The 101,463-nt window shown below is 70.2% G+C and carries 95 protein-coding genes and 3 pseudogenes; 49 read left to right on the top strand and 49 right to left on the bottom strand.

Annotation, left to right across the window (positions count from 1 at the left end):
- The 13 genes from E1294_RS04070 to E1294_RS52385 form a co-directional block, all read left to right on the top strand.
- Nucleotides 1-1,636, top strand: a 1,636-nt coding sequence (locus E1294_RS04070; RefSeq protein WP_132504592.1) for an N-6 DNA methylase, incomplete at its 5' end; no start/stop codon positions are given.
- A gap of 243 nt (nt 1,637-1,879) precedes the next feature.
- Entirely contained in the window at nt 1,880-2,770 is an 891-nt protein-coding gene (locus E1294_RS04075; protein ID WP_132504594.1) for a serine/threonine-protein kinase, read from the top strand.
- A 166-nt stretch (nt 2,771-2,936) separates the two neighbouring features.
- A complete protein-coding gene (locus E1294_RS04080) occupies nt 2,937-4,241 on the top strand; it encodes an ABC transporter substrate-binding protein (protein ID WP_132504596.1) in 1,305 nt (434 codons plus the stop codon).
- Nucleotides 4,238-5,200, top strand: coding sequence for a carbohydrate ABC transporter permease (locus E1294_RS04085; RefSeq protein ID WP_132504598.1), 963 nt, complete (start codon nt 4,238-4,240; stop codon nt 5,198-5,200). The genes E1294_RS04080 and E1294_RS04085 overlap by 4 nt, the downstream gene beginning before the upstream one ends.
- Nucleotides 5,197-6,000, top strand: coding sequence for a carbohydrate ABC transporter permease (locus tag E1294_RS04090; RefSeq protein ID WP_132504600.1), 804 nt, complete (start codon nt 5,197-5,199; stop codon nt 5,998-6,000). Before E1294_RS04085 ends, E1294_RS04090 begins: the two co-directional genes overlap by 4 nt.
- Nucleotides 5,997-7,367 (top strand): GH1 family beta-glucosidase, encoded by a 1,371-nt coding sequence (locus E1294_RS04095; RefSeq protein ID WP_132504602.1) that lies wholly within the window; start codon nt 5,997-5,999, stop codon nt 7,365-7,367. The genes E1294_RS04090 and E1294_RS04095 overlap by 4 nt, the downstream gene beginning before the upstream one ends.
- A gap of 35 nt (nt 7,368-7,402) precedes the next feature.
- Nucleotides 7,403-8,398 carry a LacI family DNA-binding transcriptional regulator gene (locus E1294_RS04100; protein WP_132504604.1) on the top strand — a complete coding sequence of 332 codons (996 nt, stop codon included), beginning with the start codon at nt 7,403-7,405 and terminating at the stop codon, nt 8,396-8,398.
- Nucleotides 8,399-8,476: 78 nt separating this feature from the next.
- A complete protein-coding gene (locus tag E1294_RS04105; RefSeq protein ID WP_165977070.1) occupies nt 8,477-9,754 on the top strand; it encodes a phospholipase D-like domain-containing protein in 1,278 nt (425 codons plus the stop codon).
- 90 nt (nt 9,755-9,844) lie between these two features.
- A complete protein-coding gene (locus tag E1294_RS04110) occupies nt 9,845-11,038 on the top strand; it encodes an ROK family transcriptional regulator (RefSeq protein ID WP_132504609.1) in 1,194 nt (397 codons plus the stop codon).
- A gap of 172 nt (nt 11,039-11,210) precedes the next feature.
- Nucleotides 11,211-11,312 carry a lasso RiPP family leader peptide-containing protein gene (locus E1294_RS55415; protein ID WP_246082801.1) on the top strand — a complete coding sequence of 34 codons (102 nt, stop codon included), beginning with the start codon at nt 11,211-11,213 and terminating at the stop codon, nt 11,310-11,312.
- Nucleotide 11,313: 1 nt separating this feature from the next.
- Nucleotides 11,314-12,999, top strand: a complete 1,686-nt coding sequence (locus E1294_RS04120) for an asparagine synthase-related protein (protein WP_165977071.1) — start codon at nt 11,314-11,316, stop codon at nt 12,997-12,999.
- Nucleotides 12,993-13,730 carry a lasso peptide biosynthesis B2 protein gene (locus E1294_RS04125; RefSeq protein WP_132504615.1) on the top strand — a complete coding sequence of 246 codons (738 nt, stop codon included), beginning with the start codon at nt 12,993-12,995 and terminating at the stop codon, nt 13,728-13,730. The genes E1294_RS04120 and E1294_RS04125 overlap by 7 nt, the downstream gene beginning before the upstream one ends.
- A 173-nt stretch (nt 13,731-13,903) precedes the next feature.
- Nucleotides 13,904-14,065 carry a hypothetical protein gene (locus E1294_RS52385; RefSeq protein ID WP_165977072.1) on the top strand — a complete coding sequence of 54 codons (162 nt, stop codon included), beginning with the start codon at nt 13,904-13,906 and terminating at the stop codon, nt 14,063-14,065.
- Nucleotides 14,066-14,130: 65 nt separating this feature from the next.
- Here the strand turns inward: E1294_RS52385 and E1294_RS04130 are convergent, their stop codons facing one another.
- The 6 genes from E1294_RS04130 to E1294_RS04155 all read right to left on the bottom strand — a co-directional run bounded on the left by E1294_RS04130 (nt 14,131) and on the right by E1294_RS04155 (nt 20,473).
- The gene (locus tag E1294_RS04130) at nt 14,131-14,655 is read right to left on the bottom strand and encodes a carboxymuconolactone decarboxylase family protein (protein ID WP_132504617.1); all 525 of its coding nucleotides are present in this window, start codon (nt 14,653-14,655) and stop codon (nt 14,131-14,133) included.
- A 25-nt stretch (nt 14,656-14,680) separates the two neighbouring features.
- Complete coding sequence (locus E1294_RS04135) at nt 14,681-16,195, bottom strand: glycoside hydrolase family 13 protein (protein ID WP_132504619.1); 1,515 nt, start codon at nt 16,193-16,195, stop codon at nt 14,681-14,683.
- Between the two features lie 4 nt (nt 16,196-16,199).
- Complete coding sequence (locus E1294_RS04140; protein WP_246082802.1) at nt 16,200-17,135, bottom strand: carbohydrate ABC transporter permease; 936 nt, start codon at nt 17,133-17,135, stop codon at nt 16,200-16,202.
- The gene (locus E1294_RS04145) at nt 17,132-17,998 is read right to left on the bottom strand and encodes a carbohydrate ABC transporter permease (protein ID WP_132504621.1); all 867 of its coding nucleotides are present in this window, start codon (nt 17,996-17,998) and stop codon (nt 17,132-17,134) included. The genes E1294_RS04140 and E1294_RS04145 overlap by 4 nt, the downstream gene beginning before the upstream one ends.
- Before the next feature lie 4 nt (nt 17,999-18,002).
- Entirely contained in the window at nt 18,003-19,352 is a 1,350-nt protein-coding gene (locus tag E1294_RS04150; protein WP_246082803.1) for an ABC transporter substrate-binding protein, read from the bottom strand.
- A 110-nt stretch (nt 19,353-19,462) separates the two neighbouring features.
- Entirely contained in the window at nt 19,463-20,473 is a 1,011-nt protein-coding gene (locus E1294_RS04155; RefSeq protein WP_132504625.1) for a LacI family DNA-binding transcriptional regulator, read from the bottom strand.
- Between the two features lie 235 nt (nt 20,474-20,708).
- Here E1294_RS04155 and E1294_RS04160 point away from each other — a divergent pair, with 235 nt between their 5' ends.
- Nucleotides 20,709-24,041, top strand: coding sequence for a CARDB domain-containing protein (locus tag E1294_RS04160; protein ID WP_132504627.1), 3,333 nt, complete (start codon nt 20,709-20,711; stop codon nt 24,039-24,041).
- Nucleotides 24,042-24,054: 13 nt separating this feature from the next.
- Here E1294_RS04160 and E1294_RS04165 read toward each other — a convergent pair whose 3' ends face one another.
- Both E1294_RS04165 and E1294_RS52390 read right to left on the bottom strand, forming a co-directional pair.
- Entirely contained in the window at nt 24,055-24,930 is an 876-nt protein-coding gene (locus E1294_RS04165; RefSeq protein WP_132504629.1) for a sugar kinase, read from the bottom strand.
- Nucleotides 24,931-24,948: 18 nt separating this feature from the next.
- Complete coding sequence (locus E1294_RS52390) at nt 24,949-25,122, bottom strand: hypothetical protein (RefSeq protein ID WP_165977073.1); 174 nt, start codon at nt 25,120-25,122, stop codon at nt 24,949-24,951.
- On the opposite strand from E1294_RS52390, the gene E1294_RS04170 reads away from it, so the two are divergent.
- The 4 genes from E1294_RS04170 to E1294_RS04185 all read left to right on the top strand — a co-directional run bounded on the left by E1294_RS04170 (nt 25,121) and on the right by E1294_RS04185 (nt 27,715).
- Complete coding sequence (locus E1294_RS04170; RefSeq protein ID WP_132504631.1) at nt 25,121-25,852, top strand: hypothetical protein; 732 nt, start codon at nt 25,121-25,123, stop codon at nt 25,850-25,852. The two genes, E1294_RS52390 and E1294_RS04170, sit on opposite strands and share 2 nt — an antisense overlap.
- A gap of 139 nt (nt 25,853-25,991) precedes the next feature.
- Entirely contained in the window at nt 25,992-26,696 is a 705-nt protein-coding gene (locus E1294_RS04175) for a DUF4344 domain-containing metallopeptidase (protein ID WP_132504633.1), read from the top strand.
- A gap of 16 nt (nt 26,697-26,712) precedes the next feature.
- Nucleotides 26,713-27,429: a maleylpyruvate isomerase N-terminal domain-containing protein gene (locus E1294_RS04180; protein WP_132504635.1), complete on the top strand. Its 717-nt coding sequence runs from the start codon at nt 26,713-26,715 to the stop codon at nt 27,427-27,429.
- Between the two features lie 31 nt (nt 27,430-27,460).
- Nucleotides 27,461-27,715 (top strand): DUF6343 family protein, encoded by a 255-nt coding sequence (locus tag E1294_RS04185; RefSeq protein ID WP_132504637.1) that lies wholly within the window; start codon nt 27,461-27,463, stop codon nt 27,713-27,715.
- Here the strand turns inward: E1294_RS04185 and E1294_RS04190 are convergent.
- Complete coding sequence (locus E1294_RS04190; RefSeq protein ID WP_132504639.1) at nt 27,686-27,916, bottom strand: DUF3040 domain-containing protein; 231 nt, start codon at nt 27,914-27,916, stop codon at nt 27,686-27,688. The two genes, E1294_RS04185 and E1294_RS04190, sit on opposite strands and share 30 nt — an antisense overlap.
- Before the next feature lie 147 nt (nt 27,917-28,063).
- A complete protein-coding gene (locus E1294_RS04195; protein WP_132504641.1) occupies nt 28,064-28,825 on the bottom strand; it encodes an SDR family NAD(P)-dependent oxidoreductase in 762 nt (253 codons plus the stop codon).
- Nucleotides 28,826-28,925: 100 nt separating this feature from the next.
- Between E1294_RS04195 and E1294_RS04200 the strand changes: the two genes are divergently transcribed.
- Complete coding sequence (locus tag E1294_RS04200) at nt 28,926-30,116, top strand: MFS transporter (protein ID WP_246082804.1); 1,191 nt, start codon at nt 28,926-28,928, stop codon at nt 30,114-30,116.
- 61 nt (nt 30,117-30,177) lie between these two features.
- The gene (gene recQ, locus E1294_RS04205; protein ID WP_132504643.1) at nt 30,178-31,986 is read left to right on the top strand and encodes a DNA helicase RecQ; all 1,809 of its coding nucleotides are present in this window, start codon (nt 30,178-30,180) and stop codon (nt 31,984-31,986) included.
- A 412-nt stretch (nt 31,987-32,398) separates the two neighbouring features.
- Here the strand turns inward: recQ and E1294_RS55420 are convergent, their stop codons facing one another.
- The 5 genes and pseudogenes from E1294_RS55420 to E1294_RS04225 all read right to left on the bottom strand — a co-directional run bounded on the left by E1294_RS55420 (nt 32,399) and on the right by E1294_RS04225 (nt 34,695).
- Nucleotides 32,399-32,683, bottom strand: coding sequence for a hypothetical protein (locus E1294_RS55420; protein ID WP_246082805.1), 285 nt, complete (start codon nt 32,681-32,683; stop codon nt 32,399-32,401).
- Between the two features lie 215 nt (nt 32,684-32,898).
- Nucleotides 32,899-33,036: pseudogene (locus E1294_RS57925) on the bottom strand (DivIVA domain-containing protein); the annotation flags it as partial.
- Between the two features lie 8 nt (nt 33,037-33,044).
- The gene (locus E1294_RS04215) at nt 33,045-33,791 is read right to left on the bottom strand and encodes an FAD-binding oxidoreductase (RefSeq protein ID WP_132504647.1); all 747 of its coding nucleotides are present in this window, start codon (nt 33,789-33,791) and stop codon (nt 33,045-33,047) included.
- Nucleotides 33,788-34,039: a group I truncated hemoglobin gene (locus E1294_RS04220; protein ID WP_132504649.1), complete on the bottom strand. Its 252-nt coding sequence runs from the start codon at nt 34,037-34,039 to the stop codon at nt 33,788-33,790. The genes E1294_RS04215 and E1294_RS04220 overlap by 4 nt, the downstream gene beginning before the upstream one ends.
- A 56-nt stretch (nt 34,040-34,095) precedes the next feature.
- Nucleotides 34,096-34,695: a TIGR03086 family metal-binding protein gene (locus tag E1294_RS04225; RefSeq protein ID WP_165977075.1), complete on the bottom strand. Its 600-nt coding sequence runs from the start codon at nt 34,693-34,695 to the stop codon at nt 34,096-34,098.
- A 92-nt stretch (nt 34,696-34,787) separates the two neighbouring features.
- On the opposite strand from E1294_RS04225, the gene E1294_RS04230 reads away from it, so the two are divergent.
- A complete protein-coding gene (locus E1294_RS04230) occupies nt 34,788-35,372 on the top strand; it encodes a hypothetical protein (protein WP_132504653.1) in 585 nt (194 codons plus the stop codon).
- A gap of 182 nt (nt 35,373-35,554) precedes the next feature.
- Here E1294_RS04230 and E1294_RS04235 read toward each other — a convergent pair whose 3' ends face one another.
- The 4 genes from E1294_RS04235 to E1294_RS04250 form a co-directional block, all read right to left on the bottom strand.
- On the bottom strand, nt 35,555-36,367 hold the full coding sequence (locus E1294_RS04235; RefSeq protein ID WP_132504655.1) for an alpha/beta hydrolase: 813 nt from the start codon (nt 36,365-36,367) through the stop codon (nt 35,555-35,557).
- A gap of 93 nt (nt 36,368-36,460) precedes the next feature.
- Nucleotides 36,461-37,570: a serine hydrolase domain-containing protein gene (locus E1294_RS04240; protein ID WP_132504657.1), complete on the bottom strand. Its 1,110-nt coding sequence runs from the start codon at nt 37,568-37,570 to the stop codon at nt 36,461-36,463.
- A gap of 207 nt (nt 37,571-37,777) precedes the next feature.
- Nucleotides 37,778-38,458, bottom strand: coding sequence for a helix-turn-helix domain-containing protein (locus tag E1294_RS04245; protein ID WP_246082806.1), 681 nt, complete (start codon nt 38,456-38,458; stop codon nt 37,778-37,780).
- A gap of 43 nt (nt 38,459-38,501) precedes the next feature.
- Nucleotides 38,502-39,716, bottom strand: a complete 1,215-nt coding sequence (locus E1294_RS04250) for an amidohydrolase family protein (RefSeq protein WP_132504659.1) — start codon at nt 39,714-39,716, stop codon at nt 38,502-38,504.
- Nucleotides 39,717-39,818: 102 nt separating this feature from the next.
- Here E1294_RS04250 and E1294_RS04255 point away from each other — a divergent pair, with 102 nt between their 5' ends.
- On the top strand, nt 39,819-40,262 hold the full coding sequence (locus tag E1294_RS04255; protein WP_132504661.1) for an SRPBCC family protein: 444 nt from the start codon (nt 39,819-39,821) through the stop codon (nt 40,260-40,262).
- A 116-nt stretch (nt 40,263-40,378) separates the two neighbouring features.
- Here E1294_RS04255 and E1294_RS04260 read toward each other — a convergent pair whose 3' ends face one another.
- From E1294_RS04260 to E1294_RS04285, 6 genes are all read right to left on the bottom strand, one after another.
- Complete coding sequence (locus tag E1294_RS04260; RefSeq protein WP_132504663.1) at nt 40,379-43,576, bottom strand: AfsR/SARP family transcriptional regulator; 3,198 nt, start codon at nt 43,574-43,576, stop codon at nt 40,379-40,381.
- A 47-nt stretch (nt 43,577-43,623) separates the two neighbouring features.
- Complete coding sequence (locus tag E1294_RS04265) at nt 43,624-43,986, bottom strand: nucleotide pyrophosphohydrolase (RefSeq protein ID WP_132504665.1); 363 nt, start codon at nt 43,984-43,986, stop codon at nt 43,624-43,626.
- Between the two features lie 112 nt (nt 43,987-44,098).
- Nucleotides 44,099-45,469, bottom strand: coding sequence for a glycoside hydrolase family 5 protein (locus tag E1294_RS04270; protein WP_132504667.1), 1,371 nt, complete (start codon nt 45,467-45,469; stop codon nt 44,099-44,101).
- A gap of 2 nt (nt 45,470-45,471) precedes the next feature.
- Complete coding sequence (locus E1294_RS04275) at nt 45,472-46,314, bottom strand: carbohydrate ABC transporter permease (RefSeq protein WP_132504669.1); 843 nt, start codon at nt 46,312-46,314, stop codon at nt 45,472-45,474.
- Nucleotides 46,311-47,270: a carbohydrate ABC transporter permease gene (locus tag E1294_RS04280; protein WP_132504671.1), complete on the bottom strand. Its 960-nt coding sequence runs from the start codon at nt 47,268-47,270 to the stop codon at nt 46,311-46,313. The genes E1294_RS04275 and E1294_RS04280 overlap by 4 nt, the downstream gene beginning before the upstream one ends.
- On the bottom strand, nt 47,267-48,559 hold the full coding sequence (locus tag E1294_RS04285) for an extracellular solute-binding protein (protein ID WP_165977076.1): 1,293 nt from the start codon (nt 48,557-48,559) through the stop codon (nt 47,267-47,269). The genes E1294_RS04280 and E1294_RS04285 overlap by 4 nt, the downstream gene beginning before the upstream one ends.
- Nucleotides 48,560-48,703: 144 nt before the next feature.
- Here E1294_RS04285 and E1294_RS04290 point away from each other — a divergent pair, with 144 nt between their 5' ends.
- Nucleotides 48,704-49,714 carry a LacI family DNA-binding transcriptional regulator gene (locus tag E1294_RS04290; protein WP_132504673.1) on the top strand — a complete coding sequence of 337 codons (1,011 nt, stop codon included), beginning with the start codon at nt 48,704-48,706 and terminating at the stop codon, nt 49,712-49,714.
- Between the two features lie 9 nt (nt 49,715-49,723).
- Here E1294_RS04290 and E1294_RS04295 read toward each other — a convergent pair whose 3' ends face one another.
- A complete protein-coding gene (locus tag E1294_RS04295) occupies nt 49,724-51,088 on the bottom strand; it encodes a sensor histidine kinase (RefSeq protein ID WP_246082807.1) in 1,365 nt (454 codons plus the stop codon).
- 140 nt (nt 51,089-51,228) lie between these two features.
- The gene (locus tag E1294_RS04300) at nt 51,229-51,777 is read right to left on the bottom strand and encodes a CGNR zinc finger domain-containing protein (protein WP_165977077.1); all 549 of its coding nucleotides are present in this window, start codon (nt 51,775-51,777) and stop codon (nt 51,229-51,231) included.
- A 4-nt stretch (nt 51,778-51,781) separates the two neighbouring features.
- Between E1294_RS04300 and E1294_RS04305 the strand changes: the two genes are divergently transcribed.
- Nucleotides 51,782-52,663 (top strand): arginase family protein, encoded by an 882-nt coding sequence (locus tag E1294_RS04305; RefSeq protein ID WP_132504679.1) that lies wholly within the window; start codon nt 51,782-51,784, stop codon nt 52,661-52,663.
- Here E1294_RS04305 and E1294_RS04310 read toward each other — a convergent pair.
- Nucleotides 52,660-54,216, bottom strand: a complete 1,557-nt coding sequence (locus E1294_RS04310) for a DUF4434 domain-containing protein (protein ID WP_132504681.1) — start codon at nt 54,214-54,216, stop codon at nt 52,660-52,662. The genes E1294_RS04305 and E1294_RS04310 overlap by 4 nt on opposite strands.
- 106 nt (nt 54,217-54,322) lie before the next feature.
- Here E1294_RS04310 and E1294_RS04315 point away from each other — a divergent pair, with 106 nt between their 5' ends.
- Entirely contained in the window at nt 54,323-55,102 is a 780-nt protein-coding gene (locus tag E1294_RS04315) for an SDR family NAD(P)-dependent oxidoreductase (protein WP_132504683.1), read from the top strand.
- Here E1294_RS04315 and E1294_RS04320 read toward each other — a convergent pair.
- A complete protein-coding gene (locus tag E1294_RS04320; RefSeq protein WP_132504685.1) occupies nt 55,092-56,240 on the bottom strand; it encodes an FAD-dependent oxidoreductase in 1,149 nt (382 codons plus the stop codon). The two genes, E1294_RS04315 and E1294_RS04320, sit on opposite strands and share 11 nt — an antisense overlap.
- Before the next feature lie 99 nt (nt 56,241-56,339).
- Between E1294_RS04320 and E1294_RS04325 the strand changes: the two genes are divergently transcribed.
- From E1294_RS04325 to E1294_RS04355, 7 genes are all read left to right on the top strand, one after another.
- Nucleotides 56,340-56,891, top strand: coding sequence for a TetR/AcrR family transcriptional regulator (locus tag E1294_RS04325; protein WP_132504687.1), 552 nt, complete (start codon nt 56,340-56,342; stop codon nt 56,889-56,891).
- 118 nt (nt 56,892-57,009) lie between these two features.
- Nucleotides 57,010-58,101 (top strand): ABC transporter ATP-binding protein, encoded by a 1,092-nt coding sequence (locus E1294_RS04330; protein WP_220447539.1) that lies wholly within the window; start codon nt 57,010-57,012, stop codon nt 58,099-58,101.
- On the top strand, nt 58,094-59,200 hold the full coding sequence (locus tag E1294_RS04335) for an ABC transporter ATP-binding protein (RefSeq protein ID WP_132504691.1): 1,107 nt from the start codon (nt 58,094-58,096) through the stop codon (nt 59,198-59,200). Before E1294_RS04330 ends, E1294_RS04335 begins: the two co-directional genes overlap by 8 nt.
- On the top strand, nt 59,197-60,150 hold the full coding sequence (locus tag E1294_RS04340) for a carbohydrate ABC transporter permease (protein ID WP_132504693.1): 954 nt from the start codon (nt 59,197-59,199) through the stop codon (nt 60,148-60,150). The genes E1294_RS04335 and E1294_RS04340 overlap by 4 nt, the downstream gene beginning before the upstream one ends.
- A 4-nt stretch (nt 60,151-60,154) precedes the next feature.
- Nucleotides 60,155-60,961, top strand: coding sequence for a carbohydrate ABC transporter permease (locus E1294_RS04345; protein WP_132504695.1), 807 nt, complete (start codon nt 60,155-60,157; stop codon nt 60,959-60,961).
- 2 nt (nt 60,962-60,963) lie between these two features.
- The gene (locus E1294_RS04350; protein WP_220447540.1) at nt 60,964-61,239 is read left to right on the top strand and encodes a DUF2160 domain-containing protein; all 276 of its coding nucleotides are present in this window, start codon (nt 60,964-60,966) and stop codon (nt 61,237-61,239) included.
- Nucleotides 61,240-61,257: 18 nt separating this feature from the next.
- Nucleotides 61,258-63,042: an ABC transporter substrate-binding protein gene (locus E1294_RS04355; RefSeq protein WP_220447541.1), complete on the top strand. Its 1,785-nt coding sequence runs from the start codon at nt 61,258-61,260 to the stop codon at nt 63,040-63,042.
- Between the two features lie 61 nt (nt 63,043-63,103).
- Here the strand turns inward: E1294_RS04355 and E1294_RS04360 are convergent, their stop codons facing one another.
- From E1294_RS04360 to E1294_RS04385, 6 genes are all read right to left on the bottom strand, one after another.
- Nucleotides 63,104-64,144: a dienelactone hydrolase family protein gene (locus E1294_RS04360; RefSeq protein ID WP_132504697.1), complete on the bottom strand. Its 1,041-nt coding sequence runs from the start codon at nt 64,142-64,144 to the stop codon at nt 63,104-63,106.
- Nucleotides 64,134-65,414: a Gfo/Idh/MocA family protein gene (locus E1294_RS04365; protein ID WP_132504699.1), complete on the bottom strand. Its 1,281-nt coding sequence runs from the start codon at nt 65,412-65,414 to the stop codon at nt 64,134-64,136. Before E1294_RS04365 ends, E1294_RS04360 begins: the two co-directional genes overlap by 11 nt.
- 22 nt (nt 65,415-65,436) lie before the next feature.
- The gene (locus E1294_RS04370; RefSeq protein WP_132504701.1) at nt 65,437-66,720 is read right to left on the bottom strand and encodes an ABC transporter substrate-binding protein; all 1,284 of its coding nucleotides are present in this window, start codon (nt 66,718-66,720) and stop codon (nt 65,437-65,439) included.
- Nucleotides 66,721-66,765: 45 nt separating this feature from the next.
- Nucleotides 66,766-67,632, bottom strand: a complete 867-nt coding sequence (locus tag E1294_RS04375) for a carbohydrate ABC transporter permease (protein ID WP_132504703.1) — start codon at nt 67,630-67,632, stop codon at nt 66,766-66,768.
- Complete coding sequence (locus E1294_RS04380; protein WP_132504705.1) at nt 67,616-68,578, bottom strand: carbohydrate ABC transporter permease; 963 nt, start codon at nt 68,576-68,578, stop codon at nt 67,616-67,618. Before E1294_RS04380 ends, E1294_RS04375 begins: the two co-directional genes overlap by 17 nt.
- Before the next feature lie 213 nt (nt 68,579-68,791).
- Nucleotides 68,792-69,745, bottom strand: coding sequence for a LacI family DNA-binding transcriptional regulator (locus tag E1294_RS04385; protein WP_132504707.1), 954 nt, complete (start codon nt 69,743-69,745; stop codon nt 68,792-68,794).
- Between the two features lie 192 nt (nt 69,746-69,937).
- Between E1294_RS04385 and E1294_RS04390 the strand changes: the two genes are divergently transcribed.
- Genes E1294_RS04390 through E1294_RS04405 form a run of 4 tightly spaced genes read left to right on the top strand, consistent with a single transcriptional unit; the run spans nt 69,938 to nt 74,662 of the window.
- Entirely contained in the window at nt 69,938-70,828 is an 891-nt protein-coding gene (locus E1294_RS04390) for an NAD-dependent epimerase/dehydratase family protein (protein WP_132504709.1), read from the top strand.
- A complete protein-coding gene (locus E1294_RS04395; protein WP_132504711.1) occupies nt 70,825-71,697 on the top strand; it encodes a 5-dehydro-4-deoxyglucarate dehydratase in 873 nt (290 codons plus the stop codon). Before E1294_RS04390 ends, E1294_RS04395 begins: the two co-directional genes overlap by 4 nt.
- Entirely contained in the window at nt 71,694-72,746 is a 1,053-nt protein-coding gene (locus E1294_RS04400) for a mandelate racemase/muconate lactonizing enzyme family protein (protein ID WP_132504713.1), read from the top strand. The genes E1294_RS04395 and E1294_RS04400 overlap by 4 nt, the downstream gene beginning before the upstream one ends.
- On the top strand, nt 72,746-74,662 hold the full coding sequence (locus tag E1294_RS04405; protein WP_132504715.1) for a DUF6807 family protein: 1,917 nt from the start codon (nt 72,746-72,748) through the stop codon (nt 74,660-74,662). The genes E1294_RS04400 and E1294_RS04405 overlap by 1 nt, the downstream gene beginning before the upstream one ends.
- Before the next feature lie 3 nt (nt 74,663-74,665).
- Here the strand turns inward: E1294_RS04405 and E1294_RS04410 are convergent, their stop codons facing one another.
- Nucleotides 74,666-75,349 (bottom strand): TetR family transcriptional regulator, encoded by a 684-nt coding sequence (locus E1294_RS04410; protein ID WP_132504717.1) that lies wholly within the window; start codon nt 75,347-75,349, stop codon nt 74,666-74,668.
- Nucleotides 75,350-75,457: 108 nt separating this feature from the next.
- On the opposite strand from E1294_RS04410, the gene E1294_RS04415 reads away from it, so the two are divergent.
- The 5 genes from E1294_RS04415 to E1294_RS04435 are packed head-to-tail and all read left to right on the top strand — an operon-like array spanning nt 75,458 to nt 82,075.
- A complete protein-coding gene (locus E1294_RS04415; protein ID WP_132504719.1) occupies nt 75,458-77,080 on the top strand; it encodes an ABC transporter substrate-binding protein in 1,623 nt (540 codons plus the stop codon).
- Entirely contained in the window at nt 77,077-78,015 is a 939-nt protein-coding gene (locus E1294_RS04420) for an ABC transporter permease (RefSeq protein ID WP_132504721.1), read from the top strand. The genes E1294_RS04415 and E1294_RS04420 overlap by 4 nt, the downstream gene beginning before the upstream one ends.
- Nucleotides 78,008-79,873, top strand: a complete 1,866-nt coding sequence (locus E1294_RS55425) for a dipeptide/oligopeptide/nickel ABC transporter permease/ATP-binding protein (protein ID WP_132504723.1) — start codon at nt 78,008-78,010, stop codon at nt 79,871-79,873. The genes E1294_RS04420 and E1294_RS55425 overlap by 8 nt, the downstream gene beginning before the upstream one ends.
- Entirely contained in the window at nt 79,863-80,843 is a 981-nt protein-coding gene (locus E1294_RS04430; protein WP_132504725.1) for an ABC transporter ATP-binding protein, read from the top strand. The genes E1294_RS55425 and E1294_RS04430 overlap by 11 nt, the downstream gene beginning before the upstream one ends.
- An 8-nt stretch (nt 80,844-80,851) precedes the next feature.
- Nucleotides 80,852-82,075 (top strand): acyl-CoA dehydrogenase family protein, encoded by a 1,224-nt coding sequence (locus tag E1294_RS04435; protein ID WP_132504727.1) that lies wholly within the window; start codon nt 80,852-80,854, stop codon nt 82,073-82,075.
- A gap of 57 nt (nt 82,076-82,132) precedes the next feature.
- On the opposite strand, the gene E1294_RS04440 is transcribed toward E1294_RS04435, so the two are convergent.
- Nucleotides 82,133-82,717, bottom strand: a complete 585-nt coding sequence (locus E1294_RS04440) for a DUF6879 family protein (protein WP_132504729.1) — start codon at nt 82,715-82,717, stop codon at nt 82,133-82,135.
- A 102-nt stretch (nt 82,718-82,819) separates the two neighbouring features.
- Here E1294_RS04440 and E1294_RS04445 point away from each other — a divergent pair, with 102 nt between their 5' ends.
- Nucleotides 82,820-83,386, top strand: coding sequence for a kinase (locus E1294_RS04445; RefSeq protein ID WP_246082808.1), 567 nt, complete (start codon nt 82,820-82,822; stop codon nt 83,384-83,386).
- Between the two features lie 55 nt (nt 83,387-83,441).
- Here the strand turns inward: E1294_RS04445 and E1294_RS04450 are convergent, their stop codons facing one another.
- From E1294_RS04450 to E1294_RS04470, 5 genes are all read right to left on the bottom strand, one after another.
- Nucleotides 83,442-84,245, bottom strand: coding sequence for a polyphosphate polymerase domain-containing protein (locus E1294_RS04450; protein ID WP_132504731.1), 804 nt, complete (start codon nt 84,243-84,245; stop codon nt 83,442-83,444).
- Nucleotides 84,242-84,814: a DUF4956 domain-containing protein gene (locus E1294_RS04455; RefSeq protein ID WP_132504767.1), complete on the bottom strand. Its 573-nt coding sequence runs from the start codon at nt 84,812-84,814 to the stop codon at nt 84,242-84,244. Before E1294_RS04455 ends, E1294_RS04450 begins: the two co-directional genes overlap by 4 nt.
- A gap of 82 nt (nt 84,815-84,896) precedes the next feature.
- A complete protein-coding gene (locus E1294_RS04460) occupies nt 84,897-85,559 on the bottom strand; it encodes a response regulator transcription factor (protein WP_132504733.1) in 663 nt (220 codons plus the stop codon).
- Nucleotides 85,556-86,953, bottom strand: a complete 1,398-nt coding sequence (locus E1294_RS04465) for a sensor histidine kinase (RefSeq protein WP_220447542.1) — start codon at nt 86,951-86,953, stop codon at nt 85,556-85,558. Before E1294_RS04465 ends, E1294_RS04460 begins: the two co-directional genes overlap by 4 nt.
- Before the next feature lie 12 nt (nt 86,954-86,965).
- The gene (locus tag E1294_RS04470; protein WP_132504735.1) at nt 86,966-87,328 is read right to left on the bottom strand and encodes a hypothetical protein; all 363 of its coding nucleotides are present in this window, start codon (nt 87,326-87,328) and stop codon (nt 86,966-86,968) included.
- Between the two features lie 191 nt (nt 87,329-87,519).
- Here E1294_RS04470 and E1294_RS55430 point away from each other — a divergent pair, with 191 nt between their 5' ends.
- Both E1294_RS55430 and E1294_RS57015 read left to right on the top strand, forming a co-directional pair.
- Nucleotides 87,520-87,624 (top strand): hypothetical protein, encoded by a 105-nt coding sequence (locus E1294_RS55430; RefSeq protein ID WP_246082810.1) that lies wholly within the window; start codon nt 87,520-87,522, stop codon nt 87,622-87,624.
- Nucleotides 87,579-87,707, top strand: coding sequence for a hypothetical protein (locus E1294_RS57015; RefSeq protein ID WP_281284365.1), 129 nt, complete (start codon nt 87,579-87,581; stop codon nt 87,705-87,707). The genes E1294_RS55430 and E1294_RS57015 overlap by 46 nt, the downstream gene beginning before the upstream one ends.
- Nucleotides 87,708-88,091: 384 nt before the next feature.
- On the opposite strand, the gene E1294_RS04480 is transcribed toward E1294_RS57015, so the two are convergent.
- From E1294_RS04480 to E1294_RS04490, 3 genes are read right to left on the bottom strand one after another with little or no spacing between them, the layout of a single operon-like run.
- On the bottom strand, nt 88,092-88,340 hold the full coding sequence (locus E1294_RS04480; protein WP_220447544.1) for a hypothetical protein: 249 nt from the start codon (nt 88,338-88,340) through the stop codon (nt 88,092-88,094).
- A 21-nt stretch (nt 88,341-88,361) separates the two neighbouring features.
- Entirely contained in the window at nt 88,362-92,420 is a 4,059-nt protein-coding gene (locus tag E1294_RS04485) for a WXG100-like domain-containing protein (RefSeq protein WP_132504737.1), read from the bottom strand.
- Nucleotides 92,421-92,423: 3 nt separating this feature from the next.
- The gene (locus tag E1294_RS04490; RefSeq protein ID WP_132504739.1) at nt 92,424-92,729 is read right to left on the bottom strand and encodes a hypothetical protein; all 306 of its coding nucleotides are present in this window, start codon (nt 92,727-92,729) and stop codon (nt 92,424-92,426) included.
- Between the two features lie 458 nt (nt 92,730-93,187).
- On the opposite strand from E1294_RS04490, the pseudogene E1294_RS55435 reads away from it, so the two are divergent.
- A pseudogene (locus E1294_RS55435) lies at nt 93,188-93,508 on the top strand (LuxR C-terminal-related transcriptional regulator); the annotation flags it as partial.
- Between the two features lie 362 nt (nt 93,509-93,870).
- Here E1294_RS55435 and E1294_RS04500 read toward each other — a convergent pair.
- The 4 genes and pseudogenes from E1294_RS04500 to E1294_RS04510 form a co-directional block, all read right to left on the bottom strand.
- A complete protein-coding gene (locus E1294_RS04500; protein WP_132504743.1) occupies nt 93,871-94,116 on the bottom strand; it encodes an alpha/beta hydrolase in 246 nt (81 codons plus the stop codon).
- 181 nt (nt 94,117-94,297) lie between these two features.
- Nucleotides 94,298-94,918, bottom strand: a complete 621-nt coding sequence (locus E1294_RS04505) for a LysE family translocator (protein WP_132504745.1) — start codon at nt 94,916-94,918, stop codon at nt 94,298-94,300.
- Between the two features lie 44 nt (nt 94,919-94,962).
- A pseudogene (locus E1294_RS55440) lies at nt 94,963-95,335 on the bottom strand (transposase); the annotation flags it as partial.
- Between the two features lie 955 nt (nt 95,336-96,290).
- Nucleotides 96,291-97,517, bottom strand: coding sequence for a serine hydrolase domain-containing protein (locus tag E1294_RS04510; RefSeq protein WP_132504773.1), 1,227 nt, complete (start codon nt 97,515-97,517; stop codon nt 96,291-96,293).
- Nucleotides 97,518-97,757: 240 nt separating this feature from the next.
- On the opposite strand from E1294_RS04510, the gene E1294_RS52395 reads away from it, so the two are divergent.
- The 4 genes from E1294_RS52395 (at nt 97,758) to E1294_RS04525 (ending at nt 101,347) form a co-directional block, all read left to right on the top strand.
- Nucleotides 97,758-97,895, top strand: coding sequence for a hypothetical protein (locus E1294_RS52395; RefSeq protein WP_165977078.1), 138 nt, complete (start codon nt 97,758-97,760; stop codon nt 97,893-97,895).
- 4 nt (nt 97,896-97,899) lie between these two features.
- Entirely contained in the window at nt 97,900-98,676 is a 777-nt protein-coding gene (locus tag E1294_RS04515; protein WP_132504747.1) for a MerR family transcriptional regulator, read from the top strand.
- Nucleotides 98,677-99,348: 672 nt separating this feature from the next.
- Entirely contained in the window at nt 99,349-101,151 is a 1,803-nt protein-coding gene (locus E1294_RS04520) for a tetratricopeptide repeat protein (RefSeq protein ID WP_132504749.1), read from the top strand.
- A complete protein-coding gene (locus E1294_RS04525) occupies nt 101,060-101,347 on the top strand; it encodes a tetratricopeptide repeat protein (RefSeq protein WP_165977079.1) in 288 nt (95 codons plus the stop codon). The genes E1294_RS04520 and E1294_RS04525 overlap by 92 nt, the downstream gene beginning before the upstream one ends.
- Nucleotides 101,348-101,463 lie beyond the last annotated feature (116 nt).

A 101,463-nucleotide genomic window follows, 5' to 3' on the forward strand; every position in this document is an offset into this window, starting at 1 on the left:
CGCCCCAGGAACCTACGCAGGCGACGGGCCCGGCCGCGACGGCATCGCCCGTGCCGAGGACGACCCCGGCGCCGGGAAGGCCGCTGAGGGCGCGAGGGCGGTGGATGAACCAGTCGGGCTCGACCTGGAGCTGGCCGAGCTGATCCTGGAGCTGGCCGGGCAGCACGGCCCGCTGACCGCGTACGAGTTCCTGTGTGAGCGCTACCTCGAAGCACATTCCAGGCAGCTCTCCGTCACCCGCGACGACGTGGCCGAGCTGATGGTCCGGCTCGTCAGCCCGGACGGCGCGACCGTCCTCGACCCGGCCTGCGGCGTCGGGACACTGCTGCTCGCCCCCGCGCGGTCGGTTCATGACCCCCTTCATGGCGGGGGCGGCGGCGAGCGCGGGATGCCCGCCAGGATGCTGGGCCAGGAGCTGAGCGAGACGTCGGCGGCCATCACCGCCTCCAGGCTCCGGCTGCGCGGCATCGAGGCCACGGTCGTGGCGGGCGACTCCATGCGCCACGACGGGTTCGCCGGAGAACGAGCCGACGCCGTGGTGTGCGACCCGCCGTTCAACGAACGCGCATGGGGCTACGAGGAGCTGACCGGCGACCCGCGCTGGGAGCACGGCCTGCCTCCGCGCGGCGAGCCCGAGCTGGCCTGGGTGCAGCACTGCCTCACCCACGTCAAACCGCGCGGCCTGGTCGCCATCCTCATGCCCCCGGCGGCCGCCAGCCGCAAGGCCGGCCGCCGCATCCGCGCCAACCTGCTGCGCGCGGGCGCGCTGCGGGCGGTCGTGGCGCTGCCCGGCTCCGACCTGTGGTTGCTGCGCCGCCCCGCGGCGGGCGAGCGGCCGCCGTCCGACGTGCTGATCCTCGACGCCACGGCCGACCTGTCGCTGGTCGAGCCCGCCTGGCAGGCTTACGTGGAGGACCGTTCCGACCAGACCGTACGCATCATCGACCTGCTGGCCGACGAGGTCGACATGACGCCGGCCCGCCACCAGCGGCGTGACGACGTCGGGCGGGCGTTCGCCGAGGCCCGCGACCGGTTCCTGGCGGCCGCCGCCGTGCCACCCGACCTGAAGGTGCTGGAGCAGCCGCTCGACCAGCCCGCCACCACGCTGGGCGACCTGATCAAGGAGGGCCTGGTGACCTCCGCGCAGGCCCCGCCCAAGATGGCCGCGGACGGCGGCGACATCCCGGTGCTGACCACCGACGACGTGCTCAACGGCACCTCGCCGTCCGGCCTCACCAGCACGCAGCAGGGGCTGGTGGCGATCCGCCCCGGCGACGTGGTGGCCTCCTACTCGGCGGTGCGGGTGATGGCCGACGACGGTGCGGTGCTGGGGCCCCATCTGACCCTCTACCGCGTCGACGCCCGGCGGCTCGACCCCGACTTCCTGGCCGGTTTCCTGCGGGCCGCGGGCGGCCGGGTGACGACCGGCTCCAGCAGGTTCGACGTGCGCCGCACCCGGCTGCCGCGCCTGTCGCTGCGGGAGCAGAAGGCCTACGGCGCGGCGTTCCGGCAGCTCGCCGTGCTGGAGGACGCCCTGCGCGAGACCTCAGCCCTGGGACAGACGCTCATCAGGCTGGGCCTCGACGGGCTCGCCGACGGCCACCTGCACCCGCCCGCCCATGGCCTCACTTCGTGAGGCAGGCTCGATCGCCCGATGCCGCCGCCTTCCCCCGCTCTGGTCGCTACGCTCCCGCCACTCCTCCAGACGCCGGCGCTCCCTCGCGGGCTCATGGCCTCACTCCGTTCGGCAGGCTCGATCGCCCGATGCCGCCGCCTTCCCCCGCTCTGGTCGCTACGCTCCCGCCACTCCTCCAGACGCCGGCGCTCCCTCGCCGTCCTGACGGTGTAGTTTTTTCCCGAGAAGGGTGCAGGAGGGCGAATGGTCATCGGCGACCGCTATGAGCTCGACGACCTTCCCCTAGGGCAGGGCGGCATGGGCGCGGTCTACGCGGGCCACGACCGCCACCTCGATCGCCGGGTCGCGGTGAAGCTGCTCAGGTTGCCCAGCGGGCCCGACGAGGAGCTGGAGCGCAGGTTCATCCGCGAGGCCCGCATCCTGGCCAGGCTGGAGCACCCCGGCGCCCCCGTGCTGTACGACTTCGGCGCCCACGAGCAGCGGCTCTACCAGGTGATGCAGTTCATCGAGGGCGTCACGGTGGCCGACGTGGTCAGCGAGCACGGCCCGCTGCCCGTGCCGTGGGCGGCGGCGATCGCGGCCCAGGCGTGCGCGGTGTTGTCGGCGGCCCACGCGCTGTCGATCTGCCATCGCGACCTCAAGCCGACGAACCTCATGCTCTGCCCCGACGGCAGCGTGAAGGTGCTGGACTTCGGCCTGGCCATGCTCCGCGACGCGGACGTCTCCACGTTCACCAGGATCGGCCAGATCATGGGCACGCCGGCGTACATGGCGCCCGAGCAGATCCAGCACGGCGTCGCCGAGCCGCGCAGCGACCTCTACTCGCTCGGCTGCGTTCTGCACGAGATGCTGGCCGGACGCCCGCTCTTCACCGGCCCCACCGACTACGTGGTCTTCGAGAAGCAGGTCAAGGAGCGTCCGCCCGCCCTCCCCGGGCTGCCGGGAGAGCTGGGCGCGTTGCTGGCGCAGCTGCTGGAGAAGAAGCCGGACGACCGGCCCGCGGACGCCGACGAGCTCTACGAGCGGCTCGACCCGTTCGCCGTCGGCCTGCCCATGCTGCCCGGCTTCTTGGCCAGGGCGCCGAGCCCCGGCCGGATGTACGCCCGGATGGCAGGCCGCGCGCTCAGCGACTGAGCGAAGCCCGGGACGAAGCCCGCCGGGCACCTGCCGGAGCCGGGAGAACGCTCTCTTCATAACGCCGATTGTTATTCAGGACCCGTTGACATAGCCATACGGACGCCTGGAATCTCTTGAGAGAGCGCTCTCTCAACCTTTGAGTTCCTACCCAGGAGGGTTTCCGATGACCCCTCGTATCCGGCGGCTCGGCCTGTCATTGCTCACCGCGTCCGCGCTCACCCTGGCGGCCGCGTGCGGCGGCGGCGGTGGCGGTGGCGGCGACTCCGCCACAGAGGCGAGCGCCAACCCCGGCGAGAAGATCAAGCTGACCGTCGACCTCTTCGGCGACTTCGGTTTCAAGCCTCTCTACGAGGAATACAAGAAGACCCATCCCAACATCGAGATCGTCGAGAACGTCACGCAGTTCAACGACCACCACAGCAACCTGGTCAAGCGGCTGGCCACGAACTCGGGCGCGGGTGACGTCACGGCCGTCGAGGTCGGCTACATCAGCACGTTCACCGCGCAGCCCGCCAAGTTCACCGACCTCAAGCAGTTCGGGCTCGACAAGCGGCAGGCCGACTACCTCGACTGGAAGTGGCAGCAGGGCCTGAGCAAGGACGGCTCGCAGGTGCTCGGGCTCGGCACCGACGTGGGCGGCCTGGCCATGTGCTACCGCAAGGACCTGTTCGAGAAGGCGGGCCTGCCGAGCGACCGCGAGGAGGTTGCGGCGCTCTGGCCGACGTGGGACGAGTACATCGCGACCGGCAAGAAGTTCGCCGCGGCGAACGTGGCCGGCGCGAAGTTCGTCGACTCCCCCGGTGAGATCTTCCGCGCCATGGTCAACCAGGCCCCCGTCGGCCTGTACGACGCCCAGGACCAGATCATCGTGGACTCCAACCCCGACGTGAAGGAGGCCTGGGACCTGTCGAACCAGCTCACCCAGGAGGGCCTGACCGCGAAGCTGGCGGCCTTCTCCCCGCCGTGGAACACCGGCTTCGCCAAGGGCTCGTTCGCCACGATCATCTGCCCGGCCTGGATGACGGGCTTCATCCAGGAGCAGGCCAAGGACGCCTCCGGCAAGTGGGACATCGCGGCCGTGCCCGGCGGCTCGGGCAACAGCGGCGGCTCGCACCTGATGGTGCCGAAGCAGAGCGAGCACCCGAAGGAGGCGGCCGAGCTGATCGGCTTCCTCACCTCCAAGGAGAACCAGGCCAAGGTGTTCAAGGAGGAGGGCACGTTCCCCTCGATCCCGGCGCTCTACGACGACCCGGAGATCCAGAACTTCACCAAGCCGTTCTTCGGCGACGCCCCCATCGGCAAGATCTACTCGGACGCGGCCAAGGCACTCAAGCCGCAGCACCTCGGTCCCAAGGAGGCTGACGTCCGGGTCGCCATCGGCAACGGGCTCGGCCGGGTCGAGCAGGGCAAGCAGACGCCGGATGAGGCGTGGGCGCAGGTGCTCGAGGACGTCAAGAAGATCAAATGAGCACTCTTCCCCTCGCGGTCACGCGACGGCGCGGGCAGGGCGTGCGGCACACCCTCGACGTGAGGGTGTCGCCGTACGCCTACGTGGCGCCGTTCTTCCTGCTGTTCTGCGCGTTCGGGTTGTTCCCGCTCATCTACACGGCCTGGGTGAGCCTGCACGAGTGGACGTTGTTGTCGGAGACCCAGACGTTCATCGGGCTGGACAACTTCGCGACGCTGCTCACCGACGACTACTTCTGGAACGCCACGTTCAATACGCTCTCCATCGGCGTGTTGTCGACGGTGCCGCAGCTCGCGCTGGCCATCTGGCTGGCGCACCTGCTCAACCGGCGGCTGCGGCTCCAGACGTTGTTCCGGGTCTCGCTGCTGCTGCCCAACGTCACGAGCGTGGTGGCGGTGGTGGTGATCTTCAGCCAGCTCTTCGGCCGCGACTTCGGCATGATCAACTGGGTCCTGTCGTGGTTCGGGGTCGGCGGCATCGACTGGGCGGCGGGCACCGCGAGCTCGCACGTCGCCCTGTCGGTGATGATCATGTGGCGCTGGACCGGCTACAACGCGCTGATCTTCCTGGCCGCCATGCAGGCCGTGCCGCGCGAGCTGTACGAGGCCGCCACCCTCGACGGGGCGGGCAACTTCACGCAGCTGCGCAGGATCACCATCCCGATGATCCGGCCGACGATGATTTTCGTGGTCATCGTCTCCACGATCGGCGCCATGCAGATCATCGCCGAGCCCATGCTGTTCGGGCAGAGCAGCGGCGGCGGGGGCGGCATCGCCACCGGCGGGCCCGACCGGCAGTTCCAGACCCTGGCGCTGTTCGTCTACGAGCAGGGCTTCGCGAACTCGACGTTCGACTTCGGCTACGCCTCGGCCGCGTCCTGGCTGATGTTCCTGGCCGTGGTGATCGTGGCCGGCATCAACTTCCTGATCACCCGCAGGGCGAAGGGAGGACTGGTGTGAGGCTGCGCCATCTGACCCTGACCGCGGTCGCCTTCTTCTCGGCGTTCCCGCTCTACTACAGCGTCGTGGTGGCCTCCCGGCACAACTCGGCGCTGGCCGAGGTGCCGCCACCGCTGCTGCCCGGCGGCAACTTCTTCGCCAACGTCGCCCGGGTCTTCGACACCGTCCCCTTCGGGCTCGCCCTGCTCAACTCGATCATCGTGGCCGGATCGATCTCCATCGCGGTGATGTTCTTCTCGACGCTGGCCGGGTTCGCCTTCGCCAAGCTCACGTTCCGGGGCAAGAACGCCATGCTGGTGATCACCGTGGCGACCATGATGGTCCCGGCGCAGCTCGGCATCATCCCGCTCTACATGCTCATGGTGAAGCTGGAGTGGACCGGCACCAACTACGCGCTGATCGTGCCGGCGCTGGTCAACGCGTTCGGCGTGTTCTTCATGACGCAGTACCTCTCGCGCGCCCTGCCCACCGACCTCCTGGAGGCCGGGCGGGTGGACGGGTGCACGACGTGGGGGCTGTTCTGGCATGTCGTGCTGCCGGCGGCCCGGCCCGCGGCGGCCGTGCTCGGCATGCTGACCTTCATGTCGGCCTGGAACGACTATTTCTGGCCGCTGGTCGTGCTGAGCCCGGACAACCCGACGGTCCAGGTCGCCCTGTCGACGCTGGCCAGCGGATACGTCAACGACTACGTGCTGGGCCTGGCCGGAACGGCGATCGGCACGCTGCCGCTCGTTGCCGTCTTCGCCCTGTTCGGCAAGCAAATCATCGGCGGAATCATGCAAGGAGCTGTGAAGGGATGATTTTTCCCGAGGACTTCGTCTGGGGGGCCGCCACGGCCTCGTACCAGATCGAGGGGGCGGTCAAGGAGGACGGGCGGGGCCAGTCGATCTGGGACGCCTTCTCCCACACCCCCGGGAACGTGGCGGACGACGACACCGGCGACGTGGCGTGCGACCACTATCACCGCTACCGGGACGACATCGGGCTGATGCGCCAGTTGCGGCTGGCGGCCTACCGGTTCTCGATCGCCTGGCCGCGCATCCAGCCCGACGGCGCGGGGTCGATCAACCCGCGCGGCCTGGCGTTCTACGACAAGCTCGTCGATGAACTCCTAGCCGCCGAAATATCGCCCTACGTCACGCTTTATCACTGGGATCTCCCCCAAGCCCTCGAAGAACGCGGCGGCTGGACCCACCGCGACACGGCCTACCGGTTCGCCGACTACGCGCAGGCCGTACACGACCGGCTCGGCGACCGCGTCAGCGACTGGGCGACGCTGAACGAGCCGTGGGTGGCGGCGTTCCTCGGCTACGGCAACGGGGTGCACGCCCCGGGCCGCCGCCTCCCGGCCGACGCCATGCGCGCCGCGCACCACCTGCTGCTCGGCCACGGGCTGGCCGCGCGGCGGCTGCGCGCGGGCGGCGCGCAGAGCATCATGCTGGTGGTCAACTCCGCGCCGGTGCTCACCCCTGCCCAGGTCAACGACCCCTCCGCGGTGCCGGACGAGGCGGACGCGGCCGTCGCCCACCGCATCCACACGCTGCTGACCCGGCAGTTCCTGGACCCGGCGGTGTACGGGACGTACCCCCAGGAGGTGCTGGACGCGGTGGCCCGCAACGGCGGGACCGGCCACATCCAGGACGGCGACCTCGCGCTCATCAACGCGCCGATCGACCTGGTGGGCATCAACTACTACAACCCGTGCGTGGTCGAGGCGGGCCCGGGGCTGCCCGCCGACGCCGCGTGGCCGGGCTCGGAGGACGTCAGGTTCGCCGCGGCGGACGCGCCGACGACCGCCATGGGCTGGCCCATCGTGCCGGACGGCCTGTCCAGGCTGCTCGTACGCCTCTCGCGGGACTACCCGCAGGTCGGCCTGATGGTCACGGAGAACGGCGCGGCCTTCGACGACGTCGTGGAGGACGGGCGCGTGCACGACGACGAGCGGGTGGCGTACCTGGACGGGCACCTGCGCGAGGTGCACCGGGCCATCGAGGCGGGTGCGGACCTGCGCGGATATCTGGTCTGGTCGCTGCTCGACAACTTCGAGTGGGCGGAGGGCTATCGGCGGCGTTTCGGCATCGTCCATGTGGACTATGCGACACAAACCAGGACGCTCAAGGACAGCGCCCTCTGGTACCGGGACGTGATCAGCCGAAACGGCCTGTAGATTTTTTCCATGCTCTCCCTCCTGCCGGTCCAGCCATGAGACGTCCGACGCTGGAAGCGGTCGCCGCCCGGGCGGGCGTGTCGCGCGCCACCGCTTCCCGGGTCGTCAACGGGCAGACGACGGTGGCGCCGCACATCCGCGACGCCGTGCTGCGCGCGATCGACGAGCTGGGCTATGTCCCCAATTCCGCCGCGCGCAGCCTCGTCACCCAGCGCACCGACTCGGTCGCCCTGGTCGTCAGCGAGCCCGGCACCCGCGTCTTCTCCGAAGACCCGATGTTCTCCACGGCGATCAGGTCGGCCTCCATGGAGCTGGAGGCGGTCAACAAGCAGGTCGTGCTCATGATGGCCTCCTCCCCCAAGAGCCACGCCCGCGTGGAGCGCTACATCTCCGGCGGCCACGTCGACGGCGTCATGCTGATCTCCATGCACGGGGCCGACCCGCTGCCGTCGGCCCTGTCGCGGTTGCGCGTCCCCGTGGTCTCCTACGGCCGGCCGGCCGTCCCCGTGGAGATCCCGTACGTCGACAACGACAACATCGGCGGCGCGGAGGCCGGAGTGCGGCACCTGGTGGAGACGGGGCGGCGCAGGATCGCCACGATCGCCGGCCCGCAGGACATGATCGGCGGCCAGGACCGCCTGACCGGCTACCGCAACGTGCTGCGCGACTCCGACCACCGCTCGATCGTCGCCGTCGGCGACTTCACGCGGGAGTCGGGGGCGGTGGCGATGCGCCAGCTCCTGCGCGACGATCCCGAGCTCGACGCCGTGTTCGTGGCCAACGACCTGATGGCGGTCGGCGCGCTGCAGTCGCTGCGCCAGGCCGGCCGGCGGGTGCCCGACGACGTCGCCGTGGTGGGCTTCGACGACATAGAGGCGGCGAAATACACCGAGCCGCCGCTGACCACGCTCCGCCATCCGGTCGCCGAGCAGGCGGCGGCCATGGTCAGGCTGCTGCTCAACCTCTTCGAGGGCGGGGCGAGCGAGCCGGTGATCCTGCCCACCGAGCTGGTGATCCGCGAGTCGGCCTGACCCCGGCCTTGACAGCTCCGATCGCTGACAGGACAGTCAATCTCGACGATCATGCCCCACCCTCCGAGGGGGACCTCCATGACCACGAGATCCGTCAGCCGCCGCGCCACCGTGGCGTTATGCCTGGCCGCCGCGCTCCTCGCCACCGGCCACCCGGCCACCGCCGAGGAGACCACGGCGGTCACCGGGCCGCCCGTGCTGAACGCGCCCGTCTTCAACGACCCAACCGCCGACTCGGGCGTGCCCGGCACGCCGAGCGCCGCGCAGTCCGCCGTCATGGACCAGCTGATCAGGCTGATCCAGGCGGTGCGGCCCGGTGGCGACATCCGGTTCGTGATGCACCAGTTCTCCACCGGCCAGCGGTCGAGCGAGGTGGCCGGCGCGCTGGTCGCCGCCCACGACCGCGGCGTGCGGGTGAAGGTCATCCTCGACAGCCGCGAGGACACCTCCAACGACGCCGTCCACGCCCGGCTCGCCGCCGTGCTCGGCACCTCGGAGAGCGCCGCCTCGTGGGTGGTGGGCTGCGAATATCCCGACCCGGCCGCCGGGAACCGCGGCTGCATCGCGCGCAACTACCAGCACAACAAGTTCGCGCTCTTCTCCAACGTGCTGGTCGACGGCACCGTGCACGCCAAGGTCGGCTTCCAGACGTCGTCGAACCTGTCCGACTGGTACCTGTACAACTCCTACAACGACGCCTACACCTTCACCGACGCCACGGTCTATGACGGCTACCTGAAATACTTCGACGACCTGCGCGCGGGCCGGCGCGTGGACGTCAATCCCGGCTATTTCTGGGCCACCCCGACAGGCACGCCGATCAAGGCGCACTTCTTCCCCCGCGCGAAGGCGTCCGGCGACCCCGTCGTCAACATCCTGCGGCTCGTCGAGTGCTCCTACAAGGACACCGACGGCGTCACCCGGCAGACCGACATCCGGCTGTCGCTCACGGCCTTCAACAAGAACCGTAAGGCCATCGCCGACGAGTTGCTGCGGCTCAGGGGCGAGAACTGCTGGATCGACATCGTCTTCTACGAGAACGCCTCGGGTGATACGAAGAACGTCGACGGCGACATCCGTGTGATCCTCGCCAAACGGGCGTCCAACGGGAAGTACATGCAGGTCACGCCCTGCCGGTTCACCGTCGGCTCGCGGAGCGTGGTGCCCCACACCAAGCTCATGATGCTGGACGGCTTCTACGACGACGACATCACGCCCCGCGTCTACACCGGAAGCGCGAACTTCTCGCATCTGGAGAACGCCGACGACGCCTGGCTGCGAATCGCCGGCCGTGACCTGCACGACCAGTATCTGAGCTGGTTCTACGGCATCCGCAAGGCCTGCGGCGGCCCCTGAGCCGGGTCCGGTGACGCCGGGCGGGCGCCCGCGGAAGGTGTATACCTGAAAAGTAGCCACCGGTGATGAACGGGGTTCCGCTTGCACGGCATGCTCGATCTTCTCAAGAGGCCCAACGGCCCCAAACAGGCGACGCGGCTGGCCATCATCAAGGCTCTCATGGCGCGGTCCGCCACGAAGAAGCAGCTTGAGCAACGGACCGGCCGTTCGGAGATCACCATCTACAACGAGGTCAAGGCGTTACGCGAGCAGGGCATCGCCGAACCCGCAGAGCGTGGCGGCAGCCAGGAAATACGCCTGAGCCCGCTGTCCGGGGTCGCGGTCGGGGTGGAGCTCGGCTACCAGCACACGGTGGTCATCGCGCGTCGTGCGCACCAGGCGCACGACGATGCGGAGACCGAGTTCATCAACGTGGGCGCGGCCTACGGTCAGGACGCCTGGCTGGGCGCGGCGGCCCGGGCGATCAGCGCGGTGGTGGGCCGGGTCTCCGACGGCCGCGACGGTCTCGCCACCATCGGCATGGGCATCCCGCGTGTGGTGAACCCGCAGGACCAGACGCTCGTCCCGCCCCTGCTGCCGCCGTGGGACGGCAGCGAAAACCCGGCGGTGGCGCTGGCGAACGCGCTCGCCCAGGTCAAGCACCTGGACGTGCCCCCGTATCTGCGGGTGCGACTGGACAACGACGCCAACCTGGGGGCCTACGCCCAGTACGTCTACCGGCATTCACGGAAAGAAACGTTGATCTACATCAAGGCGTCCACCGGCGTGGGCGCCGGGATCATGATCAGTGGCAAGCTGTTCCGCGGCGCCAAAGGCTGCGCGGGCGAGCTCGGCCACACCATGATCCAGCCGGACGGCCGCTTCTGCCTGTGCGGCGGCCGTGGTTGTCTGGAGACGTTGGTCGGCGCCGACTCGATGCTCCGCGACGCACAGGCCATGCTGGGCGACAAGCTCGTTCCCCGGCCGTCCAGCGCCACCGAGCTGATCGAGGAGGCGGTGCGGGGCAATCCGATCTGCCGCCGCATCGTGCGGGACGCCGCGACACAGCTGGGCCTGGCGATCGGCAACCTGTGCAATCTGTTCAACCCGAATGTGGTCGTGCTGGGCGGGGTCTTCGGCAGGGCGGGGGACCTCGCGATCGAGGCGTGCAACGAGGGCATCAGGAAGACCGCGATGGCCGCCACCTACGACGGGAGCCAGCCCTTGGTGGTGACCAGCGAGCTGCCGCGCGCCACCGCGCAAGGCGCGTTGCTGATGGGCATCGACGGCGAAGGACAACCATAAATTAAGGGTTGGGAGGCGCCCGGGCCGCCCCGTCCCGCCTCAAATTATGGCTGTCGCTTCCTTCGGCGTCCTGCGGCTATTATCATGAACCATGAGATTTTCGGGGTTGAATGAAAGCGCATCCGCGGATGACCTCGTAGGCCCTCCTTGCGAAAATTCCGATTCTCCTTATATGCCTCCCAGAATCGTTGATTTCGGCGACGTGCGCGAGCTCACCAAGGGAAGTTCGGGCAACGGCTCGGCCGACGCGAACTCCCAGTATTACTGGGGCTGAGTTGCCCGCACGCCCTCTCGGGCTGCTCGCCGTGATCGCGGGCGCCGAGGCAGACCTTCGCCCCTACGGAGTCCGGCATCCCAGCGAAGCAATCCAGGTCGGCCGGTTCCTGCTCGTCGGCCAATGTCTGGGCGACCCGGACACGATCGCGGATGCCGCCGGGCGTGCCGACCTGCACGCGTTGACCAGCCTGCCGGGAGCCTACTCCTGGATATTGGCCGACGGTGACGAACTCACCGTGTTCACCGACCTGGCCGGGCAGTTCCCGCTCTACCTCTCCAGGCACGGCGACGAACTCGCCCTGGCATCGCACCCAGGCGTGCTGGCCGACCGGCATGGCAGCGGCATCGACCCGATCTCGCTGGTGGCCAGGATCGCGTGCCCGAGCGTGCTGCCGCTGTGGGAAGACCGCTCACCGTACCTCGGAGTGACCCGTCTGCCCGGCGGTCGCCTGCTGCGGGTGAACCGGCGCAGCGTGCACACGGGGCCGGCCAGCCCGGCAGGCCCGCCCGCCGGCCTGCGCAGCGCGCTGGCTGGGGCGGTGGCGGCCCGGTGCGCCGGCGGCCCGGTCTCCGCAGACTTCAGCGGCGGGCTCGACTCCACCTCCCTCGCCTTCGCCGCCGCCCGGCACACGCGCGTGCGCGGAATCCTCTACCACCATCCCGAGATCCCGGCCGGCGACCTCGCCGCGGCCACGGCGCTGGCCCGGCGCGGCATCGAACTGACCACCGTACGCGGAGGCCCGGCCACCCTGCCCTACGCCGACCTGGACTGCCCGCCCGGTGGCGAACCCATGCGGGGGGATCTTGCCTGGCGGCGTTCCCTGCAGCGCATCCGAGCGGCGGAGAGCGTGCACCTCACCGGAGAGGGCGGCGACGCTCTCTTCGGCGTCGCGCCGTCCTTTCTGTCGGGCCTCGTTCGCGAGCCGCGCCGGCTCATGCGGCACTGTGCCGGCCAGGCGGAGCTCAGGCAGACCTCCGCGTTCGGCCTGGCGCTGCGCGCCTGGCGGCTGTCCCGCACGAGTCCGGCACAGGCTCTGAAACGGCTCGGCCGCCGCCTGCTGCACCCCGACGCCGAAGACCTCACCTGGCCAGGAGCGGTGGCTTGGTGGCCGATCGACGGCACCGTGCTGAGCTGGCTGACCCGGGGTGCCCGCGCCGAACTCGCCGCCCGGGTGGCCGATCCCGCGCTCGCCGAACGGGTCGACCCGGACGCCGGGCCCGCGTACACCGCGATGCTGACCGAGCTGAGACACTCCGCCGACGCGCAACGGCACCTGCGCGAACTCGGCGCGGCCAGAACCGGGGTACGCGTTCACGCGCCCTTCCTCGACGACCAGGTGGTCCGCGCCTGCCTGGCCGTGCCCGCGCCCGAACGAGCCGATCCGGCGGCCGCCAAGCCGCTGCTCGCGGAGGCCATGCGCGGACTCGTGCCCGGCGACATCTTCAGCCGCCGGACCAAGGGAGACTACAGCGCCGAGGAATACCACGGCGCCCGCGCCTCGGCGGGCCGGCTCCACCGGCTCATCGACGAATCCCGCCTCGCGGCGCTGGGCGTCGTCGAGCCTGGGCCCGTGCGCGCCGGGCTGGACCGGGTCCTGGTCGGCGCGCCGGCGCCGCTGGGCGCGATGAGCCAGTTCATGGCCACCGAACGCTGGCTGCGCGACCACCGGCGCGGCACATGCTAGACGCCAGGATCCCCCGCCACGTCCACCACCGGGCCCATCGGCACGGCGGGGTCGTGCTGCTCAACATCGCCACCGGCACCTGGCACGCGCTGAACCCGAGCGCGGGCGCGCTGTGGACACGCTGGGCCCAGGGAGTGGGATTCGAGAGCAGCGTGATCGAGCTCGCCGACCGGCATCCTGAGGTCTCCCCGGAGAAGATCCGCGAGGAGGCCGGCGATCTGCTGCGGGACCTGCTGCGGCGCGGTCTCCTGGAGCCTGCAGAAAGCGGCGTCGCCCGCCGCGGATCTCCGCAGGCCGCCCCCGGCCGGGCCGTCCCGTCCCCCTCGGCCGCGGTGACCACCGCCCTCGGCCCGAGCCGGCGGCCGGCTGCCGGCGCGACACTGCTGGCCGGGTGCTGCCTGCTGGTCTCCCTGCTGCTGCTCAGGCTGCCGTTCCGGATCACGACCGCCGTGGTCGCCCGGCTGCGCCAGGCCACCGGAAGGCGCGAAATGACGGTCAGCCGCGCCGAGTCCGCAGCGATGGCCGTACGCCACGTCGCCCGGCGCTACCCTGGCCGGGCCGCCTGCCTGGAGACCTCCCTGGCCACGGTGCTGTTCGCGGCGGCCTCGCTGCGACGGCTCGACTGGTGCCTCGGGGCGGCCACCGACCCCTACCGCTTCCACGCCTGGGCCGAACTCGACGGCCACCCGATCGCCACGGACCCCGGCCACCTTCGTGTGCTCACCCTCTGAGGAGAATTTGAGCATCCCAGAGCACCGTGCCGAGCCATTACCCACATAAATTAAGGCGAGCCGGCGACGTAGGCCACTAATTGAGCCGGCCGGATCCCCGGAGCCTCATTTTATATTCCGGGGTTTCACTGCGGTGTATCGCCTCGCCGAGTCGGCGAAGGTACTTTATGAACATGAAAAGAAGCTCCCCGCTGCTCAGCTGTCAGGTCAAGGCAAAAGCTTGGTTCAAGAGAAAGAGGCGAGTCATCCGGATGCGCTGGGTCATCGCCTTCTTCGCCGTCGCCGGCATTATCGTCATCGACGGTGACCTCAATCTCATCACGCTGGTCTTCTAGGTGACCGGCGTCTTTCCGGCGATCTCGCGGTGACCTCGGCAGGTCGGTGATCGGCGTCGTCGCGGCTACAGCCGGAAGACGCGGAGTTGGAGCGCCAGCGTCGCGTAGTAGCCGACCAGGGTGGTCAGCTCGAACAGCTCACGCTCCCCCAGCCTCGTGTACTCGTCGTCGTCGAGGTCGCCCCGGGCCACCAGAGCCCTGGCCACGTCGAGGATCGCCTGCTCGTCCTCGGGCAGCGACAGGGGCGAGCCGTCGCGCAGCGCCTGGAGCTGGTCGCCGGTGAAGCCCAGGTCGCGGGCGATCGGCTCGTGGGCGGCCCGCTCGAACGCGCTGTCGTGGTGGCCGGCCACGACCAGGATCGCCAGCTCCCGCGCCCGGTCGGTGAGCGTCGATCGGTAGCGGACGGCCGCCCCGAGCTCCTGCAGCGCGTCGCCGACCGGCGGGCTGAGCAGCATCGCGTTGAACGGGCCCGTCAGCCCGCCCTCGGGATCCACCATGAACGGGCCGCGCGGGCCGGCGGTGATCTTCTCGTAGAGGGCGCGGGCGGGCGGTGCCAGGTCGTGCGGGGGCGTTCTGCGCAGGCGGGCCATCAGCCGATGCTAGTCCTCGTGGCCGTCAGCCGGCACTCAGCCAGACCGTGGTGTCCGAGGGCAGGGCGCCGTCCTCCAGCGGGCCGCTGGCCAGGACGACCTCGCCGGCGGGCATCGGCACCGGGCCGGGGCCCAGGTTGGTGACGCAGGTCAGGCCCGACTCGCGGGTGAAGGCCAGCACGTTCTCCCCCAGCGGAAGCCAGGTCATGGTGCCGTCGCCCAGCCGGTCGCGGCGGATGGCCAGGGCCGTCCTGTAGAGGTTGAGCATCGACCCCAGATCCGTGCGCTGGGCCTCGGCGGTGAGCTTGCGCCAGCTCTCCGGCTGCGGCAGCCAGGGCGCGCCGGTCCCGAAGCCGTACGGCGGCTCGTCGCCCGACCAGGGCAGCGGCACCCGGCAACCGTCGCGGCCCGGGTTCGCGCCGCCCGACCTGGCGTACATCGGGTCCTGGCGGAGCTCGTCCGGGAGGTTCTCCACCTCCGGCAGGCCCAGCTCATCGCCCTGGTAGACGTAGACAGAGCCGGGCAGCGCCATCGACAGCAGGGCGGCCGCCCGCGCCCGCCGGTGGCCCAGCTCCGGGTCCGACGGGGCGCCGTGCAGGCGCCCGCCGTGCTCGAACGTGGTGTCGGCGCGGCCGTAGCGGGTGACGGGCCTGGTCACGTCGTGGTTGGACAGCACCCACGTGGGCGGGGCGCCGATCGGGGTGTGGGTGGCCAGCGTCAGGTCGATGACCCGGCGCAGGTCGGCGGGATCCCACGGGCAGGACAGGAAGTCGAAGTTGAAGGCCGTGTGCAGCTCGTCGGGGCGCAGGTAGCGGGCGAACCGCTCCTGGTCGGGCAGCCAGACCTCGCCGATCAGGACACGCTCGCCGTACTCGTCGGCGACCTCGCGCCACCGGCGGTAGACGTCGTGGACCTCGTCGAGGTCCTCGTAGCCGGTGTCCGACTTGTACAGCAGGGCCGCCGAGTCGATGCGGAAACCGTCGACACCGCGCTCGAACCAGAACCGCAGCACGTCCTCGAACTCCCGGTGCACCTCCGGGCTGGCCCAGTTGAAGTCGGGTTGCTCGGGGGCGAACAGGTGCAGATACCACTGCCCGCCGGGCACCTGGGTCCAGGCGGAGCCGCCGAAGATGGACTGCCAGTCGTTCACGGGCTCGTCGCTGAACCAGAACCGCTCCCTGGCCGCCGGGTTCGCCAGCGCCTCCTGGAACCAGGCGCTCTCCGTCGAGCTGTGGTTCGGCACCACGTCGATGATGACCTTGATGTCCAGCTCGTGCACCTCGGCGATGAACCGCTCCGCCTCGCCGAGCGTGCCGAATACCGGCTCGATGTCCCGGTAGTCGGCCACGTCGTAGCCTCCGTCGGCCATCGGTGACGGATACCACGGGTTCAGCCAGACGGCGTCGATCCCCAGGTCCTTCAGGTACGGCAGGCGGGCGCGCAGGCCGGCGAGGTCACCCACGCCGTCGCCGTTGCCGTCGGCGAAGCTACGCAGGTAGACCTGGTAGATCGCGGCCCCCCGCCACCACGTTTGCGACATGCGCTCATCCCTTGATGCTTCCGGCGGTGAGTCCCGCCATGATGTGCCGTTGGAAGACGAAGAAAACGATGATCATGGGGATGCCGGCGATGACCAGGCCCCCCATGACGTGGTTCTGCGTCACCGCTCCTGCCGTCTGCGACAGGCCCACGCTGATGGTCATCTTGTCGCTGTCGGTCATGACCAGCAGCGGCAGGACGAAATCCTTGAACGCGGTGACGATCGTGAAGATGGACACCACGCCGAGGATCGGCCTGGAGACCGGCAGCACGACCGACCACAACACCCGCACGGGGCCTGCGCCGTCGATCTGCGCCGCCTCGATCAGCTCGCGGGGAATGGAGTCGAAGAACCGTTTGAGCAGGAAGATGTTGAAGCCGTTGGCCGCCGCGGGGAACCACAGGCCCCACGGGTTGTTGAGCAGTCCCAGGTCCACGATCGTGACGTAGAGCGGGATGAGGATCACCATCGGCGGGATCATCAGCGTGGCCAGCATGGCGCCGAGGATCACGTTGCCGAACATCGGCCGCAGCTTCGACAGCGCGTACGCGGCCGTGACGTCCACCGCCATGGAGAACAACCACGCGCCCAGCGCGTAGTAGACGGTGTTGGCCAGCAGCGTGCCGATGTCGAACAGGTCCCACGCCTCGGCGAACGCGTCGGTCGTCGGGTGGGAGGGGAAGAGCGACGGCGGCATCTCGGCGATCTCCTCCGGCGTCTTCATGGCGCCGGTGATCATCCAGTAGAGCGGGAAGACGAAGGCGAGCGTGAACAGCACGATGACCGCGGCCAGCACCAGCCAGTAGACCCGCCGCCCCCACCTGCTGTTGAGCTGGTGCGGCGAGATGATCGTGCGGAACTGCACGCGAATCGGTTTCGGCGCGCGAGCCTTCCCCGCCCTGCGCCGCGTGGCCGGCCGGACGTCCGTGGCGGAGATCATGCCTGCTCCTCCCTGGTCGTCCGGAGCTGGAAGGCCGCGAAGACGAGGAGGGCCAGCATGAGCATCATGCCGAGCGCGCCCGCCTGGCCGTAGTTCATCTGCGAGAAGGCGAACTGGTACATCAGGTACGCCACCGAGACCGTGGCGTTCTCCGGCCCCCCGCCGGTGAGCATGTACGGCTCGATGAAGACCTGCATGGTGGCCACGATCTGCAACATCAGCATGAGGAGGAGGATCAGCCGGGTCTGCGGGATGGTGACGTGCCTGATGCGCTGGAAAATGCCGGCCCCGTCGAGCTCGGCGGCCTCGTACAGCTCGGGCTGGATGTTCTGCAGCGCGGCGAGATAGATCAGCGTCGCGCTGCCCATGTTCATCCACGTCGAGACGAGCACCAGCGAGATCAGCGCCGTTGACGAGCTGTCGAGCCAGGCCAGCGGCGGCAGGCCGACGGCGCCGAGGATCTGGTTGAACAGCCCGGGCCCAGGGTCGTAGAACCACCGGAACAGCAGCACCGCGACGATGGGTGGCAACATGACCGGCAGGTAGACGACGAACCGCAGGTAGGCCCGGGCGTGGCGCAGCTCGTTCAGCACGAGCGCGACGACGAACGGCACGGCATAGCCGCACAGCAGCGCGAGGAGCGTGAACTCCACGGTGTTCAGCCAGGCCTCGCCGAAGGCGGGGTCCTGGACGGCTGCCGTGAAGTTGTCCAGCCCCACCCATTCGGGCGGGTTGATCAGGTCGGTCTTCTGGAAGCTCAGCACGAACTCCCTGACCATCGGATACCAGGCGAACACCGTGAAGCAGGCCAGCGCCGCGCACAGGAACCCGTAGGCCGTCAGATTGCGCCTCAAGATTCCCATAGGGTCAGCCCTTGGCGGCCAGCAGGGAGTTCGCCTTGGTCTCGGCGTCGGCGAGGAGCTGGTCGATGCCGGCGTCCCTGCGGCTCAGCACGCCCGACATGGGCACGTCGAGGATGGCGTACAGCTCCTGCGCGTGCACCGGCTCGGGCTTCGGCGGGATCGTTGCTGCGGCCTGCACGTACGGCTCGTAGTTCTCGACCGGCAGCGAGGCGTTCCGCACGCGGTCGGCCTGGATCGCCTTGCCGGTGGGCGAGTCGCCGTAGACGTCGTTGTCCGGCACGCCGACCGGGTTGCCGAGGGTCTTGCCGCGGGCGAAGTCGAAGCGGCCCTTGCCGACGGTGTTGAAGCGGAAGTCGAGCCACGCCAGGCCCGCCTTGGCCTCCTCGGGAGTGGCCTTCGGGTTGATCATGAACGCTTCGCCGCCGCTGAGCGACGCCTTGGCCTCGGGGAAGCCGGTGATGCCGTAGTCGGCGACGTTGCCCTTGAACTTGTTGACCACGTCGGTGACCACGTCGGGCGCGCCGAGCATCATGCCGACCTTGCCGCTGCCCATCGCCATCATCAGCGACTCCCAGCCGACCAGGAGCTTGTTGCCCATGCTGTTGTCCACCCAGCGCATGTCGTGCAGGGTCTGCAGTGCGGCCCTGCCCTCGGGAGAGTTGAAGGCGGCCTTCGTGTTGTCGGGGGTCAGGATGCTGCCGCCGCGGCCGTAGATCGCCTGGGTGAAGTGCCAGCCTCCGGTGTTGCCGCCGGAGTATTCGCCGTAGCCGACGTAGCCCTGGCCGAGGGCGGCGATCTTCTTGGCCGCCTCGCGGACCTCGGCCCACGTCGTGGGCGGGCTGTTCGGGTCCAGCCCCGCCTTGGTGAACAGGGCGCGGTTGTAGACGAGGCCGACGCCGTAGTGGACGTTCGGCACGCCGTACACCTTGCCGTCCTTGGTGACCAGCTCGCGCACGTCGGGGCGCAGGTCGTTCCAGTTCTTGATCGTGCCGGTGTACGGGGTGATGTCGAGCGCCTGGCCCTTGCCGATGACGTCGGCGTAGTTGGTCACGGGCACCACGAAAACGGTCTCCATCTGGCCGCCCGCCATCTTGGGGCCGAACGTCTTGGGGTCGAAGCACGGCTGCTGGTCCGTGCTCTTGACCGTCACTCCGGGATGATTCTTCATGAACGTGGCCACGTCGTCATCCCAGGCCTGCCGCTCCTTCGGCGCGGACTTGGCGGGCTGGCAGGCCACCGTGATCGTCACGGCCTCGGCGCCGCCGGCGGAAGGGGAGGCGGGCTCGCCCGAGCCGCAAGCCGTGGCCGCGAGCCCGAGCACGGTTACGAGCAGGAGTCCCGTGGATCTCTGCATGGTCTGACCCTTCTGATGCGAGGTGCCCACACCATAGGATCGCCAACCGATTCCCGCAATAATTTGACGGCCTATTGCAAGATAACGACTATGTCACGAGCGGTCTCGCGTCAACGGCGGGCCGCCCGCGCCTCCGCCGGGGCGCGGGCCGTGGAGGCCCTGACCACCAGCTCGGGCTCGAACAGCAGCTCGTCCGCGGCCACGACCGCCTTGTCGATCTGCGCGACCAGCAGGTCCACCGCGGCCCTGCCCATGGCGTCGATCGGCTGGCGGACCGTCGTCAGCGGCGGGTCGGTGCAGTTCATCAGCGCGGAGTCGTCGAAGCCGATGACGGAGACGTCCGCGGGCACGGCGAGCCCGGCGCGGCGGGCCGCCCTGACGGTGCCGAGCGCGAGCAGGTCGCTGGCGCAGACAACGCCGGTGACGCCGCGCCCGACCAGCCTGGCCGCGGCCGCGTGCCCGCCCTCCAGCGAGAACATCGTGTGCTCTACCAGCTCGGGGTCGCAGCCCTCCGACAGGAACGTCTCCAGCTTGCGCCGCGACGGCATGTGGTCCTTCGGCCCGAGCACCATGCCGATCCGCTCGTGGCCGAGCGCGCGCAGGTGGGCGACGGCCACCTCGGCGGCCACCACGTCGTCGCAGGACACCTGGGGGAAGTCGAGCCGTGCCACGGCCGCGTTCACCAGCACGGTGGGCAGCTTGCGCTCGTGCAGCAGCTCGTAGTGCCCGTGCGCGGCGTCGGCCTGGGCGTAGAGCCCGCCGGCGAAGACCACGCCGCTGACCTGCTGCTGGAGCAGCAGGTCGACGTAGTCGGCCTCGGAGACGCCGCCGACCGTGCGCGTGCACAACACCGAGGTGAAGCCCTGCTGGGCCAGGGCGCCGCCGACCACTTCGGCGAAGGCGGGGAAGATCGGGTTCTGCAACTCGGGGAGCACCAGGCCGACCAGCCGGGCCCGGTCGCCGCGCAGCTGGGTGGGGCGTTCGTAGCCGAGGACGTCGAGGGCGGTGAGCACCGCCTCTCGGGTCGCGTCGGACACCCCCGGCTTGCCGTTGAGCACGCGGCTCACGGTCGCCTCGCTCACCCCGACCTTCCTGGCCACCTCTGCGAGTCGTCGTGTCATGCGCAAACTATACGGCCTGAAGCGCAAATGCTTGCGATGGCTTACGTGAATCCAGCGCCGTCGCTTGCATCACGTGCGCAGCGGCCCCCGGCCACCGCGCCCTGCCCTGACCAGCGAAGAGAGACGGCAAGCCACCACCAAAGACAGTCAGATCCTTGCGAAATATCATCGGAATATTGCGGCTATCTGCTCGGCATCCTATGGTTCGGCCATCCGCCTGACCCGAAGGGCCCCCATGCAGGCACTCATCGCCGCCCTCACGTTACTCATCGGACTCCTCGCCGCCCCCGCGCACGCCGCGGCCGACACCGACCTCGCCGCCGGGAAGACCGCCACCGCCAGCAGCCACGCCGACGTCTACCGCGCCGCCAACGCGACCGACGGCGACCAGGCCACCTACTGGGAGTCGGCCAACCACGCCTTCCCGCAGTGGCTCCAGGTCGACCTCGGCGCCGCCGCCGACGTCAGCGAACTGGTGCTCAAGCTGCCCGCCGGCTGGCCCCGCCGCACCCAGACGCTGACCGTCCAGGGCAGCACCGACGGCACTGCCTTCACCACGCTCGCCGGCTCGGCCACGTACACCTTCGAGCCCACCGCGACGATCAGCCTCACCGAGGCCAGAACCCGCCACGTGCGGCTGCGGTTCACCGCCAACACCGGCTGGCCTGCCGGGCAACTGTCCGAGTTCGAGATCTGGGGCGGTCGCCCCGACGAGCCCGGCGGCCCCGGCGACGGCGCCAACCTGGCCCTCGGAAAGCCCGTCGAGGGCTCTTCCCACACCCACACCTACGTCGCCGCGAACGCCAACGACGACGACGTGAGCACGTACTGGGAGGCCGCCGCGCACCCCGGGACGCTCACCGTGCGGCTCGGCGCCGACACCGACCTGAGCGCCATCACGCTCAAGCTCAACCCCGCCCAGGCCTGGGCCAGGCGCACTCAGACCATCCAGGTCCTCGGTCGCGAGCAGGGCGCCACCGGCTTCACCAGCCTCGTCTCCCAGGCCACCTACACCTTCGACCCGGCCACCGGCAACGCGGTCACCATCCCGGTGACCGGCCCCTTGAGCGGCCCCTTGACCGGCCCCTTGACCGGCCCCTTGAGCGGCCCCTTGAGCGGCAGGGCCGCCGACGTCCGGCTCAGGATCACCGCCAACTCCGGCGCGCCCGGCGGCCAGATCGCCGAGATCCAGATCTTCGGCACGCCCGCGCCCAACCCCGACCTGACCGTGTCGGGCCTCACCTCCTCGCCCGCGTCGCCGGTCGAGACCGACGACGTCACGCTCTCGGCCACGGTCAGGAACGCCGGCACAGAACGCTCCGCCGCGACCACGGTGACCTTCTACGTGGGCGACGACAAGGCCGGCAGCGCCGACGTGGCCGCGCTGGCCGCGGGGGCGTCGGCCACCGTGTCCGCGGACATCGGGACGCGTACGGCCGGCACCCACGAGCTCTCCGCCAGGGTGGACGAGGACGGCGAGGTCCCCGAGCAGAACGAGGCCAACAACGCCACTACCGGCACGCTGACCGTGAAGCCCGCCGACACGGCCGACCTGGTCGCCTCCCCCGTCTCCTGGACGCCGGGCAACCCCGCCGCTGGCACCACCGTGACGTTCACCGTGGCGATCAAGAACCAGGGCACGGTCGCCTCCAGCGGCGGCTCCCACGGCGTCACGCTCACCGTCGCCGACGACTCCGGCGACGTCGTCAGGACGCTGTCCGGCTCCGCGACCGGCGCGATCGCCCCCGGCGCCACCACCGCCCCGGTCACCCTCGGCACCTGGACCGCGGCGGACGGCACGTACACCGTCAAGACCGTGCTCGCCGCCGACCCGGAGGAACTGCCGGTCCGGCGCGACAACAACACCAGCACGCTGCCGCTGTTCGTGGGCCGCGGCGCGAACATGCCGTACGACACCTATGAGGCCGAGGACGCCGTGCTCGGCGGCGGCGCCACCCGCGTCGGCCCGAGCAGGGAGATCGGCACGACCGCCGGTGAGGCGTCAGGGCGGCGCGCGGTGACGCTGGACAGGACCGGCGCCTACGTCGAGTTCACCACCAAGGCGCCGGCCAACACCCTCGTCACCCGCTTCTCCATCCCCGACGCCCCGGGCGGCGGCGGCATCGACTCCAGGCTCAACGTCTACGTCGACGGGACCTTCCACAAGGCCATCGACCTGACCTCCCGCTACGCCTGGCTCTACGGCCCCGAAGCCAGTCCCGGCAACGATCCCGGCTCGGGCCCGCCCAGGCACATCTACGACGAGGCGAACCTGATGCTCGACACCACCGTGCCGGCGGGCAGCACGATCAGGCTGCAGAAGGACGCGGCCAACGGCTCCACGTACACGATCGACTTCGTGGACCTCGAACGGGTGGCCCCGGTCGCCAACCCCGACCCGGACACGTACGCCGTGCCGGCCGGGTTCTCCCACCAGGACGTGCAGAACGCGCTGGACAAGGCCCGCATGGACGCCGGCCTGACCGGCGTCTACCTGCCCGCGGGCGACTACCGGACCGCCGGCAAGTTTCAGGTGTACGGCAAGGCGGTCAAGGTCGTCGGCGCCGGCCCGTGGTTCACCAGGTTCCATGCGCCCTCAGGGCAGTCCAACACCGACATCGGCTTCCGGGCCGACGCCACCGCCAACGGCACGACGTTCGCGAACTTCGCCTACTTCGGCAACTACACCTCGCGCATCGACGGCCCCGGCAAGGTGTTCGACTTCACGAACGTGGCGAACATGACGATCGACAACATCTGGGTCGAGCACCAGATCTGCATGTACTGGGGCTCCAACACCGACGACATGGCGATCAGGAACTCGCGCATCCGCAACGTGTTCGCCGACGGCCTGAACATGACCAACGGCAGCACCGGCAACCACGTCACCAACGTCGAGACCAGGTCCACGGGGGACGACAGCTTCGCGCTGTTCTCCGCGATCGACAACAACGCGGGCGAGCAGCACGGGAACGTCTACGAGAACCTGACCTCGCTGCTCACCTGGCGGGCCGCGGGCGTGGCCGTCTACGGCGGCTACGACAACACGTTCAGGAACATCTACGTGGCCGACACGCTGGTGTACTCCGGCGTCACCATCAGCTCGCTGGACTTCGGCATCCCGATGCACGGGTTCGGGGCCGACCCGCCCACGGTCTTCGAGAACATCTCGCTGGTCAGGGCCGGCGGGCACTTCTGGGGGCAGCAGACGTTCCCGGCGATGTGGCTGTTCTCCGCGTCCAAGAAGTTCCAGGGCATCCGCATCAGCAACCTGGACATCGTGGACCCGACGTACAGCGGGATCATGTTCCAGACCGGCTACCAGGGGCCCACACCGCTCAACCCGATCGAGGACACGGTCTTCACGAACGTGTCCATCAGCGGGGCGAAGAAGAGCGGCGACGCCTTCGACGCCAAGTCGGGCTTCGGCATCTGGGTGAACGAGCTGCCCGAACCCGGCCAGGGCCCGGCGGTCGGGTCGGCCACGTTCCACGGCCTGCGGTTCTCCGGCAACGCCCAGGACGTCAAGAACACGACCTCGACCTTCACCCTGGACATCGATCCCTGAAAACGGCTGCCCGTCAGGTGAGGTCGGACCTGCTGGGCAGCCCCTGCCAGTCGCTCGCGCTGGTCACCGCGGCGGCGCTCAGCAGCGCCCCGCGGTGCAGGCGTTCCTGGGGGATGAGGCCGTCGAGCGCGGCGCTGATGTAACCGGCGGCGAAGGTCTCCCCCGCCCCGGACGTGTCCACGACGGGCACCTGCCAGCCGGGCACGTCGTACCGCATGCGGTCGGCCCGTACGCTCGCGCCCTTCGCCCCGCGGTCCACCACGACCTCGCGCTCGGGGGTGAGCGCGGGCTTGACCAGGTCGAGCTCGTCCTGGCGGAGGAAGAGCAGGTGGGAGCGGCAGGCCAGCTCGCCGAGCACGTCCTCGGCCTCGCGCACGGACGCCCACAGTTCCGGGACGTACTCGACGGCGAAGGAGATCATCACGTCGGCGTTCCTGGCGGCGTTCACGGAGACCCGCACGGCTTCCAGCGCGTCCCTGCCGAGGCCGGCGGTCAGGCCGGTGACGTGCAGCATCTTGGCCGCGGCGATCCGGTCGATGGGCACGTTGCCCGGCGCCAGCCGCGAGCCCGCCGAGCCGGCGCGGTACTGCGCCGCCCTCGGCTCCCGGCCGACGCGCGCCTCCCTGAGGATCAGCCCCGTGCGCAGCCCTTCGGACACGCGCATGTCCAGCACGTCCACGCCCTCACCCTTGAGCACGGTGAGCGCCCTGGCGCCCAGCTCGTCGTCACCCACCTTGCCGAGGTACGCGGACCGGTGCCCGAGCCGGGCCAGGGCGATCGCCAGGGTGAACTCGGGCCCGCAGACGTCCAGCCTGGCCTCGCTCTCGTGGCGCACGCGGCCGCTGGAGACGACGCCCAGCGGCTCGCCCAGGGTGTAGACGTCGGTCATGAGCCAGACTGTAGTGGCTCAAGTCACCCAAACAGTCTTTTTTTCGGCATAAGCCCAGGTTAAAGCGTGATCAATTTTTTTCTCAGAACTTGAGCCAACCTTTTCCCGATCCAGCGCCTCAAAGTAGTAGAGGGAGCCGGCGCCCCGGGCCGGCTCTGAAGTCAATACGGGGAGAGGAATCAGCACCCTCATGAAGAAGATCGCAGCAGGCATCATTTCCGCCGTAGCCGGCGGCACCATGCTCGTGTCGGGCGCGGGTGTGGCTTCGGCCACCACCCTCGACACCGAGCTTAGGATCCGCGACATCTCGCCCAACCCCGTCGTGGTCAAGGGCAACTCCGAGACCAAGGCCTACTTCGACGTCGGCGCCAGCCGCGACGTCGAGAAGGTCGTGCTCAGCGTGGAGCCGGCGAGCTCCAGGTTCCGCACCATGCGCACCAAGGGCGTCGACGACCTCGAGGGCTGGCGCTACGCCATCGCCTTCAACAAGAACGACCCCGAGGGCAAGTGGAAGGCCACGGCCGTCGCCTACAACGAGGACGGCAGGCGGATCGCCACCGACTCCGCGTACTTCTACGTGGACGTCCGCAAGGGTCGGGCCGACACCCGGATCTCCCGGTTCTCCGCGTCCCCGTACAAGGTGCGCAAGGGCCGGTCGATCTACTTCTCCGGCCGCCTCCAGGTCGATGACCACCGGTGGGAGGGCGTCCGCGGCGAGCGGGTCAGCATCTACCACCGCGCCAGCGGCTCCAGCGCCTGGAAGTGGGTCGACTCCGCCAGGACCGGGCGGGGCGGCAAGTTCTACGGCAAGACGCGCGCCTACCGCAGCGGCAGCTTCAAGGCCGTCTACCGCGGTGACCGCGAGCTCCAGCCCACCACGAGCCGCACGGACTACGTGCGGGTCTACAGCTGGCGCCGGTAGTTCATCCACCGAAGGCCCGGTCCCCTGAAGGGGGCCGGGCCTCCGGCTTTCCCGATTGGTTCACAATCCGAGGTTTATCGATCACGCGAACGCCGCATGGACTACCCCATTGCGTTGATCGACCTCGAAGGAGCCGCGAATGCCGCATCCCGTGATCGCCCTCGTCCTGAGCATGACGAGCACGCTCGGGACGGCCCCTTCGTCCGAAGTGTCCGTACGTTACGACTCCGCAGGTTCGCCGCGCGCCGAACAGGCCAGGAAGCTCCTGAAGGACAGCGGGGCGCTGAAGACCAAGATCCGGGTCCCCCAGCCCGTCAAGGTCGTCGCCAAGGACTGCGGCTCGCCCGAGGCCATCTGGGATCACGGCGAGCGCCGCATCACGATCTGCTACCAGCTGGTCGACAAGGTGCGTACGACGATGAAGGGCATCGCGGAGACCGAGGAGGTCGGCTCCGAAGCCGCGGCCGCCCGCATGGACGGCGCGCTGAGCATGCTCTTCCACCACCAGCTCGGCCACGCCCTGACCACGCTCAACGGCATGCGGGACAACGAAGGCCAGGCCGACCAGTTCGCGGCGCTCACGCTCGCGGCCGACGCCCCCAAACGCGTGGTGTCCGCCGCCGAGGCCCGCCACCTGCTGGCCGGGCACACCGGCATCGACCACCTCTCGGGCCTGACCCAGTCGGCCACGTTCGCCTGCCTGCTGTACGGCTCCGACCCCGGCAAGCACGCCGAGATCGCCCAGGGCGGCTGGGTCCCCGCCGAGCGGGCGCCCTCCTGCGCCGACGAATACGCCCGTGTCAAGACGGCCCTCGGCTCCATGGCGGTGAAAGCCGGCAGCTGACGGGTAGCGTCCCGGTATGGCCGACGACCTGCTCAAGGATTACGACCCGTTCGACATCTTCGACGCCGAGGCGGCCCGGCTCGACCGGTTCTTCTCGGGGCTCGACGAGGCCGGCTGGTCGGGTCCCTCGCGCTGCGATGGCTGGTCCGTCCGCGACGTGCTGGGCCACCTGGCGGGCGAGGAGCTGTACAACCACGCCTGCCTCGACGGGACCGTCGAGGACCTGCTGGCCCGCCTGTCCGCGGAAGGGGTGGGCGGCTACAACGACTTCAACGAGTGGTCCGTGCGACGGCGCCGGGACCTGCCCGTCGGAGAGGTCCTGGAGGAGTGGCGGGTCAAGAACGGCGAGACGCGCCGGCGTATGCGGGAGCTCGGCCCCGACGCCCCGCTCGACACGATGGCCGGCCCCTACCCCAGCGGCCTGCAGGCCTTCCACTACGACTCCGAGTACGCCACCCACGCCGACGACGTCGGCGCCCCCGTGTCCGCCGACGAGGCCGAGGGCAGGACATCGTGGCGGGTCGCCGTGGGGCGGTTCGTGCTGGCGGAGCAGTTCGAGCCCGGACGCCCCGAGGTTCAGGTCGAGCAGACGGCCGAGCAGATCCGGGTGTCCGTGGACGGGATCGGCGCGACGTTGACGCCCGCGCAGTTCGTCGAGGCCACGGTGGGCCGGCTGCCCGCCTCCGGCGGGGTCGACCCGCGCGTCGTCGCGGCGCTGAGGTGCCTGGCCTGAACCCTTCGAGCTTCTGAGAGGAGACCTGGTCATGTGGTTGCGCGACCGCTCAGGAACGGAGCCGGTGACCGCGCGAAGCCCGCTGCGAGCCCGGCGGATCCTGTCGTGGGTGGCGCTCGTGATCGCCGTCGTGGCGGGGGTGTTCTTCCTCGTCCGCGCCATGAGCACGGGCGAGGAGGTCTGGCGCTGGGAGGCCGTGATCGCCGCCGCCGTGGCCGTCACCGCCGCCGTCGACCTGCTGGTGTTGCGCCGCCGATCAGGTGGCCAACACGGCGACCAGCAGTGACACGATCACCAGGGCGGCGGCGAGGTAGATCATCCAGGCGCGGGGCGCCCGCCTGCGCACGCCGTGCGTCCCAGGACGGGCGTCCCGCGCCCACCCGGCCTTGTTGATCTCGGCGACGCGCCTGGCCAGCTCGGGGTCCTCCTGCTCAAGGGCACCCTCGATCTCGGCGAGGATGCGGCGCTCCCTTGGGGAGAGACTCATCGCGATCACCTCACACCGGTGACCACCTCTTACCCGCCGTGGGAGCGGACATGCCGCTCCTTTGCCGACAGGGCGTTCTCATTCCGGTGCCTCCGGGTCGAGCTCCCCGTACCTCCGGGGCGAGCTCCCGTGCCTCCCGGGGGGAGCTCACTCCCGTGCCTCCGGATCGAGCCCGAGAACGGTGCGTCCGCCGTCCACCGGGATCGTGGCCCCGTTGACGAAGGAGGCGTCGTCCGACAGGAGGTGGGCCACGACGGAGGCCACCTCGGCGGGCGTCGCCACACGGCCCAGGGGATGGAGCGTGGCCAGCTGCTCTTCGACGGCCGCCGCGTCCTCCGGGTCCTGGGCGGCCATGAACGCCTCGTGCCGTTCCGTGGCCACCGTGCCGGGCGCCACGGCGTTGACCCTGATGCCGCGCCTGCCGTACTCCACCGCCAGCGACCTGGTCAGCCCCTCCGTGGCGGCCTTCGCGGTCGCGTACGGGAGGCTGCCGGGCACCGCCCTGGTGGCCTGGTGCGAGGTGACGTTGACGATGGCGCCCGGCGTACAGGCCCCGAGGAAATGGCGTACGGCGGTGGCGCAGCCGACCACGGCCAGGTCCAGGTTGGCCGCGATCAATGCTCTGACCTCGGCGATCGGATCGGAGTGCACCGAGGCGTCCCTGAACACGGCGGCGTTGTTCACCCAGCCGCTCAGCGTGCCCGACTCCTGGGCCAGGTCGGCGGCCCAGGCTGCGACCTCCTCGTCCGCCGCGTCACCGATCACAGGGATCACCCGAGGGCCCGCCCAGGACAGGGCATCGGGGTCGCGCTCGACGGCGACCACGGTGTTCCGCTCGCCGAGCAGCCGTTCGACCACGGCCTTGCCGATACCGCGTCCGCCACCGGTTACCACATAAGAATGTCCCATGACACAACGCTATTAGCCGTTCACGCATATAGGACAATGCAATTCCCGCGACGTGACCTTAATCACGAGTTGCCGTCAGATGAGCGGGCACAGTAATCGCGTGATCGCTCAACCGACGCCTTCCGTACGACTGATCGGGGCACTCGCGATCACCCAGACCGCTGGATACGGCGTGCTTTATTACGCGTTCTCGGTCTTCATTCCGCCGATGTCGCGGGACCTCCACGCCGGCGTCGCGCAGCTCACCGGAGCGATCACGCTGGCGGTGCTGGTGTCCGGAGTGGTGGCGCCGGCCGTCGGGCACTGGCTGGACCGGCACGGCGGGCGCGCGCTGATGACGGCGGGGTCCGCGCTGGGCGCCCTGGCGCTGCTGGCCTGGTCGCAGGTGCGCTCCGTGGCCCAGCTCTACCTGGCGTGCGGGGTGCTCGGCGTGGCCTCGGCGATGGTGTTGTACGAGGCGGCCTTCGCGGTGATCGTGGCCTGGTTCGACGCCGCGCGGCGCGCGCGGGCGCTGCTGGCGGTGACCGTGGTGGCGGGGTTCGCGTCGAGCATCTTCCTGCCGCTGACAGGGCTGCTGGTCGAGCTGTACGGGTGGCGGCGGGCGCTGGTCGTCCTGGCCGCCGGATATGCCCTGGTCGCGGTGCCGCTGCACGGTCTGGCGGTGCGCGGCCGGGGTGCGCCCGTCCACGTGGACCGGCGCGAGATCGTCGGGACCGCCCTGCGCGAGCGTCCGTTCTGGCTGCTGGTGTCCGCGTTCCTGACCCAGACCGGCGCGGTGGCGGTCATGGGGATGCTGCTGGTCACGTACCTCATCGTGCTCGGCCACCCGCCGGTGTTCGCCGCGGGCGTGGCGGGCCTGCTCGGGGTGCTCTCGGTGACCGGCCGCCTGGTCACCACCGGGTTGCAGGCGCGCTGGCCGGTCGCGCTGATCACGGCGGCGATGTTCGGGCTGCAGGGGATGGCCGCGGTGTTGCTGCCGCTGTGGGGGCGGAGCGCGGCCGGCGCCGTGGCGGCCGTGGTGCTGTTCGGGCTGGGGTTCGGGGTGGGGACGATCGCGCGACCGGCGCTCCTGGCCGACAGGTACGGGACGGCCGCGTACGCGTCGCTGAACGGCGCGCTCGCGCTCCCCGTCACCGTGGCCAAGGCCGTCGCGCCGCTGCTGGCGGCCGGTATCGCCCAGTTCGCCGGGTATCCGGCGGTCATGGCGGCGGTGGCGGCAGCCTGCGCGCTCGGCGCCCTCTCCCTGGTGGCCTACGATCGGTCGGAGCGTGCCGGCGGGGCACCCGCCTGATCGCCCGATCGCCGTCGGCGAACTCACGAAAAGCCGTCCCCCGAACACGTAAGGTAGCCGCATGGATACACCCCTCGAGGTCCTGCACCGCGTGTTCGGCTACGACTCGTTCAGGGCGGGTCAGCAAGAGATCATCGATCACGTCGTGGCCGGCGGCGACGCGCTCGTCCTCATGCCCACCGGCGGCGGCAAGTCACTGTGCTATCAGATCCCCGCCCTGGTGCGACGCGGTGTGGGGGTGGTCGTCTCGCCCCTCATCGCTCTGATGCAGGACCAGGTCGACGCGCTGCGGGCGCTCGGCGTGCGGGCGGGGTTCCTCAACTCGACGCAGGATTTCGACGAGCGCCGGCTGGTGGAGTCGGAGTTCCTGGCGGGCGAGCTCGACCTGCTCTACCTCGCCCCCGAGCGGCTGCGCGTCGATGCCACACTGCGACTGCTGGCCAAGGGTGACATCTCGATGTTCGCCATCGACGAGGCCCACTGCGTGGCGCAGTGGGGCCACGACTTCCGCCCCGACTACCTCGAGCTGTCCAAGCTGCGGGAGTCCTGGCCCGACGTGCCGCGCATCGCCCTGACCGCCACCGCCACCCCGGCCACCCGCACCGAGATCTCCGCCAGGCTCGGCCTCGACGAGGCCGGCCACTTCGTCGCCGGCTTCGACCGGCCCAACATCCACTACCGCATCGCCCCCAAGAGCGAGCCCAAGCGGCAGCTGCTCGACTTCCTGCGCACCGAGCACCCGGGCGATTCGGGCATCGTCTACTGCCTGTCGCGCTCCTCGGTCGAGAAGATCGCCGAGTTCCTGGCCGCCAACGGCATCGCCGCGGTGCCCTACCACGCGGGTCTCGACGCCCGCACGCGCGCCGCCCACCAGGCCCGCTTCCTGCGCGAGGACGGGCTGATCGTGGTGGCCACGATCGCGTTCGGCATGGGCATCGACAAGCCCGACGTGCGCTTCGTCGCCCACCTAGACCTGCCCAAGTCGGTGGAGGGCTACTACCAGGAGACCGGGCGGGCCGGCCGTGACGGGCTGCCCGCCACCGCGTGGATGGCCTACGGCCTGCAGGATGTGGTGCAACACCGGCGGATGGCCATGGAGGGTGACGAAGCACACCGCCGCCGCCAGGTGCACCACCTCGACGCCATGCTCGCGCTCTGCGAGACCGTGGGCTGCCGGCGGATGATGTTGCTCGACTACTTCGGCCAGAAGAGCTCGGAGCCCTGCGGCAACTGCGACACCTGCCAGACGCCTCCCGAGTCGTGGGACGGCACGACCGCGGCCCAGAAGGTGCTCTCCACCGTGTGGCGGCTCGACAAGGAGCGCCGCCAGAAGTTCGGCGTGGGGCAGACGGTCGACATCCTGCTCGGCAAGCAGACCGCCAAGGTGCTCCAGCACGGCCACGAGACGCTGACGGTGTTCGGGGTGGGGGCCGACCTGGGCAACGCGGAGTGGCACGGGGTCGTGCGGCAACTGCTGGCCCAGGGGCTGCTGGCGGTGGAGCCCAACCACGGCGCGCTGGTGCTCACCGACGGCAGCGCGGCGGTGCTGCGGGGCCGGCGCGAGGTGCCGCTGCGGCGCGACACGCTACGCCCGGCCCGCGCCAAGACCGCGTCGGCGAAGGCCCAGGCCGCGGCCGAGCTGCCCGAGGAGGCCGCGCCGGTCTTCGAACGCCTGCGCGCCTGGCGGGCCGCCGCCGCCAAGGAGCAGGGGGTGCCCGCCTACGTGATCTTCCACGACGCGACGCTGCGCGAGATCGCCACCCGATCGCCGTCCTCACTGGCGGAGCTGAGCCAGGTCAACGGCGTGGGCGAGAACAAACTGGCCAAATACGGCGAGCAGGTGCTGGCCACGTTGCACGAGGGCCCCTGACGCTCGGCCGCCGGGTCGGGTGGTGGCGACGGCCGCACGAAGAACGGTCGTCGCCACCACGTTGCTCGGCCCTGGCCGTGGCGATCCGCTGTGTCGCCCCGCCGACCGGGCCGGACGGCTATCCGCCCCCTATGACACGGAATGCCCCGTGTGATGGTCCGGTGGTGACCGGTGGCCACTTACGATCTTCCCACCGTATCGGATGGATCGTTGGGGGTTCGCGGAGAGTCATGTCCGGATGACTGCTCTGTACAGCACGATCGTACGGCGTTTTGTGTGGTTTTAGTGGGATGGGCGCGCTCGATTACCTCGGGTGGCACCCGCGACGCTCCCGATGGACCCCGCCCGATCAGGCGGGCACGTGAGGGGCCCGGTCGCGCCGGGCGGCCCTGTCACGGACGCACGGCTCGTGTCAGTCGCGCCCCAACGAGGAGTAGGCGGTGTGCTGCCCGGCATCCGGAAGGTTGCCGAGCTTGTTCACCTCGTTCGTCAGCCCTTCGAGCACCGCCCGCAACTGGACCTGCGTGACCTCCGCGAAGGTGCGCAGATAGGCGATCCGCCGTTCCAGCTCCTCGGCCTCGGCCGACTGGTGTCCGCCGCTCGAACGGTAGACGTTGACCGCCTGGTTGGCGGCCTCCTCCGCCCGGTGCTGCGCCTCCTGCAACACCTGCTCGTACTGCTGCCTTGCCTGGGCCACCAGCCGGCGGGCGTAGTCCTCCGCCTCGGCGATCTGAGCGTCGGCCGTCTGCTGGGCGCGGGAAAGGAGGTTGACGCGTCGACGCTGAGCCTGGCCTGCTGGTTCGCATTCGGGGCGGTGACGTCGGTGCCCCGGTCCTTGTACCAGTTCTTCAGCCGTTCCACCTCGGCGCGCAGGTCGGCCTTCTCCATGTCGCCGGCCGCCATGTCGTCGGCCATGCGGTACAGGAAGGTCCGCACCTCGTCCTCGCTGTAGCCGCGGTGCCCGAGTTTGGTACGGGAGAAGGCTTTGTTCCGCACTCTTTCCGGTGTGAGTCGCTGGCGGTCGTTCGATGGGCGCTCCCCCCACGGCATGTCTCCGGTCACGGCTCCCTACCTCCAGCAGTGGTGAACTCGTCGAAGCGGATTTGCTCGGGCGGCACCCCGGCGTCCAGGAGCCGGGCGACGGAGCCTTGGACCATCTCCTCCGAGCCGCAGACGAAGACGTCCTGGTCGCGCCAGGCCTTCAGCGCGATGTCCACCGCGTAGCCGTGCTCACCCCGGTAGAAGGCGTCGCGGGACACGACGGGCACCACGCGCAGCCAGGGGTTGCCGGCCTCCAGCTTGGAGAGGGCCTCGGTGTCGTACAGCTCGCGGGAGGTTCTGGCGCCGACGAAGAGGCGGACCGCACGGGGCGGGCCTTCGTAGGCCACCTGCTCCACGAGCGCTTTGAGGGGGGCCAGGCCCGTGCCGCCCGCGATGAGGAGGAGTTCCCTGGCCGAGTTCTGGTCGAGCGTCAGCCGGTCGCCCACCGGTGCGCTGATCTTCAGGATGTCGCCGCGCTGCGCGCCGTGCACGAGGGCCGCGCTGACCGTGCCGCCGTCGACGACGCGTACGTGCAGGTCGATGGTGTTGTCGCGGCGCGGCGCGTTGGCGATGGAGTAGTAGCGCCAGAGTTTGGGACGCAGCGCGGTCGAGACGGAAGCGGACTGCCCGGGGCGGAAGGGATACTGGTAGTTCAGGCGGGTGCGGATGACCGCGATGCCGGGGGCGCGCACGTCGTGGAGGATGATCTCGCCCTCCCACCATGGCGGCGACGTGGCCGACGACTCCTCCGCCGCCTCGGTCATCCCGTCGCGACGTGCTCCACGAGGCCGTCGTCGGCGCCGAAGTCCTCCCGGAGCACGGTGACCAGGATGCGGCCGACCTTCTCGTAGTGCTCGCCCGTGATGCCCATGCCCCGGTGGGCGTCGCCCAGGTCGTGGCCTTCGTACACCTCAGGGCCGCCGAGGACGGAGCAGAGCAGCATGACCATGTGCCGCTTGAGCCGCGCCATGTCGACACCGCTGAAATACGGCTTGAGCTCGACATCGTCCACTCCTGTTTATGGACGAAAACACGCCGCGCCTGCATTTCCATGACCAGGGTCATGTCTCAGAGGTGTGCACGCCAGTCCGGGTCGCGGCCCAGGAAGGCCAGCAGGTGATCCTGCGCGGGCGCCTGGCGCCGAACGACCATGCGCGCGGCGAACCTGTCCGGGCGGTCCGCGGGCGTGACGAATACCTGGGCCAGGTCCAGCAGTTCCCCGGCCATTGCGGGCGGGATCGGGTGGAGCTCCCCGCACGCCCTGGCCACGTCCCAGCCGTGCACGGCGATCTCGATCGCGCCGACCGCGGCCACCATCGGGCTCGACACCTGCCATCCGCCGATGGAGACGGGCTCGTCGGCGAGCAGGGCCGTCCAGAGGCCGAGCACCTCGGTCGCGTCGTCCCTGAGGAGCAGGGCCGGGTTGGCGGCGGCCGGCCGGGGAGCGGCGGCCCCGCAGAGCTCGACGGAGCGGGACGCCGCCGCCTCGTTCAGGCTCCGCAGCGAGTCGTCGACGTGGTCGAGCAGCCGCTGCAGGCTCCAGCCCGAACAGGGTGTGCCGCGGCAGAGCGCCTCCGGCGTGACGGCCCGCAGGCTCCCCACGGCGTACTCGATCGCCCGCTCCAGCAGCGCCACACCGGCGGCCAGTGCCCGATTCTGCTCGCCCATCATCGCCTCCTCGGACAGGAAGACCCGGCCGCGGCGGGAAACTCATCGCAACCTTCCGTCCCGATCGGAAGTAGACAGGGTGAGGAGGTTCGATGGTGAGGTGGCTGACATGCGGGGCGGCCGTCCTGGCGGCGGCCGTCCTGGCCGGATGTTCGAGCGTGGCGCCGGCTTCGGGCTCCGCCCCGAGCGGCGTCGCGAGCCCGACCGCGGGCGGCGTGCCGACCGGCGTCGCGAGCCCGAGCCCGAGCGGCGCTGTGAGCGTGACCCCGAGCGTCATCGCGACCGGCGTCACGAGCGCGACCCCGGGTCCCGGGCGGAGCGGCGGGTGTGCGGACGCCGTGGCGCCGGCGGGCGGGGGGTTCCCCGAGGTCCAGGGGACGGCTCGGGACGCGGAGCTGTGGGGGCTGCTCTTCGTGAAGGAGACCCCGCTCCACCATGGCGACGAGATCAAGATCGTGTGGCGGATGACCGGTGAGGGGCCGCTGCATGTCAGGGCCACGCTGCCCGACGGCGCCGCCGCCACGCTCGTCTGGGGGCCCGAGGAGCACAGCGGATCCAGCTGGCGACGGCCCGGCCAGGAGTGGGGCACCGGGTTCGTGTTCCCCAAGCCGGGATGCTGGAAGGTCGAGCTGACCCGTACGCGGGGCTCGGGGCACGTCTGGCTGCCCGTGGGCTGACTCCGCTCCCGCCTGGCGGGGAGATCTCCCCACTTCCGACGCCGAAGCCGGGACCGAGTCCGAAGGTCCGCGTCCGGGCCGAAGGTTCGGGACCCGGACCGACGCCGTAGTTAGGATCCGGGGTCGGTCCGGGGCCGGAGGTCCTGGTCCGAGGCCCAAGGTTCGGGTCCGAGGCTGGAGGGTTACGTCCGGGTCAGGGCGCGGTCGATGAAGGCCGTGACGTCGTCCAGCACCTCGTCCTTGTTGGTCTCGTTGAACACCTCGTGCCGGGCTTCCGGGTAGATGCGCTCCGTCAGGTCGGTGCCACGCACGGCCTCGACGCCGGGGCGGCTGCCGGCGATCGGGACGAGCTCGTCCGCCTCCCCGTGCACCCACAACGTCGGCAACGATCCGAGCGTGCCGCTCTCGGCGATCGTGGCCAGCGTCGTCGCGAACGCCTCCAGGGTGGCGCGCTTGAAGGGGCCGTGCCACACCAGCGGGTCGGCGGCGTACGCGGCGCCCACCGGCAGGTCGCGGGAGAGGGTGTCCGGGTCGATCGGGGTGTCCGGCGGCTCCTCGTAGGCCAGCAGTTCCGGGACGATCGCCCAGCTGCCGATCACCGGCCCCGACAGGACGAGCGCGGCCAGCCCGGCTCCGTGGCGCTGGGCGTAGCGGGCCGCGATCAGGCCGCCCATCGAGTGGCCGATCACCACGACGGGCACGTCCGGGTGGTCGGCCCTGCCGCGCTCCTCGACGGTGCGCACGTCGGTGGCCACGTCCTCGAAGTCCTCGATGAGCACGCGGTCGCCCTCGGATCTGCCGTGGCCCATGTGGTCGGGCCCGTAGACGGCGGCGCCGTGCCGGACGAGCCGGTCGGCCACGTACTCGTAGCGGCCGATGTGCTCACCGTAACCGTGGACCAGCACGGCGACATAGCGCGGCCGCTCATTCGGCCAGACGCGGGCGGTGATGCGGTCCCTGGTGCCGGAGAAGGTGTGCTCCCGTGACTGCGCCATGCTCACTCCCTTGATCGAAAGTGCGGCGAGCGTACGCCGGAAGCCGCCCGACCGTCCACCTGCCCTTCCGAGGGCGTGAACGCGGAGCGGTGGTTATTGCTTCGGGCAGAGCACCGCTTCGGCCGCCTGCTGGATGATCGCGTTGGGGGCATGGGGATCAGTGCTCAGCGTGGTGGAGACGGCGAACTGTACGCGGCCGTCGTACGTGCTGAAGGTCATCGCGTTGAAACCCGCCGCTGCGCCTCCGACAACCCGCATCGGCGGCTTGTTCCCGCATATGCGCTCGGCGGGAGGCGGCCCTTCCGGCTTGCCCGGCGGCGTTCCCTCCCAGACCTGCTGCAGGTCGTCCGGCAACAGCTTGTCCTTCTCGAACGCGCTGAAGAACCTGCTCATGTCACGCGCGGTGGACACCACTCCGCCGGTGCCCGCGCCGTAGCTCGCGTTGAGCCGGTCCATGTCGCGGAGCTTGCCCTCGCCATCACGAGCGTAACCGTGCCCGTGCGGGCCCTTGATGCCTTCTGGGGGCTTGGTGGTCCCGTAGGTGCGGGTCATCTTGAGCGGGACGAAGATCCGCCGCTCGAACTCCTCGGTCGAGGGGTTGCCGGTGATCTCCTCGATGATCATTCCGAGGAGGATGAAGTTGGTGTTGGAGTAGTGGTACTTCTCGCCCGGCTCCCCCGTCCGGGGCAGGTCGCGGGTCTTCTTCACCAGATCGGCCGGCGAGTAGTAGGTCGTGAAGTCGAAGATGTCGAGGTGGCCATTGGGGATGCCGGAGGTCTGCTGGACAAGGTGCCGGACGGTGATCTCGCCGGCCAGTTCCACCAGGTCCTGCTCGGCCACGATCGGCAGCACTTCGCTGAGCTTGTCGTCCAGGCCGAGCTTGCCCTCCTCGACCAGTTGCAGTGCCACGAGGGCCGTCATGTACTTGCCCTGGGATCCGATGCGGTAGCGGGCGTTCTCGGGAATCTTCCCGCCCTTGCCACCCAGGAGCCTGGAGCCGGTCGTACCTCCGTCGACCTTCTTGCCGTCGACGTAGAGCCCTCCGACCGCCCCGACGATCCCGGAGTTCTTCGCCAGGGCGGTCAGCGCCTTCTGCACGTCCCCGTATCGGTGCTTGGCCTCGGCGGTGGCGGGCTGCACACTGCCCAGCGTCATCATCGCGCAGGCCAGCCCGGCAACGCCGAAGGCCATCGTGCGATTCATCCTGGTGATCCTTCCTTGCTGGAAACGCCTGCAAGGCGCCGGCCGCAGGCCCGGAACTCGCCGAGCCGGGTCTCGCGCGACGCCGGCCTCATGTCTAGGGCAGCAGGCGTTTCCCCACCGTTTCCGGCTCCCGGAGACCTCGTGACCGCAGGAAGAGCCACACCCGGAAGAACTCAGGTCATCGCGCCCTCTCGGGGCGGGCGGCCGTCACGGGGCCACGGTGACGTGGTCGAACTCGTCGTCGGACAGCGTGCGTCGCAGAATCCGCAGCACCTTGGCGGCGTCGTCGTGCGGCCCCTGCATGTAGAAGGGCCTGCCGTCGCGCCCGAACGTGATCGCGGACTTCTCCTCCCACGCCCCCAGGGCGCCGGCCACGGGCTCGAACTCCTCGTCGGGCTCGAACCCGAGCGTGCGGGCGTAGCCGATCGACCCGAGCACGAGGTGCCTGGCCAGGTCGATCGGCGCCTCCTGCCATCCCGCGTACTCGCCGAAGAAGTATTCGCGAAAGCGCCGCAACTCGAGGTCGTCGAGCACGTCGGGCCCGATGGCGTTCTTCACGCCCAGGCAGTAGACGTCGGCGAGGTAGCCGCAGACCGTCATCCGGTCCCACGTGTGCCGCCGGGCCACGAGCACGCACACCATGCCGTCCACGCCCGACCCGGGGGCCTCGTCCACCCAGCCGCGCGCGGGGTCGACGTCGAGGCCGTCGCTCCAGCCGGTGTTGATCCAGCACCCGACCACCTCGGGGTCGCCCGTGGGTGCGGTCTCGGCGGCGATGGCCCGCACGAGCGGCGCGACGACCGACGGCGCGACCTTGAGAGCGCGGGCGATCTCCTTCGGGGAGCGGCCCTGGAGGCGCAGCTCGCGTACGCGATCTTTCAAGTCCATGCGAGGAGCCTAGCCGCCCGCGAGGATCCGGGGGGCCGCTCCCTCAGCCTGCGGACGACGTCACCGTGTCCACGCCCGCCTGGCTCACCGATCGGCCCGAGACCAGGACGAGCGCGAGGTTGCGCAGGTCGGACAGGCAGGTGAGCGGGTCGCCCGCGACCGCGATCAGGTCGGCCCGCTTGCCCGCCTCCAGGCTGCCGGCGGCCTCCCCCACCCCGCAGGCGTCGGCGGCCCGCACGGTGGCCAGCTCGATGATCTCCGCGTTGCCGAACCCGGCCTCCGCGAACACCTCCAGGCTCGCGACGAATCCGTCGGCACGGTTGGCCACGCCGCTGGAGACGAACCCGGCGTCGGTCCCCGCGATGAGCCGCACGCCCGCCTCCCGCATGGCCACGATGCCGCTCAGCCAGTCGTCGAGCATCTCGGCGCCGAACACCTCGCGCGAGCGCCAGAACACGCCGTGCAGGGTCGGGCAGACGTACGTGCCGCCGGCCGCGACCAGGTCGGCGAGCTTGGAGTCGTAGCGATGGCCCGAGGAGGTGAAGAACGAACAGTGCTCGATCGTGGTGACCCCGGCTTCGAGCGCGCTGCGGATCGCCGCGTGGGCGTGGGCGTGCGCGGCGACGCCCTTGCCGCATGCGCCGGCCTCCTCCACGACCACTCTGAGCTGCTCGGTGGTGTATTGAGGCACCCAGCTCGGGGGCGCACTCGGCGTCATCTGGCCGCCCGAGGCCATCACCTTGAGGCAGTCGGCGCCGGCCCGCAGGTTCTCCCTGGCCACGCGGCGGATGGCGACCTCGTCGTCGGCCTCGCCGCCCATGTACCAGCAGTGGCCGCCGGTGATCGTGATGGGCCTGGTGGCGGCCACGATGTGCGGGCCGACGGCCAGCCCCTCCTCGATCGCGTCCCGTAGCGCCAGGTCGAGGAAGTCACGCCCGCCGAGGTCGCGGGCGGTGGTGACGCCGGCGGACACGAGCTTGCGCGCGTTCTCCGCCATCCGCAGCAGCAGATGCTGGTCGCTCTCGGCGCTCCGCCGCGTCACCGGGTCGACCGCGGCGTCGAACCCCAGGTGCACGTGCGCGTCGACCAGACCGGGCAGCACCGTGTGGCCGGGCAGCTCGACGACCTCGCCGCCCTCGCCCGCGCTGCCGCGCGGCCCGACCGAGACGATCGTCGCCCCGTCGATGAGGACCTCTCCTTCAGCGATCACCTCTCCCGGACGTCCGGTGAGCACTCTGGCCGCGCGAATGATCCGCATGATCTCAGCCTGCCATGGTCCTTAAGACGCCGAGAAGGGGACCGTAAGCGCCGTACGGCACCGTGGAGCGGTCGCGACCGGCAGCACGGAAGGGCAGCAACGATGGCTCAGACCGCCGAGTACGGCCTCACGCTCGTCTTCGACGCCCCCCGCGAGCTGGTGTGGGCCGCCTGGACCGAGCCCGAGCGCTTCTCCCGCTGGTTCGGGCCCGCGTCGCTCGCCACGCCGGTGGGCCGGCTCACGCTGGACGCCTGGCCGGGCGGGATCTGGCGGGCCACGCTCGTGGGCGATGAGGGGTTCGAGGCGACGCTCGACGGCACGTACCGTGAGGTCGAGCCGCCGGAGCGGCTGGTGTTCACCACCGGCGACCCGGACGGCCCGGGCGACGGCCCCGCGTCGGTGGTGACGATCGAGCTCGCGGACCTGGCGGGCCGGACCGAGATGCGTTTCCACCAGTACGCCGTCAACACCGACCAGGTCCACGCCGAACAGGCCAGGGCGAGCTGGATGGCGTTCTTCCACCGCCTCGCCGCCCACCTCGAATGAGCACCGCCGCGCACCGCACCACCCCGGGAACGACACACCTCACCCCACCGCAGGCCACCCGCCCTGTCTCAACGCCGGTCGCGCACCTCACTTCACCGCAGGCCGTCCGCCCTGTCTCACCGCGGATCGCGCACCTCGTCTCGCAGCAGGTCGTGCACGTCGTCCAGCTTGTACGCCGCACCCTCCTCGTACGCCGCCGCGAACCCCTCCTCCCCCAGCGCCTCGCGCGCCCTGGCCGTGACCCGGTCGATCTCGACCTGCTCCGACGGCCCCGCGGGAGTCTGGTGGTATTCCCTGGCCGCGGCCGCCAGCCCCAGCAGCAGGGCGGCCTTGCCGGGCGGCCCCATCGCGGAGGCCGCGCCCTCGACGGCCCACACCATCGTCCTGGGGTCACCGATCTTTGCGGCGGCGGCCAGCGCCTCCAGCTGCAGATCCAGGGCCGTGGCCGGGTCGCCGCGCACCTCCGTGAGCAGCCCCAGCTCGATCAGCGTGGAGGGGACGTGCAGGGAGGGTTCGATGTCCGGGTCGCGCGGCACGCCTTCGAGCAGGCGGAGCAGGTGTTCCTCGGCCAGGTCAAGGAGCCCGGCGCGGCGCGCGGCGAAGGCCAGACCCATCCTGGCCATGGCCTCGCCCTCCTTGTAACCCTGCTCGATGGCCAGTTTCATGGCGCGCTCGCAGATCTCGACGGCGCTGTCGTAGTCGCCGCTGGAGCACGCGATCCAGCCCAGCCACGCCGTCTGCGTGGCGGCCTCCGCCCACAGGCCGAGGTCCTCGGCCATCCGCAGGCCCTCGCCGAACAGCCGGTTCGCCCGCTCGGGGTCGTGGGCCATCTCGGCCTGGGAGGCCAGCCACTCGGTGGCCCGCAACAGCCCCCAGCGGTCGCCCAGCTCGGTGAACAGGCGCGCGCTCTCCCCCGCGGTGCGCTCGAGCGCATCCACGTCGCGCTGGGTGAACGCGTCTCGGGCCTGCCGGGTCAGCGCGGCGGCGATGCCCCACTTGTCGCCGAGGGCCCGGAACGTGGCCAGCGCCCGGCTGGTCAGCTCCTGCCCGGTCGGCATGTCCCTGATGTGCAGGCCGACGAACAACGCGGCCCTGGCCCTCGCGCCCGGGTCGTCGATCGCCGCAAGTGCGGGCTCGTATGCGACCTGCTCGCCCAGCATGAGCGCGAACCCGGCGTGCCAGGCGGCGGCCCTGGCCCGGGCTGGGGACGGCGGCGCTTCGATCGCCAGCGCCTCCGCGAGCGACCGCCGGCCCTCGGCCAGCCTGCCGCGCAGGAACCAGTACCAGGCCAGCGCGTTGACCAGCCGGGCCGCGCGATCGCCTTCCCGCGCCGCGACCGCCGTGTCCAGCGCCGCCCGCATGTTCGCCGCCTCGGCGTCGAGGCGCAGCAGCCAGTCGCGCTGCCCGGGCCCGTACAGCTCCGGCTCGGCCCGCTCGGCCAGCTCCAGGTAGTGGCGCAGGTGCGCGAGGTGTGTCCGGTCGAGCTCGGCGGCGTCGGACAGCCGGGCCACGCAGTATTCGGACACCGACTCCAGCAGCCGGTATCGGACGCCCGTGGGAACGTCGGCGACGACGACGAGCGAGCGGTCGACGAGGCGGGCCAGCAGGTCGAGCACGTCGAGGCCGCTCTCGGCGCAGACCGCCTCCGCGGACTCCATGGTGCAGCCGTCGGCGTGCACGGCCAGGCGGCGCAGGACGAGGCGTTCGTCGTCGGACAGCAGGTCCCAGCTCCAGTCGATCACCGCGGTGAGCGTCTGCTGCCTGGCGGGGGCGCCGCGCTGCCCGGAGGCCAGCAGCCGGAACCTGTCGTCGAGCCGGGCCACCACGCCGTGCACGCCGAGCGCCCGCACCCGGGTGGCGGCCAGTTCGAGGGCCAGCGGGATGCCGTCGAGCCGCCGGCACAACTGGGCGATGGCCTGCGCGTTGCCCGCGTCGAGCTTGAAGCCGCGAGCGGAGGCGGCGGCTCTGGACACGAACAGCCTGACGGCGTCGGAGCAGGCCATGGTCGCCAGGTCCGCGCCGGCGGGCACGTCCAGCGGCGGCACGCTCCACAACACCTCGCCCGCCACGGCCAGCGGCTCCCTGCTGGTGGCCAGGACGCGCAGGCCGGGGCAGGCCCGCAGGAGCTGCCCGGTCAGCTCGGCGACCTGCTCGACCACGTGCTCGCAGTTGTCCAGGACGAGCAACATCCGCCGGGGCCTGAGCGCGGCGGTCAGCTGCCCTGCGGGGTCGCCGCCGGCGTCCTCCCTGATGTCCAGCGCCGCCATGACGGCCTCGGTCATCAGGGAGGACGCCGGCCCGCGGGACACCTGGTCGAGCGCGACCACCCACGCGCCGTCGGCGAAGTCGTCCATGAGCCGGTTCGCGGCCTCCAGCGCCAGCCGGGTCTTACCGACCCCGCCGCTGCCGGTGAGCGTCACCAGCCGCTCGTCGCCTGCGAGCGCGCACACCTCGGCCAGCGCCTGCTCCCTGCCGATCAGCTTGCCGACGGGGGTGGGCAGGTTGGTCACGGGGCGCGCGGCGGGCACGCTGAGCTCGGGATCCTGCCCGAGGATCGCCTGGTGGAGCGCGACCAGCTCGGGGCCGGGGTCGAGGCCGAGCTCGTCGGCAAGCCGCTCGCGCAGCTCGCCGTAACCGGCCAGCGCCTCGCTCTGCCGCCCGGCCCGGTAGAGAGCCCGCATGTGTACGGCCCTCAGCCGCTCCCTGAGCGGATGCCTGGCCACCAGGTCGCCGAGCTCGCCGACGAGCAGCCCGTGCTCGCCCAGCTCCAGCCGGGCCTCGGCGTGCTGCTCCAGCGCCGACAGTCGCTGCTCCTCCAGCCGGAGCACGGCCGTCCTCGTGTACTCCTCGTCGGCGAAGTCGGCGTACGCGGGCCCGCGCCACAACGCCAGCGCGTCGCCCAGCAGCCGCGCCCTGGCCCGCGCGCTGCCCGCCGCCTCGGCCCGGGCCAGCAGGCCGGCGAAGCGGACGGCGTCCACGGCGCTGTCATCGGCCCTGTCATCGGTCCTGTCGCCGGCCCTGTCATCAGTGCGCAGCAGGTAGCCGGGGGCTCTGGAGACGATCAGGTTCTTGCCGCCGGGCTCGGCGTCCTCCAGCGCCTTGCGCAGCTGGGACACGCGGACCTGCAGCGCGCCCGCCGGGTTGGCCGGCGCCTCCTCGCCCCAGAGGTCGTCGACCAGCCGGTCCACGGACACCGGATGGCCCTCGTGGACGAGCAGGTCCACGAGGAGCGCCCGGACTTTGAGGCCGGGAATCGTGACGGTCTCGCCGACGTCCGTCCACACGGCCAGCGGCCCCAGCACCCCGAATCGCATGTTCGTCACCTTATGTGGGGCCGGGTGACCGCGAGAAGAAGCCCTTCTCAGGTGGTGCCAGGGGACGGTGGTGCCTTCCTGGCCGAACCGCGATAGACGTCGGGGTCGTAGCGGCGGTCGTTGTCGTCGAGCTTGGCCCTGGCCGCCTCCACCAGGTCGACGCCCAGGACGTCCGCCAGGCGCACCAGGTAGAGGGTCACGTCGCCGAGCTCTGTGCGCATCCTCGCGAGTGCCTCGTCGCCGGGGCTCCTGGACTCCTCGGCGGTGAGCCACTGGAACTCCGCCACCAGCTCCCCCACCTCGCCCGCCAGCGCCATCGCCAGGTTCTTCGGCGTGTGGAACCGTTCCCACTCCCTGACCTTCGCGAACTCCCGCAGCCGTACGGCGAGGTCCTCCAGCTCCGTCGTCACGAACAGGACCCTATCGACCCCCCGGGTCGGGCCCGCCTGAAAGGGGACGGCTGATGGCAGGCCGGGGATGAGCTCCCCCAGCCTGACCCGGAGCGCATGAGGTCACGGATCGTCAGCGGCCTCTGAGGTTGTCGGAGAGCAGGTCGAGCAGGGGCTGGCGGCGTACGCAGCGGTCGAGGAGAAAGGAGTCGGCGAGGGCGGTCAGCTCCCCGTCGTCGAGCCCGCGGAAGAGCTCGGCGTACTCCGGCAGCAGCGCCTGGGCCATGAGGATGTGCCGGAGGAGGTCGTCGGTCTGGTAGCGGGCGCCCCACGGATAGGGCTCCCAGCCGGGGAACTCCGTCTCGATCAACGCGTGCAGCGGCGCCAGGACGTCGGCCGACTCCTCCATGGTCGAGCCCCAGCGGTCCGCCCCGAGCCGCTGCTTCTTGGCGATGAAGTCGCCGAACCTGTCGAGGTACGGCCCCGCGGCGTGCACAAGGCCCTGCAGTCCCACGTCCTTGTAGGTCCACAACGACCAGCCCGCGCCGTGGCCGTCGTAGATCTCCAGCTGGTCGCGAAGGATCTGGTAGCGCTGCGCGTCCACGCCGGGGTCGCCGGTGTAGACGGGGCCGAACTCGCCCACCCACAGGGGTGTGCCGGTCTCCCGCTGGAAGCGGGAACGTCTGGCGAAGGTGTGTTCCAGCGCGTCGCGGTCGCACCACTCGTCGCGGGTGTATCCGGGGTACGGCCCGCCGTGGGCGAAGCCGGCGAGCGCGTAGTCGTGCAGGACGAAAACCGTGTTTTCGTACATTTCCCGAAATATTGAGAAGTCGGTGGCGTACGTGTTGCCGTCCAGGAACAGGATGTGCCGCGGGTCCGCGGAGCGCACGGCCTTGACCAGCCGATCGTAGAAGGGTCCGATCACCTTGCCGGTGAGGTCGCCCGGCTCGTTGACCGGGTTGTAGCCGGCCACCCAGGGATGGTCGCGGTAGTGGTCGGCGATGACCTCCCACAGGTGCACCGCCCGGTCCTGGAAGTGGCGGTGTTGCCAGAATCCGGCCACGTGCGTGGGGTTGTCGGAGTGCCAGTGCTGGTTCTGGGAGCCGGGCAGGGCGTGCAGGTCGATGACGCTGTAGACACCGCGCTCGCCGAGCAGCCCGATCACCCGGTCGAGGTGGCGGAACCCCTGCGGGTCGATCTCGAAGGGCCGGTCGTCGGACTCCCAGTGGCGGTAGTTGACCGGGATGCGCACGCAGTTCATCCCCAGCCCGGCCAGCAGGTCCGCGTCCCGCTCGGTGAAGAACGACGCGAGCAGCCGGTCGAAGAAGACCTCCGCCCGCTCCTCGCCCAGCACCGAGCTCACAGCCCGCCGCATCGAGCTCTCGTTGGCCGGATAGCCCGTGATGAAGTTCTCCATGTTCATCCAGCCCCCGAGACCCACCCCGCGTAGTCGTACCGGTGTGTTGTCGTCCGTGACGAGCTGGGTTCCGGACACGTGAAGCATGTTCACCCTTTCGTAGCACCAGCGGTGAGACCACCGACGAGGTGACGTTCTGCGATGGCGTAGAACCCCAGTGCCGGCACCATGGCCAGGACGAGGTAGGCGAGGATGCGGGCGGTGTCGGAGGCGTACTGGCCCTGGAACTGCTGGATGCCCAGCGGCAACGTCCAGCTCGCCTCTTCGCTGAAGACCACGAGCGGCAGCATGAAGTTGTTCCAGCTGCCCACGATGGCCAGGACGGAGACGGTGGCGATGGCGGGCCTGGCCATCGGCAGCAGGATGCGCCAGAAGAAGCCGAACGGGGTGCAGCCGTCGATGGTGGCCGCCTCTTCGAGCTCGCCGGGGATGCTGCGGAAGAAGCCCCGCAGGATGATGATCGTCAGCGGCAGGCCGAAGGCGGCCTGGGTGAGGATCACGCCCATCGGGTTGTCCAGCAGCCCGAGCGTGCGCAGCAGTACGAAGATCGGCAGGATGGCCACCGCGAACGGGAACATCAGCCCGGCCGTGAACAACGTGAAGTACAGCTCCCTGCCGCGGAAGGCGAACCGGGCGAAGACGAACGCCGCCAGCGCCGACAGCGCGACCGTCACCACGGTCGTGGCGACGGCGATGAACGTGCTGTTCCACAACTGCAGCCAGAACGAGCCGGAGGCCAGCACCTCGGTGTAGTTGCCGGTCGCCCACGTCTCGGGCAGGCCGAAGGGGTTCGCGGACAGCTCGCTGTTCTGCTTGAACCCGCCGAGCACCGCGTAGACGACGGGGATCAGGATGAACGCGCCGACGATCCAGGCGACCAGGTGGAGCGGCAGGGTGGTACGGCGCGCACGGGTCGCCTTGCCGTGGTTCATCGGCGGCCTCCCATGGAAGTGGACGCGCCCTCAAGGTCGCGGCGCATCACGAAACGCTGGTAGACGAGGGCGAAGACGAGGCTGAGCATGAACATCACGACGCTGATCGCGCTGGCGTAGCCGACCTGGGTGCGTTTGAAGCCCCACTCCATCATCGTGACGGCCATCGTCTCCGAGGAGTGCGACGGCCCGCCCCCGGTGAGGATCCACACGAGGTCGAACAGCTGGATCGTGTAGATGACGGACAGGAAGATGCTGATCCGGATCGTCGGGCCGAGCAGCGGCAGCGTGACGTGCCTGAACGTCTTCCAGCCCGTCGCGCCGTCGATCTGCGCCGCCTCGATGAGCTCGTTGGGGATGTTCTGCCGTCCCGCCAGATAGATCATCATGTGGAAGCCGAAGTACTTCCACGTCATGACCAGGAAGAGCGACGGCATCACCGTGTCGGGGTCGGCCAGCCACTCCGACTCGATCCCGAACACCGACAGCAGCTGGTTGGCCATGCCGGCGTCCGGCGCCAGGATCAGCGAGAACAGCACCCCGGTGATGACCTCGGAGAGCACGTACGGCGCGAAGAACACGACCCGGTAGAGCGCCCGCCCGCGGATGCGCTGGTTCAGCAGCATCGCGAGGGCCAGCGAGAACGGCAGTTGCACGCAGATCGACAACACGACGAGCACCAGCAGGTGCCCCAGATCCTGGGCGAAGATCTCGCTGCTGAACAACCGGGTGAAGTTGTCGAAGCCGATGAAGTCGGTCGGCAGCCCGCCGAAGCCGTTCCACTTGAACGCGCTGGAGTAGACGGCCACCAGCATGGGGGCCACGACGAGGAGGAGGAACAGGACGAGCGCCGGCAGCAGGAACAGGGCGATGGTCACCCAGCGTCCGCGCCGCCTGGCGGCAGGGGCGGGGGCCGGAAGCTTGACCGCCTCCGGCCCTCTGGTGAGTGTCGTCATTCTTCGCTCTTGGCCACTTCCGTGATGTCCTGGGAAACCTCTTCCGGTGTCTTCGTGCCGCCGATCAGCTCGGCCACGCTGTCGTTGACCTGCTGGCCGACAGCCGGCGGGTAGGCCTGGTCGAGGTAGAGCTGGTAGCCGCCGGCCTCGGCGAGCAGGGTCGCCACCTGCTTGAGGTTGGCGTCCTTGACCGCGCTCTCCTCGCCCTTGAGCACCGGCAGCACGCCGCCCGCCTCGACGGCCTTCGCGTGGTTCTCCATCTCGGTCATGTACTTGACGAAGTCGACGGCCTCCTTGGGCGCGTCGGCGCCCACGGCCAGACCTCCGCCGCCGCCGAAGGCGTCGCCGATCGAGCCCTTGCCGCCCTCGACCGCGGGGAAGGGGAAGAAGCCGAGGTCGTCGCCGAGGCCCTCGCCCGCGTCCTCCTGCGTGGCCGGCGCCCACTGACCCATCAGCTCCATGGCCGCCTTGCCGTTGCCCATCGTGGCCGCCTGGCCGTCAGGAGTGCCGTAGCCGGCGCCCAGGAAGCCCTTCTGGAACGGCTGCAGGTCCGCCAGCGCCTTGACCTGCTGCCCCGCGGCCACGAAGTCCGGTTTGGTGAAGTCGTGGTCGGCGGCCGCCTGCTTGAGCGCGTCGAGGCCGGCGATGCGCATCGCGAGGTAGGCCCAGTAGTAGTGGCCCGGCCACTTCTCCTTGCCGGCCAGGGCGATCGGGGTGATGCCCGCGGCCTTGAGCTTCCTGACGTCTTCGAGGAACGCCGACCAGGTGGCGGGAGGTTCGCTGATGCCCGCATTCTCGAAAAGTTTCTTGTTGTACCAGAAACCCACCAGCCCGATGTCGGTCGGCAGACCGTACGTCTTGCCGTCGAACTGGTACGCGCTCAGCGCGGCGGGCGTGAAGGTCGGCAGGACGTCGGCGATGTCGCCCGAGAGGTCCTTGACCAGTCCCGCCTCGATCTGCTGCTGGAGCACGCCGCCGCCCCACGTGGCGAAGATGTCGGGCGCCTTGCCCGACTGCGTGATCGTGGTGAGCTTGGCCTTGTAGGCGTCGTTCTCCAGGACGGTGGCCTTGATGGTGACGTTCGGGTTCTTGGCCATGAACTCCTTGGCGCGCTGATCCCAGAGCGTCTTGAGCGGATCGGCGGTCGACAGGTGCCACCACTCGAGCGTGACCTTGCCGGGCGAGCCGCCCTCACCCTGGGGTGACGCGGGCTCTCCACCGCCGCCGCAGCCGGCTATGAGCGCGGCTATCAACACTGTGGCCGCGATCAGCACCACACTGCGTCGCATAGGGGTCCCTTTCTCAAAAGGTGCGAAAATTTCGTATAACCCCCGATAATTTCTTTCACCGGAGCGTAAGTAGACGCCAGGTCAAGCGTCAACACCTGGGGGCCGAGCGATGGTAAACCGAAACTTTCGGATACACTCCCGAAGGTGTCAGCGAAGAGGCGGGTGACGATCGCACTGATCGCGGAGGAGGCCGGAGTCTCCATCCCGACGGTCTCGAAGGTCATCAACGGACGTCCGGAAGTCGCTCCCGCGACCCGCCACCGGGTCGAGCGGCTGTTGCAGGAGCACGGCTACCAACGGCGCATCAGCCAGGACGACACCCCTGCCGGCCTGGTCGACCTGGTGTTCGCCGAGATCGAGTCGCCGTGGGCCATGGAGATCGTGCGGGGCGCGGAGGGCGCCGCCCACGAGGCGGGGGCCAGTGTGGTCATCTCCGTCCTGCACACGCACGCCGGCCCGGGACGCGACTGGCTCGAACGCCTGGCCGCGCGCAGGACCGACGGTGTGGTGATCGTCGCCTCGCGGCTGTCGACCGGCATCCAGGCCCAGCTCAGCGCACGTTCGCTGCCGTTCGCGGTGGTCGACCCCGAGGGCGAGCCCGCCCCCGGCGTGGTCTCGGTGGGCGCCACCAACTGGAACGGCGGCCTGGCCGCGACCCGCCACCTGCTGGAGCTGGGCCACCGCAGGATCGGCATGATCAGCGGCCCGTCCGACATGCTCTGCAGCCAGGCCAGGATCGACGGCTACCGCGCGGCGCTGGAGACCGCCGGGGTGCCCGTCGTGCCCGAGCTGATCAGGCGCGGCACGTTCCTGGTGGACTCGGGCCACGACCAGGGCCACGCCCTGCTCGACCTCGACGAGCCGCCCACGGCCATCTTCGCGGGCAGCGATCTGATGGCGTTCGGCGTCTTCGAGGCGGCCAGGCAGCGCGGGCTGCGCGTCCCCGAGGATCTGAGCGTGGTGGGCTTCGACGACCTGCCGCTGGCCAAGTCGGCCTGGCCGCCGCTGACGACGGTGCGGCAGCCGCTGCAGGAGATGGCGGCCCTGGCCACCCGTACGGTGCTGGCCATGGGCCACGGTGACGTGCCGGAGACGAAGCGGGTGGAGCTGGCCACGGACCTGATCGTCCGGGAGAGCACGGCCGCGTACGGGTAGGCCCGGGGTTCACTCGTCCCTGAGCGGCATCCGGAAGACGAACCGGGCGCCGCGCTCGGAGTCCTCGACCGTCAGCCTGCCGCCGTGGGCCGTGGCGATCTCGCGGGCGATGGGCAGGCCGAGCCCGCTGCCACCGGCGTCGCGGTTGCGCGCGGCGTCCAGGCGGGCGAACCGTTCGAAGATGATCTCGCGCTGGTCGTGCACGATGCCCTCGCCGTCGTCGAGGACCTCCAGCACGGCCTGCCCTTCCTCCTCCCGCACCGTCACGGTGATCTGGCTCTCGGCGTGCCGGTCGGCGTTGTCCATGAGGTTCGTCAGCAGGCGGGCCAGTTGGAGCCGGTCGCCCGTGACGACCGCGTCCCGCCGCGCGTCGGTGACGACCCGCTTCGAACGCCGCCGCGCGGCCTCGGCGGCGACCAACTCGGCCAGGTCCACGGGCTCGCGGCGGCTCGGGGCGCCCGCGTCCAGCCTGGTCAGCACGAGCAGGTCGGAGACGATCCCCTGCAGCCGCTCCAGGCTGGCGAGCACCTCGTCACTCGTCTCCATCCAGTCGGTCTCCTCGGGATGGAGCCGGGCGTCCTCGATCTGGGCGCGCATGGCGGTGATCGGGCTGCGCAGGTCGTGCGAGGCGTCGGCGGCGAACCTGCGCTGCCGTTCCATCGCGAGCTCCTTCTCCCGCATCGCCGTCTCCAGCCGCTCCAGCGTGCGGTTGGCGGTCTCGGCCAGGGCCGCGATCTCGTCGTCGCTCTGCGGCACGGGCACGCGCATCCCGCCGCCGAACGCGGTCAGCTCGGCCAGCCGCTTCGTGATGGCGCTGACGGGGGCGAGCGTCCTGGTCGTGGCGCGCCACACCACGAACCAGGTCAGCGCGACCAGCGCCGCCACGAGGGCGACCTGCGAAAGGATCACCTGAGGTCCGACGTACCAGGGCACCGTCGGGTCGAAGGCGTAGATGATCCACTCCCCCTCCGGCTGGTACGCGGTCACGGCGACCACGATCTTGCACTCGCCGGGGAACCCTCCCAGCCCGCAGAGCTCCGCGACGGCGTTGGCCTGGCCGTCCCGGGGGATCGCCGTCGTCTGCCTGGGCAGCCCGACCAGGTTGAGCGTCGAGGTGGCCGGGCGCCCCGACGGGTCGACGACCTGGACGCCGTCGAGCCCGGCGGTCTCCAGCACCTGGGGCAGGTGGTTGTTCTTGATCATGAGCAGCACGGACACGGCCCTGCTCGACATCTCCTGCGCCTGGATGTCGACGAGCTCGTCGCGGATGCCGTGCAGCACGAAGGCGCTGACGACAATGATCAGCAGCAGCATCGCGATGCTGGCGAACATCGCCAGCCGCACCCGCAACGACCGGCCCAACCGTGTCCTCACGCGCCTTCCCCCGGGCATCAGAACATCACGGGCCTGACCTTCACCGCCAATCCAGGGAGATTCCTCGACAAAGCGCATGAGCCCGCCACCTGCCGACGAGCCCTCCCGGTGACTCCGCCCCGCCGGCTACTCCCGCCGGCTCAGCGGCGGCGGGCTCGCGAGGCGGTGGCGTGGGCGCGGTTGGCGCATCGGGTCGAGCAGAACTGCCGGCGGCCCGGACGGCTGCGGTCGACGAAGGCGTCCTGGCAGGGCCGGGCGGCGCACAGGCGCAGGCGTTCCCAGCCGCCCGAGGCGGCGATGTCGAGCAGCTCCGCCACCGCACGGACGGCCAGCCGGTCCGCCACCGAAGCGCCGTCGGGCGCGGTGAGCCGCGCGCGCGGCGTCCCCTCGGAGTCGGCGACCGTCACCCGGATCGGCAACTCGCTCGCCCACCGGGCCAGGGCGGGCGTGCGCTCAGGTGGGTCGCAGGCCAGCACGGCGCGCAGGCGGCCGCGCACCGCTCTCACCGCATCGAGGTCTCCCCCCGCCTCTTCGGGCTCGCCCAGCTCAGCGCGGAAGCGACGCAGCGCCGCCACGTCCGGCAGCCGCTCGGGATCGTCGAGGTATGCGTCCCAGGTGTTGGCCAGGTCGATCGCCACCACACCCGTCTCGGCGAACTGGCGCATCCGCATCCCCCCTGTTACCGTCACGACTATGACCATAGTAACCACTGACAGAAGATCGACGATCCTCGATGCCCCATCCAACCTCGGCCTGCGCCCGCCCGCGGACGGCGCCGTCCCCGGCTGCTACAAGGCTCCCTGGGCCCTGCGTGACGCCGGGCTGGTCGAGCGGATCGGCGCCATCGACGCCGGCGCCCTCGTCCCGCCTCGCTACATCGCCACGTGGCGGCCGGGCGACGGCGTGCGCAACGGCCCCGCCATCGCCGCCTACACCCGAGAGCTCGCCGGCCGCGTGACCGCGATCAGGGAGTCGGGCGGGTTTCCCATCCTGCTCGGCGGTGACTGCTCGATCCTGCTCGGCCCTGCCCTGGCCCTGCGCAGGAGCGGCCGGTACGGAGTGGCGTACCTGGACGCGCACGCCGACTTCCGGCACCTCGGCAACTCCCCGCACGTCGGCGCGGCGGCCGGGGAGGACCTGGCCTTGGCGACCGGCCGCGGCGACGGCCACCTGACGGACATCGACGGGCTGAGCCCCTACGTCAGGGACGAGGACGTGATCGTGCTCGGCGTCCGCGACGAGGAGGATCTGCGGGACCTCGAAGGCAGCGGCATCGCCCACGTCCCCGGCGCCGACATCTCCATGGCCGCCGCCGAGAAGGTCCTCGTCCGCGACGAGCTCGACGGTTTCTGGATCCACCTGGACGTGGACGTGCTCGACCCGTCGATCCTGCCCGCCGTGGACTCGCCCACCCCCGGAGGGCTCGACGCCGGCCGGCTCACCGAGCTGCTCCGCGGCCTGCTCGCGCTGCCGGGCGCGGCCGGTCTCGAGGTCACGATCCTCGACCCCGACCTGGACGAGAACGGCGGCCAGGCGGCCCTGCTCACGGACATCCTCGTCGCGGCGCTCACCTAGCGGATCACGTACGGGCTCGTGCTGGTGTGGCCGGCGCCGTTCGTGGCGGTGATGGAGGTCCAGGAGCCCGGAGGAACGTACGGCGCCCAGGCCGACTCGAACCGGCCCTCGGAGTGCCACTCCTGCCGGACCACCGCCCCCTGCGGGTTGAAGCGCAGCGAGCCGCCCCGCAGGTTGTGGCCCTCGACCAGGATGCCGGCCCGCCCGTTCCTGTCCTGCCTGACGGCGTTGACGATGATGGGCTGCCGCCAGCCGCTCGCGATGTCGTCGGCCAGCGAGGGTGTGTCGTAGCGGGCCTGGCAGGTGAAGAACGGATCCCACCCGTACGAGATGATCTTCGCGGCGTGCGGCCCCGAGGCCATGATCTGCTGGTCGAGCCGGCTCTTCGTGGTCCGCCCGCGCAGCGGCAGCGGTTCGACCCGCCCGCACTCGCCGGCGGCCGGGGTGGGTTCGAAGCCTTCGACGTTCACCCACAACTCCACCCCGTCGGGCACCTTGCCGGCGGCCGCCTCGACGTATTCGCGCGTGGCGCCGTAATAGGCCTGGGCGTTGCTGACGTCGCCCACCACGGGCACCAGCCGCGGCACGACCTTGGCGCCGGCCTCGTGCGCGCCGTGAACCGGCACCTTGCCCGTGCCGCGCCCGTCCTGGACGGCGATGGCCATGGGCGCGCCGGCCCGCGTCGCCGCGATGTCCTCCATGCCGTCGCCCGCCTGCCCGGGCGGGAACCCCCGCCCGCGGCGAGCGTCGATGTACGGGCTGACCAGGATCGGCTTGCCCGGCAGGGCATCGGCGACGACGGCGTGCTGCGCGGTGTAGAGCTCGATGATCGGATCCTTCCGCGCGCGGTCCCGCATGGCGAGTTCGAACGACTGGTAGACCCCGCCGAAGGCGCCGGACGCCCCGAAGCGCGCGCGGTAGTCGGCGAGCACCCGCGCGGTGAAGGCGTTCAGCGCGCCGGTGTGGTCGTGGTCGGGCTCCCACGGCTTGTCCTCCCGCTGCGCGGCCGCGGGCAGCCCGGGGAAGACCTTCATGCCGTACGCCGCCGCCTCGGCCATCAGGTTGCCCAGCCCGTCGCCGTCCGTGGCGACGAGCACGAGGTCGTGCACGCGTTCCCCGCAGGTCTCGGCCAGCGACAGCCGGTAGAAGGCGCGGCCGCCGCTCTCGATCCGCCGCTCAAGCCCGGGGCATCGCAGCATGCCCTTCCCGAACTCCTCGCTGGCCGTGTACGTGTAGATCTGCCGGATCTCCTTGCCCGGCACCTGCGCGCACGGGCGCCCGTCGACGCGGCAGGCGGCGAACTCGGGGTCTTCGCGGGCGTTGAAGCGCGGACCGAACGTGATGAGCGTGTCGCCGCCGATCGTGTGGATCGCCTCCACCATGCGCTGGGTCACGCAGCGGTCGGCCCGCGGGATGACCCAGTAGCCGGTGATCGCGTAGGGGGCGGTGACCCGGGTGTCGCGCGGCGGGCACTCGTCGGGCCCGGAGGAGGCGGGCACGAACGCACCCACGACGAAGGCGACCGCGACGATCAGCCAGAGGATCCGGTGCACCCACGCCCCTTCCACGCCCGGACCCCAGCCTACGCATCGGCGCCGGACCCGGTGCGTGCCCGCGGGAGACTGATCGCGGAGAATGACGGCAAGGGGGTGCGGAATCATGCACATCGATCTCACCGGGAAGACCGCGCTGGTCACCGGGTCGACGCAGGGAATCGGCGCGGCCATCGCCGCCGGGCTGGCGCGGGCGGGTGCCCGGGTCGGGATCAACGGCCGCGGCGAGGGCTCGGTCGCCAAGGTCGTCGAGCGGATGGACGGCGACCTGGTCGCGGCGCCGGGCGACGTGTCCAAGGACGACGGGTGCGAGCGGGTGCTGAACGTGTTGCCGCAGGTCGACATCCTGGTCAACAACCTGGGCATCTTCGGCGCGCAGCCGGCGCTGGAGATCAGCGACGACGAGTGGCGGCGCTATTTCGAGGTCAACGTGCTGGCCGCGGTCCGGCTCACCCGCGCCTACCTGCCGGGCATGATGGAGCGGGGCTGGGGCCGGATCCAGTACATCGCCAGCGACTCCGCCATCGTGATCCCCGCCGAGATGATCCACTACGGCATGACCAAGACGGCGCTGCTGGCCGTGTCCAGGGGTTTCGCCAAGGAGGCGGCGGGCAGCGGGGTCACGGTCAACTCCGTGATCGCGGGGCCGACGCACACCGGGGGCGTGGAGGACTTCGTCTATCAACTGGTGAGCAGGGAGCTGCCGTGGGAGGAGGCCCAGCGGGCGTTCATGCTGCGGCACCGGCCGCAGTCGCTGCTGCAACGCCTGATCGAGCCCGAGGAGATCGCCAACATGGTGGTCTATCTGAGCTCGCCGTTCGCCTCGGCCACGACGGGCGCGGCGGTGCGGGTGGACGGCGGCTACGTGGACTCCATCATCCCTTAGCGCTCCGGTCCAGGCCGGAGAGCTGCCAGGCCAGCCGGCGCCGCACGACGGGCAGCCGGCCCGCCAGCCGCAACACGAGGTTGCGCAGCGGCCGCCTGGCCGCGCTCATGGTGGCCAGCGTCGTCAGGCGGCTCGCCAGCCCCACGACCTTCCCGGCGACGGGGCGGCGGGCCGCGGCGTAGCCGTCGAGCAGGTCGGGCGAGCCGCCTCCGAGCACTTTCGACAGCGTCTCGCCCAGCATGACGGCGTCCTCGATGCCGAGGTTCATGCCCTGCCCGCCGGCCGGCGAGTGCACGTGCGCCGCGTCGCCGGCCAGCAGCACCCGCCCCTTCCTGTACGTCTCCGCGATGCGGTGGTGGACGCGGAAGCGGGATCCCCACACCACCTCCTCCACCACGGCGGGCACGGCCTCGGGCCCCCGCGTGCCGAGCAGCCGCTGCACGAACGCCACGCCGGGCTCGTGCGGGGCCTCGTCGACGGTGGCCACGATCCGGTGGAGCCCGCCGGGCAGCGGCGCGACGACCACCAGGCCTTCGGGCGAGAAGTACAGGATGACCTCGTCGTGCGGCACGCCGCCGCTCAGCCGCACGTCGGCGAGGGTGAACGACTCGGCGTAGGTGCCGCCGCCGAAGGCGATGCCCGACTGCTCGCGTACGAGGCTGTGCATGCCGTCGGCGCCCACCAGGTAGGCGGCCCGCACCGAGCGCCCGTCGTCGAGCGCGGCGGTGACACCGCCGGCGTCCTGCGTGAACGAGGTCACCCGCACGGGCCGCGACACCTTGCCGCCCAGCTCCTCCAGCCGGGCCAGCAGGTGCGCCTCCGTGTCGGCCTGGGAGATCATCAGCGTGTACGGGTAGCGCGTGGGCAACCCGTCGAAGGGCACCGGCACCAGCAGCCGGTCACGGTCGCGGATGGTGAAGCGGGGCGTGTGCACCCCGCGCTCGACGAGCGCCTGCGTGACGCCGTACGGCTCCAGCAGTTCCAGCGTGCGGGAGTGCACGACGGCGGCCCTGGAGGTGTTCGTGCCCTCGGCCTGCCCGTCGACGATGACCACGTCGTGGCCGAGCCGGGTCAGGACGACGGCGGTGGCCAGCCCCACCGGGCCGGCGCCGACGACGAGCACGTCCGTGTTGATCATTTCTCCTCCTCAGGAGAGCCAACGTTCGTAGGCCAACAACTGTTGACGTTAGAGCCGGCCACCTGGCTTGTCAACATATGTTGGCCTACAGTTGTTGGCATGAGGAGATCCTCCAGCGAGACGAAAACGGTCATCCTGGCCGCGGCCCGCGAGCGGTTCGCGGCCGACGGCTACGACCGGGCCACGATCAGGGCCATCGCCGCCGACGCGGGCCTCGACCCGACCCAGGTCATGCGCTGCTTCGGCAGCAAGGACCGGCTGTTCGCCGCGGCGTGCGCCGTCGACCTGAACCTGCCCGACCTGCTCGGCACGCCGCCCGGCGAGATCGCCGCCACGCTCGTACGCCACTTCCTGGAGCGTTGGGAGTCCGACGAGACCCTGCAGGTCCTGCTGCGCGCGGGCGTCACGAACGCGGCGGCGGCCGAGCGCGTGCGCGCCGTCTTCGCCACGCGGCTCGTCCCCGTCGTGGCCACGCTGACCGGCGATCCGGAGGGCGCTCCGGTCCGGGCCGGACTCGTCTCCGCGCAAATACTCGGAATGGCGCTGTGCCGTTATGTTCTGGCTTTCCCTCCCCTGACCGAGCTGACCAGGGAAGAAGTCGTCGAGGTGATAGGCCCGGCCGTTCACAGCTATCTCGGTCTCGAATCATGAGCCACAACAACCCCGTCATTAACTGCGATAGCAACTGCCCTCTTTGCACACACAATCAGATCATGTTAGATGGAGAGCAAAGGCACTGATCATGCGCCGGCAGAGAGGACCGGGCATCGTGACGCTGATACTCGATGGCGTCTTCGTGCGGCGGCGCGGGGAGACCTGGCTCAACGACATTCACCTGGAATTACCGAATGGAATGACCACCCTCGTCGGCCCCATGACCGCGGGAAAGACGACATTGATGCGCGTCGCAGCCGGTCTACTGCCGCCTGACTCCGGCCGGGTGGTGGTCGACGGAAAGGACGTGACCGGCATTTCCGTGCGCAAACGCTCGGTCGCCTTCGTCTATCAGCAGTTCATCAACTACCCGTCCCTGACCGTATACGAGAACATCGCCTCGCCGCTCCGCCTCGACACGAAGTTCCGCCGCGACGGGATCGACCGGCGGGTGCGCGAGGTGGCCGAGCTCATGGGCATCGCGGGGCTGCTCGGCCGCCGGCCCGCCGAGTTGTCGGGCGGCCAGCAGCAGCGCACCGCCATCGCCCGCGCCCTGGCCCGCCCCGTCGACGTGCTGCTGCTCGACGAGCCCCTGGCCAACCTGGACTTCAAGCTGCGCGAACAGCTCCGCGCCGACCTGAAGACCATGTTCGCCGGCTCCCCCGGCGTCGTCCTCTACGCCACCGCCGACCCGAACGAGGCGCTGACGTTCGCCGCACCGACCGTGGTCCTGGGCGAGGGCAGGGTCCAGCACACCGGCGACGTGGCCGGGATGTACGCCCACCCGCCCACGCTGGCCGTGGCGGCCACGCTCAGCGACCCCCCGCTCAACCTGCTGCCCGGCGTCGTACGCGACGGCCGCATCGAATGCCTCGGCACGTCGTTCCCCGCGCCCCGCGCGCACGCGGGCGGCCACCGTGTCATGCTCGGCGTGCGCCCCCACCAGGTCAGCATCACCCCGAACGGCCACGCCGCGCTCGAACTGCCCGCCGAGATCCGGCTCGCCGAGGTCACGGGCAGCGCGACGTTCCTGCACCTGCTGCTCCAAGGCGGCCTCCATCTGGTCGCCCACCTGGAGGGCACCCAGCTCTTCACGCCGGGCGAGTCCACGGTCGCCTACGTGGACCCGGCGCACGTCTTCGTCTTCGACGAGTCCGGGGGACGCCTGCTCGCCACCAGCGCCGCGGAGGTCGACCTGCATGGCTGACATCCGCCTCGAAGGCGTGGGACACAGCTACGACGGCGGCCGCACGTGGGCGCTCAAGCCGATGACCTGGACGTGGCAGAGTTCCCGGGCGTACGCGCTGCTGGGGCCGAGCGGCTGCGGCAAGACCACGCTGCTGAACATCATCTCCGGCCTGATCACGCCCACGGAGGGCCGCATCTGGTTCGGCGACCGCGAGGTCACCGGCGTGCCGACGGCCGGCCGCAACATCGCGCAGGTCTTCCAGTTCCCGGTCCTGTACGAGGAGATGTCGGTCTACGACAACCTCGCCTTCCCCCTCCGTAACCGGAAATTCCCGAAGAAGGAGGTGGACCAGCGCGTCCGCCAGGTCTCGGAGCTCCTCGGCCTCGACCAGGTGCTGCGCCGCAGGTCGCGCCGGCTGGACGCGGGCCGCCAGCAGATCGTCAGCCTGGGCCGCGGCCTGGTACGCCCCCAGGTGGCGGCGGTGCTGCTGGACGAGCCGCTGACCGTGGTCGACCCGGCGCTGAAGTGGACGCTGCGCAGCAAGCTCAAGGAGATCCACCGCGACACCGGCCACACGCTGATCTACGTCACCCACGACCAGACGGAGGCGCTGACGTTCGCCGACGAGGTCGTGGTGCTCAACGAGGGGGCGATCGTGCAGGCGGGCTCACCGGCCGAGTTGTTCCTGTCGCCGGCGCACGAGTTCGTGGGGCACTTCATCGGCTCGCCGGGCATGAACATGGTGCCCGCCGAGATCGTCGGCGCCGTCGTACGCGTCGGCACGGCCGACGTGGGCGCCGCCCCCGACGGCCTGCCGCCGGGACCGGTCAGGATCGGGGTGCGGCCCGAGTTCGTCCGGATCGCCGGGCCTGACGCCTCCCCCCAGGAGACAGCGTGTGCGGCCGCCACGGTCACCGGGATCGACCGCATGGGCGCGTACGACCTCGTACACACCCGGGTCGGCGAGCACCCGGTGATCGTCAAGACCGAGGCGGGCTCCGCCTGCGAGCCGGACGCGGCCGTGTTCCTCCACTTCCCCGCGGACCGGACGTTCCTGTTCCGCGACGAGGTCCGGTGCGGCTCCCTCGCGCCGCTGAACGGAAGAGGGCCGGCATGACCGACCAGACCACCGTCGCGCAGAGCCCGGCCGGCGCCGCCGAACCCGCGCCCCCTCCGGCCAAGGGGGCCAAGGACACCCGGGTGGACGCCAGGCCGAAGAACAACCGCGCGTGGTGGCTGGTCCTGCCGGTGGTCGTGTCGGTGGCGTTCACGGCGGTGATCCCGCTGATGACCGTGGTCAACTACTCCGTGCAGGACGTCTTCAGCCCGAGCGAGCGCATCTTCGTCGGCCTGGAGTGGTTCCGCGAGATCGCCCGCGACCCGGAGGTGCGCGGGGCGTTCGTGCGCACGCTGCTGTTCTCCGCGCAGGTGCTGCTGATCGAGATCCCGCTCGGGGTGGCCATCGCCGTGGCGATGCCGCGCCGCGGCGTCTCGGTGTCGGTGGCGCTGGTGCTGGTCGCGCTGCCGCTGCTCATCCCGTGGAACGTGGTGGGCACGATCTGGCAGATCTTCGCCCGCGGCGACATCGGCCTGGGCGGCTGGGCGATCAACAACGTGCTCGGCGTCAACTTCAACTACACGCTCGACTCCACCGACGCCTGGCTCACCGTGCTGGTCATGGACGTGTGGCACTGGACGCCGCTGGTGGCGCTGCTGGCGTACGCGGGGCTGCGCTCGATCCCCCAGCCGTACTTCCAGGCCGCGCAGATCGACGGCGCCTCGGCGTGGGCGACCTTCCGGCACATCCAGCTGCCCCGGCTGCGCGGGGTGCTGACGATCGCGATCCTGCTCAGGTTCATGGACAGCTTCATGATCTACACCGAGCCGTTCGTGGTGACGGGCGGCGGCCCGGGGAACGCGACGTCGTTCCTGAGCATCCTGCTGTCGAAGATCGCGGTCGGCCAGTTCGACCTGGGCCCGGCGGGCGCGTTCTCGCTGCTCTATTTCCTGTTCGTGCAGGTCCTCTGCTACGTCTTCTTCACCGTGCTGACCAAATCGGGAAGGTGAACCGATGAGACGGCTCCCGTGGGCGCGCACGGTCTTCTGGCTCTACGTGGCCACGCTCATGCTGCCGATCCTGTGGATGTTCGGCATGTCGATCCGGCCGAACGAGGACATCCTCGGCAGCTTCTCGCTCATCCCCGAACGGGTGACGTTCGACAACTACGCCACGTTCTTCGGGGAGACGTCGTGGTATTCGAGCTATCTGAACTCCATCATCTACACCTCGCTCAACGCCGTGATGTCGCTCATCGTGGCGTTGCCCGCGGCCTACGCCTTTTCGCGTTTCCGGTTCGCCGGTGACAAACATCTGTTCTTCTGGCTGCTGACGAACCGGATGGCGCCGCCGGCGGTGTTCCTGCTCCCGTTCTTCCAGATCTACCAGAGCGTCGGCCTCTTCGACACGCACCTCGGCGTGGCCATCGCGCACATGCTCTTCAACGTGCCGCTCGCCGTCTGGATCCTGGAGGGTTTCATGTCGGGAATTCCCCGGGAGATCGACGAGACCGCCGCGATCGACGGCTATTCGCTGCCGCGCTTCTTCATCCGAATATTCCTGCCGATGATCCGCTCGGCCATCGGCGTGACCGCGTTCTTCTGCTTCATGTTCAGCTGGGTCGAACTGCTGATCGCCAGGACCATCACCTCGGTGAACGCCAAGCCCATCGCCGCGTCGATGACGCGGACGGTGAGCGCGGCGGGCGTCGACTGGGGCCTGCTGGCGACCGCGGGAGTGCTGACGATCGTGCCGGGCGCGATCGTCATCTGGTTCGTCCGCAACTACATCGCCAAGGGCTTCGCCATGGGGAGGGTGTAGCCGTGCTCGACTGGATGGTCTGGACCGCCCCCACGGCCCTGGTCTTCGCCGGCCTCGCCGTGCTGCTGATCGCGATGACGGTCTGGGGCCGCATCTCGCCTCCCGTGGCCAGGCGGGGTTTCCTGCGCATCGAGACCGATCGGGGCGACCGGCTCTACATCGGCCTGATCAGCGCCGCCGTCGTGCTGGCGGGCTGGATCGCAATCACCGATTTGTCCATGTGGCTCGCGCTCGGCTGCGCGCTGCTCGTGGCGGTCGCGATCGGCATATGGGGCTAACGGAAAGGGAGTCAGACGATGAGGCGACGGACGACGAGGTCCGCGACCATGGGAGCGGCGGCGCTCATCCTGGTGGTGGCCGGCTGCACGCAGGGAGCGGACAAGCCCACGAGCGACTTCAAGGAGGCCGACGGCCGGGCAGCCGCCCAACGGTGGGTGTCGGAGGAGTTCACCCCGAGCACGCTGAGCAAGGACGAGCAGCTCGCCGAGATGGAGTGGTTCATGAAGGCCGCGGCCCCGTACCGGGGCATGCAGATCAACGTGGTCTCCGAGACGATCACCACGCACGAGTACGAGTCACGCCAGCTGGCCAAGGCGTTCACCGAGATCACCGGGATCCAGATCAAGCACGATCTGATCCAGGAGGGTGACGTCATCGAGAAGCTGCAGACCCAGATCCAGGGCGACCAGAACATCTACGACGCCTACGTCAACGACTCCGACCTCATCGGCACCCACTCGCGCGGCGACTATGTGCTCCCGCTGTCGGACTACATGGCCGGCGAGGGCAAGAACGTCACCTCGCCCACGCTCGACCTCGACGACTTCATCGGCATCAGCTTCACCACCGGCCCCGACAAGAAGATCTACCAGCTGCCCGACCAGCAGTTCGCCAACCTCTACTGGTTCCGCTACGACTGGTTCACCGACCCCGACATCAAGAAGCAGTTCAAGGACGCCTACGGCTACGACCTCGGCGTGCCGGTCAACTGGGCGGCCTACGAGGACATCGCCGACTTCTTCACCAACAAGGTCAACGGCGACGGCACCATCGACGGCAAGAAGGTCTACGGCCACATGGACTACGGCCGCAAGGACCCCTCGCTGGGCTGGCGCTTCACCGACTCGTGGTTGTCCATGGCGGGCAACGGCGACCCCGGCATCCCCAACGGCCTGCCGGTGGACGACTGGGGAATCAGGGTCGAGAACTGCCGCCCGGTCGGCTCGTCCGTCACGCGCGGCGGCGACACCAACGGCCCCGCGGCGGTCTACTCGCTCACCAAGTACGTCGACTGGCTCAAGAAGTACGCCCCCAAGGAAGCGGCGGGCATGAACTTCAGCGAGGCGGGCCCGGTCCCCGCCCAGGGCCACATCGCCCAGCAGATCTTCTGGTACACCTCGTTCACCGCCGACATGACCAAGCCCGGGTTGTCGGTGGTCAACGAGGACGGCACGCCCAGGTGGCGCATCGCGCCGAGCCCGCACGGAGCGTACTGGAAGGAGGGCAACAAGCTCGGCTACCAGGACGCGGGCTCGTGGACGCTGCTGAAGAGCACGCCGCAGGACCGCAGGGCCGCCGCCTGGCTGTACGCGCAGTTCGTCACGTCGAAGACCGTGTCGCTGAAGAAGTCGATCGTCGGGCTGACGTTCATCCGCGACTCCGACATCAGGAGCGACTACTTCGCCGAGAACTCCGAGAAGTACGGCGGGCTCATCGAGTTCTACGGCTCGCCGGCCCGCAAGCAGTGGACCCCGACCGGCACGAACGTGCCCGACTATCCGAAGCTGGCCCAGCTGTGGTGGCAGAACGTGGCCACGGCCGTGACCGGTGAGACCACGGCGCAGCAGTCGATGGACAACCTGGCCAAGCAGCAGGACGACATCCTGTCCCGGCTGGAGCGGCTCTCGCGCTCGCGGGAGGGCTACGGCGGCCAGTGCGCGCCGAAGCTGAACCCCGAACGCGACGCCCAGTACTGGTACGACCAGCCCGGCGCTCCCGCGCCGAAGCTGACCGACGAGCGCGGCAAGCCCGAGACGCTCGACTACGACAAGCTCATCGCCACCTGGAAGCAGGGCGGCTAACGGCGCCGCCGCCCGTGGCAGGAGCGCCGCCGCCCGTGGCAGGCCGGGCGGCGGCCGCCCGTCAGCCCGCCAGCCGGCGGGCCAGCCAGTCGAAGGCCCGCTCCTGCATGGGCACGTCGAAGCTGTGCGGCACGTCGGCGAACACCGCCTCGTAGCCCTCCGGGGCGTCGCGGTAGCGTTCGCCGATCGAGGCGTGGGCGCGCCGCATCCCCGGCTCGGGGAAGAGCTCGTCGCGCAGGGCGTACTGGACCATGAGGGGTTCAGGGGCGCGGGCGGCCACCAGGTCGGGCCAGTCGCCCAGGCGGGGCAGGCCCGGCGGGTAGAACATCCAGGTGTGCTTGGGGACGTGCCCGCCGAGCATGTCGCGGTAGGAGGAGACCATCGCGGTGACGACGACCGCGCGCACCTGCGGGTCGAAGGCGCCGAGCAGGGCCGCCCGCAGCCCGCCGCCGGACAGCCCCGCGCACCCGACCGGCCCGACGTCCGGCCGGGAGCGCAGGTATGCCGCCGCGGCCAGGTCCTCGCCCGCGACCACGCCCGCGAACGACGTGCCGAGCATCGCGCAGTGTTTGGCCACGACGTGCTCGTGCGCGACGGCGGCCAGGTCGTAGCGGTCGGCCTCGCTCTCCGGGCCGTCCCCGATCTCCAGCGGGAACCGGCGGCTGCCCCAGGCGAACACGTCGTGCGCGAGCACCGCGAAGCCCCGGCGGGCCAGCTCGCCGGCGAACGCGCGGCCGCCGTAGAGGTCCTGCCGCAGCCTGCTCACCTCGGGCGACGGCCCTTCAGGACCGTCGGCGATCTTCTCCTTGCCGGCCCATTTCATCCCGGCGTGGCAGTGCAGCGCCACCACCCCGGGCAGCGGCCCGTGCGCGTCGCGCGGGCGCAGCAGGAACGCGCGGGTGCGCGGCCCGAACCCCACCGACCAGGACAGTTCCTCGCCCGCCAGGTCGCCGTCGGTCCAGGTGCGCTCGACCCGCACGTCACCGGCGGTCAGGTCGAGCACCCCCATCGCCGCACGCGCCGCCGCGCGCAGCTCGGCACCCCCGAGCACGGGGTACAGCCCGCGCTGCGCCGCGGCGATCTCGGCCAGCTCAGCGAACACGCGTGCCGTCGCCCTCCAGGACCACGGGGGCCCCGGTGCGGGCGGACATGGAGGCCGCGACGCCCGTCAGCACGCTGCGGATGCCGTCGCGGTAGCCGGCCTGCCGGGCCAGCGGGTCGTCGCCGGCGCCGCGGAAGACGTCGTTGAGCAGCAGGCGGTCGCCACCGCCGTGCCCACCGGCGCCTGACTCGATGGGAACCTCCTCGGGCCGGCTCCAGTGGCGGCGCAGCGTGAGCCTCTCCCATGCCCCCGACGCGTGCTCCTTGGAGGCGGCGCTCGGGTCGATGGCGGCGTGCGGCGGGGTCCACTCCCGCTCGACGACGTCCAGCTCCAGCCGCCCCTCCGTGCCGTTGAAGGCCACGCGGTAGCCCTCCCAGGGGGCATGGGCGTGCAGCGAGTACGTCATGATCGCGCGGTTGGTGTAGCGCACCAGCACGGACATGTTGTCGTCGATGGTGACGCCCTCGCCGAAGACGTCCTGGTCGCGGACGTAGCCGTCCTCGTGCTCGGCGTCGAGGTAGAGGCGCTTGAGGCGGGGGTCGGCGGAGATGTCCAGGATGAACGGGTCGCTGCCCAGGCCGGGGGCGCCCTGCCCGCGCTCGGGGCGTGGGTCGAGCCCGCGCTTCCTGGCGTTCTCGGCGCCGTAGAAGCGCAGATCGGTCTGGGCGAAGACGAACGCGGGCGCCGCCGCCAGCCACCAGTTGACCAGGTCGAAGTGGTGGGTGGACTTGTGCACGAGCAGGCCGCCCGAGCTGTCCCTGTCGCGGTGCCAGCGGCGGAAGTAGTCGGCGCCGTGGATGGTGTCGAGCGTCCACTCGAAGTGCACGGAGGTCACCTCGCCGATCGCGCCGTCCATGAGGATGCGGCGCACGGCGGAGTTGCGCGGCGAGTAGCGGTAGTTGAAGGTGACGATCAGCTTGCCGCTGCTGCGCTCGGCCGACGCCGCGATGGCCGCGCAGCCCTCGGCGTCGATGGTGAGCGGCTTCTCGACGACGACGTCCTTGCCGGCGTCGAGCGCCGCGCACACGTAGTGAGCGTGCGTGGCGTCGACCGTGGTGACGATGACCGCGTCGGCGAGCTCGAGCACCTTGTCGAACTCAGCGGGCGTGAAACGCGGCACCTGCGCACCGATCCGCTCGGCGTAGTAGTCCATGCGGGTGCGGTTCGTGTCGCACAGGGCGACGATGGTGCCGGCGTCACGCCACTCTCCGAGCAGCGCGTCGACGTACATCTGCGCGCGGTGCCCGAGCCCGACGAACGCGTACTTCATGTCTCTCCTCTGGTGCGAAGGTTCAGCTCGCGATCGAGGCGTTGGCCTCGGTCAGGAACTTCTGCGCGGCGTCGTCGGGGGTCATCCTGCCGAACAGGACCTCCTCCGAATACCGCGTCAGGATGTCTTCCATGGCGCTGGCGCCCTTGGGCGGCGCGGCCGGCGGGTCCGACAGCTCGCTCCTGACCTCGTCGATGAAGTCCAGCGTCTTGATGTCGGTGGCGGGCAGCTTGTCCTTGACCGCCGCCAGGACCTTGGAGCTGGCCGGCAGGCCTCGGTCGCTCAGGATGATCTCGCCCGCCTCGGGGTCGTTGATCATGAAGTCGATGAACTTGGCGGCCTCGGCCGGGTGCTCGGTCTTCGACGAGGCGGTGTAGAGCATCGCCGGCTGCAGGAACATGCCGCCGGTGGTGGCGCCCTCCGCCTTCGGCATCCGCAGCAGGCTGACGTCCTGGCCCGACGCCTTGTTGATGGCGCCGAGCTGGTTGCTCCACCACATGCCCATCGCGCCGGTGTTGGTGCCGAGCAGCGACTGGTCCACGCTCTGGGCGCCGATCTCGACGCTCTTGGCGGCGTCGGGGGTGCCCTTGGTCTTGATCAGGGTCTGCATGTTGGCCCACCACGCCTTGAGCGTGTCGGGCGAGATGCCGAGCTTGTTGCCCTGGTAGAACTTCTCACCGCGCTGGGCGGCGAAGATCTCCAGGTAGCCCGGGTTGAAGCTCTGCTGCGTGCCGAAGACCTTGCCGCCGCTCTCGCCGGTGATCTTCGTCGCCAGGTCGACGTAGTCCTTCCAGGTCCACTTGGTGTCGTCGGGCAGCTTCTGCCCGTTCTTCTCGACCAGGTCCGGGTTGACGACCAGGCTGAAGGCGTTGACGCCGGTGGGGATGGCGTACTGCTTGCCGTCGATGGCGCCGGTTGCCAGCACCTTGGCGTCGATGTCGGCGGTGTTGACCTTGCCGGCGAGGTCGGCCAGCGCGCCGCGCTCGGCGTATTCACGCAGGCCGCGGATCTCGATGGTGATGACGTCCGGCGCGTCGTTGCCCGCGACCTTGGTGGCCAGGGTCTCGTAGTAGCTGCCGAAGTCGGAGAACTCGCCCTCGATGTCGATGTTCGGATTCTTCGCCTCGAACTTCTTGATCGCTTCTTCGGTCATCTTCTGCCGCGCGTCGCTGCCCCAGTAGGAGAAGCGCACCTTGACCTTGCCGTCGGCGCTTTCGCCTCCGCTGTCACTGCCGCAGGCCGCGGTGACCGCCAGCACAGCGGTGGCGAGCAGGGCCGCCGACCACATCTTCTTGCCAGAGCTCACGGCTCTACCTCCTAGAGGGTCTTCTGGGGTTGGGGGGTGGAGAAACTACTTCAGTCCCGTGGTGGCGACACCACGGATCAGGTACTTCTGCCCGGCCAGGAAGAAACCGAAGATCGGGCCGAGCGCGATGATCGACATGGCGAACATAGGGCCCCACGACGACTCTCCACTAGAGTCCAGGAACGTCCGCAACGCGACCGGGACGGTGAAGTTATCCGGGTTGTTGAGATAGAGCAGCTGGCTGAGGAAATCGTTCCACGTCCAGATGAACGTGAAGATCGCGGTCGTGGCCAGGGCGGGCAGCGAGAGCGGCATGACGACCCTGATGAAGATGCGCCAGTAGCCCGCGCCGTCGATCTCGGCCGCCTCGTCCAGCTCCCTCGGCAGGGTGCGAATGAACTGCACCATGAGGAAGATGAAGAACGCGTCGGTGGCCAGCACCTTCGGCATGACCAGCGGCCAGATCGTGTTGATCAGGTCCAGCTCGGAGAACATGATGTACTGCGGCACGATCACCACGTGGTGCGGCAACATGATCGTGCCCAGCATGATCGTGAACCAGAGCTTCTTCAGCGGGAAGTTCAGCCGTGCGAAGGCGTAGGCGGCCAGCGAGCAGGCCACCAGGTTCGCCACAACCGACAGCGCGGTGATGACCGCGGAGTTCCACAGGTAGTAGCCGAAGGGGTGCTTCAGCGCGGTCCAGCCCTCGGTGTAGTTCTCCAGCGTGACCTCGCTCGGCAACAGGCCGGGCTGCCGGAAGATGAGCTCCTCCGGCTTGAGCGAGCTGGAGACCATCCACAACAGTGGATAGAGCATGATCACGCCGAAGCCGATGAGCAGGATGTGCTTGACCACCGGTCCGCCCTTGAGCGGGCGGAACAGAACCGGAAGCGGCCTACTTGGTGTCGCCATAGAAGACCCAATACTTGGAAGCGAGGAAGTTCACCCCGGTCAGCCCGGCGATGATGAGCAGCAGGACCCACGCCATCGCGGCCGCGTAGCCCATGTCGTAGTCCCTGAATCCGTTCAGGTAGAGGTAGAGCGTGTAGAAAAGCGTCGAGTCGGCGGGACCGCCGGTGCCGTTGCTCACGATGAACGACTGCGTGAACGACTGGAACGACTTGATGATCTCGAGCACCAGGTTGAAGAAGATGATCGGCGTCAGCAGGGGCAGCGTGATCGACCTGAACTGCCGCAGCGGGCCGGCGCCGTCGACCGAGGCGGCCTCGTAATAGCTGCTGGGGATCTGGCGGAGCCCGGCCAGGAAGATGATCATTGGGGCGCCGAACGTCCACACGTGCAGGATGATCAGCGTGCCGAGGGCGTAGTCGGGGTGGCCGACCCAGCCGGGTCCCTGGATGCCGAAGGCCCCGAGCAGCGCGTTGACCAGGCCGTCGGCGCCGAAGACCTTGCGCCAGAGGATCGCGATCGCGACGCTGCCGCCGAGCAGCGAGGGCAGGTAGAAGATCGAGCGGTAGATCGCCAGGCCGCGCAGCCCTCGGTCGAGCACCAGGGCCAGCGCGAGCGCGAAGGCGAGTTGCAGCGGCACCGAGACGACCACGTAGATCGTGGTGACCTTCAGCGAGGAGATGTACCTCGTGTCCTCGGTGAACATCTTGACGTAGTTGTCGAAGCCGACCCACTTGGCCTCCTCCAGGAGGCTGTAGTCGGTGAACGACAGGTAGAGCGAGGCGAGGATCGGGCCGATCGTGATGACGAGCAGGCCGGCGAACCAGGGGGCCAGGAAGAGATAGGCGGCCCGCGCCTCGCGGCGGGAGCGTTTCGTGGAGCGGTGTCCGCCGCCACGCGCGGGTTCGGTCACCGCCTCCCGGGGCTTCACCGCCACCGAGTCAGCCATGACGGAACTCACTCCTCATCACGAACCTTCCGGCGAGATATGTACTGGATAGCGCTTTCCTATAGCTGGCAGGAAAGTTACGTCAACCCTTTGCAGGCGTTACCTAGCCGTTACCGATATATCGTTGACGCGTTTGCCCTGCTGGGCAGGTTGGTCTCGACAGAAGTCAGATGAATTCGGCCCTTGTTTTGTACAACCGTTTGCAGCTCTCCGCTAACGCGGAGCGGCCGTGGAATCCCTGACGACCAGTCGGGTCTCCAACGAGGTGGTGGCGCTCACCTCCTGGATGAGCAGATCGACCGCGAGCCGCCCCGCCGCGGCGGTGGGCATGGCGACCGTGGTGAGTTTGGGACGGTTCAGCCGTCCTGGAACGATATCGTCGATCCCCACGACGCTCACGTCCGCGGGGACGCTCAGCCCCAGATCACCGAGGCCCTCGATGAGCCCGATCGCCACCAGGTCGTTGTAGGCCAGCACGCCGGTCACCCTCGCGTCGCGCACCCGGCCCGCGGCGGCGAAGCCGCCCCGCTCGGTGGGCGCGTTGGGGCCGATGACGGCGAGCTCCACGCCCGGAACCTGCTCGGCGGCGGCGCGGATCTCCGCGCTCGTCCACGAGCCGGCGGGACCCGACACCAGCGCCACCCGGCGGTGCCCGAGCCCGGCCAGATGCTCGACGGCCAGTTTGGCGCCGTGGCCGACGTCCATCAGCACGGTGGCGGCACCCCGCAGCCGCCGGTTGATCACCACGAACGGCACCCGCTCGGCCAGCCGCTCCAGCGCCTTGTTGGACGAGCGCGGGCTGCACAGCACCACGCCGTCCACCTGCTTGGAGAACGCCTGCACCAGCTCCTCCTCGGCGGCCGGCTCCTCGTCGGTGTCGGCCACGAACAGGTGGTAGTCGCGCTGCCTGGCGGCCGCGTGGGCGGCCTTGATCAGCGGCGGGAAGAACGGGTTGGCGATGTCGGCCACGATCAGGCCGAGATTGTGGGTGCGCCCGGTCGTGAGCGCCCTGGCCGCCCGGTTGGGCCGGTATCCGAGCTCCTCGGCCACCGTCAGCACCCTCGTGCGGGTGGCGGCGTTCACCATGTGCGGCGCGGAGAACGTCCGCGACACGGTTGATACATGCACACCGGAGGCCCGGGCCACATCACGAATCGTCACAGTCACAATCGCACACCCTAACGCAACCGCTTGCAGAGGCCCTGAGGCGGATGAAAGCGCTTGCTGTACCATCCCGCACCCAGAGCAATCAGGAAACCCCAGCTAGACCGCCGGACATGAAATCACCTCTTGACGCCCTGCCCCTCCTGACACAAAGGTTTAGTGCAACTGTTTGCAGTCCTGAAGGAGCCCCTCACGGTGAGCAGAGTCCTCGTCACCGGAAGCGCTGGACGCCTCGGCCGCAGCGTGGTCAGAACGCTCGCGACGGCCGGGCACGAGGTCATCGGCGTGGACCGCGCCCCCGGAACCCCAGGTGAGGCCGCCGCCACCTTACCCGCCGACCTCACCGACACGGGAGAGGCGTTCGAGACGATCGCCAGGTTCCGGCCGGAGACGGTGATCCATCTGGCCGCGATCGCCACCCCGTTCAGTCACCCGGAGTCGGTGATCTTCAAGGTCAACACCCAGCTGGCGTTCAACGTCTGCGAGGCGTCCGTGGCGCTCGGCGTGGCCGGCGTGGTCGTGGCCAGCAGCCCCACCGTGCTCGGGTACGGCGCCCCCGGCGGCTGGGCGCCGACGTACCTGCCGATCGACGAGGAACACCCCGTGCGGCCGTGGAACGCCTACAACCTGTCCAAGGTGGCGGCCGAGCAGACGATGAAGGCGTTCGCCGTGGCCGGGACGACCAGGATGGCCGCGGTCCGGCCGTGCTTCGTCATCCCGCCCGAGGAGTGGGCGGGCGCGCCGACCCAGTCAGGGCACACCGTCAAGGAGCGGCTGGACCGGCCGGAGCTCGCCGGCGTCTCGCTGTTCAACTACATCGACTCCCGCGACGCCGCCGACATGATCGCCGTGCTCGCCCAGGCTCTGCCGGAGCTGCCGAACGGCGAGGTCTTCTTCGCCGGCGCCGCCGACGCGCTGGCCAGGAAGCCGCTGGCCGAGCTGCTTCCCCAGGTCGTGCCCGGCACCGAGCAGCTCGCGGCCGGGCTCACCGGCACCTCCCCCGCCTTCTCGACCACCAAGGCAGAGCGCCTGCTCGGCTGGCAGCCGAAGCGGAGCTGGCGCACCGAACTCAAGGAAGTTCCATGAATCTCAGCGGTGTGCTGTTCTTCCCCGTGACCCCGTTCGACGCCGGCGGCGGGCTCGCCGAGGAGGTGCTGGCCGAGCACATTTCCCAGCGCATGGAGCACGGCCCCGGCGCCGTCTTCGCGGCCTGCGGCACCGGCGAGTTCTCCGCCCTGTCGGAGGCCGAGCACGCCCGCGCGGTGCGGGTGGCGGCCGAGGCCGTGGGCGGCCGGGTGCCGGTGTTCGCGGGCGCGGGAGGCCCGCTCGGCGTGGCGCTGAACCAGGCACGGGCCGCCAAGGAGGCGGGCGCGGACGGGCTGCTGCTCATGCCGCCGTACCTGGCGCAGGGGCCAGGGCACGGCTACACCGCGTACGTGTCGGCGATCGCCTCCGTGCTGCCGGTGATCATCTACCAGCGCGGCACGGTCGTGCTGGAGCCCGACACCGTGGTCGAGCTGGCCGGCGTCCCCGGCGTGATCGGGCTCAAGGACGGCCTGGGCGACATCGACAGGATGCAGCGGACCGTGCTGGCCGTGCGCGAGAGGTTCCCCGGATTCCTGTTCTTCAACGGGCTGCCGACGGCCGAGCTGACCATGCCCGCCTACCGGGGCATCGGCGTGGAGCTCTACTCCAGCGCGGTGTTCGCGTTCGCGCCGGAGATCGCCAAGGCCTACCTGAACGGCGACGAACGGCTGCTGACGGAGTTCTACGCCCCCCTCGTACGGCTGCGCGGCAAGGTCTCCGGCTACCCGGTCTCCCTGGTCAAGGCCGGCGTCCGGCTGCGCGGCCTGGACGTGGGCGGCGTCCGCCCGCCGCTGGTAAACGTCACCGACCAGCATCTGGAGGAGCTGGAGGCGCTGATCAAGACCGGTCTCGAGCTGGCGGCGTCATGACCGTCACCGATCTGCGTACCGAGCTGCGCAGCGTCCCGCTGCCCCGCCCCTGGGGCGCGGACGTGCCGGCCAACCACGTGATCGTCACCCGTGTCACGCTGGCGGACGGGCGCACCGGCAGCGGCTTCTCGTGGACGCCGCAGATCGGCGCGCACGCCGTCAAGGCGCTGCTCGACCACGACCTGCGCGAGGCGCTGGTCGGTCTCGACCCGCACCCCGAGGTGGTGTGGGACCGGCTCTGGCGGCACCTGCGGGAGGCGGGCCCCGGCGGGATCACCACCGTCGCGCTGGCCGGGGTCGACCTGGCACTGTGGGACCTGCGCTGCGGCGAACGCGACCTGGCAGGCGTGCTCGGGCGGCGACGCGACGAGGTCCCGGTCTACGGCAGCGGCGTCAACCTGCACTACTCCCTGGAGGAGCTGGTCGCGCAGGCCCGCCGCTGGGTGGCGGCCGGCTACCGGGGCGTCAAGATCAAGGTGGGCCGCCCCGACCTGGCCGAGGACGTGGCGCGGGTGGCCGCGGTCCGCGAGGTGATCGGCCCCGACCGGCTGCTGATGATCGACGCCAACCAGCGGTGGGACCTGCATCGGGCACGGCGGGCGCTCGCCGCGCTCCGCGCGTTCGACCTGCACTGGATCGAGGAGCCGCTGCCCGCCGACGACGTGGCCGCGCACGTGGAGCTGCGCCGCTCCACCGACGTGCCGGTCGCCGTCGGCGAGAACGTCTACACCACGTACGGCTTCCGCGACCTGCTGGCGGCCGGCGCGTGCGACGTCGTCCAGCCGAACGTGGCGCGGGTCGGCGGCATCACGCCGTTCCTGCGCGTCGTGGAGCTGGCCAGGACGTACGACGTGCCGGTCTACCCGCACCTGCTGAGCGAGATGTCGGGGCAGCTCGCGCTGGCCCTGCCGCTGCCCGCCATGGTGGAGGACGTGGAGGACGCCTCGTTCGCCGCCCTCGGGCTGCTGGAGAAGCCGTACCCGGTGGAGATCTCCGGCGGGGCGCTCCACGCGGGCGCGCACGCCGGGCTAGGGCTGAGGTGGTCGTGATGACGCCGGCGAGAATCGTGCTGGCCGGAGCCCACGGGCACGGACAGCACCATCTGCGTCAGCTTCACCTGCTGTCGGACTCCGGCGTGGCCGAGCTGGCCGGGATCTGCGACGTGCGCCCGGTCGAGGTGGGCTTCGGCGCGCCCCTGCAGTCGTCCGACCTGCGCGAGCTGATCGCGAAGACCGGCGCGGAGATCACGATCATCTGCACGCCGATCCACACCCACGCCGACCTCGCGGTGACCGCGCTGCACGCGGGCTCGCACGTGCTGCTGGAGAAGCCGCCGGCGGCGACGCCCGAGGCGCACCAGAGGATCGCCGCCGCCGTCGCGGAGACGGGGCTGGCCTGCCAGGTCGGTTTCCAGTCGCTCGGCTCCGCGGCGATCCCGGCGCTGCGCGAGCTGATCGCGAGCGGCGGGCTCGGGCGGGTGCGCGGCATCGGCGGCGCGGGCGCCTGGGAGCGTCCCGCCTCCTACTTCACCCGCTCGGCCTGGTCGGGCAGGCGCCGGCTGGACGGCGCCGACGTGGTGGACGGCGCGCTCACAAACCCGTTCGCGCACGCCGTGGCGACCGCCCTGGCCCTGGCGGACGGCCCGATCGCGGAGATCGAGACCGAGCTCTACCGCGCCAACACGATCGAGTCGGACGACACGTCCTGCGTGCGGATCCGCCTGGACGACGGCCTCGTGCTCACCGTCGCGGTGTCGTTGTGCGCGCCGGAGCGGCACGAGCCGTACCTGGTGGTGCACGGCGACGCGGGCCGGGCCACGCTCGTCTACACCCAGGACAGCGTCAAGGTCGAGCTGCCGGACGGGTCGGTCACGACCACCGTGTACGACCGCACCGACCTGCTGGAGAACCTGCTCGACCACGTGCGCACGGGGACCCCGCTGCTGGTCCCGCTGGCCCGTACGGAGACGTTCACGCAGGTGCTGGACGCGGTGCGGCTGGCGCCCGAGCCGCTGCCGATCGCCGAGCGGCACCAGGAGGTCGAGCGGGACGGCGGGGGCGAGGTCGTGCGCCGGGTCCTGCCGGGCATCGCCGGCCTCACCGCCCGCAGCACCGAGCGGCTGGCGCTCTACTCCGAGCTGGACGTGCCATGGACCCGGGTGGAGCTGCTGGCCGGCGACCGCCCTGTGGCCCGCTACGAGACGCGGCCCGGCCTGCCGGCGACCGACTCGCCCCGTCCCTACCTGCACCGGGTGCGGACGCTGGGCGGCGTCGAGGTCACCGAGGTCAGGCCCGAGGACCACGTCCACCACCTCGGCGCCGGCGTGGCTATCGCGGACCTGGGCGGGGCGAACTTCTGGGGCGGCCGCACCTACGTCAGGGACCAGGGGCCCACCTGGCTCGACGATCACGGCGTCCAGCGGCACGTGGCGTTCTCCCGGCTGCACGACGACGGGTTCGTCGAGCAGCTGGAGTGGATCGGGCCCGGCGGCGGGCTGATGGCCCGCGAGGAGCGCACGGTCACCGTACGGCCGCTCCAGGACGCCTGGGCCCTGGACTTCGCGTTCACCCTCACCAACCTCACCGGAGCCCCGCTGGAGATCAACAGCTCGGCCACCAAGGGCCGCGCGGGCGCCGGCTACGGCGGCTTCTTCTGGCGCGCGCCCGGCGCCTCGACCGCCAGGACGACCCTCCCGGGGGACGAGCGGGCGGTGCACGGCAGCCGGGACCGCTGGATCGCCATGTCCGGCACCGACGCGGCCGGGCGGGACTGGACGCTGGTGTTCGCGCAGGACGGCGACGACCCCTGGTTCGTGCGTGTCGAGGAGTATCCGGGGGTGGGCCAGGCGCTGGCGTGGGACCGTCCGCTGCTCGTCGAGGACACGCTGACCAGGCGCGTCGTCACGGCGGTGGTGGACGGGAGGCTCGACCACGCGGCGGCCGCCGCACTCGCCGGCGGGCTCTGAGCCCTAATCGTGTAGCGCCGGGTCGTCGGGCTCGGGAGGCCGCGGGCCTTCGTCCCGGCCCGAGCCGGACCTGAGCAGCCGCAGCGCGCCCCGCGACAGGGCCACCAGGATGTCGGCCGCCTCGTCGAGGTCGGGGTAGCGGCCCTCCAGGTGGCCGATGGCGAGGGCGTTGGTGGCCGCGTTGATGCCGTCGGCGATCATCTCCAGCCGCCGCCTGCCGTGCTCGTCGTCGGCGGTGTAGCCGAGGGCGGCCAGGTCGGCGGCGTGGTGCTCGCGGTAGGCTGCGGCGGTCTCCTTGGCGAAGTCGCGCAGCGAGGACGACGGGTCGTGCCGGGCCCGCAGCTGGATGCGGAGCAGCTCGGGGTGGCGGCAGATGGCCTCCAGGGGGATGCGGAAGGTGTCGCGGTGGCGTTCGAGGTCGCCGGGGGCCTCGCGGGCGGCCCGGCGCGCCTCGCGCATGGAGTGGCGCAGCCGCCGGCCGCCCTCCTCGGCGAGCACCCGCAGCAGTTCCTGCATGTCCTTGAAGTGCACGTAGAAGCTCGACTGAGCGATGCCGGCGGCCTTGGCGACCTTGACGGTCGTCAGCCCGGCCTCTCCCTCCTCGTCGAGGATCGCGAGCCCGGCCCTGATCAGCTTGCGACGGGTCAGGTCTTTCGCCTCGCTCCTGCTGAGCGGTGTGCTCGTCATCGATGCCCTCCCCTCCCGTAACGATTCTCTCGCGGCTCTTGTGCGGAATTTCACCGATAGTACTATCGGTGAAATTGCTCTCGGGGGGATGACCGGGAGGAGGCGTGGATGAAACGCTGGAGAACGCCGGCCACGTTGATGCTGGCAGCGGCGGTGATGCTGGCGTGCAGCGGGCAGCGCCCCGTCGCCGCCCCGCAGTCGGGCGCGTCCGCGTCCGGCCCCGTCCAGGGCGGGCGCCTGGTGTACGGGTTGAGCGCGGACGCCAACGGGTTCAACCCCGTCACCGACCAGTTCGCGGGGCAGAGCTACAGCATGGCCGGAACGATCATCGAGACCCTGACGGCCGTGGACGCGAACGGCGACTGGACACCGAACCTGGCCGAATCGCTCACCCCCAACGAGCGACACGACGAGTGGACGATCAAGATCAGGGACGGGATCTCGTTCTCCGACGGCATCGCCCTGACCGGTGAAATCGTCAAGGCCAACCTGGAGGCGCAGAAGGCCTCGCCGCTCAACGCCGCGGTGCTGGCCCCGGTCAAGACGTTCGAGCTGGTCGACCCGATGACGGTCAAGGTCGCGCTCAAGCAGCCGTGGGTGGCCTTCCCCTACTACCTGGACGCGCAGGTCGGCATGATCGTGCCGCCCGCCTCGCTCAAGGACCCCAAGGCGGCCAGCCTCGAACCGGTGGGCACCGGGCCGTTCCTCTTCAAGGAGTACGTGCCGGACAACCGCATGGTCGTCACGCGCAACCCGCGCTACTGGCGTCAGGGGCTCCCCTACCTGGACGAGATCGAGTTCCGCATCCTGCCCGACAGCCAGACCCGCGCCCAGACGCTCGACGCCGGCGGCATCGACGCCATGGGCACCTCCCGCGACGAGGACCTCACCAAGTACGGCGCCCAGCAGGACGCCTACACGGTCCACCGGTCGGAGGGCATGGCCGTGGCCGAGTACATGTTCATGCTCAACACCACCGTGGCCCCGCTCGACGACCTCAGGGTCCGCAAGGCGCTCGCCCACGCCACCGACCGCGAGACCGTCATCTCGACCCTGCGCGGCGGGCTGACAGAGCCGGCCGAGGGCCCGTGGTCGAAGGACTCCACGTGGTACGCCGAGGGCGGCGACTACCCCGCCTACGACCCGGGCAAGGCCGCGGCGCTGGTCAAGGAGGTGGAGGCCGAGAAGGGCCCGATCCGCTTCGAGATGATCTCCACCCCCGACCCGAACACCATGCAGGGCATCGAGCTGGCCCAGGACATGTGGCGCAAGGCCGGCATCGACGTCACGATCAAGCAGGCCGACCAGGCCGACCTGATCAACCGCGCCGTCACCGGCAACTTCGCAGCCACCGTGTGGACCGCGTTCTCCTCGCCCGACCCCGACGGCGAGTACATCTGGCTGCACCAGGCCTACTCCCAGCCCGTCGGCAAGGTGTCCCTCAACTTCACCCGGTTCAAGGACAAGCAGCTCAGCGACGCCTTCGACGTCGGCCGCACCAACCCGGACGAGGCCGCGCGCAAGAAGGCGTACGCGACCGTGCAGCAGCGGCTGCGCGAGCTGGTGCCGTACGTGTTCATCGACCACCTGAACACCGGCTCCATCGTGGCCAGGACGAAGGTGCACGGCATCGGCGAGCAGCTGCTGCCCGACGGCGAGAAGGGCCTGCCGCTCACCGGGTCGCCCATCCCCTACCACCCGTTCACGCAGCTCTGGGTCGACCCGCAGTGATCATTGTCCACCGGCTGGTCCGGCTCCTCGTGGTCCTGCTCGTCGTGACCTTCCTGTCGTACGCGCTGCTCAACCTGCTGCCCGGCGACCCGGTCACGCAGATCCTGGGCCTGTCGGCGACCGAGGAGGCCCGCGCGCAGGTCCGCCAGGACCTCGGGCTGGACCAGCCGCTGCTGGTGCGCTATTTGGGCTGGCTCGGCGGGCTCGTCACCGGCGACTTCGGCGAGTCGTACATCACCCGGATGCCCGTCGCGAGCGAGCTGGCCGAGCGGCTGCCCGTCACCCTGGAGCTGCTGGTCGCGGCGCAGGTCATCGCGCTGGGCCTGGCGATCCCGGTGGGCGTGGCCGCCGCCCGCCGCGCCGGCCGGGCCCTGGACCAGGCGCTCACCGCGCTCAGCTTCGCCCTGTTGTCGACCCCGGTCTTCGTGCTCGGTGTGCTGCTCATCCTGGTCTTCGCCGTCACCTGGCAGGTCGTGCCGGCGACCGGCTGGACCCCCATCTCGCTCGACCTGGGCTGGAACCTGACCTCGGTGATCCTGCCGGCGATCACGCTCGGCTGCGGCCAGCTCGCCGTCTACGCGCGGCTGCTGCGTACGGACCTGATCGCCACCCTCCAGGAGGACTACATCACGCTGGCCCGCGCCCGCGGCCTGTCGCCGCGCCGCATCCTGTGGCGGCACGCGCTGCGCCCGTCCGCCATCTCCCTGATCACCGCGGTCGGGCTCAACCTGGGCGCGCTCATCGGCGGCACGGTGATCATCGAGACCCTCTTCGGCCTGCCCGGCGTCGGGCGGCTCATCGTCGACTCCATCCTTTCCCGCGACTACCTGACGGTGCAGGGAGGCGTCGTGCTGATCTCGGTCGGTTACGTGGCGGTCAACTTCGCGGTGGACCTGGTGTACGCCGCCGTGGATCCCAGGATCCGGCGTGCGTAGCCGGTTGGGGTGGGGTTTCTGGGCCTCCGCCGGCTGGATCGGGCTGGTGTTGCTGGCCGCGGTCCTGGCCGACGTGCTGCCGCTGGCCCGCTACGACGAGACGCTGGCCGGGCCGCCGCGCTCGGGGCCCAGCGCCGCGCACCCGTTCGGCACCGACGGCCTCGGCCGCGACGTGCTCAGCAGGATCGTGTACGGCGCCCGTGTCTCGCTCGGCGTGGGCATCGGAGCCGTGCTGCTCGGCCTGGGCATCGGCGCGCCGCTCGGCATCCTGGCCGGCTACCGCCGCCGCGCCACCGACGCGGTCATCATGGCCGTCAACGACGTGGCGCAGGCGTTCCCCGCGCTGGTGTTCGCGCTGGCCGTGGTGGCCTTCGCCGGGGCGAACCTGCGCAACGTGCTCATCGTCCTCGGCGTGCTGGGCGTGCCGTCCTGGGTCCGGCTCATCAGGGGCGCCACGCTGACCTACGCCGAGCGCGAGTTCGTGCTGGCCGCCCGCGTGCTCGGCACCCGCGACCGGCGCATCCTGTGGCGGGAGATCGTGCCGAACGTGGCGGTGCCGGCGGCGTCGTACGCGTTCATCGGGATGGCCGTGGTCGTGGTCGCCGAGGGCAGCCTTGCCTTCCTGGGCCTGTCCGTCCAGGCGCCCACCCCCACCTGGGGCGGGCTGATCAACGAGGGCCGCACGCTGCTGGAGAGCGCGCCGCACGTGGTGCTGGCGCCCTCGGTGGTGATGTTCCTGACCGTGCTCTCGTTCAACCTGGTGGGCGACCGGCTCAGGTCGCTGACGGACGTGCGGGAGAGCGGCCTGGAGCCGGTGCGCCAGGCGGCCGCCGCCCCGCTGCCGTCCGCCGAGCACGAGGTCCGCGCCGACTGCCTGCTGCAGGCGGAGGACCTGCGCACGCACTTCGTCACGCCGCGCGGCGTCGTCAAGGCCGTGGACGGCGTCTCCTTCACCCTGGAACGCGGGAAGACGCTGGCCATCGTCGGCGAGTCGGGCTCCGGCAAGTCGATGCTGATCCGCTCGATCCTGGGCCTGCTGCCCGGCTCCTCCGTCAGGGGCGGGCACGTCTACCTGTCGGGCGACGACCTGACCGCCCACAGCCCCGCCCAGATGCGCTCGGTGCTCGGGCCCCGGCTCGGGACCGTCTTCCAGGACCCGATGACCGCGCTGAACCCCGTGCGCACGATCGGCACCCAGGTGACCGAGCCGCTGCGGGTGCACCTGGGCATGGGACGCAAGCAGGCCCGTGCCGAGGCCGTGCGGCTGCTGACCTCCGTCGGCATCCCCGACCCCGAGCGCACGTTGCGCCGCTACCCGCACCAGTTGTCCGGCGGCATGCGGCAGCGGGTGACGATCGCGATGGCGTTGTCGTGCGGGCCCGACGTGTTGTTCGCCGACGAGCCGACGACCGCGCTCGACGTCACCATCCAGGACCAAGTGCTGCGGCTGCTGCACCGGCTGCGCGAGGAGCGGGACATGGCGGTGGTGCTGGTCAGCCACGACCTGTCGGTGGTGGCCCGGTGGGCGGACGAGGTGATCGTGATGTACGCGGGCAGGGTCGTGGAGCGGGGGCCCGCGGCGAAGGTGTTCGCCCGGCCGCGGATGCCTTACACGGAGGCGTTGTTGCAGGCCGCGCCCCGGCTGACCGACCCCGTGCACCACCGGCTGCGCGTCATCCCCGGCCGGCCGCCCGATCTGGTGGACCTGCCGCGGGGATGCGCCTTCCAGCCGCGCTGCCCGTACGCGCGGGACCGGTGCGCGCGCGAGGCGCCGCCGCTGGCCGCCTCCTACGCCTGCTGGTACCCGCGCGACCACGCGGAAACTCTCAAGGAAAGGGCGGACAGCGGTGGCCGGTAGCGGAAACGCACACCTGCGTCCCCGTGACGAGGTGCTGCTGCGGGTGGAGGATCTGGTCGTGGAGTTCCCCACCGGACGCGGCCGAACCGTACGGGCGGTCTCCGGCGTGAGCTTCGACCTGGCGCGGGGCGAAACGCTCGGAATCGTCGGCGAGTCCGGCTGCGGCAAGTCGAGTGCCGCCAGGGCGCTGGTCCAGCTCCCGCCGCCACGGTCCGGCTCCGTCCGGCTCGACGGGCTGGAGCTGACCGCCCTGCGCGGCGAGGCCCTGCGCAGAACCCGGCGCCGCCTCCAGATGATCTTCCAGGACCCCATCTCCTCCCTCAACCCGCGCCGCCGCGTCCGCGAGATCGTCGGAGAGGGCCCCCGCGTGTGGGACCTGCCCGGCGACCGGGTGGACGAGGTCCTGGAGGCGGTCGGCCTGGATCCTGAGGCGGCGGCGGTACGGCGGCCGCACGAGTTCTCCGGCGGGCAGTGCCAGCGCATCTCCATCGCCAGGGCGCTGATCCTCGATCCCGAGGTGGTGATCTGCGACGAGCCCGTGTCGGCGCTGGACGTCTCGGTGCAGGCGCAGATCCTCGGCCTGCTGGAGGACCTCAAGGACCGCTACCGGCTCACGCTCGTGTTCATCGCCCACGACCTGGCCGTGGTGAAGAACGTCAGCGACCGGATCATGGTGATGTACCTGGGCAAGGTGTGCGAGCTCGCGCCGAGCGACGAGCTGATCTCCCGTCCCGCCCATCCGTACACGCGAGCGCTCATCGCCTCCATCCCCGACGGCGACCTGAACCTCCCGCCGGCCGACACCCTGATCAGCGGCGAACCGCCGTCGCCCGTCGACCCGCCGACCGGGTGCCGTTTCCGTACCCGCTGCCCGCGCGCGTCGGCCAGGTGCGCCGATGAGGAGCCCCGGATCCGGCGGGTCGGCGAGGACCACTGGCTCGCCTGCCACCACCCCACTGACTCACCGTAAGGAGCAGCATGGCCATCGATTTCACCCTCGCCCCCGAGCACGAGGAGATCCGCAAGCGGGTCCGCGCCTTCATCCAGGGCACCGTGGCCCCCGCCATGGAGGACCTGAAGGAGGGCGACCGCGACGCGTACCTCCGCACGATCTTCCACCTGCGCTCCCTCGCCAGGGCCGAAGGACTGTGGCTGCCCCACATGCCGAAGGAGTGGGGCGGCATGGGCCTCGGCCACGTGGAGCTGGCCATGGTGCAGTCGGAGGCCGCCAAGACCCGCATCGGCCCGTGGGTGCTCAACTGCAGCGCCCCCGACGAGGGCAACATGCACACGCTGCTGCACTGGGCGAACGACGAGCAGAAGGAGAGATACCTCCGGCCCCTCCTTGAGGGCACCACGATGTCATGCTTCGCCATGACCGAGCCGGAGGTGGCGGGCTCCGACCCCACCCTGATCCAGACGACCGCCGTACCCGATGGCGACGAGTGGGTGATCAACGGCCACAAGTGGTTCATCTCCAACGCCCGCCGCGCCAACTTCGCCATCCTCATCGCCAGGACCGAGCAGGACGTGCCCGAGGGCTCGCGCGGCGCCAACACCGCCTTCCTCGTCGACCTGCCCGACCCCGGCTGGAACGACGTGCGCGAGGTCGAGACGATGCACGGCTCGACCGGCCACAGCGAGATCGTCATCGAGGACCTGCGGTTGCCCGGCAGCCAGATCCTCGGCGGCCGCGGCAACGGCCACCGCCTCGGCCAGTACCGTCTGGGCCCGGCCCGGCTCGCCCACTGCATGCGCTGGATCTCCCAGGCGGAATCGGCCCTGGACATGATGGTCGGCCGCGCGCTCACCCGCTACAGCCACGGGTCCCTGCTGGCCGAGAAGCAGGGCATCCAGTGGCTGATCGCCGACTCGGCCATGGAGCTCTACCAGTGCAAGCTGATGGTGCTGCACGCCGCCTCGAAGATCGACAAAGGTGAGGACTTCCGCACCGAGGTCTCGATGGCCAAACACTTCGTCGCGAACAGCCTCAACCGCATCATCGACCGGGCCATCCAGGTGCACGGGGCGCTCGGCTACTCGACGGACACGCCGCTGGCGCACATGTTCCAGCATGCCCGCTGGGCCCGCTTCGCCGACGGAGCCGACGAGATCCACCAGATGCGCATCGCCGAACGCACCATCGCCGCCTACCAGGCCACCGGCTCGACCGCCTCCGCCACCGGCGACCTGCCCCTCTGAGACGTCGGCAGGACTCTTTCCTCCTCGTCGGGATATGAGACAGGCAGCCTCACTGCTTCAGACGGCCACCTGGGGAGCAGGCAGCGGGACGATCTCGCGCTCGTAGTAGGCCAGGAAGTCCTCCCCGGCGGTGAACAGCTTGTCCAGCTCGCCCCGGCAGGCGGCGATCGCCTCCTGGTCGTCGATCCGCCGGGCGCCGCTGTGGATGCCCGAGGCGTCGTACGTCACCTCGTACATCACCGAGGTCCCCAGCACCACCAGCTCGGGCAGCCGCCGGTCGATCTCCAGATCGGCCACCTGCTGAGCGGCGAGCACCCGCACCTCCTCGCCCGCCGCGCCGCGCAACGCCAGCACGTGCATCTCCCACCGCAGGTAGGAGGTGATGGGCGGCTCGACGATTCGCAGCCGCCTGCGCGCGAACCCCCCGGACGCGGCCGGCCCGTCGTCGATCAGCCTGAGCGACCGGCCCCGGTCGCCCTCCGTCAGCGCGGCCCATCCCGGTTCTCCGGCTCCGGAGAAGCTCTGCACCCGCTCGACCTTCCACAACACGTCGTCCATCCGGCGGTAGCTCGGCCAGAAGTCGTCGAGGTAGTCGTCGGCGCTCAGCGAGACGCCCGGTATCTCGTGGATGCGCTCAAGCATGAAGACTTCCCTCGTGGCCGGGCATCGCTGCAGGTCGTTACGGTGCCTATCACCGGCCAGGTCCCGAATAAACGGATGCGGTGGGGCGGTTAGCCTGGTGCGGTGCGTGGACGCTCGGACCAGACCCAGCTGATCGTGTTGCGCGGCAACTCCGGCTCGGGCAAGACCACGGTCGCGCGAGCCCTCCGCGACGCCTACGGCGGGCGCGGCCTGGCCATCGTCAGCCAGGACGTGCTGCGCCGCGAGATCCTGCGCGAGCTCGACCAGCCCGGCGGCGTGAACATCGGCCTCATCGACACCGTCACCCGCTACGCCCTCGACCACGGCCACCACGTCATCCTGGAGGGCATCCTCACCAGCGGAAGATACGGCGACATGCTGACCGCGCTGCGCCGCGACCACCCGGACCGCAGCCACTTCTTCTACCTCGACGTCTCCTTCGAGGAGACCCTGCGCCGCCACGCCACCCGCCCCCAGAGCAGGGAGTTCGGCGCGGACATGATGCGCGACTGGTACGTCGAACGCGACCTGCTCCCCGGCGCCGGCGAGATCGTCATCGACCAGACCAGCTCCCTGGAGGAAACGGTCAGGCGGATCATGTCGCGCACGCTCACCCCGGCACCGTCCGCGTCTCTCCGAGAACCTCCGGCACGATCCCGCCGTCCCTGACGTGGCGCGTGGTCAGCCCCAGCGCCTGCCGCATCGACTCGTCCATGGCCGATCACTAGGCCGCTCGGCTGAGACAGGACATCTCCTCCTGAGGCTCGAGAAAGCGTCGCAGCACCGGACGCCAGCGGTTGCTGCCCGGCAGTTCGCGCATCGCCGCCATCCCGATGCAATATTTGCTCACACTGACCGGCCGCACCCCCAACCCGCGCAGCACCCTGTCGACCAGGGCCCTGCCGTCGGCCGACTTCGACTCCAGCAGCACCAGGTCGCGCCGCGCGGGCACGCGCCGGCGCCCGTCGTGGCAGAGCAGCCCCGTGTCGCAGGTGAGCCGGGCCGCCCCCGCCCGGTCGATGAGCGTCACACGCCGGTAGTCGGTGGACAACACCGGTCCGAGCGCGGCGGGCGGGGCGAGGCGCAGCTCCCCGACCAGGGTGTTGTGCACGAAGTCGCACGCCTCCTGGGTGAGGACGTGTGCGGGCACCCCGTCGTACGGGATGCGGTGCTTGTCGGTGCTGCCGCGCGCGCCGCTGAGCTTGAGCTCCAGCCACCGCCCGCCACCGTCCAGATAGGTGCGGGTACGGAGCTTGAACCTGCGCCGCCGCCCCTGCCGATGCTGGCGGAAGGTGAGCAGGTCGGGGGTGTCGAAGTAGGTCGAGGTGTAGCGGAACTGCCGTCTGCCGCCGATGCGGAGCACGGAGAACCGGTCTCCCAGCTCCCCCGCCAGCCGGGCCATGGTCGTGCCCGTCACGAGATATTTGCAGTCGACCCGGCTCATCAGCTCGGGCACGTCCGCCAGCCCGACCGGCCTGGCGGCCGCGGCCACCCCGGCGAGCAGCACGTCCGCGTCGGGTCCAGTCATCGCCGCACTCCCATCGTCGCCTTGGGCCCCGATGTGGGCGCCGGTTTCGGCACCGCGTAACGGACGTCGACCACGGTCACGTCGCGTACGTAGTCGACCTGGGTGACCACGCAGTGCAGCACCCGCGCGCGCAGCCGGCCCTCCAGGTCCGCGCGGAGCAGGTCGGGGTCGGCGTGGACGACGTCCAGCGTCACGACCTGCTGCCGGGTGCGGCCGAGCAGTCCGGGATGGTCCGCGATGTACATGATCGCCAGCAGCACGCCGTTCAGCAGCAGCGCGGTCAGCGGCCACTCCCCGGCCAGGCCGTTGACCAGCCCCAGCACGATCGCGATGAAGTAGTAGGCGATCTCCTGCTGGGTGATCTCGCTGGACCGCAGCCGGATGATCGACAACACCCCGAACAACCCGAACCCGACCGCGATGTCGACCCGCTGGACGAGCAGCAGCGACACCACGGCGAAAATGCCCACGTTGAGCGCGACGTAGGCGAACAGCAGGTCGCGCCGGTGGTGCCGCCGATAGTAGAGCCCGTAGGCCAGCGCGACGATCGCCGCGAGGTCCATCACCATCCCGGTTGCCACGTTTTCTCCCTCTGTAGTGCCGTTGATGAACAGCTTCTACGTGTGGGGTGAAGCAACCGTGAGGTGATGATTAGGCGGCTCTCATCCGGTAACCGGCGCCGCGGACGGTCTCGATGCGCTCGGCGCCGATCTTGCGTCGCAGATAGCGTACGTACACGTCCACGACGTTGGAGCCCGGGTCGAAGTCGAAGCCCCACACGTGGCTGAGCAGCTGCTCGCGGGTCAGCACCTGGTCGGGATGGCGGCAGAAGATCTCCGCCAGCGCGAACTCCCTGGCGGACAGGTCGACCGCGCGGTCCCCGACGTACGCCCGCCGCGTGCGCAGGTCGAGCGACAGGTCCGAGACCCGCAGCACGGTCACCTCGGGCGTACGCTCGGCGCGCAGCCTCAGCCGCACCCTGGCCAGGAGCTCCTCGAAGGCGAAGGGTTTGGCGATGTAGTCGTCGGCGCCGCCCTCCAGCCCCGCCACGGTGTCGCTCACGCTGTCACGCGCGGTCAGGATGATCACGGGCATGGTGACCCTCGACTCGCGCAGCCGCCGCAACACCGTGAACCCGTCGCTCAGCGGCAGCCCGATGTCGAGGATGAGCAGGTCGAACCCGCCCGCGCAGGCCAGGTCGTACGCCGCGACCCCGTCGCCGACCACGGCGGTCACGAAGCCGTTGGCCCGCAGCCCCTTCTCCACGAAGGAGGCGATCCTGGATTCGTCCTCGGCGATCAGAATACGGTTCACCACTGCCTCCATAGCTGCCGCAGCGGCAGGGTCATGACAAAGCAGGCTCCTCCGCCCGGAGCCTCCGTCACCTTCACGTCGCCCCCATGGGCCTCGGCGATGGATTTGACGATGGCCAGCCCCAGGCCGGCACCGTCGTGGGCGCCGGTGCGGCCCGCGCCGCGCACGAACCGCCCGAAGATGCGTTCGCGCTCGGCGGCCGGCACGCCGGGGCCGCTGTCGCGTACCCAGAGCTCCACCTGCTGGTCGCGGGCGGCGGAGCCGACGGCGATCAGGTCGCCGTCGGTGGTGTGGCGCACGGCGTTGGCCGCCAGTTGCATGAGCGCCTGCGTGAGCCGCTGGCGGTCGGCCGGGAGCCGCGCCTCGGCCACCTCGTCGACCCGCCACCGGCGTTCGCCGAGCGCGCGGGCCTTGGCGACCACGCTGACCGTCAGGTCGGCCAGCTCGACGTCGTCGACCGTGAGGAACCCCGGCTGCTCGGCCTTGGCGAGGGTGAGCAGGTCGTCGACGATGCGGTTCATGCGGTCGAGCTCGTCGGTGACCAGGGCGATGGTCTCGGCGCGGTCTGCGGGGTCCTCGCCCATGAGCTCCAGGTGACCGCGGATGACGGTGATCGGGGTGCGCAGCTCGTGGCCGGCGTCGTCGAGGAAGCGCCGCTGCCCGACGAACGCGCGCTCCAGCCGGTCGAGCATGTGGTTGAACGTTCCGGCCAGGGCGGCGACGTCGTCGTTGCCGGGCACGTCGAGCCGGCGCGTGAGATCGGTGGAGTCGCTGATCTGCTCCGCGGTCTGCCTGACCAGCCGGACGGGGGCGAGCACGCGTCCGGCCACGAGCCAGCCGGCGCCGCCCGACAGCGCCATCGCGGCCAGCGCGGACAACCCGAGCGTGCTCACCGCCTCCACGATCTCGTCGCGGTGGCGGTCGTAGAAGATGGCCACGACGAAGTGGCCCTGGCGGGGGTCGCCCTGCACCCGCACCGGGATCACGGCGTATTTGACCGGGCCTTCCGCGCTCTCGACCGTGCCGCGCTCGGCCTCGGTGGCCTCGGCCATGTCGGAGACCAGCTCGGCGTCGGTGTCGATGCGTACGGGCGGCGGGATGGCGGTGACCTTGTGGGCCTCGCCGTCGACGATGCTGAAGAAGGTCTCCCACCGGTCGGGTGTGTTGACCGACAGGTATCCGTCGAGCAGGTCTTCGAGTGCGGTGAACGAGTGGCCGGTCTCCGGGTGGACATAAGCGCGCAGTTTGTCCACCTCGTTGCTGATCTCGAGGTTGATCCGGCTGTCGAGCCGGGCGAGCAGGATGGACCAGGTTGCGAAGATCGATACTGACAGGGCGAGGCCGACGACGGCGAGCATCCAGCCCACGATCCGGGCACGGGCGCTCACCCGCATGTGACCTCCTCGTCAGTCGTCGTCATCGCCGCCACCATCATCGCCGTCATCGTCGTCGTCATCGCCGCCGCCCGGTCTCGGCGAGGGCGGTTTGACCGGCTCGGCCTTCGTCTTTCGCGGTGTGGAGCCTGCGCTGTGGCGGGGACCGGGGCTCTTGGACGGCGAGCCGGAGACGGCGGGCTCGGAGGTCTTCTGGCCGCTCGGGGTGGGACTGGATGTTCGGGGATCGGACGTGCTGTGCCCGTCGGGTGAGGGCGTCACCACGACGGGCCCGCCCAGATCGGGCTCCTCGGCCGCCTGCACCAACCCTACCGACATGAATCCCGCCACGGCCGCCGCCAGGACGAGGAGGATCACCGTTCCCCGCTGCTTCATGGGGCCGAGCATGACGCCTTTCGAGGAGACCACGCTGAGGTCCGGATGAGAAAACTCTCATCTGGAGCCCTCGCCATCGCCGTAGAATAATGTTCTGGTTCCGGCCGATCGGCTCAGTCCCAGGAGGAGCACGGATGCGCGTACAGGGCAAGGTCGTCGTCACGGGCGCGGCCGGCGGGATCGGCAGGGCGATGGCCCGCAGGTTCGCCGCGGAGGGGGCCAGGACTGGAGCCGCCTCTAAACGGTCAACGTGCTGGCCCACGTCTACGCCGCCCGCGCCGCCGTACCGTCCATGATCGCTCGCGGCCGGGGCCACCTGCTCAACACCTGCTCGGCGGCCGGGCTGATCAGCTGCCCGGCGACGCGCCGTACGCGGTGACGAAGGCGGCGGCGATCGCGCTCGCCGAATGGCTGGCCATCCACTACGCCTCCAAGGGCATCGGGGCCAGCGTATTGTGCCCGCAGGAGGTGCGTACGGCGATGCTGGGGCAGGGCCTGGCGGACGACCACCTGACCGCCAGGGCCGTCGGCGCCGCCGCGCCCATCCTGGACGCGGCGGATGTCGCGGACGCGGGGATCGAAGGCCTGGAGGCGGAGCGGTTCCACATATTTCCGCATCCGGAGGTGGCGGAGTGCGTACGCCGCAAGGCCGAGAACCCGGACCGGTGGCTCACCGGCATGTCCCGATTCGTCGACTCCCTGACAGAGGGCGCCCGAAGCGACGAGAACGCGAACCACCCGCGCCTGTCAGGCGGGGTGCCCCTCACCCGCCGGAGTCCCGCTCGTAGGCGGCCAATGCGGGCTCCCCGCCGTCGCGCAACTCGAAAAGCACGCCGCGGTCGCCGGGATAACGCCGACGGTGATCGAAGCCGCCGAAATAGATCTGGTCCGGCACGCCGCCGGGGAAGGCCTCACAGAAGGGCAGGAACCGGTCGAGCGACGTCGTCCCTGCCGGGTTCGGCCGCTTCTTGATCCGGGAACACGCGTCGCAGATGGCCGACCGTAGCCGCATATCCTCTCTCTCCTGCCTTCACTATGGCGGTTCGTAGTCAGGGTTGTCGCACCAGGGACCGTATTCCGGCTCGGCCAAACCGTTGCCGACGTCTTCCTGATTCAGCATCACCCGGTATCTGCGCACGTGTTTGTAAGGAAATCCCCCGGGGACGGCGACCTCCTGCTGGCGCCCACCGTACAGTTCGCTGCCGACGGTCCGGTCCGCGTCGATGCCGCCGCTCAGATCGAGCTCGTACTGGTATTTCCCGCGCCAGGGCATCACCGGGCTGCGGCTGGTGGACACGAAGGCCCCGTTTCCCGCCCCGAGGTGTTGGTACAGGTCGGCGTCGTGGATGTCTTTCGCCAGGAAACCGGTGTCCTTCAAAAGCTCCGGGCTACGGTTGTCCACCCGGTAGAGGGGTTCCCGCGTCGTCCGCATCACCACGTCATCGACATGGTGCCGGAGATTGTCGATCACATAATTCGACAGAGCATCCCATTGGGCGTCGGTTTTCGGCGGGTCGACCCGTCCGGCCGCATATTCGTTGGGCGGGGCGTAGCCCGTTGGGGAGATGCCCCGGGGGAAGAGGCCGAGGCCCAGTCGGTCCTTCACGCGCCCCCGCTGCTTGAGGTCGTTTTCCGTCCTCACCGTCAGGTCGAATATGTGGGCGGGTATCCAGCGCTCGCCGCGGCGCGCCTCCCATGCCGTACGCTCAATCACGATGTCGGCGCTGACGGCACCTATTCTCTTGTGCAGCGGCAGTCGCCCGTCAGCCGACAGATCCACCTCGCGGCCACGCCGGTCGTAATGGACCCCGCCCCGGACGCGGAACCCATGATGTTCGTCGAACATTCCCGCCCCGTTGCCGGCGAACCACTCGGTGAGCGCCTCGCGGGCGTACTTCATGGCAGCCTCCCTGGCGGGCCCAGCGAAATGAATGTCGCTCCTGTGCAGATCGGGCCGGTGCTTCTTGACGTGCTCCATTCCCGCTGTCCAGACGGTGTCGATGACGTCCGTCAGGCGGTCCTCGATGTGGCGGATGATCCGGTGGATCTGCCGCTGCACGATCCGCTCGCTGTTGGGCAGCGACGGATCGTTCAGCGGGGGCACGAACTCGCCGCGTCTCGCCGCCGCCTCGGCCTCCTCCTCGGCGCGCTTCACCCACGGGACGACATCGGAAGACGTGGGGTCACCGCCGCCGGCACTCCTGGCGCCGGATGCGCGAGGCTCCGCCACGGCCGGGCCCGCGTCATGGCCGGCATGGTCGTCGTCCACCGTCGTCCGAATGCCCGCGGCTGCCCCTTCGCCCTCTGGATAGAGCTCCTCGTGCGTCCTTCCGAAGTGGCTTTTCAGCGCCCCGTAGACATAGTCGTGGCCCTTTCTGATTTCTCGCCACTGTCGATGGTCCGGCGGTATGGCTCGTCCGTTCTGTTTGAATTCCTGCCAGACAGTCATATCGTCGAGCCCGGCGGCGAGAACCAGTTCGCGCTCGAGAACCCTGCACTCCTCCCAGCGGACCCACTGGTTCTGTTGCGCCGCGGCGGCGCGGTCCTCCCCGATGCGGAAAGCCTCCAGCGCCACGTCCACCCAGAAGTCGTCGGCGTCGTTCTCCGGCGAGGAGAAGGCGTCCCGGGCATGCACCTCTTCGGGCTCCCGTGTGCGGGGAAAACCGTCCGCGGGAGGACGAGGCCGGCTCGCCGTGTCACGGGACATGTGCCGGTCGATCACCCGGCCGATCGCCGTGGCCAGCGGGCGCGGACGTTCGGCGTTGTGGTATTCGGTGAACGCCTCCGCGATCATCTCGTGCGGGTCGGACGCTCCGATGGTCGACAGGTGCCACTCGACCTCGGTCCTGATCGCCGGATCGTCGTGGAAGCCCTCCGCGTCGTACGGCATGCGCAGCGCCCGGGACACGACCTGGTCGAGCTCCGCACGGATGGCGGGATCGTCCAGCATGCCCTCGGCGAGTTGATGACCGTACTCGTGATACACGATGCCTTCGACCGTGCCCCCGCCGGGCACCGTGCGGCCGGTTTCCTCGTCCCGCGCTCCACGTTCCACCATGCCGGCGTGGTCGGCGAAATGCCGCTGGTTGAGGTACACGCCCCGGCGTTTCCCATTGGTGACGGCCACGGCGGGCTGGGTTTCCGCACCGGGAAGGTGACCGAACTCTTCGTCGAAGTTCACGACCCGGAAGTGGCGGAGAGCGGCGACCGGATAGCCCTCGGCCAGCCTTTGTACCACCGCCGCACTCGCGCGCGCGGCCTCCGGGTGAATGCCGCCGAGATCGACGCGAAGGCCGGCGGCACGCAGACGTTCGGCCAGGCGTTCCGCCTCCCGGGCTTCCCCCTCATGCGTCTCCGGCCCTGCCTGCTTCGACACCGCGCCACCGTCCCCGGACGGAGCCGGGGCCGGGGTCTCCCTCCTGCCGTGGGCGCCGGAGCCCGTGTCCCGTGCCGCGATGGGTACCGCTCCTCCGCCAGGAGCGCTGTTGGCCGCGGTCGCCGCCTGAGCCGACGCGGAGGGCGGGACGGCAGAGCCTGACGCGGACGGCGAGGCGGAAGCACCCGACACGGAGGGCGAGGCGGCAGGACCCGGTGCGGGGGGCGAGGCGGAAGCACCCGACGCCGACGGCGAGGCGGCAGGACCCGGCGTGCTTCCGTGGGGCGAGCCGTCCTGAGCCACGGGCGGGGAGCTCACGGGAGCCGGTTCGGGGCTCCGCACCTGCGAAGGGGAGGAGCCGCTGCTCCCCGCCGGCGCACTCCACGACGGATCCGGAGACGAAGCGGCATGGCCGGTGGCCGGGACGTACGAGCCGCCGAGCGCGCTCATCAGATCGGCCGTGGACGGCACGACGTCCTCGCTCGTGAGTCCCGCGTCGTCACCAGAGGGGGAGGCAGGGGCCGCAGGCGTGCTCGGCGCTCCGGAATCCGGCAGTGCGCGGGAAGGCGCGGCGGGCAACGGCTCGCCGTCTTCGTGCCCTGCGAGGCCGGATGCCGGGGAGGCCGAGGTGGAGGAGGACGCGGCGGCGGGAGGGTCGGACGGGGCCGGCGTGGACCCGGCCGACGGAACCGGCGTGGGGTTGGTGCCCACTGTCGGCGATCCGGCTGGCGGGAGAGACGCGTCCGCCGCGGGAGCGGAGTCGGCGACCCCGGGAACGGGCGCGGTGGTGGGGTCGGCGGCCCCGGGAAGCCCGGAAACGGGCGCGGCGGATGTCGAGCCCGCTTCGAACGGGGTGATCAGCTCGCGGATGTCCGTAGCGGTGCCGATGACGGACTGGGAGGCACCCGCGCGGGCCAGGTCTTCGAGCGAGACGGGCTGACCCGTGATGAAACCCATCACAGCGGCCGCGGCGGCTCCCCCGGTGGCACCGCTGAACGCGCTCTGGCCGGCGGATCGCAGCAGCAGCATCCTGCTGGCGTCGGCGATGCCGGTCGCATCCGGCGCGCCCCTGCGGTTCAGGGCACCCTGGGTGAGACTCTGCACCACCGACTCCATGGCCTCCTGGAAGCCCTCGATGGCGGCCTTGCCGAGATCGATCCGACCGCGGTTGCCCTGGAACGCCTGTATGCCCTGGACCGCCATCGACAGCCCGGCCCCCGTCGCGAAGTCGACGGCGGCGTACCGCAGCATGGCCTGCAGGAGCTGCCGGTAGATGAGCGTGATCCGCATCCGCTGCTGAGCCAGCCGGGCCGCGACCGCACCCGCGGTGATTCCGCCGGTCCAGAGCGCGGTCACGAGCCTCACGATCGACACGACCACCACGGCCAGCGTGGCGAGGATCATCATCTGGGCGTACTCGATCTCGGTGGCGGCGTCCTTGAACTGGGTGCCCATGGCCCGGCAGAGTTGTTCGAGCCGTCCGGCCGACTCACGCAGCTCGCTCGCGTGGGCCGAGAACGCCTCGGACGAGTCGCCCTTGTTGTGCGACCTCACCTTGCCGAGCGCCTCGTCCAGGTCGGGAAGGAGCGCCTTCACGTCGTCCGCCGCGCGCAGCCACGCGTCGCCGAGGCGGCGCATGGCCTCGATGTCGACATCCGGCCACTTGCAGCCGCCGAGCCATCCGGCCGCCCACTCGGCCCAGGCGGGGAACTCCATGGATCAGGCCTTCGGCCCCGTGTCGCCGTCGGCCTCCGCCATGAGGCGCCCCATGTCCCCGACGCCGTCCGCCGTGCCGGACAGTTGCGTGATCACCTGGCCGAACACCTGCGTCGCGACCCCGCCGTTGGGCTTGAGCGATTCCGCGAGCTGCCGGCCCGCCTTGTCGTCCCTCTCCCAGCCCTCGTTGGCGGCGATCTCCCCCTCCAGCACCGACCTGACCTTGCCGAGCTCGCCGGCCAGCGCACGCAGCCGCGCGGCGTCGCCGGACAGCCTTTCAGGCTGCGCTTCCAGGCGCCTGACGTTCATTTCCGCCTTTCCTGTCATGTCCGCCGGCTGTCACGATGAGAAGCGGCCCCCGGGCGCCTGACAGCGCGGATCGCCACACTTCGCTTCCCGAGTCCTTTACGACGCTGATCCAGCGTTGCGTGACATGTTTCGCTGGATATCAATCCAGCTATCGGCTGCGTAACGCGAACACAGCAGCGGGTTGTGACATCCAGCCATCGTACTGTCGCCCCGTTTCATAGCAGCATTCATCAAGAAATTTCGAAATATATGCCGCGACCGACCTGTATGCCGTATCCGCCCGCCCGGGCATCTGCCGGCCGACGTCCCACGCCATGCCTGAGGCATCCGCTCGTCTGCTCCGGCGGCAACATCATCCCGCGCCGGCTCGCCGAGGTCCGGCGGCCACCCCAGCCAGAGGTGCCCCGTGCCCGGGATGCGGTTCGGGAAGCGCTCGGCACTGCCCCCCGGGAGAGACGGCCAGCGTGCGGGTGCTCATCCTCACCACGTTCGACCTGGACGCCTACGTCTACGCGGGGCTGCGCGCAGGCGCCGGCGGGTTCCTGCTCAAGGACACCCCGCCGGACGGCCTGCTCACCGCGATCCGGGTGGTCGCCGCCGGCGAAGCGCTGCTCGCGCCCACGGTCACCCGCCGGTTGATCGCCGAATTCACCCGGCGCCCGGCGACGCCGCCGCTCGCCCCGGACCTGGACGGGGTCACCGAGCGGGAGCGCGAGGTGCTCACACTGATCGCGCGCGGGCTGTCCAACGCCGAGATCTGCGCATACCTGCATCTCAGCCCGTGGCAGGCCTTCTCGCTAAACCGGGCAGCTGGAGCCGAGCCGCTGCCAGGGTGAGCAGTTGTCGCCGGAAGACGAGCAGCACAGCCGCCTGTGCCAGCCGTTCGAGAAGCACTTGTACTGGTATCCGCACACCGCCGACGCCTTCTCTTCCGGAAGTACCAGCGCCAGAGCCCTGTCGATGAGCACTCTCACGTCCTGCCTCCTCGTATCGCCTGCCTACTGACGGTCGTGGCGATTATCCGGACGGGCACTGGCCGCCGGTTAGCGCGGCGATAGCGCGCCCCGCACCGCGGAGTTCCTCACCTCGCAGAAGGTCGCATGGCGGCCGACGTCAGCCCGACCGTCGGCCGCCCGTCGGTCTACTGCCGCTTGGCCTTGGCCCCGACTTCCTGGTCCGCCGGGCAGTGGAAGCCCTGCGGAGGCACGGTCAGTGTGAGCAGGTACTTGTCCATCGCTGTCGTGATGCACTCGGTCCTGCCGTAGATGCCGTGGCCCCAGCCCTCGTGGGTGAGCAGCACAGCTTTGTGACCGAGCTGGCGGGCCACGTTGGCCGACCACTCGTACGGCGTGGAGGGTGTACGCCGAAATACCGTGTTGGAGGTCATGCCAGCTCTCCAAGGTCCAGGTGTGGTGTCCAGGTGACTGGGAGGCCGCGAACGTCGTAGGTGACGGTGTATGTGCGGAAATCGATGTCCTCCTGCGCGACCGCGCAAGGAGGGAAAGCGGCGGAGCAGCACATTCAGCGGGGCGCGCGATCCCGGTTGGCGACCGAGCGTGCCTTCGGCGTTAGCGCTGTGAGAGGGCCAGACGGACACCAAAAGCGATCAGCACCGTTCCTGTGACGGCGTCCATAGCACGCCGCACCCGCGAGCGGTTGAACAGCGTCCGCGCCTTGTTGATCGCCACGGTGTAGCACGTGAGCCACGCGAAAGTTATCAGCGAGAACAGCAACCCGAGCAGCATCATCGTAACGAAGTCCCCGCCGGGGGCGAACTGTGGCAGAAGGCTCATGAAGAACGCCGCCATCTTGGGGTTCGCCAGGTCGTTGATCAACCCCTGGCGTAGAGACCGGCCCGGGGTCAGATGCAGGAGTGGGCCGCCCGCGGCGTCCGGGCCGCTTCCACGCCAGGCCGCCCGCAATGACTGCAGTCCCAGATACACCAGGTAGGCGGCGCCCGCGAACTTCATCACCAGGAACGCAGGTTCCGAGGCGTGGATAAGCCCGGCGATGCCGAGGCTGGTGGCCACCGTCCAGATGGCCTGGCCGATGGCCACGCCTGCTGCGGTCCAGATGCCGCCCCGGCGCCCGCCTGAGAACGCGTTGCGTACGGTGAGCGCCGTGTCAGGGCCCGGGGTGCAGATAACGACGATCGACACGCCGATGAAGGCGGAAAGCTGAACCCACATGAATCCCAGACTAAGGGCCTGTTCCTGGTTGAGACGGCGGGTTGGAGGCTGCGGATCCAAATCAGGGCTCCTCGTAAGGAGGCCGGCGAGGTAACTGGCAGGTGCCTTGTCGTAGCGGGTGACCAGCCCCCGCCAGTCTTTGGTCTGGTTGATGCATCGCTCGGCGGCGCTGCGCTCCTTGTACTACTGGTCGTCGTGGCTGAGAGGCCGTCCACCACGGCGGCCTCTCATCTTCCGGTTGGCCGCTTGGTCGGCCTTCTCCGGGATGACGGCCTTGAAACCGCGTCGCGCAGGTAGGCGCGATTGGCGCGGGAGGAGTACGCCTTGTCGGCGGCGACCGCGCCGGGGCGGGCGCGCGGGCGACCCACCGGGCCGCGGACCCCTCACACCTTCCAGGACGGCCACGAAGCGCGGGGTCAGCAGCCCCCTCCGAGTCCTAGACCTGAGGACATCCACGACTTCGACGTGGCGCAAGACGCCAGAGCCGGGTTGTGGCGTGCACCAGGCCGGCGACCACGGGCATGACGCTCGTGACCAGCCATTCTCGAACGCGGCGCGTCGAGCCGCCCAAGCCAGACCGCGTCAACCTGTCCTGGCACGAACCGGCCAACCGGGCGCCCCGCATCCGCGTGGTCTCGCACACCTGTGCGTGCAAGGCGATGACGAACGAGCTATGCGCCGTCGCCGGTCAGGGCTTCGTCCGCCGTACGGATCGGAAGGAGGGCACCGTCCACGAAACCGCGTGGTCGCTGACCTCGGCGGCCAGGCGTACCTTCGATCAGATTCTCCGGGGCGAAGCTCTATGAGGACCTTCACCGTGACACGCTGGCACCGAGCGATTCGACGGCGAGGCCCCGCACACCTGGGTGGTTGCAGCCCTCGACGTCACGACAGCCATGTACAAAGCCTCGGCCTACCACGCGCTCTCCCTGGACCAGCAACCACCCGACCTGGAGAGCGACCCCGCTCACACTTTCGAAGGTCTCCCATCCGACAACTGTGCCCACCACTGGAACGATCTACGAACCGCCACCCCGGCTGTGTGAACCCGGCGATCGGCCCCATATCCATCCCGATCGGCACGTCATCGCCGATCGGCTGTTTCGCTTCTATCACCGGTGCGAAGAGCCCTTATGTTTCGCCGCTCTGTCCCTCTGCGTGTCCGCTGCTCGATTCCGGTCCCATAACCGGCGGCAATAGGAGACTGCAACCGGGCAATCCCCTGACAGCGGATGCCGTGGTAAAGACCGCTTACACGCGATAGATCTTACTGTACGTGCTGACTTGCGTACTTTCAGGGTCTTATTGATCGTTGACTGGCGACGTATCGTCGACCGGTTGTGCCTGCTCGGCCCGGCGTCCGCGCTCGGAGTCAGTCGTCGAGTGCCTGGTAGGTGGTGGTCCAGAAGTCGTTGATGAGCCGCATTGAATCCAGGGTGGACATCCCGACCTGGGTGAACAGGATTCCGGTGAGCCGGTTGGTCGGGTCGGCGTAGACGGTGGTGCCGGTGCCGCCATCCCAGCCGAACTGGCCGATGGGGGCGTAGTCGCCGCGGTAGGTGCGCACCCCCATCCCGAAGCCCCAGCCCCCGTGCAACGCCTGGCCAGATGTCAGATGGGCGATGTTCCGGTACATGGTGTCCCGGGCAGCCTCTTGCTCGGGGGTGAGGCGGTTGGTGGTCATCAGCTCCACTGCGGCCCGGGACAAGATCCGCCGGCCTTCGTGCATCCCGCCATTGAGCAGCATCTGGAAGTAGGCGCGGTAGTCCTCGACGGTGGAGACCAGCGCGCTGGCGCCCTGGAACGCCGGAGGCTGGCTGGCCCGTCCGCCTTCCGCCTCGTCCCACACGGTGAACTCGCCGGTCTGCGGGTCGGGCCCGTACAGGGGGGGCAGCCGGTCGATCTTGCCGGCGGGCACGTGGAACCCGGTGTCGGTCATGCCCAGCGGGTCGAAGATCCGCTCGCGCAGGAACGTCTCCAACAACCGGCCGGTGACCCGGGCGACCAGCACGCCGAGCACCTCGTAGCTGAGGTCGTACAGCCACCGCTGTCCGGGCTGGTACGACAGCGGCAGTTCGCCGAGGCGGCGCATCCACTCGTCCGGGTGGGGCGCCGGACCGGATGCCACGCTGTAGTCGGTTGCCTTGAAGGTCGCGGCCCTGATCGGGGAATCCATCAACTCGAAATCGACTCCGAGCCCGAACGTGGAGGTCAGCAGGTCCCGTACGGTGATCGGCCGCCGCGCCGGGACCGTGTCCTCTATCGGGCCGTCGGGCCGCGTCAACACGCGCCGGTCGGCGAGTTCGGGCAGCCACGGATCCACCGGCTCGTCCAGCCGCAGCCTGCACTCGTCGAGCAGGACCATCGCCGCCGCCGTCGTGACCGGCTTGGACACCGACGCCATCCGGAAGATCGTGTCCCGGCGCATCGGCGCGCCGCCCTCGGCGCGCATCGTCCCGATCGCTTCGACGTGCGTCTGGCCTCCCCGGCTGACCAGGGCGACCAGCCCGGGAATCTTTCCGGACTCGACATGGCGTGCCAGCACCTCGCGCAGGCGGCGCAGCCCTGCCTCGGAGAAACCGCTGTTGCTTTGTTCCATCATGAATCTCCTTGTCCACAGTGTTCGATCTCACGGCGGCCCTGGTGGCCACCGGCCCCTTCGAGGCGGCCATACGATGAGCGTGCACCCTGACCTAAGGTCAAGGTCAACCTCTGTCGCGATCATGGGCTGACCTGCGCCGACCTCAGGCGTCCCCGGGGCCTGGGCCAGAGATTGGGCCGCGGTCCGCGCGGTCCGGCGCGGTGATGGACTGGAACAGATGCGCGCTACCCTGGCCCTGTGATCGCCTGCGACCAGTACCCCAAGGTGAATGCGAAGGTCGCCGGCTACCACGGCTCCATCCCGCGCAAGGACTTCCGGGCCGTCGCCAATGCGGTGTGCGAGACCACAGCCACCCGCGATCTGGAGGTGCGCTGAGCCGATGGCAGACGGGCTCACAATCGGTCAGGCGGCGGCGTTCGTCGGCGTCACGATCAAGACCGTACGGCACTATCACCGGCTCGGCCTGGTCGCCGAGCCGAAACGTGACGGTTCGGGCTACCGGCGTTATCGGTCGGCCGACCTGCTGCGGCTGGTTCAGGTCCGGACGCTGGCCGAGGCCGGCGTGCCGCTAGCCGAGATCGGTGACCTGCTCGACTCCGATCCCGAACCGTTCGCCGCCGCGCTGGACGACGTCCATCGTCGGCTCACCGAACGGATCGAGGATCTGATCGCGCGCCGCGACACGCTGCACCGGCTCGCCCACGGTGACCGGGCCCTGCTGCCCGACCGGGCCTGCGCGCTCTTGGACCGACTGGCCGATCTCGGCTTCAGCCCCGACTACGTGGCCACCCAACGGGAGGCTCTGGTGCTGGCCCGGGCACTGGTTCCGGAGATCTTCGACAGCTTCCTGACCCGGCTCGAACACTCGCTCGACGATCCCGAGTTCGTCGAGCTGACCAAGCGCGGCGTCGATGCGATGTTCTGGGATCCCGAGGACCCGCGAATCGAGGAGCTGGCGTCCGCGCTGGCCGACAAGCTGCTGGCCGACCGCGCGCTGCTGGCGACGCCGACCGGGTCTCAGAGCCAGTCCGACGCCGCGGCCCGGTACGGACTGGTCAACCACCACCGGGAAGACCAAGCGCCAGCCATCGCCCGGTTGAACGCGCTGGTCGAGGCGAAACTGCGCGCGGCCGGCATCGACATCCCGAATCAATGACCGGCATCCAGCCACGATCGCCACTACGGCCAGCCCCAAGGCGCGGTCCAAGCGTTCAACGAACCGCTCGCTAGATGAATACGCGGGCGGCCCCGCCGGACGTTCAGATCTCGTCGTCGTCTTCGGCAGCGTCCGGATCGCTGGGGTCGCGCAGGTCGCGGATGGCGCCCCTCGGCGGCGACCGTCTTGCGCATGCTCCGCGACCAAGAGGACGGGACCAGCACCGATCCCGATGCGGCGGGCGCGGCGGCTCGATGACCTCGCCCGTTGTCCCGGCCCGCCCACTCCAGGCAGGCAAAGATGGGACGCATGCCGGAGCCGAGCAAGTCGCCCGGCGACCGCACCTCCAGCACATCCTGGGCCATCGGGATAAACCTTTCCAAAGCCACAATTGGCGCGCTAATTCGCTGGGAATTTCACCGAGCCAACCGAAAGCTGCACCGTGCGGGCCGAGGGACTTCGTACAGTTGCGACATGGATCCCGTGAGCGTCGTGGGGGCGTTGGCGGGAGTGGCCGCGGCGATCATCGCCGTCCTGCAGTTGCGCCGAACCCCCCGTCAGAGCGTCTCGGCACCCGCGGTCCCGCCTCCGCCTGAAACGCCTCCATCTCAAGTGCCTCCCTCTGAAACGCCTCCCTCTGAAACGCCCTCTTTTGATACGCGTCCGCCTGAGATGCTTTCGTCTGAAGTGCGGCCGAGGGCGTCCGCCGTCCCGGTGCTCCGGGCGCCGATCGGGCGGCTGCCTCAGGTGCGTGGCAGGGAGGACTTGCTGCTGCGGCTGGAGCGGCGCCTGGCCGAGCCGGACGGCGCGTTCCACGTGCTGGGTGGCCTTGGAGGGGTCGGCAAGACCACCGTTGCGCTCGCACTCGCCGAGCGGGCGCGGAGAACGGGGCGGCGCGTGTGGTGGATCGCCGCCACGGACGCGCAGACCGTGACGTCGTCCCTGCTGGCGTTGGCCGCCGAGCTGGGCGCATCGGCGATCGAGGTCGAGGAGGCGCGTGCCGGGCGGCGTGATCCCGCCGATGTGCTCTGGACGCGGCTGGAGGAGCGGACCGGCTGGCTCCTCGTCCTCGACGGCGCCGACGACCCGCACGCGCTGGAAGTCGCTGGGGCACCGGTACGCGACGCGACCGGCTGGCTGCGGCCCACCACGTCCGGGCTGGTCGTCGTGACCACCCGCGTCGTCGAGCAGCGCGTCTGGGGACGGTGCGGCCGGGTCCACCACGTCCTGTGCGTGAACGAAGGCGACGGGGCAAGAATGTTGCTCGACCTCGCCGGCGACGCCGGCACGCTGGAGCAGGCAGGCGCGGTGGCCAGGCGGCTGGGCGGGCTGCCGCTGGCTCTGTCTCACGCCGGCAACCACCTCGCCTCCCCCTTCTCCAAGGAGAGGACCTTCCCCGACTACCTTCTCGCCCTTGACGACCGCTTCCCCGCGCTCCTCGGTGGCGGTGGCGGTGGCGGTGGCGGTGGCGAGCCGTCGATCACCACCACGTGGGAGATCTCCCTTGACGCCCTCGCCGAGCGCGGGTGCCGGCAGGCCCGTCCCCTGCTGCGGGTGCTGGCCTGCCTCGCCCCGGGGGTGGGGGTCGACGCCGCGCTGCTGGACGCCGCGCCGCTGGGTGAGATCTGCGGCGGCGAGCACAACGTACGCCCGGGGCTGGAGGCGCTGAGGTCCATGGGCCTCATCCAGGCTCGCGCGCCTGCCGGGATGCTGGTCGTCCATCCCTTGGTCGCCGAGGCGAGCCGTACGCATGTCACGCCGGACATCACCACCGTCGCGGTCGCGCTCGTACGCGGTGCGATGTCCGGCAGGCGTCACGACACGCCTTGCGACTGGCCCGCCTGGCAGGAGCTGATGCCTCACCTGCGCGCCCTGCTGTCCATCGCGCCCACGGCCCTGGCAGAGAGGGCTCTGGTCGAGCTGGCCGAGCTGGTGAGCCGCGCGTGCGGGGCGCTCCGGGCGAGCGGCTATTACGCCGCCGCCGCGGAGCTCGCGACGTCCTCACTCGGGCAGGCCGACGTTCTGGGGGCGGGCCACCCGCGGGTTCTCGCCCTGCGCCACCAGCGTGGCGCCGCGTGGGCGTCCATGACCCGCGCCGTCGAGGCGGAGGCGGAGCTGGCGCATGTCCTCCGGGCACGGGCCGAGCTGCTGGGCGAGGATCATCCTGACACGCTGGCGACTCGGCACGAGTTCGGGTTCGCCCTCTTCGAGCAGGGGCGTTACGTCGAGGCGCACGGCTGCTACGAGCAGACGCTGTCCACCAGGACGCGGGTCCTGGGCCCCGACCACCCGGACACCCTCACCACCTGGCACGAGATCGGCCGGGTCCTCGCCATGCGCGCCCGCCCTCCTCAACGAGGCCGAGGCGGTGTGCCGGAGGGTGGTGGAGGCGCGCGCCCGTGTCCTCGGCCCCGAGCATCCCGACACCCTGGCCAGCCGCTTCTACCACATCCGCGCCGTCGGCGATCTCGGTGACTACGCCCTGGCGGAGAAGGGTTACGCCGACCTCCTCGCCGCCCGCATCCGCGTCATCGGGCCGGATCACCATCTCACGCTGCGCACACGTTTCAACCTGCTGATGAACGTGGCCCTGCAGGGGCGCACCGCCGAGGCCGCGCTGGGCATGGCCGACCTGGCGGCCTACCAGACCCGCGTCCTAGTACTCCAGTGACACATCGCGATCATGGATCGGATCGGCGCTGGTAGTGGTAGTGCCGGGCTGTGGCTTGGTGGCGTCGGCGCCAGTGTGACCAGCGCAGAACGTCCGTGATGGAGCGGTGCCGGATC

It is taken from the genome of Nonomuraea diastatica (genome assembly GCF_004349015.1).
Classification (GTDB): Bacteria; Actinomycetota; Actinomycetes; order Streptosporangiales; family Streptosporangiaceae; genus Nonomuraea; species Nonomuraea diastatica.

Excerpts from the sequence above, each read along its gene's own strand:
- E1294_RS04075 (WP_132504594.1), top strand. The coding sequence starts at position 1,880 with ATGGTCATCGGCGACCGCTATGAGCTCGACGACCTTCCCCTAGGGCAG.
- E1294_RS04080 (WP_132504596.1), top strand. The coding sequence starts at position 2,937 with ATGACCCCTCGTATCCGGCGGCTCGGCCTGTCATTGCTCACCGCGTCC.
- E1294_RS04085 (WP_132504598.1), top strand. The coding sequence starts at position 4,238 with ATGAGCACTCTTCCCCTCGCGGTCACGCGACGGCGCGGGCAGGGCGTG.
- E1294_RS04095 (WP_132504602.1), top strand. The coding sequence starts at position 5,997 with ATGATTTTTCCCGAGGACTTCGTCTGGGGGGCCGCCACGGCCTCGTAC.
- E1294_RS04100 (WP_132504604.1), top strand. The coding sequence starts at position 7,403 with ATGAGACGTCCGACGCTGGAAGCGGTCGCCGCCCGGGCGGGCGTGTCG.
- E1294_RS04105 (WP_165977070.1), top strand. The coding sequence starts at position 8,477 with ATGACCACGAGATCCGTCAGCCGCCGCGCCACCGTGGCGTTATGCCTG.
- E1294_RS04110 (WP_132504609.1), top strand. The coding sequence starts at position 9,845 with ATGCTCGATCTTCTCAAGAGGCCCAACGGCCCCAAACAGGCGACGCGG.
- E1294_RS55415 (WP_246082801.1), top strand. The coding sequence starts at position 11,211 with ATGCCTCCCAGAATCGTTGATTTCGGCGACGTGCGCGAGCTCACCAAG.
- E1294_RS04125 (WP_132504615.1), top strand. The coding sequence starts at position 12,993 with ATGCTAGACGCCAGGATCCCCCGCCACGTCCACCACCGGGCCCATCGG.
- E1294_RS52385 (WP_165977072.1), top strand. The coding sequence starts at position 13,904 with ATGAAAAGAAGCTCCCCGCTGCTCAGCTGTCAGGTCAAGGCAAAAGCT.
- E1294_RS04130 (WP_132504617.1), bottom strand. The coding sequence starts at position 14,655 with ATGGCCCGCCTGCGCAGAACGCCCCCGCACGACCTGGCACCGCCCGCC.
- E1294_RS04135 (WP_132504619.1), bottom strand. The coding sequence starts at position 16,195 with ATGTCGCAAACGTGGTGGCGGGGGGCCGCGATCTACCAGGTCTACCTG.
- E1294_RS04140 (WP_246082802.1), bottom strand. The coding sequence starts at position 17,135 with ATGATCTCCGCCACGGACGTCCGGCCGGCCACGCGGCGCAGGGCGGGG.
- E1294_RS04145 (WP_132504621.1), bottom strand. The coding sequence starts at position 17,998 with ATGGGAATCTTGAGGCGCAATCTGACGGCCTACGGGTTCCTGTGCGCG.
- E1294_RS04150 (WP_246082803.1), bottom strand. The coding sequence starts at position 19,352 with ATGCAGAGATCCACGGGACTCCTGCTCGTAACCGTGCTCGGGCTCGCG.
- E1294_RS04155 (WP_132504625.1), bottom strand. The coding sequence starts at position 20,473 with ATGACACGACGACTCGCAGAGGTGGCCAGGAAGGTCGGGGTGAGCGAG.
- E1294_RS04160 (WP_132504627.1), top strand. The coding sequence starts at position 20,709 with ATGCAGGCACTCATCGCCGCCCTCACGTTACTCATCGGACTCCTCGCC.
- E1294_RS04165 (WP_132504629.1), bottom strand. The coding sequence starts at position 24,930 with ATGACCGACGTCTACACCCTGGGCGAGCCGCTGGGCGTCGTCTCCAGC.
- E1294_RS04170 (WP_132504631.1), top strand. The coding sequence starts at position 25,121 with ATGAAGAAGATCGCAGCAGGCATCATTTCCGCCGTAGCCGGCGGCACC.
- E1294_RS52390 (WP_165977073.1), bottom strand. The coding sequence starts at position 25,122 with ATGAGGGTGCTGATTCCTCTCCCCGTATTGACTTCAGAGCCGGCCCGG.
- E1294_RS04175 (WP_132504633.1), top strand. The coding sequence starts at position 25,992 with ATGCCGCATCCCGTGATCGCCCTCGTCCTGAGCATGACGAGCACGCTC.
- E1294_RS04180 (WP_132504635.1), top strand. The coding sequence starts at position 26,713 with ATGGCCGACGACCTGCTCAAGGATTACGACCCGTTCGACATCTTCGAC.
- E1294_RS04185 (WP_132504637.1), top strand. The coding sequence starts at position 27,461 with ATGTGGTTGCGCGACCGCTCAGGAACGGAGCCGGTGACCGCGCGAAGC.
- E1294_RS04190 (WP_132504639.1), bottom strand. The coding sequence starts at position 27,916 with ATGAGTCTCTCCCCAAGGGAGCGCCGCATCCTCGCCGAGATCGAGGGT.
- E1294_RS04195 (WP_132504641.1), bottom strand. The coding sequence starts at position 28,825 with ATGGGACATTCTTATGTGGTAACCGGTGGCGGACGCGGTATCGGCAAG.
- recQ (WP_132504643.1), top strand. The coding sequence starts at position 30,178 with ATGGATACACCCCTCGAGGTCCTGCACCGCGTGTTCGGCTACGACTCG.
- E1294_RS04215 (WP_132504647.1), bottom strand. The coding sequence starts at position 33,791 with ATGACCGAGGCGGCGGAGGAGTCGTCGGCCACGTCGCCGCCATGGTGG.
- E1294_RS04225 (WP_165977075.1), bottom strand. The coding sequence starts at position 34,695 with ATGGGCGAGCAGAATCGGGCACTGGCCGCCGGTGTGGCGCTGCTGGAG.
- E1294_RS04230 (WP_132504653.1), top strand. The coding sequence starts at position 34,788 with ATGGTGAGGTGGCTGACATGCGGGGCGGCCGTCCTGGCGGCGGCCGTC.
- E1294_RS04235 (WP_132504655.1), bottom strand. The coding sequence starts at position 36,367 with ATGGCGCAGTCACGGGAGCACACCTTCTCCGGCACCAGGGACCGCATC.
- E1294_RS04240 (WP_132504657.1), bottom strand. The coding sequence starts at position 37,570 with ATGAATCGCACGATGGCCTTCGGCGTTGCCGGGCTGGCCTGCGCGATG.
- E1294_RS04245 (WP_246082806.1), bottom strand. The coding sequence starts at position 38,458 with ATGGACTTGAAAGATCGCGTACGCGAGCTGCGCCTCCAGGGCCGCTCC.
- E1294_RS04250 (WP_132504659.1), bottom strand. The coding sequence starts at position 39,716 with ATGCGGATCATTCGCGCGGCCAGAGTGCTCACCGGACGTCCGGGAGAG.
- E1294_RS04255 (WP_132504661.1), top strand. The coding sequence starts at position 39,819 with ATGGCTCAGACCGCCGAGTACGGCCTCACGCTCGTCTTCGACGCCCCC.
- E1294_RS04260 (WP_132504663.1), bottom strand. The coding sequence starts at position 43,576 with ATGCGATTCGGGGTGCTGGGGCCGCTGGCCGTGTGGACGGACGTCGGC.
- E1294_RS04270 (WP_132504667.1), bottom strand. The coding sequence starts at position 45,469 with ATGCTTCACGTGTCCGGAACCCAGCTCGTCACGGACGACAACACACCG.
- E1294_RS04275 (WP_132504669.1), bottom strand. The coding sequence starts at position 46,314 with ATGAACCACGGCAAGGCGACCCGTGCGCGCCGTACCACCCTGCCGCTC.
- E1294_RS04280 (WP_132504671.1), bottom strand. The coding sequence starts at position 47,270 with ATGACGACACTCACCAGAGGGCCGGAGGCGGTCAAGCTTCCGGCCCCC.
- E1294_RS04285 (WP_165977076.1), bottom strand. The coding sequence starts at position 48,559 with ATGCGACGCAGTGTGGTGCTGATCGCGGCCACAGTGTTGATAGCCGCG.
- E1294_RS04305 (WP_132504679.1), top strand. The coding sequence starts at position 51,782 with ATGACCATAGTAACCACTGACAGAAGATCGACGATCCTCGATGCCCCA.
- E1294_RS04315 (WP_132504683.1), top strand. The coding sequence starts at position 54,323 with ATGCACATCGATCTCACCGGGAAGACCGCGCTGGTCACCGGGTCGACG.
- E1294_RS04320 (WP_132504685.1), bottom strand. The coding sequence starts at position 56,240 with ATGATCAACACGGACGTGCTCGTCGTCGGCGCCGGCCCGGTGGGGCTG.
- E1294_RS04325 (WP_132504687.1), top strand. The coding sequence starts at position 56,340 with ATGAGGAGATCCTCCAGCGAGACGAAAACGGTCATCCTGGCCGCGGCC.
- E1294_RS04335 (WP_132504691.1), top strand. The coding sequence starts at position 58,094 with ATGGCTGACATCCGCCTCGAAGGCGTGGGACACAGCTACGACGGCGGC.
- E1294_RS04340 (WP_132504693.1), top strand. The coding sequence starts at position 59,197 with ATGACCGACCAGACCACCGTCGCGCAGAGCCCGGCCGGCGCCGCCGAA.
- E1294_RS04345 (WP_132504695.1), top strand. The coding sequence starts at position 60,155 with ATGAGACGGCTCCCGTGGGCGCGCACGGTCTTCTGGCTCTACGTGGCC.
- E1294_RS04355 (WP_220447541.1), top strand. The coding sequence starts at position 61,258 with ATGAGGCGACGGACGACGAGGTCCGCGACCATGGGAGCGGCGGCGCTC.
- E1294_RS04365 (WP_132504699.1), bottom strand. The coding sequence starts at position 65,414 with ATGAAGTACGCGTTCGTCGGGCTCGGGCACCGCGCGCAGATGTACGTC.
- E1294_RS04375 (WP_132504703.1), bottom strand. The coding sequence starts at position 67,632 with ATGGCGACACCAAGTAGGCCGCTTCCGGTTCTGTTCCGCCCGCTCAAG.
- E1294_RS04380 (WP_132504705.1), bottom strand. The coding sequence starts at position 68,578 with ATGGCTGACTCGGTGGCGGTGAAGCCCCGGGAGGCGGTGACCGAACCC.
- E1294_RS04395 (WP_132504711.1), top strand. The coding sequence starts at position 70,825 with ATGAATCTCAGCGGTGTGCTGTTCTTCCCCGTGACCCCGTTCGACGCC.
- E1294_RS04400 (WP_132504713.1), top strand. The coding sequence starts at position 71,694 with ATGACCGTCACCGATCTGCGTACCGAGCTGCGCAGCGTCCCGCTGCCC.
- E1294_RS04405 (WP_132504715.1), top strand. The coding sequence starts at position 72,746 with ATGACGCCGGCGAGAATCGTGCTGGCCGGAGCCCACGGGCACGGACAG.
- E1294_RS04410 (WP_132504717.1), bottom strand. The coding sequence starts at position 75,349 with ATGACGAGCACACCGCTCAGCAGGAGCGAGGCGAAAGACCTGACCCGT.
- E1294_RS04415 (WP_132504719.1), top strand. The coding sequence starts at position 75,458 with ATGAAACGCTGGAGAACGCCGGCCACGTTGATGCTGGCAGCGGCGGTG.
- E1294_RS04435 (WP_132504727.1), top strand. The coding sequence starts at position 80,852 with ATGGCCATCGATTTCACCCTCGCCCCCGAGCACGAGGAGATCCGCAAG.
- E1294_RS04440 (WP_132504729.1), bottom strand. The coding sequence starts at position 82,717 with ATGCTTGAGCGCATCCACGAGATACCGGGCGTCTCGCTGAGCGCCGAC.
- E1294_RS04450 (WP_132504731.1), bottom strand. The coding sequence starts at position 84,245 with ATGACTGGACCCGACGCGGACGTGCTGCTCGCCGGGGTGGCCGCGGCC.
- E1294_RS04455 (WP_132504767.1), bottom strand. The coding sequence starts at position 84,814 with ATGGTGATGGACCTCGCGGCGATCGTCGCGCTGGCCTACGGGCTCTAC.
- E1294_RS04465 (WP_220447542.1), bottom strand. The coding sequence starts at position 86,953 with ATGCGGGTGAGCGCCCGTGCCCGGATCGTGGGCTGGATGCTCGCCGTC.
- E1294_RS04470 (WP_132504735.1), bottom strand. The coding sequence starts at position 87,328 with ATGAAGCAGCGGGGAACGGTGATCCTCCTCGTCCTGGCGGCGGCCGTG.
- E1294_RS55430 (WP_246082810.1), top strand. The coding sequence starts at position 87,520 with ATGGCCCGCAGGTTCGCCGCGGAGGGGGCCAGGACTGGAGCCGCCTCT.
- E1294_RS04480 (WP_220447544.1), bottom strand. The coding sequence starts at position 88,340 with ATGCGGCTACGGTCGGCCATCTGCGACGCGTGTTCCCGGATCAAGAAG.
- E1294_RS04485 (WP_132504737.1), bottom strand. The coding sequence starts at position 92,420 with ATGGAGTTCCCCGCCTGGGCCGAGTGGGCGGCCGGATGGCTCGGCGGC.
- E1294_RS04490 (WP_132504739.1), bottom strand. The coding sequence starts at position 92,729 with ATGAACGTCAGGCGCCTGGAAGCGCAGCCTGAAAGGCTGTCCGGCGAC.
- E1294_RS04500 (WP_132504743.1), bottom strand. The coding sequence starts at position 94,116 with ATGACCTCCAACACGGTATTTCGGCGTACACCCTCCACGCCGTACGAG.
- E1294_RS04505 (WP_132504745.1), bottom strand. The coding sequence starts at position 94,918 with ATGTGGGTTCAGCTTTCCGCCTTCATCGGCGTGTCGATCGTCGTTATC.
- E1294_RS04510 (WP_132504773.1), bottom strand. The coding sequence starts at position 97,517 with ATGGAACAAAGCAACAGCGGTTTCTCCGAGGCAGGGCTGCGCCGCCTG.
- E1294_RS04515 (WP_132504747.1), top strand. The coding sequence starts at position 97,900 with ATGGCAGACGGGCTCACAATCGGTCAGGCGGCGGCGTTCGTCGGCGTC.
- E1294_RS04520 (WP_132504749.1), top strand. The coding sequence starts at position 99,349 with ATGCTTTCGTCTGAAGTGCGGCCGAGGGCGTCCGCCGTCCCGGTGCTC.